General features: G+C 43.0%; 68 protein-coding genes, 1 other RNA gene, 2 pseudogenes and 1 other annotated feature (1 of these 72 only partly in view). Of the genes and pseudogenes, 35 read left to right on the top strand and 36 right to left on the bottom strand.

What is annotated here, in order from left to right:
- On the top strand, nucleotides 1-300 hold a 300-nt coding region (locus JFC10_RS11090; RefSeq protein ID WP_198332852.1), incomplete at its 5' end, for a transposase.
- A 530-nt stretch (nucleotides 301-830) separates the two neighbouring features.
- A pseudogene (locus JFC10_RS11085) lies at nucleotides 831-2,001 on the top strand (IS3 family transposase).
- Nucleotides 1,058-1,174, top strand: a sequence feature (AL1L pseudoknot). It overlaps the preceding pseudogene by 117 nt.
- A gap of 264 nt (nucleotides 2,002-2,265) precedes the next feature.
- Here JFC10_RS11085 and ssrA read toward each other — a convergent pair.
- Both ssrA and JFC10_RS11075 read right to left on the bottom strand, forming a co-directional pair.
- Nucleotides 2,266-2,624, bottom strand: a transfer-messenger RNA (tmRNA) gene (gene ssrA / locus JFC10_RS11080).
- An 85-nt stretch (nucleotides 2,625-2,709) separates the two neighbouring features.
- On the bottom strand, nucleotides 2,710-3,381 hold the full coding sequence (locus JFC10_RS11075; protein WP_198332851.1) for an alpha/beta hydrolase: 672 nt from the start codon (nucleotides 3,379-3,381) through the stop codon (nucleotides 2,710-2,712).
- Between the two features lie 413 nt (nucleotides 3,382-3,794).
- On the opposite strand from JFC10_RS11075, the gene JFC10_RS11070 reads away from it, so the two are divergent.
- The 4 genes from JFC10_RS11070 to JFC10_RS11055 all read left to right on the top strand — a co-directional run bounded on the left by JFC10_RS11070 (nucleotide 3,795) and on the right by JFC10_RS11055 (nucleotide 8,395).
- Nucleotides 3,795-5,138, top strand: a complete 1,344-nt coding sequence (locus tag JFC10_RS11070; RefSeq protein WP_198332850.1) for a glycerophosphodiester phosphodiesterase family protein — start codon at nucleotides 3,795-3,797, stop codon at nucleotides 5,136-5,138.
- Nucleotides 5,139-5,423: 285 nt separating this feature from the next.
- Nucleotides 5,424-6,206: a response regulator gene (locus JFC10_RS11065; RefSeq protein ID WP_198332849.1), complete on the top strand. Its 783-nt coding sequence runs from the start codon at nucleotides 5,424-5,426 to the stop codon at nucleotides 6,204-6,206.
- 69 nt (nucleotides 6,207-6,275) lie between these two features.
- Nucleotides 6,276-8,078 carry a two-component system sensor histidine kinase CreC gene (creC, locus tag JFC10_RS11060; protein WP_198332848.1) on the top strand — a complete coding sequence of 601 codons (1,803 nt, stop codon included), beginning with the start codon at nucleotides 6,276-6,278 and terminating at the stop codon, nucleotides 8,076-8,078.
- A gap of 116 nt (nucleotides 8,079-8,194) precedes the next feature.
- Nucleotides 8,195-8,395: a hypothetical protein gene (locus JFC10_RS11055; protein ID WP_198332847.1), complete on the top strand. Its 201-nt coding sequence runs from the start codon at nucleotides 8,195-8,197 to the stop codon at nucleotides 8,393-8,395.
- A gap of 146 nt (nucleotides 8,396-8,541) precedes the next feature.
- Here the strand turns inward: JFC10_RS11055 and aroC are convergent, their stop codons facing one another.
- Together aroC and prmB are read right to left on the bottom strand one after the other, a co-directional pair.
- The gene (aroC, locus tag JFC10_RS11050; RefSeq protein WP_198332846.1) at nucleotides 8,542-9,645 is read right to left on the bottom strand and encodes a chorismate synthase; all 1,104 of its coding nucleotides are present in this window, start codon (nucleotides 9,643-9,645) and stop codon (nucleotides 8,542-8,544) included.
- Between the two features lie 55 nt (nucleotides 9,646-9,700).
- Nucleotides 9,701-10,867, bottom strand: a complete 1,167-nt coding sequence (gene prmB, locus JFC10_RS11045; RefSeq protein ID WP_198332845.1) for a 50S ribosomal protein L3 N(5)-glutamine methyltransferase — start codon at nucleotides 10,865-10,867, stop codon at nucleotides 9,701-9,703.
- Between the two features lie 365 nt (nucleotides 10,868-11,232).
- Between prmB and JFC10_RS11040 the strand changes: the two genes are divergently transcribed.
- Nucleotides 11,233-12,597, top strand: a complete 1,365-nt coding sequence (locus tag JFC10_RS11040; RefSeq protein WP_227685825.1) for a L,D-transpeptidase family protein — start codon at nucleotides 11,233-11,235, stop codon at nucleotides 12,595-12,597.
- Nucleotides 12,598-12,697: 100 nt separating this feature from the next.
- On the opposite strand, the gene JFC10_RS11035 is transcribed toward JFC10_RS11040, so the two are convergent.
- Nucleotides 12,698-12,910 carry a hypothetical protein gene (locus JFC10_RS11035; protein WP_193012944.1) on the bottom strand — a complete coding sequence of 71 codons (213 nt, stop codon included), beginning with the start codon at nucleotides 12,908-12,910 and terminating at the stop codon, nucleotides 12,698-12,700.
- A gap of 289 nt (nucleotides 12,911-13,199) precedes the next feature.
- Between JFC10_RS11035 and JFC10_RS11030 the strand changes: the two genes are divergently transcribed.
- From JFC10_RS11030 to JFC10_RS11010, 5 genes and pseudogenes are all read left to right on the top strand, one after another.
- Nucleotides 13,200-15,005, top strand: coding sequence for a DUF389 domain-containing protein (locus JFC10_RS11030; protein ID WP_227685824.1), 1,806 nt, complete (start codon nucleotides 13,200-13,202; stop codon nucleotides 15,003-15,005).
- 171 nt (nucleotides 15,006-15,176) lie between these two features.
- Nucleotides 15,177-17,849: an alanine--tRNA ligase gene (gene alaS / locus JFC10_RS11025; protein WP_198332843.1), complete on the top strand. Its 2,673-nt coding sequence runs from the start codon at nucleotides 15,177-15,179 to the stop codon at nucleotides 17,847-17,849.
- 326 nt (nucleotides 17,850-18,175) lie between these two features.
- Nucleotides 18,176-19,462 carry an aspartate kinase gene (locus tag JFC10_RS11020; protein WP_198332842.1) on the top strand — a complete coding sequence of 429 codons (1,287 nt, stop codon included), beginning with the start codon at nucleotides 18,176-18,178 and terminating at the stop codon, nucleotides 19,460-19,462.
- A gap of 362 nt (nucleotides 19,463-19,824) precedes the next feature.
- Nucleotides 19,825-19,992 (top strand): annotated as a pseudogene (gene csrA, locus JFC10_RS11015) (carbon storage regulator CsrA); the annotation flags it as partial.
- 123 nt (nucleotides 19,993-20,115) lie between these two features.
- A complete protein-coding gene (locus tag JFC10_RS11010) occupies nucleotides 20,116-20,490 on the top strand; it encodes a HopJ type III effector protein (RefSeq protein WP_193012948.1) in 375 nt (124 codons plus the stop codon).
- A 62-nt stretch (nucleotides 20,491-20,552) separates the two neighbouring features.
- Here JFC10_RS11010 and JFC10_RS11005 read toward each other — a convergent pair whose 3' ends face one another.
- Nucleotides 20,553-20,864 carry a YeaC family protein gene (locus tag JFC10_RS11005; RefSeq protein WP_045451872.1) on the bottom strand — a complete coding sequence of 104 codons (312 nt, stop codon included), beginning with the start codon at nucleotides 20,862-20,864 and terminating at the stop codon, nucleotides 20,553-20,555.
- 68 nt (nucleotides 20,865-20,932) lie between these two features.
- A complete protein-coding gene (locus tag JFC10_RS11000) occupies nucleotides 20,933-21,952 on the bottom strand; it encodes an NAD(+) kinase (protein ID WP_193012949.1) in 1,020 nt (339 codons plus the stop codon).
- A 284-nt stretch (nucleotides 21,953-22,236) separates the two neighbouring features.
- On the opposite strand from JFC10_RS11000, the gene JFC10_RS10995 reads away from it, so the two are divergent.
- A complete protein-coding gene (locus JFC10_RS10995; protein WP_193012950.1) occupies nucleotides 22,237-22,959 on the top strand; it encodes a Bax inhibitor-1/YccA family protein in 723 nt (240 codons plus the stop codon).
- Between the two features lie 123 nt (nucleotides 22,960-23,082).
- On the opposite strand, the gene JFC10_RS10990 is transcribed toward JFC10_RS10995, so the two are convergent.
- On the bottom strand, nucleotides 23,083-25,893 hold the full coding sequence (locus JFC10_RS10990) for a heavy metal translocating P-type ATPase (protein ID WP_198332841.1): 2,811 nt from the start codon (nucleotides 25,891-25,893) through the stop codon (nucleotides 23,083-23,085).
- A gap of 450 nt (nucleotides 25,894-26,343) precedes the next feature.
- On the opposite strand from JFC10_RS10990, the gene mrcB reads away from it, so the two are divergent.
- The 6 genes from mrcB to purH all read left to right on the top strand — a co-directional run bounded on the left by mrcB (nucleotide 26,344) and on the right by purH (nucleotide 34,588).
- Nucleotides 26,344-28,851 carry a penicillin-binding protein 1B gene (gene mrcB / locus JFC10_RS10985; RefSeq protein WP_198332840.1) on the top strand — a complete coding sequence of 836 codons (2,508 nt, stop codon included), beginning with the start codon at nucleotides 26,344-26,346 and terminating at the stop codon, nucleotides 28,849-28,851.
- A gap of 35 nt (nucleotides 28,852-28,886) precedes the next feature.
- Entirely contained in the window at nucleotides 28,887-29,705 is an 819-nt protein-coding gene (locus JFC10_RS10980) for a tetratricopeptide repeat protein (RefSeq protein WP_227685823.1), read from the top strand.
- Nucleotides 29,706-29,828: 123 nt separating this feature from the next.
- The gene (gene prmA, locus JFC10_RS10975; protein ID WP_198332838.1) at nucleotides 29,829-30,755 is read left to right on the top strand and encodes a 50S ribosomal protein L11 methyltransferase; all 927 of its coding nucleotides are present in this window, start codon (nucleotides 29,829-29,831) and stop codon (nucleotides 30,753-30,755) included.
- A gap of 183 nt (nucleotides 30,756-30,938) precedes the next feature.
- A complete protein-coding gene (locus JFC10_RS10970; protein ID WP_198332837.1) occupies nucleotides 30,939-32,231 on the top strand; it encodes a DUF3426 domain-containing protein in 1,293 nt (430 codons plus the stop codon).
- 263 nt (nucleotides 32,232-32,494) lie between these two features.
- Nucleotides 32,495-32,854, top strand: coding sequence for a helix-turn-helix domain-containing protein (locus JFC10_RS15130; RefSeq protein WP_193012956.1), 360 nt, complete (start codon nucleotides 32,495-32,497; stop codon nucleotides 32,852-32,854).
- Between the two features lie 153 nt (nucleotides 32,855-33,007).
- Nucleotides 33,008-34,588, top strand: coding sequence for a bifunctional phosphoribosylaminoimidazolecarboxamide formyltransferase/IMP cyclohydrolase (gene purH, locus JFC10_RS10960; RefSeq protein ID WP_198332836.1), 1,581 nt, complete (start codon nucleotides 33,008-33,010; stop codon nucleotides 34,586-34,588).
- 203 nt (nucleotides 34,589-34,791) lie between these two features.
- On the opposite strand, the gene JFC10_RS10955 is transcribed toward purH, so the two are convergent.
- Nucleotides 34,792-36,666, bottom strand: a complete 1,875-nt coding sequence (locus tag JFC10_RS10955) for a SurA N-terminal domain-containing protein (protein WP_198332835.1) — start codon at nucleotides 36,664-36,666, stop codon at nucleotides 34,792-34,794.
- A gap of 385 nt (nucleotides 36,667-37,051) precedes the next feature.
- Nucleotides 37,052-37,324: an HU family DNA-binding protein gene (locus JFC10_RS10950; protein WP_045445077.1), complete on the bottom strand. Its 273-nt coding sequence runs from the start codon at nucleotides 37,322-37,324 to the stop codon at nucleotides 37,052-37,054.
- A gap of 519 nt (nucleotides 37,325-37,843) precedes the next feature.
- Here JFC10_RS10950 and JFC10_RS10945 point away from each other — a divergent pair.
- The 8 genes from JFC10_RS10945 to fdx all read left to right on the top strand — a co-directional run bounded on the left by JFC10_RS10945 (nucleotide 37,844) and on the right by fdx (nucleotide 45,051).
- Entirely contained in the window at nucleotides 37,844-38,488 is a 645-nt protein-coding gene (locus JFC10_RS10945; RefSeq protein ID WP_193012959.1) for a hypothetical protein, read from the top strand.
- 485 nt (nucleotides 38,489-38,973) lie between these two features.
- A complete protein-coding gene (locus JFC10_RS10940) occupies nucleotides 38,974-39,483 on the top strand; it encodes an Rrf2 family transcriptional regulator (RefSeq protein WP_198332834.1) in 510 nt (169 codons plus the stop codon).
- The gene (locus JFC10_RS10935) at nucleotides 39,480-40,706 is read left to right on the top strand and encodes an IscS subfamily cysteine desulfurase (protein WP_198332833.1); all 1,227 of its coding nucleotides are present in this window, start codon (nucleotides 39,480-39,482) and stop codon (nucleotides 40,704-40,706) included. The genes JFC10_RS10940 and JFC10_RS10935 overlap by 4 nt, the downstream gene beginning before the upstream one ends.
- A gap of 153 nt (nucleotides 40,707-40,859) precedes the next feature.
- Complete coding sequence (iscU, locus tag JFC10_RS10930) at nucleotides 40,860-41,270, top strand: Fe-S cluster assembly scaffold IscU (protein WP_198332832.1); 411 nt, start codon at nucleotides 40,860-40,862, stop codon at nucleotides 41,268-41,270.
- Nucleotides 41,271-41,517: 247 nt separating this feature from the next.
- The gene (gene iscA, locus JFC10_RS10925) at nucleotides 41,518-41,838 is read left to right on the top strand and encodes an iron-sulfur cluster assembly protein IscA (RefSeq protein ID WP_045445072.1); all 321 of its coding nucleotides are present in this window, start codon (nucleotides 41,518-41,520) and stop codon (nucleotides 41,836-41,838) included.
- Between the two features lie 118 nt (nucleotides 41,839-41,956).
- Nucleotides 41,957-42,538 carry a Fe-S protein assembly co-chaperone HscB gene (gene hscB, locus JFC10_RS10920; RefSeq protein WP_198332831.1) on the top strand — a complete coding sequence of 194 codons (582 nt, stop codon included), beginning with the start codon at nucleotides 41,957-41,959 and terminating at the stop codon, nucleotides 42,536-42,538.
- A gap of 201 nt (nucleotides 42,539-42,739) precedes the next feature.
- A complete protein-coding gene (gene hscA, locus JFC10_RS10915; RefSeq protein WP_198332830.1) occupies nucleotides 42,740-44,620 on the top strand; it encodes a Fe-S protein assembly chaperone HscA in 1,881 nt (626 codons plus the stop codon).
- A gap of 92 nt (nucleotides 44,621-44,712) precedes the next feature.
- Nucleotides 44,713-45,051 (top strand): ISC system 2Fe-2S type ferredoxin, encoded by a 339-nt coding sequence (gene fdx / locus JFC10_RS10910; protein WP_193012963.1) that lies wholly within the window; start codon nucleotides 44,713-44,715, stop codon nucleotides 45,049-45,051.
- A gap of 114 nt (nucleotides 45,052-45,165) precedes the next feature.
- On the opposite strand, the gene JFC10_RS10905 is transcribed toward fdx, so the two are convergent.
- From JFC10_RS10905 to JFC10_RS10885, 5 genes are all read right to left on the bottom strand, one after another.
- On the bottom strand, nucleotides 45,166-46,116 hold the full coding sequence (locus JFC10_RS10905) for an adenylate/guanylate cyclase domain-containing protein (RefSeq protein ID WP_227685821.1): 951 nt from the start codon (nucleotides 46,114-46,116) through the stop codon (nucleotides 45,166-45,168).
- A gap of 957 nt (nucleotides 46,117-47,073) precedes the next feature.
- Nucleotides 47,074-47,505: an HIT domain-containing protein gene (locus JFC10_RS10900; protein WP_045445060.1), complete on the bottom strand. Its 432-nt coding sequence runs from the start codon at nucleotides 47,503-47,505 to the stop codon at nucleotides 47,074-47,076.
- Nucleotides 47,506-47,754: 249 nt separating this feature from the next.
- On the bottom strand, nucleotides 47,755-51,492 hold the full coding sequence (gene mfd / locus JFC10_RS10895; protein WP_198332828.1) for a transcription-repair coupling factor: 3,738 nt from the start codon (nucleotides 51,490-51,492) through the stop codon (nucleotides 47,755-47,757).
- A gap of 258 nt (nucleotides 51,493-51,750) precedes the next feature.
- Complete coding sequence (gene rraA, locus JFC10_RS10890) at nucleotides 51,751-52,284, bottom strand: ribonuclease E activity regulator RraA (protein ID WP_198332857.1); 534 nt, start codon at nucleotides 52,282-52,284, stop codon at nucleotides 51,751-51,753.
- 103 nt (nucleotides 52,285-52,387) lie between these two features.
- A complete protein-coding gene (locus JFC10_RS10885; RefSeq protein WP_198332827.1) occupies nucleotides 52,388-53,089 on the bottom strand; it encodes an NAD-dependent epimerase/dehydratase family protein in 702 nt (233 codons plus the stop codon).
- Nucleotides 53,090-53,615: 526 nt separating this feature from the next.
- Between JFC10_RS10885 and rpsT the strand changes: the two genes are divergently transcribed.
- Nucleotides 53,616-53,882 carry a 30S ribosomal protein S20 gene (gene rpsT / locus JFC10_RS10880; RefSeq protein WP_010200097.1) on the top strand — a complete coding sequence of 89 codons (267 nt, stop codon included), beginning with the start codon at nucleotides 53,616-53,618 and terminating at the stop codon, nucleotides 53,880-53,882.
- 111 nt (nucleotides 53,883-53,993) lie between these two features.
- Here the strand turns inward: rpsT and JFC10_RS10875 are convergent, their stop codons facing one another.
- The 19 genes from JFC10_RS10875 to JFC10_RS10785 all read right to left on the bottom strand — a co-directional run bounded on the left by JFC10_RS10875 (nucleotide 53,994) and on the right by JFC10_RS10785 (nucleotide 77,174).
- Nucleotides 53,994-54,830: a histidine phosphatase family protein gene (locus JFC10_RS10875; RefSeq protein WP_193012969.1), complete on the bottom strand. Its 837-nt coding sequence runs from the start codon at nucleotides 54,828-54,830 to the stop codon at nucleotides 53,994-53,996.
- Between the two features lie 288 nt (nucleotides 54,831-55,118).
- Nucleotides 55,119-55,916 carry a metallophosphoesterase gene (locus JFC10_RS10870; protein ID WP_227685820.1) on the bottom strand — a complete coding sequence of 266 codons (798 nt, stop codon included), beginning with the start codon at nucleotides 55,914-55,916 and terminating at the stop codon, nucleotides 55,119-55,121.
- Between the two features lie 155 nt (nucleotides 55,917-56,071).
- Nucleotides 56,072-56,770: an orotidine-5'-phosphate decarboxylase gene (pyrF, locus tag JFC10_RS10865; protein WP_198332825.1), complete on the bottom strand. Its 699-nt coding sequence runs from the start codon at nucleotides 56,768-56,770 to the stop codon at nucleotides 56,072-56,074.
- A gap of 73 nt (nucleotides 56,771-56,843) precedes the next feature.
- The gene (locus JFC10_RS10860; protein ID WP_198332824.1) at nucleotides 56,844-57,257 is read right to left on the bottom strand and encodes a lipopolysaccharide assembly protein LapA domain-containing protein; all 414 of its coding nucleotides are present in this window, start codon (nucleotides 57,255-57,257) and stop codon (nucleotides 56,844-56,846) included.
- A 171-nt stretch (nucleotides 57,258-57,428) separates the two neighbouring features.
- Nucleotides 57,429-57,734, bottom strand: coding sequence for an integration host factor subunit beta (locus JFC10_RS10855; protein ID WP_193012973.1), 306 nt, complete (start codon nucleotides 57,732-57,734; stop codon nucleotides 57,429-57,431).
- A 318-nt stretch (nucleotides 57,735-58,052) separates the two neighbouring features.
- Nucleotides 58,053-59,744 (bottom strand): 30S ribosomal protein S1, encoded by a 1,692-nt coding sequence (gene rpsA, locus JFC10_RS10850; RefSeq protein WP_198332856.1) that lies wholly within the window; start codon nucleotides 59,742-59,744, stop codon nucleotides 58,053-58,055.
- A gap of 308 nt (nucleotides 59,745-60,052) precedes the next feature.
- A complete protein-coding gene (cmk, locus tag JFC10_RS10845) occupies nucleotides 60,053-60,835 on the bottom strand; it encodes a (d)CMP kinase (RefSeq protein ID WP_198332823.1) in 783 nt (260 codons plus the stop codon).
- Between the two features lie 171 nt (nucleotides 60,836-61,006).
- Nucleotides 61,007-61,546 carry a tRNA adenosine(34) deaminase TadA gene (gene tadA, locus JFC10_RS10840; RefSeq protein WP_265089969.1) on the bottom strand — a complete coding sequence of 180 codons (540 nt, stop codon included), beginning with the start codon at nucleotides 61,544-61,546 and terminating at the stop codon, nucleotides 61,007-61,009.
- Nucleotides 61,547-61,594: 48 nt separating this feature from the next.
- Nucleotides 61,595-62,332, bottom strand: a complete 738-nt coding sequence (locus tag JFC10_RS10835) for a uracil-DNA glycosylase (protein WP_198332821.1) — start codon at nucleotides 62,330-62,332, stop codon at nucleotides 61,595-61,597.
- A 176-nt stretch (nucleotides 62,333-62,508) separates the two neighbouring features.
- Complete coding sequence (gene clpA, locus JFC10_RS10830; protein WP_198332820.1) at nucleotides 62,509-65,082, bottom strand: ATP-dependent Clp protease ATP-binding subunit ClpA; 2,574 nt, start codon at nucleotides 65,080-65,082, stop codon at nucleotides 62,509-62,511.
- A gap of 747 nt (nucleotides 65,083-65,829) precedes the next feature.
- On the bottom strand, nucleotides 65,830-66,237 hold the full coding sequence (locus tag JFC10_RS10825) for an ATP-dependent Clp protease adaptor ClpS (RefSeq protein ID WP_193012978.1): 408 nt from the start codon (nucleotides 66,235-66,237) through the stop codon (nucleotides 65,830-65,832).
- Nucleotides 66,238-66,339: 102 nt separating this feature from the next.
- Nucleotides 66,340-67,212 (bottom strand): hypothetical protein, encoded by an 873-nt coding sequence (locus tag JFC10_RS10820; RefSeq protein ID WP_198332819.1) that lies wholly within the window; start codon nucleotides 67,210-67,212, stop codon nucleotides 66,340-66,342.
- 103 nt (nucleotides 67,213-67,315) lie between these two features.
- Nucleotides 67,316-68,383: an N-acetyl-gamma-glutamyl-phosphate reductase gene (argC, locus tag JFC10_RS10815; RefSeq protein ID WP_198332818.1), complete on the bottom strand. Its 1,068-nt coding sequence runs from the start codon at nucleotides 68,381-68,383 to the stop codon at nucleotides 67,316-67,318.
- A 110-nt stretch (nucleotides 68,384-68,493) separates the two neighbouring features.
- A complete protein-coding gene (gene hemE, locus JFC10_RS10810; protein ID WP_198332817.1) occupies nucleotides 68,494-69,630 on the bottom strand; it encodes a uroporphyrinogen decarboxylase in 1,137 nt (378 codons plus the stop codon).
- 281 nt (nucleotides 69,631-69,911) lie between these two features.
- A complete protein-coding gene (proB, locus tag JFC10_RS10805; protein ID WP_198332816.1) occupies nucleotides 69,912-71,084 on the bottom strand; it encodes a glutamate 5-kinase in 1,173 nt (390 codons plus the stop codon).
- A gap of 79 nt (nucleotides 71,085-71,163) precedes the next feature.
- On the bottom strand, nucleotides 71,164-72,381 hold the full coding sequence (gene cgtA, locus JFC10_RS10800) for an Obg family GTPase CgtA (RefSeq protein ID WP_193012983.1): 1,218 nt from the start codon (nucleotides 72,379-72,381) through the stop codon (nucleotides 71,164-71,166).
- Nucleotides 72,382-72,663: 282 nt separating this feature from the next.
- On the bottom strand, nucleotides 72,664-74,109 hold the full coding sequence (locus JFC10_RS10795; RefSeq protein ID WP_198332815.1) for a glyceraldehyde-3-phosphate dehydrogenase: 1,446 nt from the start codon (nucleotides 74,107-74,109) through the stop codon (nucleotides 72,664-72,666).
- A gap of 339 nt (nucleotides 74,110-74,448) precedes the next feature.
- Nucleotides 74,449-75,630: a lipocalin family protein gene (locus tag JFC10_RS10790; protein ID WP_198332814.1), complete on the bottom strand. Its 1,182-nt coding sequence runs from the start codon at nucleotides 75,628-75,630 to the stop codon at nucleotides 74,449-74,451.
- A 440-nt stretch (nucleotides 75,631-76,070) separates the two neighbouring features.
- The gene (locus JFC10_RS10785) at nucleotides 76,071-77,174 is read right to left on the bottom strand and encodes an NUDIX domain-containing protein (RefSeq protein ID WP_198332813.1); all 1,104 of its coding nucleotides are present in this window, start codon (nucleotides 77,172-77,174) and stop codon (nucleotides 76,071-76,073) included.
- A 296-nt stretch (nucleotides 77,175-77,470) separates the two neighbouring features.
- Between JFC10_RS10785 and hemP the strand changes: the two genes are divergently transcribed.
- Nucleotides 77,471-77,629, top strand: a complete 159-nt coding sequence (hemP, locus tag JFC10_RS10780) for a hemin uptake protein HemP (protein WP_227672156.1) — start codon at nucleotides 77,471-77,473, stop codon at nucleotides 77,627-77,629.
- Nucleotides 77,630-77,716: 87 nt separating this feature from the next.
- On the opposite strand, the gene JFC10_RS10775 is transcribed toward hemP, so the two are convergent.
- A complete protein-coding gene (locus JFC10_RS10775; RefSeq protein WP_198332812.1) occupies nucleotides 77,717-82,711 on the bottom strand; it encodes a translocation/assembly module TamB domain-containing protein in 4,995 nt (1,664 codons plus the stop codon).
- Between the two features lie 271 nt (nucleotides 82,712-82,982).
- Entirely contained in the window at nucleotides 82,983-86,534 is a 3,552-nt protein-coding gene (locus JFC10_RS10770; protein ID WP_198332811.1) for a BamA/TamA family outer membrane protein, read from the bottom strand.
- A 483-nt stretch (nucleotides 86,535-87,017) separates the two neighbouring features.
- Between JFC10_RS10770 and JFC10_RS10765 the strand changes: the two genes are divergently transcribed.
- The 6 genes from JFC10_RS10765 to cydB all read left to right on the top strand — a co-directional run.
- A complete protein-coding gene (locus JFC10_RS10765; RefSeq protein ID WP_198332810.1) occupies nucleotides 87,018-88,349 on the top strand; it encodes an MFS transporter in 1,332 nt (443 codons plus the stop codon).
- A gap of 222 nt (nucleotides 88,350-88,571) precedes the next feature.
- Nucleotides 88,572-89,210, top strand: a complete 639-nt coding sequence (coq7, locus tag JFC10_RS10760; RefSeq protein ID WP_198332855.1) for a 2-polyprenyl-3-methyl-6-methoxy-1,4-benzoquinone monooxygenase — start codon at nucleotides 88,572-88,574, stop codon at nucleotides 89,208-89,210.
- A 263-nt stretch (nucleotides 89,211-89,473) separates the two neighbouring features.
- The gene (locus tag JFC10_RS10755; protein WP_198332809.1) at nucleotides 89,474-90,619 is read left to right on the top strand and encodes a hypothetical protein; all 1,146 of its coding nucleotides are present in this window, start codon (nucleotides 89,474-89,476) and stop codon (nucleotides 90,617-90,619) included.
- 317 nt (nucleotides 90,620-90,936) lie between these two features.
- Complete coding sequence (locus JFC10_RS10750) at nucleotides 90,937-93,402, top strand: esterase/lipase family protein (protein ID WP_198332808.1); 2,466 nt, start codon at nucleotides 90,937-90,939, stop codon at nucleotides 93,400-93,402.
- Between the two features lie 517 nt (nucleotides 93,403-93,919).
- A complete protein-coding gene (locus tag JFC10_RS10745; protein ID WP_193013043.1) occupies nucleotides 93,920-95,401 on the top strand; it encodes a cytochrome ubiquinol oxidase subunit I in 1,482 nt (493 codons plus the stop codon).
- Nucleotides 95,401-95,666, top strand: partial view of a cytochrome d ubiquinol oxidase subunit II gene (gene cydB, locus JFC10_RS10740; RefSeq protein ID WP_193012993.1) — the start only. It continues 751 nt past the right edge of the window; only the first 266 of its 1,017 coding nucleotides appear in the window; the start codon lies at nucleotides 95,401-95,403; the stop codon falls past the right edge of the window. Before JFC10_RS10745 ends, cydB begins: the two co-directional genes overlap by 1 nt.

Genomic DNA, 95,666 nt, shown 5'->3' with positions numbered 1-95,666 from the left:
CCGCATGTCATCAAGTCTTGGCGCAATAACTGGGAGGGCTTAACGGTGTTCTTTGAGTACCCGAAAGACATCAGAAAAGTGATTTATACCACCAATGCGATAGAGTCGCTAAACAGTGTGATTCGAACGGCGGTGAATAAGCGTAAGGTGTTCCCGTCTGATCAGGCGGCATTCAAGGTGGTGTACTTAGCCACCCAGCAGGCATCCAAAAAGTGGTCAATGCCGATCCGTAACTGGACGTCTGCTCTTAATCGCTTTATGATTATGTTTGATGATCGTATTAGTAAGCATTTAATCTAAATGGCAGTTACACAGAATCTGGGATGGTCTCGTAGATAAGGACGATGCTTCAGGTTAACCTCACACTTGTTGTAAGTCTAGCAACGGCTTCTGCCTTTCCAGATTACGTTTATAGCTTCTGTTATACTAAAAACTAGTCAAGCGATAATATTTAGTTACTATTAAATTATAAAACTGAAAAACAAATCTAAAGTATACTCACAAGTGTACTAAAATATATATTTAAATATTTATCTATATACATCAAACACTTAACAACAATTAACCGTTCCGGCTCCGGGTACCATTACATTAAAAGGCTTCCAAGCAATTGGAAGCCTTTTTCTTATTGTGTCAATTTTTATTTTAATCAAATATTTTGATGACAAAACTGATTGTTCACCTTTTTACCGGACTATTTCTTTCTTCTAAGCAATCACTAACATCACATACTGAACCGCCCTGGGATTGTCGGAGACTAAATACTCTAAGAGAATACGACAATGAAAAGATAAACCTACACTCCCGAAATTAAAGAACGCGCCGTTCGCATGCTGATTGAAGCAGCATGCGATTATCCATCCAATTGGTCAGCTATTCAAGCCATTGCCCCTAAGATTGGCTGCACGCCTGAAACCCTGCGCTCATGGCATAAAAAGCACATAGACCAAACCATTCCTGCCTCAGTGCAAGCGCAAAGCCAAGAGCAGCGTATCAAAGAGCTTGAACGCGAATGCAGAGAGCTCAAGCAAGCCAACGAGATAATACGCAAGGCTGCTGCTTTTTTCGCCCAGGCGGAGACGGGCCGTCCACCCAAGTAATGGTCGACTTTATTGATGACCATAAAAACAATTACGGGATCGAGCCAATCTGTCAAGTACTACCGATTGCCCCATCGACTTACTATCGCGCTAAAGATTTAAGCGACAACCCAGAAAGGCGTTCACAGCGTCAGTGGCATGACGACTTCTACATCAGTGAAATCAGACGCATCTGGCAGAATAGCAAATGCCGCTATGGTGCCCGTAAAGTCTGGCAGCAGATGATAACGGATGGCATAAAAGTCGCTCGATGTACTGCTGAGCGATTAATGAGACATTATGGCTTACAAGGCGTTTGGCGTGGCAAGAGTAAGATTACTACCAACAGCGTAATGACCAGCAAAGGGCTGGTGACTTGGTTAATCGTAACTTTAGCGCTCAGCGTCCTAATCAGCTTTGGGTTGCAGATTTTACTTATATCAAGACATTGAGCGGCTGGGTATATACTGCTTTTATTATTGATGTATTTGCACGAGTTATTGTCGGCTGGAAAGTATCTAATCGTATGAATACCGATATGGTGATGGCAGCGTTAAATCAGGCGATAGCAGATAGAAACAACCCCAAAGATGTGATTCATCATAGTGATCGAGGGGTACAGTATTTATCCATTCGCTACACTTCTAGGATAACGGACTCTCGTATTATCGCCTCGGTGGGCACGACTGGCGATTCATACGACAATGCCTTAGCTGAAACGGTTAATGGACTGTACAAGTCTGAGGTGATTCATTATTTAAAGAAGAGCTGGAATGGTGTTAACGATGTTGAACTGGCAACCCTTGAATGGGTGGACTGGTTCAATACAACCCGTTTGCACAGCACGATTGGTTATGTGTCACCCTTTGAGTTTGAAAAGCGGTATTATGATAATCTTAATCTGTTAGGTGAAGCTGCCTGACTCAAGTAAATCACCCTCCGATAAAGTCGGGGCGGTTCATAGACTTTACTACCTCTATTGCTATGACAGCAGAACGATTTGACACTGTCAATGAAGCAAAAATTTGTGTTAATGATACCTATAACTATGAAATAACTTTTTTCGCTAATGAAGAACCTGTAGAGTGCCCTTTTTAATTTCTATCTTAACTGTCTATTAATTATCTATATTTAAAATTCAACCAAAAAAAATCCGACCACATTAAGTGATCGGATTTTTAATATTTGGTGGAGATGGCGGGAGTTGAACCCGCGTCCGCCAGCATTACGCTCATGAATCTACATGTTTAGTTTCTGTCTTTAGTTTTAATCCGCACCGATCCGACAGTCAGGATGGATTGGACGATTCTCTACTTTTGAACCCAAGCGATTGAGACAATCACTTGTGGCGAGCCTACATGCGGACGCTTCAACTTAGTTGACCAACTGTAGGTGATCAGCAACCAAGTAAGCAGGGTTTAAGCTGCTAGAGCGTAAGTTTCGTCGTTTGCGACTATAACAATATATGTTTGATTAACGAGAGGACATACACTCTCGACATGCATCATTGAGTTTCATTACCAGCGTCGAAGCCAGAACATCCCCAATAAGGTCGACTATTATATAGGACTTATACGTCAATTTTCAACCTATATAATATCTGTATTACATTACGTTACAGCTCAACCCTCTAAGCCAGTACTTTATTTAGCCACTTACCGATGTTTTGAATCTGCGGCATACAAACTTGATGCGCCATCGGATAAGTATGATAAGTGACATTATAACCCTTCGCTGACAATAACTGCTGCGCTTGCTCGCCCAAGATAACAGGTACGACTGGGTCATGGGTGCCATGCTCAATCAAAATTGGCATGTCTTTATTGGCAGCACTATACTCGATATTATCATTAGTTGCCAAGTACGTAGAGAGTGTCATCAAGCCAGCCAAACGTTTTGGATAGCCGAGTGCCACGTGATACGCGACTGCCCCGCCCTGTGAAAATCCTGCAATGACGATATGCTCTGGTGACACGCCGCGCTCAATCTCGCGACTAATCAAATCTTGTATCTGCTGAGAAGACTCTTCAATTTGAGCGACATCTACCTTCCGCTCTAAACTCATCTCTATGATATCGTACCATGCTGGCATCACCATGCCGCCATTTACTGTCACTGGGCGTTTAGGTGCATGTGGGAAGATAAAACGCACAGCCATATCCTCAGCCAAGCCTAGTTGAGGTACGACTGGCTCAAAGTCATGACCACTAGCGCCTAAGCCATGCAGCCAAATCACCGCGCGATCTATCTTCTTTTGAGATGGGTTGTGTTCAACGACGACTGCGTCTAAATAATTACTCATAGTTATCCTTAATACTGTAGTGAGATATGCCCTAAGCATTTCTATATTTTTGCCAAAATAACGTGGGTGTCATTATATGGTCAATATCATCTGTTAGATTGGGCGCGTGGTCAATAATGAAGTACTGAACGGACAATAGCAAAAATTTGAACAACATAAAAAGGCACATATGATCTTATGACCGATAAGCTCAATACTATCAAGCTTAGATACAGTCAGCTGTCTATTGCGTCGCACACGCGCCTACAATTATGTCCACATTAGTTCTAAGCTCTTACAAATACGTACGCGACCTCTAGCTACTTTTAGCAAGTACCAAGTACCAAGCAACAATCAAATATCAAGCAACCATTTTTTGATCCCTATTGATACCACCAATGGGATTTTTTTATAATTTTGCAGGAACATTTTACATGACAATTTTTAATAAATCAGCGCTTGAGCTGTATAAAGGCACACTAAGTACGATTAATGTTACCTTACCTTTGACTCTCATCAGCTCATTATTGATAGTAGGCTGCGCTACAGATAGCCGTTCAACGCTCACATCAAAAGCCACTGCATCGACAGCACAATCATCCTCACCTCTCGCATATAGCTATGGGGTACGCCCGTTTTATCTGATAAACGATATGGATGAGAGTCCACTAAAAGAAGAGCTACAGGCTTGCAAAGCGCAATTGCCAAGTAAAACAGATTTTTCTATTGCTCATCGAGGTGCGCCATTACAACTGCCTGAACATACTTATGACAGCTACGTGGCTTCAGCTCAAATGGGTGCTGGCATCTTGGAATGTGATGTCGCTTTCACCAATGATGGAGAGCTTGTCTGTCGTCATGCTCAAAATGATTTGCACACTACCACTAATATTTTGACTACACCACTGGCCAAGCAATGCACCGTACCGCCTGTATTGGATGCTCAGGGTAAACTTACCAATGCCGACAGTATCGAATGTCGCACATCAGATATCAGCGCCGCTCAATTCAAAACCTTGACGGGTAAAATGGATGCTGCCAATAAAAAAGCAACCAGCATTAGCGAGTATATGAATGCGACTGCGCCTTGGCGAACGGACTTGTACTCACAAAACGGTAAGGTACTGACTTTGAAAGAACATATCGCATTGGCACGCCAACTGGGTATGAAACACACGCCTGAACTAAAAGCGCCCGCAGTGAATATGCCATTCAATGGCTATCGTTTAGACGATTACCGCCAACAGCTGATAGACACTTATAAGGCAGCCAACGTATCTGCAAGCGATGTCTTTGCACAGTCATTCAATATAGAAGATCTTGATTACTGGATCAAAAACGAGCCAGCTTATGGGGCTAATGCCGTCTATCTGATCGATGACAGCAATGAGACTGCTAAGGATAAAACATTTGATAAAAACGACGCAACCACTTGGAAGCATTCATTGGCTGATATCAAAGCACGCGGCATCAACACCATTGCACCAGCACTTTGGTTATTAGTCACTACTGACGGTCATGGTAAAATGTTGCCTTCAGAGTACGCAAAACAAGCCAAAGCCAATGATCTAAAAATTATTACGTGGTCGATAGAGCGTTCAGGGCCATTAGCAGATGGCGGTGATTGGTACTATAGCGGTCTTGGCGATGCCATCAACAATGACGGTGATATGATGAATTATATTGACGTACTAGCGCAGGACGTCGGTGTCCAAGGCATTTTTTCAGATTGGCCCGCTACGGTGAGCTACTATGCCAACTGCAAAGGTATTAAATAATTTCTCACTTAGTCTATTAACATGTATTCACTACATTTTTTTTCATCGCTACTCTAGTTTTTGAGAATAATATTATATATCACACTCATTCTTTAACACTAAGGCCAGCTCTTTCATTGAGCTGGCCTTTTTTATTGAGCATATTAAGGTGATTACATCATAAACTGTCTACTTAGCACCCCACTTTTTCATCAACTTTTCACACCATTTGACTCATGTCAGCAAAAGCAATCTGCTATTTTGTGCTACGATAATTTTCTAAGCTTATAAGATGATATAGAGACTATGACCCATATTTTACTGGTAGAAGACGATCCTGCTATCGCGATGTCACTCAAGGTTACTTGCAAGCGCGAGGGCTGGCAAATCACTTGGCTCGATAATGCAAGCAGCGTATTACCAATGCTGCATAGTGCTGAAGCACAAGATCTATCAGCGATTATTTTGGATGTTGGGTTACCAGATGGTGATGGCCTCAGTCTCTGCCAACAAATACGCCACACTCCTGACATTGATGGCTTAAAAGACATTCCTATCATCTTCTTGACCGCACGTAGCGACGAGGTCGATAGAATTTTGGGTTTAGAGATGGGCGGCGATGACTATTGTGCCAAGCCTTTTAGCCCACGCGAGTTGGTTGCCCGTCTAAAAGCCATTTGGCGACGTGAGCAATTATTGTCTCAGTCGCCCACCTCCCATACAACAGAGGCAAACGATACAGCAAATACTGCCTCTTCGAATACCATGTCGGGGCAAGCCTTAACGTTTGAATGTCAGTCTGGCATCTGGCACTACCAACCGCTTAATTACTCGTTAATGTGGCAAGAGCAGAAGCTTGAGCTTAGTAACACCGAACGCAACATCTTATTGACCTTGTTAAAAGCCCCCAATCAAGTCTTTAGCCGTGAGCAACTGCTGAGCGCTGTAAGCGACTATCCCGATCATCGCTTGGCGAGAACCATAGACAGTCATATCAAGTCCATTCGTAAGCAACTAGCCACTGTTGATGCCAGCATCGATGTCATCCATACCCATCGCGGCTTGGGTTACGCCTTGTGCCCCGCCTAGCCACAATTTACTTAGCCATATTTTGCTTAAAATCGACCTTCTATAACGTCAAATAATATACCTAAAAACATGAATCATAAAACCAACGATAGCGCTGACAGTCATCCTAATACTGATATTAATAATAAGGCTGACAGCAGCACTCATGCCAGCCAAAGTAATTGGTATGCAAAACTGCATCCTATCGGCACCGCGCAGCAAACGACTAAAACAAAACGACTGCTGAATTTGAGTATTTTTTTTAGAATTTGGCTCGCGTTGGCGTTAGTACTGATTATCTGCGGTGTGGTCGCATTTACTCAGCTGTTTGGTTATGTCAAACCGACAGCGCAGCAAGTCATCGAAGATACGTTGTTAGATACCAGCAAATTACTGGCGGCAAGTTTACAGATACCACTGTCTTCAGGGCAGCTATACGATGATGCCTATCAAAAAAGGCTTGATACGGCATTCATCGGTATACCAACAATGGATGACACTCAAGAGCCAGAATATAAAAACAAAAACTATAGCAGCTTTCGGATATACGTCACCGATGATAAAGGCATAGTCATATACGACTCTATGCCCGAACCGGACAATGATGAAGGACAAGATTACAGCCGCTGGAACGATGTCTATTTAACCTTAAATGGTCAGTATGGCGCCAGAAGCACGACGCGAGATCATAATCAGCGCGATGGTACGGTCATGTATGTGGCGCAGCCGATAAAGGATGACGCTGGCAATCTGATTGGTATCGTTAGCATCGGCAAGCCTGTGGCTAGCGTGTTGCCTTATTTGGACAATACACGCAATCGCATGCTTATCACAGCGCTGCTCATGAGTATCGCTGCCCTTATATTAGCAGGACTGGTCGCATGGTGGCTTAAGCAAAGCATTACTTTGGTTATCCAATATACCAGTGCGCTGGCAGAAGACACCAAAAAACCTTATTTTTACTTAGGTCATGAGCTTAATAGCCTAACAGATACCATTGAATCTATGAAACATCGATTGGAAAATCGCGCCTATGTTACTGACTATGTTCATACCTTAACCCATGAGCTCAAAAGCCCTTTAACCGCCATTCGTGCCAGTAGTGAGCTACTAGAAGACAATGGACTTGATGAAGAGGATCAACAGATGCTCATACAGTCCATTGGTGAACAAAGTATCAAAATGCAGCAATTGATTGATCGGCTGCTATTACTTGCCAAAGTTGAGCAACCGACTTTTAAGCTGAATCGGCAGCTGACCCCCCTACTACCGTTGTTACAAACCCTTGCAAAAGACAATAGCGCTAAATTGCAACAGCAGCACCTAGCGCCTATCGACATCTATCTTGATGAAAAACCGGTTACTGAAAAAACCCTTTTATCGCCAGATATCTTAGCAAATACCAGCGTTTTCGCTGACCAGTTTTGGTTAGTACAGGTGCTGCAAAATGTATTAGATAACGCCATTCATTTTGCCGATAGCACAGTCGCCATTTATCTGCAAAGCATCGCGAAAAATAGTTCAGCGCAAACCGTCACTATCAATATATTTAATAATGGTAAATTATTACCTGATTATGCCGTTGATAAAGCGTTTGACCGTTATTTCAGCTTGTCGCATCAGAGTCAAGCTACTGACAATACATCAGAGCATTTCTCAAAATTCTCAGAAGACGAAAACTCAATGTCCGATACTAGGCAAACACAGCCTAACATGTCTAGTAATACCCTAAAAAAAGGTACTGGCCTTGGCTTAACCCTTGTTAAACAAGTGATTGAGCATCATGGAGGTCAGGTAACTATTAATAACGTCCATGCTGATAACGATAAAATTGGTACTGATAAGAATCAGCGTTCTGGTGTCATGGTTAGCTTAACCCTACCATTGGCTTAAAAATCAACATCTATGCCAGTTCATGAATTTTCCATCATTCCTACACAGGTTTTCTATCTACTTGTTTTACGATAGCGTTATTCAAATTCGTAACCAATATTAAGGATAGGAAATCTATGCCAAGCTTGCTTACTCAAAATCAAATTATAGAAAACTGCTTAGGCGGTAGTCGTCATTTTTGCCTACAAGCACTGTCACATGAAGGCATTGAGAGTATCGCTTTTGGGCATTGGCTAGCCATTCCCAGCCAACAACTACTATTGGTATTTCGTCATCAGCAATGTGTGGCTGTTGACCACTACCAAGTAGCTGCCTAAGACTATTATTAGTTTGCTGAATGTGCCTTATTTATTAAATCACTCATTTTTTAATCGTCCACAAAAAAGCCCTTTGTCGTTTCTAATAAGAATATTGGAAACAACCAAGGGCTGATAAATCTACGATATATTTTTTAAATATTCATCTACGTAATAGATGCTATCGGCTGCTTCACATCCGCATTTTGACCGCGATGGCGCAAATAATGATCGAGCAAGACAATAGCCAGCATGGCCTCTGCGATAGGCGTGGCACGTACACCAACGCAAGGGTCATGACGACCTTTGGTGAGCATATCAACCGACTCCCCTTGTGTGTTGATACTCTTGCCAGCCGTAGTAATACTAGAGGTTGGCTTAAGCGCAATACTGACACGGATATCTTGCCCTGACGAGATGCCACCCAAAATACCACCAGCATGATTGGCAGTAAAACCGTCTGGCATCAGCTCATCACGAGAGCTATGACCGAACTGTCCTGCCACTGCCATTCCGTCGCCGATCTCGACTCCTTTTACGGCATTGATACTCATCATCGCATGGGCAATATCAGCATCTAAACGATCAAATACCGGCTCACCCAGTCCAACGGGTACACCACTGGCAATAATCTCTAAACGTGCTCCGCAGCTAGTGCCTTCACGGCGTAAGCTATCTATCAAAGACTCAAAACGAATGACAGCATCGGCATCCGCGCAAAAAAATGGATTGCTATTCACAAATTCCCAATCAATTTGGCTAGGTTCTAGGACATTACTGTACTCATTGCCAATTTGCGTGACGTGACCACGGACTTGCACCCCTAAGCGCTCTTGTAGATATTTCTTAGCGATAGCACCTGCCGCCACTCGCATCGCCGTCTCACGCGCTGAGGAGCGCCCACCACCACGATAATCACGAAAGCCATACTTCATGCTATAAGTATAATCGGCGTGACCGGGGCGAAACGTGTCTTTAATTTCGCTATAATCTTTGGATTTTTGATTGGTATTGCGAATCAGCAGGCCAATAGACGTGCCAGTCGTCCTACCCTCAAACACACCAGAGATAATCTCAACTTCATCAGATTCGCGGCGCTGGGTCGAATACTTCGATGACCCAGGTTTACGACGGTCTAAATCTATCTGTAAGTCTTCTGCGGATAAGGCTAAGCCGGGCGGCACACCATCGACGATTGCCATAAGACCTGCACCATGTGACTCACCACACGTCGTGACCGTAAAAACCTGTCCAATGCTATTGCCTGCCATATTTATCCTTAAACAAATGAAGTCGATTTTTGATTATAGCGTAAATCTCGATACTCTATTGAATGCTATCTAATAGCTGTACATAGGCATTGAACAGCTCACGATGCGCCATGAGCTCATCATAGGTAATCGCAAAGACACCGTGACCACCGTGGGCAAATTTCAACCAGTCAAACTGGATTTCAGGATAGGCTTGCTTTAACGCCCATTCGCTATCGCCCACTTCGCAGATAAGCAAGCCTTCTGGGCTTAGATAATCTGGCGCTTCAAAAAGAATGCGATGTACCAAGTCCAGTCCATCTTGACCTGCGGCTAGCGCATGCTCTGGCTCGTATAAAAATTCAGGGGGCAGCTCTGCCATGATGGCAGCATCGACATACGGCGGATTGGTAACAATCAACTCATACTGGTGTTCAGCAGGAAGCTTAGCAAACAGATCGGACTCAATCACATTCACCTGATGACCAAGATCATGATGATCGACGTTAACCATGGCTACTTCGAGTGCGCCTTTATCAATATCGACGGCATCAACCAGCGCATCGACAAAACGCGTCGCAAGCGCAATAGCAATACAACCAGAGCCAGTACATAAATCTAAAATACGCTCAGGCTGCGACAGCTGCTTGACCTCTAAACCGTGATCGTAAAACGTAGCAGCCTGCTCGTTGACGCTCGTACCAAGTGGCTTGGCAAGCTCATTGACATCAAAATACGGATGGAACTGCTGACGAATCAATTCTGCGATAGGTGATCTTGGAATTAGCACACGCTCATCGACATAAAAAGGCAAATCACAGAAGTATGACAAGTTAATCAAATAACTTAATGGCTTACGCTCAGCGATACGCTCTTCTAACAAACTCAGTACTAACTGCTTCTCTGAGTTGGTTAAGCGACAATCGAGAATCTGCTCATTGGCTGACCAATCTAAAGCCAAAGAATGCAAGACAATGGCAGATGCTTCAGCAAACTCATCGGTGGTGCCTTGTGCAACGACCACATCATAATTACGGAGCTGGGTGACCGAAAAGCGAATAAAATCACGAATACTAACCAACTGCTCGCGGGCTTCTTCTAACTCTGCAGGTAAATTGGCAAATTGATCGTCTTCACCAAGAATTCCACTCTCTAAATCAAACGCCATCTCACCCTCTACACCATCGTCATTGAAGTATTGATGTTGAAATTCTTCTGCGCTCATTGTTTGGTCTTCTGACATATCGCACCTTGCTGATTACATGTTCACTGACTACATGCGGATGGGTTAAAACGCCTTTTGTTAAAAGCCGATCTATTAAATAAAAATTTATTCACCATTATAGACATAAACGCTAAGCTGCGCCAATATTTGCACTTTTATGTTTATAAAAATGCTTCTAAAAACAACGTGGATAGTAGGAATTTTAAGTAAGAATGGCGCATCATCTTATACACACCCTCGCTCAGTTATTGCCAAACTGTAGTGAATACGTCAACGGTTGACGTTTGGCAAGACTTTAATGAAAAAAGATGTGTCGAAAGTTTGCGAAGCATGCAAATTATGCGCATAATAGCCGCATTAGTAGCAACCACAAGTGACTCAATATGATGAAAATAAAGCCAATTATTACTGCAATATCTATCGCTGTCGCCAGTGCCAGTGTTAGCGCAACGGCTGCCCCTGCTGATGAGACTCGCACATTGCCAGTACGTACGGCTAATTCTATGCCCAGTATTGCCAAAAAGGTTAGCCTTGATATACAAGAGAACCGTAGCAGCTCAATCGATGATCGTGCTCCTGTAGTAGCCACGCCTGCCTTAAAGTCTAATTCACCTGACCGTATGACTCAGCTGATTGACGAAAAACAGGAAATCGACGTAGAAACAGCACAACAAGAAGTCAGTGCTGATAATATGACAGTAGAAGAATTGGCTCGTAAAGATGTGCAGTCTGATATTACTGACGATATTAGTGAAGGTCAAGCCGTCGCTGCCCCTACCGCCACTCTATCTGAGGCTCGTCCAGCTGATACTTCTATCAAAAGCATCGAAGATGTTGATGGTAAAAAACATACCACGCTGAATTTGTCGAATTACGCCAAACAAGTAAACGGTGCCACATGGACACCGAATATGAAAGTTAACTCGGCAATGACGATTAAAATGCAGGCATTGCTCGATTGGAACCATGCTTCACCTGGCGCTATCGATGGCGGTTGGGGTATGAACAGTAAAAAAGCACTGATCAACTTTCAAACCATGAAAGGCTTACCAGCAACGGGCAAAATGGACCAAAAAACATGGGATGCTTTAAATAAAAATATCCCAGCTAATAAACCTGTGCTTGTGACATACACCATCACTGAAGACGATATCAAGACCAATTTTGCCACCACACCTGCTGGTGCAGAAGCCAAGTCGAAGATGAAAGGCTTATACTATCAAGATATTAAAGAGATGTTTGGTGAGCGCTTCCATATGGATGTGCGTTATTTAGATAAGTTGAATAAAAACAAGCAGTATAAAGCGGGCGAAACCATCACCGTTTTAAATACCCGCGCACCGCTTAATCAGCGCATTAACCGTGTGGTTGCCAATAAAGCCGATAAGACTTTATATGCGTATAACGGCGATAAACTGGTTGCCACTTACCCAACCACCATTGGTAGTGACGCAACGCCATCACCACAAGGCACCTTTAAAATCATTAATAAAGTGAAAATGCCGTGGTACAAAGCGACAGTTGGTAAAGGCGCAGATAAACAAGTACATATGCTACCACCAGGCCCAAACAGCCCTGTCGGAGTCGTATGGATGGGCTTGTCTAAACCGTCATATGGCCTACATGGCTCACCAAAACCTGAAGGAATTAGCCGTCAAGCCTCTGCAGGTTGTGTGCGTTTGACCAACTGGGATGTGTTAGAGGTTTATGCCAATATCGAAAATGGCGCGACCGTTGAGCTTAAATAATAAGTCATGAATGATGAATAAAAAAAGACCTTGCTATCAAGGTCTTTTTTTATGACCGACTATCAGACTTATTGTTTGAAAGCGACAACCCTTCTAGCTTTTATGCTTTATAGCTTTCTTCATTACCAGTAATGCTACCGATTTTTTTGGTAAAAAACATACCTGCAGGGATAGACACCAAAAAGCCCAACATTACCGCTATTTGGATATGAGATATTTCATTAAAACCTGTAACTAAGGCGCCAATCATAAAGATACCAATAGTAACGGTTGCCGCCATTGCGTAGATGACAGAGAATAATGGCCAGTTCATAACTTATTCCTCATTTTTATTGTGGATATAGTACCTTTATACACTAAACCCACAAAGAAAGTAAGTATTTAATATAGACCTGCAAGCCAGTGATATTAAGTGACGAAGCAATAAAACCCTGACATAGTTATGGTTTTATTGTCGTTATCTAACTATCCTGAATTTCACCGTTTTAAGCATTGCTATTTACTCACTCTGCTCTCTATTTAGTCGCAAAAAAACCATACGTTGTCCTCTTTTTATCATTACAATAATGACTTTCTTTTATTCTTTAAGAAAGCTAGCTGCCATGACCTCATCCGAAAAAAATCCCTCTAAGGACTCTTTAGTTATAGAAGATGCCTCAGGCACAGCCAATTATCCAGACAAAAAAGCGGCTCTAACTGACAATACTGCGGCTGATGGCTCTGTGCTAGATAGCACTGTGGAAAATACGGAGTCTTTAAAAAACTCAGAGACTCACGATGAAAATGACTGTGTCGAGAATATGGATTGTGCGCAGCCTCCAGAAACGACAATAGCAATAAAGTCAATTGGTGCTGACGAGGTCGTTGCAACGTTAGAAACCGCTAAACCCGACAACAATGAGCCCGACATAAATGAGCTTGAGACACCACCATTTAATGAAGCGTTAAAATCGACAGCAGCGCCTCATCATAAAACTCTTGAAAATTTATCATCAGAACATTTTCAAGCAGAAGCAGATAATGTTACAGAACGAGCTTCTCAAGAGGATGCTGACGCTGAAGTAACGGTAGAGGCAGATGTTCTTAACCCCTCTGATACACAGCATAATTCTGCAAAACAAACTATTGAACCATCAGCGAATACTTGTTCTATCTCTGATAACCATCAGCAAGAGAGCAAAGAACATAACAATAAAGCAAGACAACTCTCAATTGATGAACAGCCCGACACGCCGCAAAATAAGGATAATTCTGTAAAAAATACTGTGAGAGATAAAGCAGATAATCAGGAAGATCCAGAAGACGACATTCAAGAACAAAAAGAAGCAAAATTGGAGTCTTACAAGCAATTTGTTGCCGAGCAGTTTAGCAATCAAAAGGTAGACTATCCAGAAGTACGAGTCAGAATCGAGGCCAACGCTCTGCCTAGTAAAATGTATTTCATTATGAATATACTTTCTGCCATCATCGCCAGTTATGGGCTAGTGACCAATTCTGCTGCCGTAGTGATTGGCGCCATGTTGGTTGCAATGATGCTAGGCCCTATCACTGGTATAGCATTAGCGATTATTGATCATCGTATGCCATTGCTGCGTAAATCACTGCTTACAGTTATCGTCGGTATATCATTGGTGATATTGGTTGGTTTCATCGTCGGCTGGTTACACAAAGATCAGCCATTAACGGCAGAGATATTGTCACGCACTCAGCCAACATCTATGGATCTGATGATTGCGCTCGCAGGGGGTACTGCTGGTGCTTATGCGATGGTTTCACCGCATCTATCGGTGGCAGTGGTCGGCGTGGCCGTGGCCACTGCATTAGTACCACCTCTTGCCGCTAGTGGTATTTTATTTGCCAATGGCGAGATGCAGCTTGGACTTGGAGCACTGCTACTTGCGCTAACCAATATTATTGCGATTCAGTTTACCAATGCTTTAGTACTTTGGTTATTAGGCTTTCGCCGCTTGGTCGATGACGATTATAAATCAAGCACCTATTTAACCTTTTTGCGGCGCAATGCGGTGACGTTATTATTGTTAGGTGGCTTAGGGACGTATTTGTCCATCAATCTACAAACCAACGCCAAACAACAAGTTTTTGAGAGTAGCGTAAAAGAAGCCATCAATAGTTACTTTATCGATAAGGGTAACGTGCTGACCAATACTCAGTTTGATACCTCAGAAGAAAATCAAGTCGTACGTGCAGTCGTTCGCGGAGAGACGACGCCTACCTCATACGATGTACAGCAAATCGAAACCGTCATTACCCAAGATATGGCAGAGAATTTTCCTGAGTATTTGCCCATTAAGCTACAGCTACGCTACTTGCCAGTACAAGTGATTGAGTCCAACCCATTGAGGCAAGATAAGCTGGATAAGACCGATGCGGCGATTTTGAGCAATTAGCTTTTTTGACCCACTGGCTTTGATACGCTACAAATTCATCGACCATCTACATGCGCAGAATAACCTAGCAGTTGTAACTCTTGTACCAAGAGCTTGGGCGTTTGTGCTAAAATCGCTTGCAAAATTATTTTACTTTATCTATTCAATTCTATCCGTCAGTAAGGAGCCGCTGTGAGCCAGCCATTTCGCTCAGCCGATATTCGCCAAGCTTTTATAGATTTTTTCATAAGCAAGCAGCATACCCCCGTCCCATCCTCTAGTTTGATTCCACACAATGACCCGACATTGCTGTTTACCAATGCAGGTATGAATCAATTTAAAGAAACTTTTTTGGGCATGGAGCCACGTGATTACACCCGTGCTGTGACCTCACAAAAATGCGTAAGAGCAGGCGGCAAGCATAACGATTTGGACAATGTTGGCTATACAGCGCGTCATCATACGTTCTTTGAGATGCTAGGCAACTTCTCATTTGGCGATTATTTTAAGCAAGCCGGTATTGGCTATATTTGGGAGTTTTTGACCTCAGATGAATGGCTAGCAATCGATAAAAATCGCTTGTATGTGACCATTTACGAGACCGATGACGAAGCCTTTGAGATTTGGCATAAAGACATCGGTATTCCTAGCGAGCGCATTATCCGTATTGGCGATAATAAAGGCGCTCCCTTTGCGTCTGATAACTTTTGGACCATGGGTGACACTGGCCCTTGCGGCCCTTGTACCGAAGTCTTTTATGACCATGGGGCCGATATCGAAGGCGGTTTGCCGGGCACACCTGAAGAAGATGGTGACCGCTATATCGAGATTTGGAACTGTGTCTTTATGCAGTTTAACCGTCAAAAAGACGGTACGCTATTGCCACTGCCTGCACCTAGTGTCGATACTGGTATGGGTCTTGAGCGTATCAGTGCCATCATGCAAGGCGTCCATAGCAACTACGAGATAGATTTGTTTGTACACTTGATGGATGCAGCGGCTGAGATTTTAGAGATTGAGAATCAGCAACAGTCGTCATTAAAAGTCATCGCCGATCATATTCGCGCAGTAGCCTTTTTGATTGCTGATGGCGTCACCCCAAGTAACGAAGGTCGTGGCTATGTACTGCGCCGTATCATTCGTCGTGCGGTACGTCATGGTAATAAGCTAGGCGCTGACAGTGAGTTTTTCTATAAAATGGTCGCACCCTTGGTTGCTGAAATGGGCAGTGCCTATCCAGAGCTGATAGAAAAGCAAAGCATCATTGAAAATGCCATTCAAAAAGAAGAAGCTCAGTTTGCCAAGACATTGGCACAAGGTTTACGTTTACTTGCCAGTGAACTGGAAGGTCTAAAAGATGGCGACACGCTATCTGGGGAGGCGGCTTTTAAACTGTACGATACTTATGGTTTCCCGATCGATTTGACTGCTGATATCACTCGTGAGCGTGGTATTGTCATTGATGAAGCTGAATTTGATGAGCATATGCAAGCGCAGCGTGAACGTGCGCGTGATGCTGGCAAATTTGATGTTGATTATAGCAGCGTCATTCAAGTAGAAAATCCAACCACCTTTGTCGGCTATGAGCAGCTTGCAGAAGAAGGCGTGACGATTGATGCGCTGTATCAAGATGGCAATCCAGCAGCCAGCTTAGCTGAGGGCATGGAAGGCGTCGTGGTACTTGACCGTACACCGTTTTATGCTGAAGGCGGTGGTCAAGTTGGTGAGCTTGGCGAAATCCGCACTGCAACGGGCGTTTTTGAAGTGCAAGACACCAAAAAATCTGGTCAAGCCATCATCCATTATGGTGTCGTGACCATGGGCGACATTAACACCAAACAAACCGCTGATGCGCAAGTCTTGTCAAGTATTCGCGCAGCCAGTGCCAAAAACCACTCTGCCACGCATCTCTTGCATGCCGCATTAAGAGAAGTATTAGGCGACGCGGTCACGCAAAAAGGCTCGCTAGTATCAAGCGAAGTATTACGTTTTGATTTCTCCTATGACAAGCCCGTCAGCACTGCTGAAATTACGCGTATCGAACGCTTAGTCAATGAGCAAATCCAAGCCAACACCCCTGCCCGTATCGAGAATATGTCTATCGACGAAGCGATGAAACAAGGGGCGATGGCACTGTTTGGCGAAAAGTATGGCAGTGACGTGCGGGTACTGACGATGGGTACAGACAGTATCGTAGATGGTCAGCGCAAGCCCTTCTCTATTGAGTTGTGCGGTGGTCTTCACGTGCAACGCACTGGTGATATTGGTGTCTTAAAAATTACTAGCGAATCAGGTATTGCTGCTGGCATCCGCCGTATTGAAGCCGTCACTGGCATAAATGCGATTAAAAACATTCAACAAAGCGAACAACAACTGAGTGAGCTTGCCAGTCAGCTAAAAGTAAAACGTCCTGAAGTGGCGCAGCGTGTGCGTACCATGGCGGATAAGCAACGTGAACTTGAGAAACAGCTAGAGCGCTTACAGCAAAAAATCGCCAGCGCCCAAGCAGCCAATTTACTCGATGAGGTACAGACCATCGCAGGCACGCCCGTGCTTATTAGCACCTTAAGCGGTATCGATGGCAAATCGATTCGTACGCTAATGGACGACATTAAATCAAAACTGCCTGATAGCGTAATTGTATTAATTGGTGATAAAGATGACCAGTTAGCCCTAGCCGCAAGCGTGGCGAAATCGGTCACGGCTAAGATAAAAGCTGGTGATATCATTCGTCATTTGGCAAGTGAGCTTGGTGGTAAAGGTGGTGGTAAGCCAGATTACGCACAAGGCGGCGCGCCAAAGTCTGGTAACAGTACCGCGGTTATCAACGCCCTACCTGCTTGGATTGAAACTCAGCTTAGCTAATCCTGAAAAAGACATGAATACAGAGCATCACTCTGGTCTACTACGCATAGGATACGCGATTGGTTATAACCACTATAACCAATCGCCATGTATCTAAGCGCTACGGGCACTTAACGTTGTGACGTAGATATGATATAAAGGTCAACGTTTGGATGCATCGTGCGTGTATTACCTACTCAGCACTACTGAATACATAAACAAAAAGCATAGGGCGCAATTCTTATAATACGGCTTTATCTATACAAGCATTGATTGAGCGTCACATCCGCATATTGGCGCTCATTGATGATAATAAAAGGCCATTAACGAATAATAGGTAGATTTTTATGGCGTTAATAGTACAGAAATACGGCGGCACCTCGATGGGCAGTATCGACCGCATCAAAAACGTCGCCAAACGAGTCAAACGCTGGCATGACAACGGTCATCAAGTAGTTGTTGTCGTCTCTGCAATGAGTGGCGAAACCAACCGTTTGATTGATCTGGCGCGCCAAATTAGCACTCAGCCTGATCCCCGTGAATACGATCAAATGGTCTCAACCGGTGAGCAAGTTTCTATCTCATTGCTTGCTATGGCGATTAAAGAGCTTGGTGTGGGTGCTCGTTCATTTACTGGTCGCCAAGTAGCGATTAAGACTGATAATGCCCACAATAAAGCCCGTATCGAAAGTATCGATGACAAAAATATCCGTGAACAGCTAGATGCAGGCAATGTCGTCATCGTAGCAGGCTTCCAAGGTATTGATGAAGAAGGCAATGCAACCACATTAGGGCGCGGCGGCTCTGATACCACAGGTGTCGCGATTGCTGCTGCCTTGGGTGCTGATGAATGTCAGATTTATACCGATGTTGATGGCGTTTATACCACTGACCCTCGTGTCACCTCAAAAGCCAAAAAACTTGAAAAAATTACCTTTGAAGAAATGCTGGAGATGGCAAGCCTTGGCTCTAAGATTCTACAGATTCGTTCGGTAGAATTCGCAGGTAAATATGGTGTGCCTTTACGGGTACTATCTAGCTTTGATGAAAATACCGATGGTAGTTTTGACCAAGAATTTCAAGATAATGTCGGCACCCTAATTACGATAGACGAAGGAGACAACATGGAACAGGCAATCATCTCAGGTATCGCCTTTAATCGAGACGAAGCAAAAATAGTCGTGCGCGGTGTACCTGACCATCCTGGTATTGCCTCTGCTATCTTAAGCCCGATTGGTCGTGCCAATATCGAAATTGATATGATTGTACAAAATCTTTCGGACAATGGCACGACAGACTTTACCTTCACCGTCAATCGTAGTGATTTAGACAAGACCTTAAAAGTACTACATGATGAAGTGAAAGACGAGATTGGTGCCAAAGAAATTTTGGGCAATAGCGAAGTCGTTAAAGTCTCATTAGTGGGTGTGGGCATGCGTTCACACGCAGGCGTTGCTAGCCTTATGTTCCAAACCCTTGCTGAAAACAACATTAATATCCAAATGATATCAACCAGTGAAATCAAAGTCTCTGTTCTGATTCAAGACCAACATTTAGAAAAAGCGGTCAAGTCATTACATACCGCATTTGGTTTGGATCGTGAAGACGGTGAAAGTAAAATCGCTGGGCTATAAAGCTCACAAATTGTTAAAATATAGCTTTAGCATTTATGGTTATCCGTTAACAGCTATTAATGACTTTAAATAATACTTAAATAAAATAGGGTCTTTTTAGATCCTATTTTTATTTTTTATTATTGCTAGGGTAAGTATTTACCCAATAGTTTTGTGAAAACCCGTGACAGTCTCCATTATGCCCCCTATAATGGGGCTTTCATTTGGGCTAAATGAATCTACCTATCATTACCGCTATTGGTACAACATTAAGCATTGTGGTTGTTTGATACATTGCCTTTATAGTACTGCGGTGATGTCCTGCAATTGAGAAGTAATCTGATGAGTAATAATTTGTTGATGCGACATAAGGAGTGTGACGCATGTTAATTTTGACACGCCGCGTGGGCGAAACGCTAATGATTGGTGATGAGGTCAGTGTGACTGTCCTAGGTGTCAAAGGCAATCAAGTACGTATCGGTGTGAATGCACCGAAAGATATTGCCGTACACCGCGAAGAGATTTATCAACGTATTCAGCATGAGCGTTCTGTACAGTCGCAAATGCAGCATCTTGAGCAAGGCAATTTTGCGCCTTCATTTGATGACGAAGACTATTTCAATCGCTAAGTTACATACTTTCACTTTTTTAATCTGCTCTGAGGTCATTTATTTATGAGTATCCGCCAATCAGATGTATCGGCTCTACTTAATGGTTTGGATAAAAAAGCCATTGGATTCAATGATGTCATCAGTTTTATTGATGATTTTTATCGCTATGCACCTGCCCCGTTTGTGAATGGAATGGTACATAATGCAGCTGGTGAAAATGAAGGTAGTGCGAAAATCTTTGGCTTTGCCAAGCATCATGGTCTGAATCAATTGGACACGCTAAAACTGTTCGGCGAGCATTATGCCAAAGTTCAAGCAACCCCTAATGGAACTGACCATGCCAATATCCGTAACTTTTTACATTGGGGCTGGCAAGGATTTTTGATGGAAAAAAATCCATTAACGGTTCGTCCTAGTGTTGATACGACGGCGCTTTAAAAAGTTATTCAATAAGAAAAGGCCACGCTGATTAGCGTGGCCTTTTTTATGCTGCATAATTACTATTTATCACGAAACTTAACGGGTTGTACTGCCCCTTTAGGGTTGGGCATATTAGGATAATGATGCTCATGCTCGACATCACATTCAGCCCCAACGATAGAACCATCGTCTTTGACTGGCTTATGGATATAGCCTGTGCGCTCAGCAGGTGGAAGATGCTCGTGCTCCCACACCATCACCGCTTGCATACAGGTTTCGCGCTGCTCAGCGGTCAGCTTGCGGCCATCAGGCCACTTACCCAACTCAATCGCCATGCGGAACTTATCAACCACTTCTGGTGTTAAACTTGCTAATATCGTTTGCTTATCCATCCTGTCTACTCTCCACCACTATTTTTTATAACATATTTTATATAACGTTTTTTATATAACAGAGACACTTATTCGTCGTCCATAATATCATCATCCACGTCAAGACTGAATTCCTCAGCATGGACGTTCCAGTGCAATTTGGTGCGACAAGCTTCATAAAAATCAAACCCTGGCGGGTGCAATAAAGTCAGCTTATCTGGATGCTTACGAATATAGAGCCGTTGCTCTTGCTCAAGTGGCACGCTTGGCTTACCGTCGGCACTGACCATCGGCTGAGTGCGATTGTCTTCGTGAATGCGAATGCACACTTCGCTATTACCGCTCACCACAATCGGTCTGCTAGACAGCGTATGGGGATGCATAGGCACCAAACAGATAGCATCCATACTCGGGTGAATGATGGGACCGCCGCCAGAGAGTGCATAGGCCGTTGAACCGGTAGGCGTTGCTGCAATCAAACCATCGCTATGCTGACGGTAGACGTCTTGACCATCGATTTTCATCTGAAAATCAATCATATGTACCGATTTTCCCGCATGCAATACGATATCATTGAGCGCCATGTCTTCATGAATGATAGTACGCCCTTCTCGTATCTCCATCGTTAATAGAAAACGATGGTCCAACTGATAATCGCCCATCAGTACTTGGCGCAATTTAAACGCCGCTTCATCAGGTTTTACATCAGCTAAGAAACCAAGCCGACCACGGTTGACGCCGAGCACAGGTACACGGTAGCGTGCCAACGCTTCAGCCGCGTGCAATATCGAGCCATCACCGCCAACAACGATGACCAAATCACAAATTTCTCCAATCAAGCTACGCTTAACGATTTTGACTTTTTCGATCTCAGTGAGATTTAAGGTTGGCAGATGAGCTGTCTGCACATCCATAATCAATGTGAGATTCATATCATTGATAGTCTGAGCTATTTGCACCAAGCTTTGAGTGACACTACGCTTACCAGCGCGGCCCATGAGCCCAATGCGCCTAAAAGCAGGGTTTTTGATAGCGTGGAACAGCTCTGATTCATGTAAGTGCGGCAATCTTGCGGACTGCGCTGAGTTTTCCATAAAACGACTCGGCATAACGGTAAAGTACTCGGCAATGATAGCGATAAACGAGCGTTTAGACTAGCATGTTTATGAATTATCGTTGTTAACTGTCGTAATCAACCCCATATAAAAGCCATCATACGTGATCTTCAAACGTGTTTGTTTAGCTAAGCAATACGCCAAAATGCATCAACTAATAATAGCTCTATAAGGTCGTGAGGCCTTGATGGCTGTCACGTAAACACAGTTGACAATAATGGCGGTTTTGCTAAAGTAGCTAACATCACTATTATTTATATTTTATTAAGGACAACTTTATGGCCAATCCTATTGTCAGTCGCGCAGAACTTGCGATCGGCGGTAAGCCAATGACGGTCAAAGGCGTGATTCAAAAGACCAGTCTATTACTTGGATTATCTGCTATCACTGGTGTGGGCTTTTTCTTTTATGCCCTTATGGCAGGTTTGTCGCAAGGCTTTATTACGATGGCTGCATTCGGTAGTATGTTTGCCGCCTTTGGTCTCGCGCTTTTTATCACTTTTAAACCACACAAAGCCAAAACATTTGCAGTCCCTTATGCGCTTTTAGAAGGCATATTTTTAGGCGGTATCTCACTGTTCTTTATGCGGATGTATCCGAGTGTACCAGTGACCGCTATGTGTGCGACATTCGTAACGGCAGCCGTTATGCTAGGGCTATATCGCTCAGGTCTGGTCAAGGTGACTGAAAAGTTCCGCTCAATTGTGACCTCAGCATTGATTGCGATTATGCTGGTTTATGTGGCGCAATGGGTACTTTCTTTAGCGTTTGGTTCAAGCTTACCTTTCTTATTTGAAGGCGGCGCTATCGCTATCGGCTTTAGCTTGTTTGTGATTGTTATCGCATCTTTCACGCTATTACTAGACTTCGATAATATCGATCGCGGTGTGGCAATGGGCGTCTCTGAAGACTACGAATGGTTATTTAGTATTGGTATTCTTGCTACTCTCGTGTGGATGTACATTGAATTTATGCGCCTGCTAAGTTACTTACAAGACTAATTTAAAAACCAGTTAATCGTCATTTAAATAAAAAACCGCCTTAGCTATTTATATATAGTTAAAGGCGGTTTTTTTGTGGGTAAGCTTTGTAGGCTTATTTAAATTAAGTACATTTTAGAGAAACTAAGCACGCTTTAAGCGTAGCGCATTTAATACCACAAACAATGAGCTTAGTGACATACCAATAGCAGCTAGCCAAGGTGGCACATAACCTAACGCTGCTGGTATTAGCACACAGCCATTATAAATGAGTGCCCAGCGAAAGTTTTGTTTGATAATACGTTCCGTTTTATCAGAGATACGTTTGGCATCAGTGATAGCGTCGATTTGACCATTTAAGATAATACTGTCACTCGATACTTGTGCCAAATCTGCCGCACCTGCAATAGAAGTCGAGACATCTGCTGCTGCTAGCACCGGCGCATCATTGATACCGTCTCCTACCATCAGCACTACGCCACCTTCCCCCTGTAGTTTTTGAATGTGAGTGACCTTGTCTGTTGGCGACAGACCGTTGTAAGCAGAATGCATCCCTAAATTTTCAGCCAACACCAGCGCTTGCGGGCTTGGGTCACCAGTCAACATAACTGTCTCAATACCTAACTCTTTAAGCGTATCGAGCATGGCTTTGGCGCTATCACGCACTTTGTCATTGAAATAGAAGCATGCCAGCGCTTGCCAAGTGACCAAGTCATTTTGTTGACAAGATAAAACCACCGCTGAGCTGGCGCGCTGTGATACTAAATCAATGACCATATCATTATTGGCATCATTCAACGCAAAATCCACATGACCAATTCGATATAATACGCCATCAATCATTGCCTCGACGCCCCCTGCTGGATAATGCTGTAAGGCCTGCGTTGATGGCAAATGCAACTGATAGGCAGCGGTAAGCAGCGCGTGTGCGATAGGATGGCGGCTGCCCACTTCTAAGGCGGCAGCGATTGCTAGTAGTGTATCTTTTTGCTCAGCTGGCACTAAACTGTCGAAATTATCTGAATGGTCTCCCTCATTTAGACTTATAGGTTTTACGAGCTCAATATTTAATAAATTCGGCTTACCATAAGTGAGAGTGCCCGTTTTATCAAAGGCCACATGGGTTATCTCAGCGAGCGTCTGTAGCGTATGTCCACGGGTGGTCAAAAAGCCATAGCTTGCCAGTCGATTGGTCGCTACCGTCAGTGCAATCGGTGTCGCTAAAGACAGCGCACAAGGGCAAGTAGCGACCAATACCGCGACCGTTGCCCAAATAGCTTGGCTTGGGTCAACGATATACCAGCCAATGAACACCAAGACGGACAATACTAAAATGCGGGCGACAAACCAACGAGCCAGCTTATCTGCTTGCTGTGCCAGTTTTGGCTTTTCACTCATGGCACGGTTCATCAGCCGATCAATCAAACCAATTTGGCTGTCTGCCGGCAATGCTGTTACCAGCATCTCAAACGGTTGGCTATCGTTTTGTGCACCACCAACGATATAGTCACCTTGGGTCTTGATAATCAAGTCGCCCTCACCCGTCAATAGGCTTTGTGAGACAGTAGCCGTTGAGCTGAGCAAAATACCATCACTGATAATTTCAGAGCCAGCCTCAACTAAAATGATGTCACCCACTTGTAAGCTATGAGCCGTGACCATTTGTTTTTCTTTTGCTTTATCCTCTGTTGTCGATAAGATTGACTTTTGAGTAAGCACGCTTTGCCAATCTTGTGCAATTTTTGATGTGAGCTGATGGATGTTAGCGTCCATGCTTTGCATAAAATTAGGCGTCGGATTGGCTGATGTGCTCGCCTCATTTGTATCCAAATTACTGACTTGATTGCTCATGTCTTCATTTTCAGCTATTTCTTTCAGCTCATTTTTCTCTAGCTGCTGTAATATAAGCTCAGCTGCTTGCTTATCTTCCGCAACTTTCTGTACCAGTACAGGCTCAACCACGACCAAATCATTGGCCATGGTGGCGGCTTTTAGGCGAGCATTATGTTCAATGTAACGCCCTGCCAGCAAAAAGAAAATAAACATGCTGACCGAATCGTAATAGGTTTCCCCTTGGCCAGTAATGGTGGCATATAGGCTGGCGAAAAAGGTCACAATCAGCGCAATACTGACGGGCACATCCATATTCACCTGCCGCGCACGAATTGCCGACCACGCTGAGGTGAAAAACGGGACACCCGCATAAAAGAAAACGGGCGTACTGACGAATAAAGACACCCAGCGCAAAAAATCGCGCTGAAATATTAGCATGTCGCTGTATTCACCAAAATAGATGGCAACGGCATACATCATCGCTTGCATTGAACCTAAAGCGGCGATGCCCAATCTTATGAGCATTTGATTGTTATGACGCGCCAGCATAGCCTCATGCGTATCTTGACGATAGGGCTTGGCTTCATAGCCTATTTCATTAATCACCGCTAGAATGCGGCTAATTGGCAGCTTATCCTCGTTCCATATGACTCGCATACGCTGATTGGTCAAATTCACCTGACATTTACTGATGCCCTCTAACTCATCGAGACGCGACTCAATTAGCCAAGTACACGCCGCACAGCGTAGGTTATTGACGGACAGCTCTGCAACCGACAGTCCGTCTTGTGCATAGACAAACTGTGATTTGATCTCGTCATGGTCATAGGCCTCAAGGCGAGTCAACTGCGTCGGTAGACTTGCCGTGCGATTGATCTCTGAGCGATCCAGATAATACTGTTCAAGTCCTGCCTCTACGATGCTTTGAGAGGCTAACTGACAGCCCATACAGCACATCTCCCGCGACTTACCCAATATCTCAGCATGGAACGGCGGCTGCGGTACAGGATCACCGCAGTGGAAACAGTGACCTGCGAGTGGTAGTACTAAACCTTCGATGATAGAGTTATCTTCATAGTGATGGCTGGTGGTCGAGGCCATGGCTGAGGGGACATTGGACATAATCGCGCTTACTTCCTTTAGACAGGTTTGCTCGAACCTTATTCGCTTTGAATAAACTTACTATCATTAACGAGACTCAATGCCTATGCAGAACACCTATCTAAAACAGCTATTTTAAATAACTCTCAGCACGGCTCGCAAAAAACAAAACAATAACGGCAGCGGTTAATTCATAAAAAACACATCGTTGGCGCATTGCTAAACTGCTATCGTGAATGACTATATGACATGAAACTGATATGACACTTATACTGCCAATCGAAAGCTTTTAATGCTTTAGTACCACTGGCTGTGTTTTAACAGAGATTATACTATAAGCAAGTGCTGTGAAGAGCATAACTACTCACCGCTTACAATCAATGAATGCCTGCGTTGACGATGATAGATTGAAAAATTTGTCAATTTGCGTCATTATGAGGCAGTTTTTTATCCCAAAATGGTGCGACATCAGTGCAAACATCCAATTCCAAGTTACCAAATACCAAGTTAACACAGCCCTCTAAATCTGTTAACCACACGCTACCTTCACAGCAGCGTGGGTTGGTATTTAGTAGTCTTATCTTAATTGTCATTATTGCTGGCATGGTGCTCTTGGCACTATATTTAATCAAACTTGATCGCACCATTACCCATAAGTTCGAGGGTAAGCGCTGGGACATTCCTGCCAAAGTGTATTCGCAGCCGCTTGAATTGTATCAAGGCGCGAGTGTCGATAAAGATACGATGAAGACATGGCTGGAGTTGCTTAACTATCAAAGCAACAAAGCTTATGATCGCACAGGAACCTATCATAGATCAGGTAATACCTACTTTATTCATACTCGCGGTTTTACTTATAGCGCCAACGATGTGGATAAAGAGCAAGTCATAAAAATGACCATTGCTGGTAATAAGATTGAGTCCGTACAAAGTACTTTACCTGCCAAAAGCGGCATCATTCGCTTAGAGCCGGTGAATATCGGTGGCATTTATCCTGACAGTAATGAAGATCGTTTGGTCGTCTCGTTAGATGAAGTGCCACAACCACTCATTGATGCGTTAATAGCCACAGAAGACCGCGCGTTTTATGAGCACAAAGGCGTCTCTATACGAGGCATTGCACGCGCCGTACTGAACAATTTCTCTGGCGGCTCTAGACAAGGTGGCTCAACCATCACTCAGCAGCTGATTAAAAACTTCTATCTCAACTCAGACCGTACGCTGAAGCGCAAAGCCAACGAAGCGTTAATGGCGGTATTGCTCGAGCTACATTATAGCAAAGATGAAATTCTACAAACGTACCTCAACGAGATTTATTTGGGTCAAAACGGCAACCGCTCTATTAATGGTTTTGGCTTGGCATCACAGTTTTACTTTGATAAGCCACTGAATGAGCTGCGCTTGGATCAGCAAGCCCTACTAGTCGGTATGGCAAAAGGCCCGAGTATCTATAACCCACGTCGCCATCCAAACGATTCAAAAGCGCGCCGTGACGTCGTGCTGGGCAACATGCTAGCCGTTGGCTCACTCAGTCAAGAAGACTATGAGAAAGCGCTAAAGCAGCCACTTGGTGTCGTGGACAAACCTGTCGAAGGCAAAAGTCAATTCCCTGACTTTTTGGATATCGTCAAGCGTGAACTTAATACCGTGTACTATTCTGATGACCTCAAAAATGAAGGTCTTATCATTATCAGTACTTTAGACCCTATTGCACAATTAGCCGCAGACAAAGCGGTTGATAGAAAATTGGGTGAGCTGCGTCGTAATAGTAGCAAAACTAAAGACTTGCAAGGTGCTCTAGTGAGTGCCAATCCTGAGACTGGTGAGCTGGTCTCTGTGGTGGGTAGTGGCAGTGAATTTACTGGCTTTAACCGCGCGGTCGATGCCAAGCGCCAAGTAGGTTCGTTATTGAAGCCTATCATTTATATGACAGCGCTTGAAAGTGGACGCTATAACCTCGCAAGCTCAGTCGATGACTCACCGATTACCGTGAATCTAAGCGATGGCACCAAATGGAACCCTAAAAACTATGACAAACGTGATCATGGTTATGTGCCATTTACCACCGCTTTGTCAAAATCTTATAACCAAGCAGCGGTACGCTTAGGTATGGAGTTTGGAGTCGATACCTTTGCCAAGCAGTTACAGCGCATGGGTATTAAAGAAAAAATACCACCCTATCCATCAGCATTGTTAGGCTCTGTCAATCTTAGCCCGATGGATATGCTTGGTGTCTATCAAGTCTTTGCAACTGGTGGCTTCCGTACTCCTATCCATAGTATTCGCACCGTCATTGATGATCGTGGCCGTATTTTACAACGTACTGGACTTAATACTCAGCGTAGCATTCCGCCTGAGACCAACTTCTTAATTAACTATGCTTTACAAGATGTGGTCAAAAACGGTACTGCCAAACGCGTGCAATCACTTGGTAGCAATCTAAATCTTGCTGGCAAAACAGGTACCACAAATGATTACCGCGATGCTTGGTTTGCAGGCTACAGTGGCAACTATGTCAGTGTGGTTTGGGTTGGACGTGATGATAACAAGCCAATTGGTTTGAGCGGCGGTACTGGTGCATTGCCAGTTTGGGTTGACTATATGAATCGCTTGAAGCTGACGCCTGTAGCACTACCAGAGCCTGAAGGTATCGAATGGTTGTGGCTCGAAAACAACTCAGGCAAGCTATCTAATGAGCGCTGTGCGGATGCACGCTATCTGCCTGTCTTGTCGGCGCATTTACCAGAAGAAGCCAGCAGTTGCGCCATCGGCTTATATCAACAAGATCGTGCTCGCGAACAGATACAATGGCAAAACCAGCAAGGCACTATCAATCAGCAGCGCCGCCGTGAAGGTTTAGAGATTCCAAATGGCGAAGCTGTTGATAGTGACAGCCAAGAAAACAGTGGTGGGTCAAATGGTAATGATGCAGAAAGTCGTGCCGATACTTGGTATGATCGCGCTGTTGAATGGTTCTAAAATTATTTGTGAAACTTAAAAAAGGTCTCAATATAATGTTATCTCTCAAGCAAACTGTACCAGCTAGGTCAGCCGTCATAACGCGGTCTATAAACGTCAAGCCAGCCAATACAGCTAACACGATGCTGGCAGTCAGTGCTCTAGCTGGCATGTTGAGTTTGAGCGCTTGTCAGACTGCGCCTACTGCATCTACCGCGATGAAAACCATACCGACTCAAACGCTCCCATCATCGCAAAAATCCAATGCCCCCATAGCGACTGTGACGCAAGCGCCTATTGTCAGAACAGAGGAAGAAGGCGACTATCCCATTGAACCTTATGATTCCTCTGAACCAACCGAATTAACAAATCCGTTGACTCGAGAGACGCCTGTATTCACACCATCTAACCCTGTGTTGACCCAACCTGATGCCGTTATTATCATTCCTTCGCCTGATGACTATATCATCTCTGAGCCATCAGCACCGTCACATAATGAATTGCTAGAACAGGCAAGAAAAAACTCGCAGCAACGGACACAGAAAGCTGCCACTAGCAATAGCGACCTGCCAGCGTTTCGCAATTTGATGCAAGCGGGTATCAGTCAACTAAAAGCTGGTAAACTGACCAATGCTGAAAACAGCTTTACCCGTGCACAGCGCCTAGCACCTAAATCTTCTGCGGTGTACTTTTATTTGGCGCAAGTAGCATTAAAAAAGAACCAGCCGCGCAAGGCAGAAGCCATGGCACGCCGTGGTCTGAGTGTTTCTCAAGATACCAGTCGTCGCCGCGCGCTGTGGCAGATTATTTTGCAATCAGGACAAACCCAAGGCAACGCTCGCGTCATCAGTGAAGCGAAGCAAGCCTTACGCTAATATCAAGACATATCAAAGTGAATAGATACCAAGTTCATAACTTTGTAGCCTATTCACTTTTTATATTTTACAGACACATCACTTATCCAAAATATACATTTATTCTTAATTAAGGTTATCGTTATGGCATGGCAACAACTGCATTTACAATGTGAAAAAGCAAACGTCGATTTGGCTGAGGCACTGCTCCTAGAAGCAGGTGCATTATCAATCGCCTTAGACGACGCAGGTGACCAGCCTTTATTTGAGCCATTACCTGGTGAATCACCGCTATGGGATGAGGTTATCTTAACAGGGCTATTTGATGCGACCACCGATGCTGGCAGTCGTCAGGCGGTCGAGCAGCTCAGTCATGAAATCGCAGCACAAGTGCAAGCCACCCGTATCTGGCTCACGGCTGTCGATGATAAAGATTGGGAGCGCGAATGGATGAGCAATTACCATCCTATCGAATGTGCCAATAATTTATGGATTGTACCTAACTGGCTGACGCCGCCCAATCCTGAGGCGACCAATATCATTATGGACCCTGGCCTAGCGTTTGGCACAGGCTATCATGCCACTACCCGTTTATGTCTTGACTGGTTAACAGAACAAGATCTAAAAGACAAAGTGGTGATTGATTATGGTTGCGGTTCAGGTATTTTGGGCATTGCCGCTTTGTTATTGGGTGCACGCCACGTTTATGCCGTCGATATCGATCCGCAAGCGGTGCTGGCAACCAATCAAAATGCAGCACGCAATCACGTTGGAGATCGTCTACAAGCCTTCTTACCAGAAGAATTTACTGACTACTGCTCACAAAACGATGTGTTACCTGTAGATGTAATCGTTGCAAACATTTTAGCCAAGCCGCTCATTGGTTTAGCGCCTTATTTCTCTACCTTAATCGCACCAAAAGGTCGCATTGTATTGGCGGGTCTAATAGAGTCGCAAACCGAACAAGTAACGGCGGCTTATCAACCTTATTTTGCACTTGATGCAAAGCATGCTTTTACAGCGCAAGAAGACCAACATTGGCAGCGTTTATCTGGTACATTTACAGGCTAGCAACATTTAATTACATCTGTTACGATAGAGGGCAGTCAAATGTTATGTGTTTGACGCCACTCTGTCCTTGCTCATGATTCATGGACATTTAAAGCTGCCATAAACGGCAGTATTAACACTATAGGCAACTATTAGCGAGTGGCTAAGCGGTATTGATAACCATACTTTTTTGGATTCGACCCTATGACCACGCCAATAAAAACTCAGTGCCCTCATTGCCAAGCTTGCTTTAAAGTACAACAAACACAGTTGAATAAAGTAAATGCCACCGTTAGCTGTGATCAATGCCAACAGAGTTTTTTGGTTAATAAGCATCTTATCGTGACTGCCGATGCTATCAATACTTCTGCTATTCAAGAAAATACAACGACTGATACCAATGCGACAGCCGATCCAAGTGGGCATTCTGCGCAGACCGCTGACAATCGTAATAAAAATCAAGGTGCAGCAGGCGCTTCTAAGTCATCCTTCACCCATCCACATTCAAAAAACGTTTCATCTGATACTTTAATTGATGATGATTTGATTCATGATGGACTAATCTATGATGATATGGATACCGATGAGCCAGAGGAAAGCATTTTAGAGTACGATTCTCTAGATAGTATGGATGCTTGGCTGACTCAAGCCAGCAATATAAATAACAGCAGTTATAATTCTACAGCAGACAATCAATCATCAAATAACCTCTCTAAGAAAATAGATAAAAATAATCCTTCATCAGCAATGAAGTCATCTGGTGCTACAATAGAAAACTCCGCATCAGCACAGATGGCACTCAGTTCAGCAGCAGCTAATGATATTCATGCCAATGTGGATGATACTGCGGACAATTCTTGGCTCGAAAAACTTCTCAAAGAACAAAATAAAAGCGAAGAACCACAACAAGATGAGACCGATTTGTCACAACTGTTGCTCGATATGGGTGTACCACTTAAAGATGAAGCGTCAACCTCTGAAGAACGTGTCAGAAAAGCACAAGCAAAGTTTACACCTACGCCGCAGAGACGTTCTATCGCATCCTTATTATGGACACTCGGATGCTTAGTATTAGCACTGCTACTTTTTGCTCAATACGTCATTTTTAACTTAGAAACTTTGGTAAAAAACCCAATTCATGCAGAGCGTCTACAAGCAGTATGTACGGTCGCTGCCTGTAGTTTACCTAGTGCCGATCTAACAGCATTCACGATTACCAACCTCAATCATAAACCCAGTAAGATTAAGATGGATGGGAAGTCTAGCGACGTGAGTGCCACATTAAGCAATCAAAGTGCCAAAGCGCAGCTGTATCCGAATGTTAAAGTCAGCGTATACGGCGCAAATGATTTGATTGGAGAATTCATTGCCACGCCAGCTGACTACCTATTAAGCAAACAAAGCCAATTAGCGGCTGACAGTAGTCGAAACATACTGTTTACAGTACCTGTTGCCAATAGACAAATTCGAGAAGTGACTATAAGTCCTCTGTATTGAATGGGCAATTATTAACGAAACCGCTATCTATAAATAACGTCATCTCCAAAACTTCAGTCGCAAGAAAAACGCGAGGACGTAAAAAATTCAGTAGATTTAGGCGTTTTTAGCCCATTTAGATATTCATCGACTGGATTGAAAACACGCCCTAGTCATACTGCCGCTAATATAGCGTTAATCTGTCAGCGCTAAACGATATTAATTTGATATAATACGCTGATATCTTATGGTTTGATTATCCCCAATCCCAAGGACATTATCTTATGGCTCCTCATGCACAGCATAATGCCAATCATTTTGCTACAAGCTCTGAGCATCCTGCCGATTATAGTACAGCCGACCATCAGCCGACTCACCATGTTGACTCCTCATTAGACAGCTATGCGAGCCACCGGCATGAACCACTTCACGTACATGTGGAGCGTGTGGTCCGACAGTATTTTGCGATGCTAGGCGATGAGATGCCGACCGACTTATATGAGCTTATTTTAAAACAAGTCGAAGAGCCGCTATTATCGGTTGTCCTTGAAAAAACTCGAGGCAATCAAACCAAGTGTGCGCAAATCTTGGGTCTGAATCGCGGCACTTTACGCAAAAAACTCAAAACTTATGACTTAATGTAGCATCTGCTATATGCAATTCTCTGTCTTTATTACCAATCATTACGTATGGCAATTTAATGTTATTGACGCTATCCACCATGATATTGTCTGCAACAATTGTCATTGTCACCTTGCCAGACGTTTACGTCAGGCTTTTTTTATGGAAATTTTCTTATGAGTACAACCCCACTTGCTCTATTGTCAGTCTCTGATAAATCTAATATCGTTGAGTTTGCCCAAGGCCTTATTAAATCAGGCTTTGGCTTACTGTCTACTGGCGGTACTTATCGTTTACTCACAGAAAACAATGTCGCTGTGACCGAAGTATCAGATTATACGGGTTTCCCTGAGATGATGGATGGCCGTGTCAAAACGCTACATCCTAAAATACATGGTGGCATCTTAGGACGCCGTGGTACTGATGATGCCGTAATGAGTGAGCATGCAATTGACCGTATTGATTTGGTTGTCGTGAATTTATATCCGTTCGCTGAAACTATTGCTCGTGCGGATGTCACCATGCACGATGCTATCGAAAACATCGACATCGGTGGTCCTACGATGGTGCGTTCTGCAGCGAAAAACCATGCCCATGTGGGTATCGTGACCGATCCAACAGATTATGAGCGCATACTTGCCGCTTTAGGTGATGGCACCGAGCTGACACCCGCTTTGCGCTATGACTTAGCAGTTAAGGCTTTTGAGCATACGGCACAGTACGACGGGATGATTGCCAACTTCTTAGGTAGCCGTGTAAATGAAAGCCAGCAGCCTGAGAATTTCTCACGTACCTTTAATGTGCAACTCGAAAAAGCACAGGATCTACGCTACGGCGAAAACCCACATCAAAACGCCGCTTTTTATACCGAAAACCATCCGCTAAAAAGCCAACAGGCCTCTATATCAACTGCTAAGCAACTACAAGGTAAAGCACTGTCTTATAACAATATCGCCGATACTGATGCTGCCCTTGAGTGCGTGAAAGCCTTCAGTGCACCTGCTTGCGTTATCGTTAAGCATGCCAACCCTTGCGGTGTCGCTGTCGATAACGATCAAGTAACCGCTTATAACACCGCCTTTAGTACTGACCCTGAATCTTCTTTTGGCGGCATCATTGCCTTTAACCGCCCATTGACCTTAGCGGCAGCTAAAGCCATTATCGACAATCAGTTTGTAGAAGTTATTATTGCACCAAGCATCGAAGATGGTGTACTTGAAGCGACAGCTGCTAAGAAAAATGTACGTGTATTGGTGTGCGGCGAACTGCCAGCGCCAGATCAACGCGATAGCCAGCTTGACTACAAGCGCGTCAACGGTGGCCTTTTAGTACAAGAGCAAGATCTTGGTTTGATTACGGCCAATGACTTAAAGATTGTCACTGATGTACAACCAACAGAAGCACAAATCGCGGATCTATTGTTCAGCTGGAATGTAGCAAAATACGTCAAATCTAATGCAATTGTTTATGCCAAAGGTCAGCGTACTATTGGTGTTGGTGCTGGTCAAATGAGCCGTGTCAACTCAGCTCGTATCGCCGCTATCAAGGCTGAGCATGCTGGATTGGCTACTGAAGGTGCTGTTATGGCATCAGACGCCTTCTTCCCGTTCCGTGATGGCATCGATAACGCTGCCCAAGTTGGTATTGCTGCTATTATCCAGCCAGGTGGTTCTATGCGTGATGATGAAACCATCGCTGCGGCAAATGAGCATGGTATCGCGATGGTATTCACTGGTATGCGTCATTTCCGCCATTAAATTGTCCCGTATTACTTAAAATATTGGCATTAATAGCAGCAATAAATATCGTATCGCTATTAATGCTAAATTTTGATGATAAAAATAATACTCATTAAAAAAAGCCACTGTAAACAGTGGCTTTTTTATGCTTAAGATTTGATAGGATTATTTAGAAAGAATGACTAAACAAGTGCCTCATACTTCCTTTGACACCTTTATGTCTAACGCCCTTGCGCGTTCGCGATATTGGCGTCATTAATTTCAACTTTATACACTAAGCGTAGATAATCCAAGTAATCTTGTAGCTGATCTTGCCCCAAGTTATCACGAATGATGGCAGCCGTTTGTACTCTTTGCATATCAGACAATGGTGACTGTTGTTCTGTTTTAATACGATCACCGACCAACAAGGTCGCACCCATCTCAGTCTCACTCGCAATAGCAACGACACCATTATTAGCCGCTTGCTGACTAAAGGCCAATCCACGTTCTTTCTCTGTCAGTAGCGTGGTTTGGCGATTTACTTCACCTAATGATTGGAAACGTACTGGCTGTTTATTGATATCAGCGGGCGTCTTAATACCAGCGGCTAATTTCTTAGCCTCTTTTAGCGCCAATTCCGTGGCTTTTTCTTGGCGTAATATCTGAGTGATTCTTGGCGTAGCAGCAGATAAGCTAAGCGTTTTAGTAGGGCGATAGTTACTTGGCTGCACCCATACCGTCCCGTTACCAACTTCAATACCTGCGGTCACTGCCTGATCTTGAATCGTAAACTCATCAAAAGCCTGCTTAATCACTGCTGGTTGTGATAGCTCCGACTTGTTGTTTTCTTTACGGTAATCTTTGATACGTTTTAACGTTACGTTCTCTTGCTGAGCAATATCTTCAATGCTAAAGCCATCTGCTGCCAAGTCATTAATCGCCGTCACTTTATCTGCATAGATTTCTTGACGCTTATATTCCTTGGCTTTTGCCGTCAACTCTGCACGCATACTTTCTAGACTTGGTACTTTGCTACCATTGTCTTCGGTTACGGTAAATATCTGATAGCCAAAGCTGGTCTTGATAGGTGCTGTTACATCACCAACACTCAAGCCTTCTAAAGCCTTCTCAACCGCTGCGGCATCATTACCAAACACAGAGGGGTTAAAGGTACCAATATCGCCGCCTGTTGCTCCTGATGGATCATCTGACTCGGCTTTAGCCAATGCCGCAAAAGACTCACCTTTATCCAAGCGAGCTTTGATTTTAGCCGCTCTTGCCTTTGCGTCTTTACCCGTCAAGAGAATTTGACTGATTTTACGCTCATCGACGACAGCTAGCCCTTGCTTGTAGGCTTCATATTGCTGCTGCAAATCCTCGTCCGTAACCTCATTCACCTGAATGGTTTTAGGACTTAATTGCAAATATGCCAAATCTACCATCGCCGCACTTTTTAGTGTGTCTTTATTGGCATCATAATAGGCTTGTATATCGCTTTTGCTTAACTTGACCTGATCTGCATAGTCTTGCCAATTAAATCGATGCAGCCAGATATTGCGCGACTCAAGTTGTAAGTCAATCAATTGACTGACCGCTTGCATTGGATATACTGCCGTGCCAACGATACTGGCATTGAGCTGATCAAGGCTTAACTGATTACGGAACTCAGAAAATAGCTGATCTTTCGTCATACCACGCTGGCGCAAAAAGTTTGAGAATTGCTCGTTAGAGAAATTACCTTCTGCGTCCTTAAAAATTTCTTCTTGACGCAATAAACGATTAATCGTGTCGTCAGAAACTGTCATACCAAGCTTGCCTGCTTGCTGCTCCAATAGCGTACGATCAATGAGACCTTTGAGCACTTGCTCGTGCAACACATCTTCATTCAATAGACTGGCATCATCAACTTGTTCTAGTATTTCAGTACGACGGTTATTTACGGCAGTCTGATACTCGGACAACCCTACGCTTGCTTCACCCACCTGAGCGATTTGGTTGGGATCGACCCCGCCTCCAAAATAGCTTTCGACACCCAATAGAGCGAGCGGCGATAGGCATAAAATCAATAAAATGCGACCTGGCCAGCTTTTTAAGAAATCGCGCAATTTATCCATAGTTATCTCTGCTTTATAAACCTATATTGATGAAAAACCATTGTAATATTACTATTAATATCAACGCTATCTAAGCAGGCAATGGTAAGAATAAGAACGTGTGAATTTGATATAGAACAACAAGACTGAGTAAAACAGCCTTATTTGAACAACGCATCTATCGCGCGCCCTATGATACGTGATTTTTGATGCAGACTCAAAATATTCACGTGGTATGATACAAACTATAGCGATAAAAAAAGCACCTAATATCTAGGTGCTTTTTTATGATTCATACCATGACTTATTAGCCATGCTATAAACCATATTATGCTTTACTATTAGTAAATGCCGTATTCATTCGTATATTACGTCGTTATACAGCGTCTACTTTTAAAAGAACGGCTTAGTTTAAGCGCTCTTTTAAGTTTTTACCTGCTTTAAAGCTTGGTACTTTGCTTGCTGGAATGCTAAGCTCTTCACCCGTCTTAGGGTTACGGCCAGTACGTGCTTTACGGTCTTTTACGCTGAAAGTACCAAAACCAACCAATGAGATGCTATCGCCAGCTTCTAGCGCTTCACCAACACTTTCCATAACAGCATTCAATGCATCGCCAGCTTGGGTTTTGTTTAGGCCACTTTTGTCTGCGATGCTATCAATTAATTCTGACTTATTCATAAAATTTCCTTCAAGTTTAAGGGGGATAATAAACGCTCACGCCAAGCATTGTAACGCTCTCATAGCATTTAAGCAATAAAAACTGCCTGACTGGCGTATTAACAGGTTTCGCTTTGTTATCGTCTTTATATCAAGGCAGCATAAGGAGCGCAAGCGATTTTACATATTTTTGCCTACTGTACTACGTATTTGACACTCAATGTTACGCAAAGCCTCTGCAACGGTTATAACGGCTAGCAACCTTGCATTTTTCTAACGTTGACTTAGCTAGTCAACCTCTATACTGCCTGATCGTTCAAAGACATGTCATCTCTTACTGATGCATTACCAGTCATAAATATTAGTGTCCTTGTTGACTATCAAATTGTAAAGTAATAATTTTCCAACTGACAGAAACTAGCGTTACTTTTTACTATAAAGGCGTTACTATAAGCAAAATATCATTGTACCTTTTGGGTCAAGTTTGACTCTTGTTTGTCTTTTGCCTCTAATTTGCCAAATATAAAACGGATTATTTACATGAAGCGTTCTACGTTGTCCCACTCTTTTCTTAATATCATTCTGGTGTTCATCGAGTCGGCGCTGACACTATTGCTACGTTTAGATCCCGAACTACGTAAAGCCGCTTATCCACTTGCCAAGCAAGGTACTGTCGTGGCGCTACGCTTATATTTACCACATGTTGAGGTATTTGCCACTTTTAGTACCAAAGGCGTATTATTAGACGCACAATTACCTATTGACCGCAGTGAACCTGACGTCATCATCAATGCTTATAGCATCCAAGTTATCAATGCGATCACTACTCATGACAGCGAAACCACCGAAAAACTACAAATGCGCGGCGAGTCTGTCCAAGTACAGTTGGTCAAGCAGTTTATTATGCAACTCGGTCTTGGTAGCTTAATTCAAGGTCTGATTAAAAAAATAAAAGGTGGCAAAGGTAAAACTAAGCCGTCTGATGCTGAAATGGCCGAAAAAAAGGATCACTATAAGCTGCGTATTAAAGAGCAACAAACCCAGATAAATACATTAACCATTAAAAACCGTGAGCTTGAAACCACTGTTAAAGAGTTACAAAGCAAACAGAAGACCTTGATGATTGTGACTGTTGTAGCGCTTGTCATTATGATCGCAGCCATTATCGCGCTATTGATGAATTAATTTCACCAATGAAAGGTTGCTTACCTTACCGAATGCGTTTGATGCCGATTACGCGATATTAAACGCTTATATGATTAGGGCGTGTTGAATATTCAACACGCCCTAATATAATTCATAGACGTTAAAGAAAAAACTTAGAACTCAAACCTCAAGACTGTATTTTAGTATTTTAAAAATACTAGGAATCAATGTTTTCAATCTTATCTCCCCTCCTTTTAATACCATTGTTTTTATCAATCATAGTAATAAGCTCGATTAACCATTCAACCACACTTTAATCTTGACTAAATTACTCAGGATTAAGTATAATTGGCTTAATCGTTGCACACATCGGGTTAATTATCTGCTGTTTAATAACGATAAGACACAACTTAGCTATTATATGATTCCATCAGTAGCTTCCATATTACTTACAAGCTGCCACCACTATCATTTTGCTGAGGTCGTTGTTAAATAAAAATGACTTAAAAGTTTGGAGATAACACATGCGTTTGACTACTCGAGGCAGATATGCCGTTACTGCGTTACTAGATTTGGCATTACAGACCAGCCAACAAGACACTGCAGTCTCCTTATCTGATATCGCCAAGCGGCAATCGATTTCTATCTCTTACCTTGAACAACTGTTTTCCAAACTTCGTAAACGTGGTCTTGTCACTAGCATCCGAGGTGCAGCAGGCGGCTATCATCTAGCCAAACCATTGCATGAGATAGACGTGATGAGCATCATATCTGCCGTCGATGAATCGGTTAATGCGATGCAGTGCGAAGGACGTGGCGACTGTCAAGGTGGTACAATGTGCTTAACCCATGATTTATGGTGTGCACTGTCCAATCATATCGAACAGTACTTGAAAAATATAACATTAGCGCAATTATTAGACATGGAAAATGTGCAGTCAGTGTCAGAGCGTCAGCACAACTCTACCAAAGAGATTTCCATAAAAGATATCAACACTATTACCCTATCGAACAGCGAGGCAAACCCAGCATGAGCCAACATAACAACCTTATATACTTAGATTATGCCGCCACCACACCAGTTGCAAAATCAGTAGCTGCTAAGATGAGCGAGTATCTGACAGTAGATGGCATCTTTGGTAACCCAGCCTCGCGCTCGCATGGCTATGGTTGGCAAGCAGAAGAAGCTGTAGAAACAGCGCGTCAACAAGTGGCTGAAGTCATTAACGCTGATCCACGCGAAATCGTCTTTACTTCTGGTGCAACAGAATCAGATAACTTAGCCATTAAAGGTGCAGCGCATTTTTATCAATCTCGTGGTAAGCACATTATTACCAGTAAGATCGAACATAAAGCGGTATTAGATACGTGCCGTGAGCTTGAGCAAGAAGGTTTTGAGATTACTTATCTTGAGCCACAACCAAGCACGGGTCTTATTTTGCCACAGCAAGTGAAAGAAGCCCTACGTGACGATACTATCTTAGTATCACTCATGATGGTAAATAATGAGCTTGGCACGATTACTGATGTCGCTGCAGTTGGTGAAATCACTCGTGAAGCGGGTGTGGTGTTCCACGTCGATGGCGCACAATCTGTTGGTAAAGTATTGATTGACCTTGAAACCACGAAGATCGACTTGATGAGCTTTTCAGGTCACAAAGCCTACGGTCCTAAAGGTATTGGTGCATTATTTGTTCGCCGTAAGCCACGTATCCGTTTGAAAGCAGAGCAGCATGGCGGTGGTCATGAGCGCGGTATGCGTTCAGGTACATTACCGACACATCAAATCGTTGGTCTTGGGGCAGCATTTGCTTTAGCCAATGAGCGTTATGAAGAAGACCATGCACATGCAGCAAAACTACGCCAAAAACTGTGGGATGGTCTACAAGATATCGAAGAGATTTACCTAAACGGTGATCTTGAAAACAGTGTACCTAACATTGTAAACATCAGCTTTAACTTTGTTGAAGGTGAATCGCTAATGATGTCACTTAAAGACTTGGCTGTATCATCAGGCTCAGCCTGTACGTCAGCGACGCTTGAGCCATCATATGTATTGCGTGCTATCGGTCGCCCAGACGAATTGGCGCACAGCTCAATCCGCTTCAGCTTCGGCCGTTATACCACTGAAGAAGACATCGATACCGTTATCAAGCAAATGCATGAAGCTGTTGATAAATTACGTGCTCTATCACCACTTTGGGATATGTACCAAGAAGGTGTTGATTTGAATTCAGTCGAATGGGCTGAGCACTAAAATAAAGTATAGATAGTAATATCGTATTCAATGTATTTAATAAACGATTGATCAGACAATTAAAATTAAGTGTTTGACCCCAATTATCGATGAGTTGGTAGTGTTTCAAAGATTAATAACCTACCACTCATCATCTAACCAGGAGAAAACCCCATGGCCTATAGTGACCAAGTTATTGATCATTACGAAAACCCACGCAACGTTGGCAATCTTGATAAGAATGCTAAAAATGTTGGTACCGGTATGGTTGGTGCCCCAGCATGTGGCGATGTGATGCGTCTACAAATTCAAGTTGATGATAACGGCATCATTGAAGATGCACGCTTTAAAACTTATGGCTGTGGTTCAGCAATCGCTTCAAGCTCGCTCGTTACTGAGTGGCTAAAAGGCAAAAGCTTGGATCAAGCGGGCGAAATCAAAAACAACGATATCGCGAAAGAACTGGCCTTACCACCAGTAAAAGTGCATTGCTCTGTACTTGCTGAAGACGCCATTAAAGCTGCTATTAGCGACTATAAAGGTAAGCATAGCGCAGCAGTAGAGACAGAAGAAACGGCTAGCTAAACCTGTTAGCGGAAGTATTGTAGTTCTAAGTACACGGTCTTAATGGCAGTACTTTAGTAGTCGATGTATTGAACAGCTACTAACGCTAAAGAGGTGACAATAACGCTAATGTAATTGTCACCTTTTATTTTCTAGCGATTATTAACTGGTCGTTATTAAGATTATTTTGGCAAGTGCGCTATTTTCATTGCCAGTTTATACAGATTTTTTGATTGATATTTATTATTGATAGTCAATGGGAGTTGGCATGATTGAAATGACAGAACGCGCCGCTCAGCATGTTCGAGACTTTTTGGACAATCGCGGCAAAGGTGAAGGTATTCGAGTGGGTATCCGTACCGCGGGTTGCTCAGGCTTAGCTTACGTTTTAGAGTTTGTAGATACCCCTGATGAAAATGACACGCGTTACGAAAGCCGCGGCGTTAACATCTTTATTGATCCTAAAAGTTTGGTGTATTTAGATGGTTTGTTGATGGACTACGAAAAAGAAGGTCTTAACGAAGGCTTTAAGTTCACCAATCCTAATCAAAAAGGCGAATGTGGTTGCGGTGAATCTTTTACCGTCTAATGAACGAAAGGTTGAAAACCCTTTAGTTTAGAGTTTACCGACTCTATATTTAAGTCATCGTAAATATGTTCTCAACTAAAGAAAACTTTCAAAACAAATAAAAAGCAAGGCGTATGATATGAGAGACATTACTGCAGAAGCCCAGTTTGATAACTTCTTTGCCCTATTTGAGCAACCTGTACAGTTTGAAGTCAATCAAGAGAGTCTCGATCAGCATCTACGCCTGCTACAAAAACGTTATCACCCTGATAATGTCGACAAGAATCTGGCAAACACCTCACAAGCGCAACAGCAATCTGTGCAAGCTTCAGCATTAATCAACCAAGCCTACCAAGCGTTAAGTGCGCCTGATAGTCGTGCTAGCTATCTACTAGATATGGCCGATCAAGCACAGAATCTAGAACACTCAATCGCAGACTTAGACTTCTTAGAGGATGCGATGCAGATGCGAATGGATTTAGATGACGCTATCGAGGGTAAAGATCGTGCGACATTGCAACAACTACACCCTCAAATCACCGAGCGACTGGCAAAACAGTCTAAGCGTTTTAACGATGCTTACCAAAACCAAGATTGGCAAACGGCGATTGATGCGACACAAAAACTGAAATTCTTAGTCAAATTAAATGCTGACGTAACTACTGGTATCGATGAGTTAGCAACTGCTGAGCATTCAGATGATGATGATCTGTACGTTTAAATAGCTGTAGGTTATGAGTTTTATGCAAAAACCAGATTCTAAATATTTGGTTAAAATAGTACCAACTATACCGTATAATCTATCATCTCCAAAATTGTTAGCTGCTACGCTTTAATATTCTTATAATAGGAGCGCATTCGTCAGATTGTCGTAATGCCTGTACTATATTTCACTTATTTATTTTATCTCTGAGTTATCCTTATGTCTTTAATGCAAATTGCCGAACCCAATCAAAGCGCCCAACCTCACCAGCATCGTTTTGGTTTGGGCATCGACCTTGGTACCACGCGCTCACTGGTCGCTGTGGTACGTTCGGGCAAGGCGCAAGTCTTAGAAGCAGGCGCAGCGTCAGATACGTTGTTGCCTTCTGTCGTTTATTATCCAGCTACTGGCAATCCATTGGTCGGCTATGATGCACTAGCGCATTTGGCGGATGATCCAAAAAATACGATCGTCTCGGCTAAGCGTTTTATGGGTCGTAGTCAAGCTGATATTAAATTCTCTCACCCTTATGAGTTAAGCGGCAGTACAGATGACATGCCAGCATTCGTGACTGCTCAAGGTGAGGTGTCACCTGTCGAAGTATCAGCCCGCATATTAGCCGCACTCGAGCAACGTGCAGCGAGCGCATTACCTGCAAACAGCATCGAAGGGGCAGTTATTACCGTGCCAGCTTATTTTGATGAGGCACAGCGTCAAGCAACTAAAGATGCTGCCCAAGCCGCTGGTATCAATGTGCTACGCTTACTAAATGAGCCTACAGCTGCTGCAGTCGCTTACGGTCTTGATCAAAATAGTGAAAATAGCAATAAAGAAAGCTATTATTTAATCTATGATTTGGGTGGCGGCACTTTTGACGTGTCTATATTAAAACTCACTGATGGCGTCTTTGAAGTATTGGCAACTGGTGGTAACAGTGCGCTAGGTGGGGATGATATTGATCGTCTCATTACCAATTGGATTATCAAACAACTGAGTATTGATCCAAAAGATGTGAGTTTGCATGACAAATCAATACTGGCACAAGAGGCTAAAGCTTACAAACAAGCATTGACTGATGCTGAACAGGTCGATATCAACGTCACTGTCAACGGACAAGCCTATCAAGGTGTATTACGCCGTGAAGATGTACTGGCTATCGTAGAACCTGTTAGTCGTCGCACGTTGAGCGTATGTGAACAAGTGCTGCGCGATGCTAAGCTGACTGCCACAGATCTAGATGAAGTTATCTTAGTCGGTGGCTCAACGCGTATGCCTGCCATACAACAAGTCGTGACTGAATTTTTTGCCAAGCAGCCACTTTGCCGTCTGAATCCAGATGAGGTCGTTGCTTTAGGCGCTGCCCAAACTGCCCATCAATTGGTCAATGGCGATAGTGACAACAATCTATTATTGTTAGATGTGACACCATTATCGCTAGGTCTTGAGACCATGGGTGGTCTGGTTGAAGTGCTTATCCCACGTAATACGCCTATCCCTGTCAAAAAACGCCAAGTGTTTACCACCTATCAAGATGGTCAAACAGGCATGGTGATTCATGTGGTACAGGGCGAGCGCGAGACAGTAGATAACTGCCGTTCATTGGGTCGTTTTGAGCTATATGGTATCCCGCCAATGAAAGCTGGGTTTGCTCGTATTGAAGTGACCTTTAGTATTGATGCTAATGGTCAGCTAACCGTCAGCGCCCAAGAAACCACAACCAAGACAGAAAGTAAAATCGAGATTGTGCCTTCTTATGGACTATCCGATGAGCAAAAAGAGCAGTTGCTCGTCGCAGGGTTCAAGCATGCAGAAGAAGATAAAAAGGCGCGCTCTTTAATCGAGACTAAGGTAGAAGCGGAGCGTGAAGTATTAGCGCTACAATCTGCCCTTAAAGAATTTGCAGCCTTATTGTCTTCTGAGGAGCAGCACTCATTGGCTGAGCAAATACAAGCACTACAAACAACGCTCCGTACTGATGATTTGGCACTTATCGAGGCACAGCAAGCAAAGCTCAAGCCTCATAGTGATGCCTTTGCTGCCCGTATTATGAATCAAAGCGTCAAAGCCAGCATGGCAGGCACGAATGCCCAAGATTGGTAGCAGATACATTTAAGAATGTGGCTTAGCAACCATACTAAGCTCATCTCTTATATTTTTATTCTTTTAATTGATTAGCACTGGAAAGACGATTTATGCCAAAAATTACCGTACTACCGCATCATGAAATTTGCCCTGAAGGCACCGAAGTCGAGCTAGAAGCTGGCAGCAACTTATGTAAAGCGCTATTGGAAAAAGGCATTAAAATTGAACATGCATGTGAGATGTCAAAAGCCTGTACCACATGCCATGTGGTGGTTCGTAAAGGGTTTAATAGTTTAGATGAAATGGATGATATTGAAGCCGATTTATTAGATCGTGCTTGGGGTTTGGAGCCTGATTCACGTCTATCTTGTCAAGTCATGCTCGATGATGAAGACTTAACCATTGAGATTCCTAAATATACGCTTAACCATGCAAAAGAAAATCATTAAACACTAACCGTAAAATTCACCTGACTGTTATTTTGCAAAAGCCAGCTATCATAGCTGGCTTTTTTGCGCTTAATTTTATAGACATTACTTTTAGATGATTATTTATGACGATTGTCAGTGATGGTCATTACGTTTGCTAGCTGCCGCTATGTCGGCTGCTACTTTTTCTTGCTCCTGCTCGACACGCTCAAGCGCAAAATTTAAGCGCGCTCTGATATCTTGATAATCATTATCCTTCATATCTTTAAAATTCAGATGCAAATTGAAACCCGGTAATGTGTAATCAACCCACTTTGACAAGAAGCCTTTATGCGCATCAGGATCCAGCACTTGCCACGCATTCACCTTACTATCAAAGCCCTTAAGCTTAAATGCACCAGCATGATGACATTCGTAATTATGACAGATATAGTCGTAGGTACTCTCACTGACCAATATCTCATCTTTACCAGCGCTCGACTCAAGTCTTGCCGCTAGATTGGCCTCTTTACCAATCAAAGTATAGCTTAGACGATTGTTGCTGCCAAAGTTGCCAACATGGCAATAACCTGTGGTAATGCCAATACGTATGTACAATCCCTCAAAGCCCATCAATCGCCATTTTTGCCTTAAAGTTCGCATCTCGCGACGCATATCTATTGCCATTGCGATACAGTCTAAAGCATCTTGGCGCGCACCGCGACTATTTGGCTCACCAAAAAAACATACCATGCCATCACCAATGAATTTGTCAAGCACAGCGCCATGCTTATTTGCTATCAATGTCATACAGTGCATATAAGTATTTAAGATGTCAGCCAAATTATCGGCGCTCAAACTATCTGACAATTCAGTAAAGCCAACGATGTCTGAGAACATAATCGTCAGCTTAGCACGCTTATTAGAAACGGTAACTGGGCTGTCAGATTTTACGATAGGCTCCCAAACTTGCGTTGGTATGAAGCGCGTTAACTTATTAATGACAGAAACCATCGTACTTAATCGCCCAACAGCCTGATGAGCACGAGTTTCGTAACTAATATATTCTTGGTACACATGCCAAAACTGATATAGTATGACGATCATACTGGCTAATAATATTATTGGTGTTATCCAGCCTTCATGGCAATCTATATCAGCGCTATTCAAAGTGACGCTAACATAATAGAAAACTATCATCGTTATTACGGAAACAGCGATCAGCTTTAAATGATTTTCAGGACTACTAATAATAATTCTAAGCACTATGAGCGCGGCTAAGCTAAGCGAAATGAACGTGCAAAATTGTATCGACCCAATAACCGCCGATAATAAAATAATGACAATATTAGACGTCCAAAAACTTTTTGGGTGGCGATAGTTATAAATCAAAATCATTAAACTTGGCAGACAAACAATAACGAGCAGTGCCATTGAGGTAGGTCTAAAATCAAAATATAAAGCGAGGAGTATGACCGTAAGTATTAAAACGAAGACTTCTGGATAGTCAAATCGATAAATTCCTTCATTTGTTGAAGAGTGATTTGGTCTCAGCGTGTCTAAAAAAGGCATATGAAGTATTCGCTTACGTAAAACAGGCTATCTAAAAAACTAAAAGGCTTGAGGATGGCTCACGCGTACTACCTACCTTTATGCCAGGTTGTGTATAAGATTAATCAATGATTATATTATACTTTTTAAATGCAATAAAACCCATGTCACTGATAGCCAAAAGCATACCACTTATCACTCATCTTGTCTTAATGCGCTACTAAATCAGGATTATGAGACGTATCGCTTGAGCCAAAAACAGAAAAGCCAGATAAATATTATCTGGCTTTCAAACATTTAAAACCTACCAACATATACACATCACGTCATACAATAACCGAGAATAGCGTTGATACAAAACGGTAAAACGCATAAAAACACCAAAATAAGGCTTAACTTTAGATGTCCAACCATTTTTCCAGCTACTTTGATGGGTCAATCACTACGTGCCCACTAGGGCATTATTACTGATTCGCCAATCAACTCACCGATATACCGCTATTTAGGTGTTTATTACATCTGCCAATCAAAAGGCATTTGATGATGACCACGTAGCGCCATCATTAACGTCTGCTGCATCTGTGCCAACACTTCTTTGGTATAAGGAATAGCAGGTACCCCCCATACTGGATTTGGCCATTGCATGTCGTTTTGATAGCGAACGATATGATGAAAATGTAGCTGTGGTACTTGATTACCCAATGCTGCTACATTCATTTTATCGGCTTGAAAGGTCTTGGCCAGTTGGCTTGATAACCAACTTGACTCACGCAAAAACTGTGTTTGATCGGCTTCAGATAACTCATATAACTCTTTGATACCTGATACGCGCGGCACTAATATTAACCAAGGAAACTGACAATCATTGATTAAACGACAAGTCGATAATGGGAAATCCCCCACTAAGAAACTATCGGCAGCGAGTTTATGATGAAGTTGGAACATAATGACGGTTCTCTTGTTATGACACTCAGATAAAAGGAATGTGAATCTAGAAAAGCAGAATTTAATTTACTAAAAAATAATAGGCTAAATATAGGATATCGCTATTTTATCAGTTATCCGACCGATAAAATAGCGCTATGACTCATTGTCTTGACGTCCTACTTGAGCACTGGCTAGCTAACTTATTTAGCTGATTTAATCTACCGAAAATCATTGCTGAGCTCTCAAAATGCCGAAATGCCAAAACAACTATGCTGACGCTGCCACCATATGCTCGCTAAAATAGTGTAATAACTCTTGAATCGCGGTGACGCGCTGTTGCGGTGTTGCCAGTTTATCAGCATCTTGATAACGAATACCAGAGGCACCGTTCATACGATAGCGCTGTCCATTTGATTGAATCAACTTAATAATTGCTAAGGCATCGACTGGCGTATCAGGTGCAAACTCTAATGTCATGCTACTACTATTGGCATCGATTTTATTAATCTTCAGCGGTTCGGCTTGTATACGTAGTCCATGAATGGCAAATAACTGCTTGGTTTGATCTGGCAGCGTTCCAAAACGGTCAATCATTTCAGTACGGATATCGGTGAGCGCCTCTTTATCATCGGCATTACTAATACGCTTATAAAATAACAAACGCTGATGCACATCATGCAAATACTCTTCTGGTATCAATGCCGAGCTATGCAGATTGATCTCACTAGTCAGCGACAATGGCGTACTTAAATCCGGCTCTTTACCTGCTTTAATCGCCTTTGTTGCCCGCTCCAGCATGTCCATATATAAACTAAAACCAATCGCCTGCATGTTACCACTTTGCTGCTTACCGAGTATCTCACCGGCACCGCGAATCTCTAAATCTTCACTTGCCAGCATGAAGCCTGCGCCTAGCGTATTGGCGCGTTCAATCGCATGTAATCGGCGCTTAGCATCGCCTTTGAGACCTTTAATAGACGGTACAAGTAGATAACAATACGCTTGGTGATGACTGCGACCAACACGACCACGTAACTGATGTAATTGTGCCAAACCAAACTTATCGGCGCGCTCAATGATAATGGTATTGGCATTGGGTACATCAATACCAGTCTCGATAATGGTTGAGCATATCAGTACATTGAATTTTTTATGATAAAACTGCTGCATCACTTGTTCAAGTTGGCGCTCTTGCATTTGCCCATGAGCGACCCCTACTCGCGCCTCAGGAACCAATTCACGTATGGTCTCTGCCATACGCTCGATACTAGCCACATCATTATGCAATAAATAAACCTGCCCCCCGCGCAATAGTTCACGCAAGATGGCCTCTTTCATTAAGGCATCAGTTTTTTGCATGACAAAGGTTTTAATCGCTAAACGTCGTGCTGGAGGTGTGGCAATAATTGACATATCACGCATACCAGAGAGTGCCATATTAAGCGTTCTAGGGATTGGGGTCGCTGTCATCGACATACTGTCCACATCGGTCTGAATCGCCTTGATACGCTCTTTATGGCGCACACCAAAGCGGTGTTCTTCATCGACGATCATTAAACCTAAATTAGAAAACTTCACATCAGGTTGCAGTAGCTTATGCGTACCGATAACAATATCAACTTTGCCAGCCGCCAAATCCGCCAATACCGTATCTTGATGCTTTTTGCCACCAAAGCGCGATAAGGTTTCGATACGTACTGGCCAATCAGCGAAGCGATCACGGAAATTGTCTTCATGCTGACCTGCCAGCAAGGTTGTCGGCACCAATACAGCCACCTGATAACCTGCGCTGACTGCAATAAACGCTGCGCGCATGGCGACCTCTGTTTTACCAAAACCCACATCACCGCAGATAAGACGATCCATTGGCTGGTTTTGCCTCATGTCTTCCATAACTGCATGGATGGCGTTGGCTTGATCGGGCGTCTCTTCAAAGGCAAACTGGCTGGCAAATAGCTCATACTGTGATGGGTCTATTTTAAAATGAATACCGACTTTGGCTTCACGACGCGCCTGCATATTGAGTAGCTCAGCTGCTACGTCATGGATTTGCTCAAGCGCTTTTTGCTTGGCCTTATCCCATTTGCCGCTGCCGATTTTGTGCAATGGCGCAAGTGCAGGATCACCGCCACTATAGCGATTAATCATTTGCAAATTAGCGACTGGCACATAAATACTGGCATCATCAGCGTATTTCAGATGAATAAACTCTTGCTCGCCATCACCCACATCTAAGGTAATCAGTCCATTGTAACGCCCAATACCATGCTCAATATGCACCACTGGGCTACCTTCGGTTATTTCGGTAACGCTTTTAACCAAAAACTCTTCTGACACACCGCTTTGACGACGACGGCGCGTTTGCAGCACTTGTCGACCAAATAATTGCGTTTCACTAATCAGCACCAAACGCTCAGGAACATACACCCCACGTTCAATAGGTGCAACCGTTAACCCAACCTGCGGCAGCTTTTTAGCATTAAGACCAGTAGTTTTATCGGCGGCTAAAAACGCCTCAAAGCTATCATAAGCTTTGATATCGATCTTGCCTTTAAACAGCTCAATGAGAATCTCGCGGCGACCCGCTGTTTCAGCCACGATCAATACTGGCGTCGCTGTTTGCGCTTGTAACGCTAAAAATTCTAATAGCTCGGTAAGAGGCTCGGCCTTTTGATGATTTACTGATAATTGTGGTGGCTCTTGCGCACTGAGCGTCACCAAGCCTTGCTGTTTATTTGCCATCAGTGGCAGTTTTGGCTGTAAATCTGATTGGTGTGCAACTTCTAACAATGAGTCGTCGCTGTCAATCGCAGCGACATCCGTCATGGTAGCCAGCTCATTACGTGCACTAAGAATCACGCGTGGATAACGATTAAGATGCTCGTTTAAGGTATTTGATAGCAAATATAACAGTTCAGGCGCGACAATAGGTTTATCAATATCATGACGACGCTCTTCATAACGGCGCTGAATTTGTGACCAGTAATCTACCTGTTTTTCATTAATTAGTTCATCAGTGATAAACAGCGCATCGCTTGGTAAGTAAGCAAATAAGCTACTCTCTGCTTGCCACTCTTTTAAATCAAAAAATAGCGGCTGGTAATATTCAAGTCCGCTACTAGCGATACCTGCCATCACGTCTTTATGTAGCTCAAACTTACGGCTGCTCGCATTAGGGAACATCGTAGCGAAGTTGGTACGAAACGTCTCACGCCCTTCATCAAGCGGAAACTCTTTTGCCGGTAGTATTTGAAATTGTTCAATAGGTTTTGAGATATCTGGTAATTTATGCAGTAGCGACAGCGATTCTTTGCCCATACTGCTATCGTTGCCACTCATCATTGTTTTGAGATCATCAACGGTCAACGTCCGCTGGGTTTGCGGATTAAAAAAACGAATGGTCTCGATCTCATCGTCAAATAAATCTAAACGTAGCGGAAACGGCTGACCCATCGCAAAGATATCAATGATACTGCCACGTACCGCGAATTCACCCGGCTCAAAGACGTTTTCAACCGCTCGGTAACCTGCTTTTGCTAGTAGTCCACGCTGGGTATTGATATCAAATCGATCTCCCACGCTCAAATCAAAATGCTGCCCTATCAGCCAGCTCGGCGGTGCCACACGGTGCATTAGCGCCTGTACCGAGATAAGCAGCACCCCTGAACTTGGCATATCCGTCAAGAGATTGATACGCTCACTAACGATGTCTTGATGCGGTGACAGCTCATCATAGGTCAACGTCTCCCAATCGGGAAACACATAAGCATCGACGCCGCAAAATGCCAGTTCCGTCTCTATCTGATTAAGCTGGTTTTGGTCACGTGTTACCACAACTTTTAATCGGTCGGCAACATTCCATAGCGGTGTTTGCACCAGACTCGCTAGCCACAAACTGCTGACTGCCCCATGCACAGGTGCCAGCCAACGCCGCTCGGCATTCTGGATAGGAAACAACTGCTGGTTAATTGGTTCAAAAGCGTCAGTCAAAGCAGTGATAGGCATAAAGGGTAGGATCAATGTTAAGAGTCAGAGAGCTATTATACGAATATTTCAGCAATTACCAAAATTTATGCCGTAACGGTTTGTCACTTAGGATTTTACTTCTCATCAAACACTGCTGAAAAACCTTGAAGAACACTTATTGCAGCCTGAAAACTATTTTTAAAGCCTCAAAGTTATCACTCAATAAAAAGACCTCAACGATGACGCTGAGGTCTTTAATTGATACTTATTAAACTATTGTTAAATGATAAGCCATTTTTAAATTAAGGGCTTGTCGCTAGCGATAATGCCATTATTATCTGCATAGATAAACATACCCGAATTTAACGTTAAATCGCCAAAGCTAATTTCAATATCCGTTTGACCTTCATCGCGGCGATTCGATTTACGCGGGATGCAACCGAGTGCTATGACACCGATATCCATTGCTGCCATATCATCAACATCGCGAACACAGCCATACACAATAACCCCCGCCCAGTGGTTGTCAATCGCTGACTGCGCAATCATGTCGCCTAGCAGCGCACAACGCATTGAACCACCACCGTCAACCACCAATACTTTACCGTTACCATCTTTATCTTTACCATTGCTATTCAATAATGATTTCACGCGGCTATTGTCTTCAAAGCATTTCACCGTCACAATTTCACCGCAGAATTTGTTTTTGCCACCAAAGCTATGAAAAGACTTACCTTCGATATTGGGCAAACATACCTGCGACTCAGGATTGGCATCCAATAAATCACAGGTCACAAAGTTCTCTTTATTCATTGTTGTTGATTCTGGCATATCTGACATAATGACGCTCCTTGTTATGTATGATTAGTTATTCACGACTGATTATTTATGACTAGGGCTTAATTTCAATTGTTTCCTTAATTTAATACTTGAGCTATTTTTTAACTTTAGTCATCGCTAGCATTTGCTTGTTTTCGATGATATTAGTGGTTTTGACTACAGGTTCAGTACGGTATTTATTACGCTCATAAATATCATGCGCGCTCATCGCCATGGCACTGGCAACGCGTTTCGCGGAAATGGGATGTAGTGACAAGGACTCTGAGACCAATGGCGATATAAGCTGAAAGGCTTTTTGGCCAATACTTTCAAGCGGACGACCTTTATGCTTACCAAGTAACAAGGATGGACGGAAAATGAATAACTGTGTAAAACCTAGCGCCATAATAGACTGCTCAGTTTCAGCTTTTACTCGATTGTATAGAAACCGACTATAAATATCAGCATTCATGGACGATAACAAAAAGAAATTTTCAACGCCTTTGTCTTGGCACAGTTTGGCAAAATTGACATTATAATCATGATCAACCTTTCGAAAGGCTTCATCGCTACCAGCCTGCTTCTTTGTAGTACCAAGACAGCTAAAAGCATCCGTCTTTCGATCAACGCCAACGCTGGCAAATATTTCAGCTAAATTATCAAAATCATTCACCTGATAAAAGCGCATGCTGGCATTGATATAGCGTGGCGGACGCCTTGCAATCACAATTAACGTGTCATAAAGCTCACTAAGCTGTTTGACAAGATGCTGTCCAACCAATCCTGTCGCACCAATTACAATTGCTTTTCGCTGCATAGCCTATCCATTTATATAGTGTTGGAAAATAGATGATAATGAGAAATCTGATTTTAAAGCCTATCACCAAGGCTTTTCACCTTAGGGCGTGTCCTAGTATCATACCTAAATTAACGCATAACTGAGGGTATTCTATAGAATTTATTGTAAGAGATTTTATCGAATGAACGATTTATTGAGTCATAAGCGTTTTTTAGCTCAACAATATTGACAAACATTTCAAAAAACAGTTGAGCAAAGACATAAAAAAACTGTTGTCTATACGATCACACAACTTCTTTCAGCATTAATCATCAAATATATTGTCCTAAGCGCGATAATTTGCTAAGATAACCGGCTTTACACGTCAACGCTGTTTAATTATTCCAAACAGTTCTGGCGCTTGCGATGATCTATTAATATTAGATACTTTAATATTAGACATCGACATCATGTTTGACGAGACGGCTGCTCGTCACCGATGATTGTTAAACCCATTATTGCAATCAACATTCATATTTTATCTGTCTTTATCAAGGAGATACGCGTGGCTAATACTGCACAAGCTCGTAAACGCGCCCGTCAAAACACCAAACGTCGTCAGAACTCTGCGTCACAACGCTCTATGGTTCGTACTTACTTAAAACGTGTTGATGCGGCTATCGCAGCTAAAGATTATGACGCGGCTACCGAAGCTTACAAAAAAGCGGTACCAGTTCTTGATCGTATGGCTGACAAAGGTATTATTCATAAGAATAAAGCTGCTCGTCGTAAGAGCCGCCTGAACAAAACCATCAAAGGCCTACAAGCTTAAGATTGGTAACGTTTAGACCGCATCTCGCCTTTATTGCGTGATGACTAAAACCTTGTCACTGGTTCTAATACTGAGGCAAGGTTTTTTTATGTCTGATCAAAAATCAATGAATCACTTCCATGTTACTTCTGGCGGTAAGAGCAATGTATTAGGATGAAAGCCGGCAGCACGGTAGCCATCTAATAAAGTATGAATCGGGCGCACATACACTTCACCGCGCCAAACGAAGTGTGCACTGGCTTGTTCAAACGGCTTATCATCAAACCACAAAAACACCCCTTCCATCATTTTTGGCCAATCATTCCAATCAATCTCGACCACATCAAACATCACCGCTAAAAAAGCAGACAACAAAGTATCATGACTGACGGCAAGCATTAAATGCCCATGCTGTGGTTGATGTTGATAAAACAGCGACAAAATATCAAGACCACCCTGATAAGCATTTTTAGTGCCTTCAAGATTGCCTTGCAAGAATCTATTGATAAAGTTTAGGACACCAATTTCTTTGAATACTGGATTTGCTATCTCAGGCTCAGTCACTAGGCTGCCAGGTTCGACCAATAATGACTGATGCGTAATATCACGTTGTAGTCCCGCCCCTGCTTGCATCAACTGCGCCGTGTCAATACAGCGCCCAATCGGACTTGAGATACTATCGACATCGAGCGAGTACGGTAAATGCCCTGCCAACCAGCGCCCCCAAGACTTCGCTAGCACGCGACCTTTAGGTGTTAGGGGTAACTGATAACTGGCAAAGCCATTGCCATCAGAGCGTTCACGTAAAGAGTGTCTGGTAAATAAAATCAGCCGTTTATCTTCAGGCAATAAGCTGACTGAGGAGATCATACTATCAGGTAGGTGAGAAGGCGCCGGTGCACTTGGCGTGTGACTCGCAAGCGTTTCAGCAGACAGTTTTGAGGGATTGTTATTTGGGTATTTACTCATGGTAGCAAGCGTAGCAGATTTTTTGACATGAATGAACAAAATATCAGTTCGATTGTAATATTGCTTACAAGTCTAGGCGGTTAAACCTTAAAATAGCCGTTATTTCATATCCGCTGTTTTAAAAAAGACGAATCAAGATGAATAAAAACACACAAATATTTATTTTCAAGAGACTATAGTTGAATTTAAATAATTCCGATACAAGCAAACCGAGTGCAAGCTATACATTAGTATGGTTAGCGAGGATAATAATATAACGAATTTATATGGATTTTACTATAAAACCGCTTAGCCGATATCAATGACTTTGTCCCACGCAAATGCTAATTCAGTGCTGCTCACCTCATTTGGATACGCACGCGGATTAACAATCACTCGCGTATTGCCAATACGATAGTCAAATGCTTCGTGCGTATGTCCATGTACCCATAGCATTGGCGCCCAATCTTCATACATCCAACCAGATAAATCACTGACAAAAGCTGCATTACTTGGTAGATTGGCATACTTTTCAGATACCGATAATGGACTGATACTATGATGACTCATCACAACCGTTTTTTTGCCAAGCGTTTTGGCGGTGATCAATGCTTGCTTCAACCATTGACGCTGTTCCGCATGAATTTTCATCGATACTTCAGGTGAAAAAAGCTCGCTACCTGCGTAAATCTGCTTATAGTCACGCATAAAACGCATAGCAGCGGCCATAGTGTCTTCATTGGCTTGATATTGATAATCCGTCCATAATGTACAGCCTAAGATGCGTATGTCACCAATATCAACATGTTGACACTGTAGAAAACGGACGCCTTGCTGTGACTGGGCACTATAATTATCCCATCTGGCAAGCTTTTTATCAAAATGTAGTACATCTTCGTTAAAGTATTCATGATTACCAGCGATCGTAATCACAGGCACTTGCAAACGTGCTGCCTGCTCTTGTAGCCATGGCATACCACTATCGCTGTTAGCCGTATCGCCCGCGACTAGTACCACGTCTGCGTCAGTTTTAGGAATATGCCCTAGCGGATGTGACTGACGCGCATAACTGTCAATATGTAAGTCACTTAAAATCTGTAATTTCATAAGTTCTAATATCATTAAATAAACGTAAATAGTTTAGCATTTTTTGACATACCCGCAAAAATTAAAAAAAGACAGCGGATTAGGCTGTCTTTTTTATTATTCTGGCGCTATAAAAATCTAAACACTTTGTAAATATCTAAATATTTTATAAGTATCTAAATACCTTGGAGTATCTTTTGTAATTTAGCCGCAGGATCTGCTGCCTGAGTAATTGAACGACCAATCACTAAATAATCAGAACCATCATCTAACGCCTGTTTCGGCGTGCAAATGCGTTTTTGATCATCTGCATTGTCGTCTAGCAAGCGAATACCAGGGGTAATCAATTTAAAATCTTGACCACACAACGTTTTAAGCGTTTTAGCTTCTTGTGCTGAGCAAACCACACCATCGAGACCTGCTTGCTTGGTCAATTGTGCCAATCGACTCACTTGCGCATCTAGACCATCGGTAATACCCGTTTGCATCAATGCTTGATTATCCATAGAGGTCAAAACGGTGACGGCTATCAGCAAGGTATCATAGTTACCGTCTAACAAGCGCTGTTTGGCCAATGACATAGCCTCCATGCCCGCGCTTGCATGCACATTCACCATCCATACGCCAAGCTCAGCTGCCGCTAGTACCGCTTGTGCCGTGGTATTAGGAATATCATGGAATTTCAAGTCTAAAAATACGTCAAAATTACGCTGATGTAGCACCTTAACTATTTCAGGACCACAGCGAGTAAACAGCTCTTTACCCACTTTTAGTCGGCATGATGCTGGATCTAACTGCTCAGCTAATGCTATCGATGCCTCCATCGTCATATTATCTAAGGCAACGATGACTGGGGAGTTCATTGTATTATTCATGGTTTTACCATATTTATATCAGAATTATTAAAGCACTATATATGGACTGGTCATAGATCAGTCCATATATAGTTTAGTCTCGTTTTTTCTTGGTAAGTGTAGCGCCTTCATCTACATTAAATACTTCTGCCTCTTGCACTTGCACATTGGTTGCTGTCGAACCATAAATAGCTTCTTCCACCGTTGGCGCGCTTGCTTGGCGATCAATGACAGCATTTGCCTGTGTCAGCTGCTCTTGAAGATTAGCATTCGCCTTTTGCAAACGCGAGATTTCCCATTTATTTTGTAAGACACGGAAGATAAGCAGCGCCAACAATATGCCAATAACAATACCAAGCATAAGGCATAAAATCAGCAGCAGTCCTAAATTCATCGTCGGTGCTTGCGAGAATAATAAATTTACGCCGACTTCAGTATTATTTGCCAACACCAAACCAAGTGAATAAGCAAAGCTCAAAAACAGCAATACAAATAGTAAAAAGCGCATGAGACGTCTACCTCGATTTGGAATGTCGTTAATGTTTTAAAAATAGCACTCTAGAACCTTCATCAACTCACATATTTAGATGCTTATGAACTAATTAGTGATAAATTCTAGTAGAAGTGGCTAGCAATCATCTTGTTGGAAATTCTACCCAATAGATGGTCTATCACACTCTTAGCTATTTGCTACTTTATCATTGACTGCTTCACGTAGTGCTTTACCTGGTTTAAAGTGCGGTATCGCTTTGGCAGGTACAGGTACGCTTTCTCCTGTCTTAGGGTTTCGACCCATACGGGCACGACGATGGTGCAGACAAAAACTGCCAAAACCACGAACCTCTACGCGCCCATCATTGGCTAACGTATGGGTCATCAAGTTTAATATTTCACGTACTGCATCATCGACTACAGTATCAGTCATATTGTCACAGTTCGCACTTAAATTACTAATAAATTCGGACTTGTTAATCGCTTGCTGCATTATTACGCTTGCCTTGTTAATTAATGGATAAGATGACTGTGAATCAGACCATCATTTTCAATAGTAGTTACTTTTAAGACGACCTATACATTAAAATTATAAAAATGAATATCCATTCATTAAAATAATCTTAGCGTCTTAAATAAGCAATAATTCACATCTCGTTACTCAATGTTGCAAATGATAGCGGATATTACGGTAAATGGAAATAAGAGTTTACCTGTTTGGGTAAAAACCTCATTGATTGATAGTAAACTTAAAATTTAAGCAAAAAAAAAGCGACCGGAGTCGCTTCTTTTATAAATTCATATCAATAGCTTACTGCATTTGCTCTTTGATCAAATCACCAATTGTTTTTGGCTGTGCATCAGAACCTGGAGTAGCAGTCGTGCTTGTGCTACCAAGATCTTTAATCGCTTGACGCTCTTCAGCTTCGTCTTTCGCTTTGATAGACAAGTTGATGTTGCGTGTTTTACGATCAACACTGATGATTTTCGCTTCAACGTCATCACCAACAGTTAGATGCTTAGTTGCATCTTCAACGCGGTCACGTTGGATCTCAGAAGCACGTAAATAAGCTTCAACTTCGTCAGCAAGCTCAATAGTAGCGCCTTTAGCGTCTACTTCTTTTACTTTACCATTAACGATAGCACCACGGTCATTGTTGACTAGGTATTCGTTGAATGGATCAGAGCTTAACTGTTTCACACCTAGGCTGATACGGTTTGCTTCTGCATCTACTGACAATACCATAGCTTCTACGGTGTCGCCTTTATTGTAGTTACGGATTGCGTCTTCGCCAGTTTCGTTCCAAGAGATATCAGATAGATGAACAAGACCATCAATACCACCGTCTAGACCGATAAAGATACCGAAGTCAGTGATTGATTTGATCGTACCAGTGATTTTATCACCGCGCTCATGTTTCTTATCAAACTCATCCCATGGATTGGCTAGAGTTTGTTTGATACCTAGGCTGATACGACGACGTTCTTCGTCGATATCAAGAATCATTACTTCAACTTCATCGCCCACTTGAACAACTTTTGATGGGTGGATGTTTTTGTTGGTATGATCCATTTCTGATACGTGTACTAGACCTTCAATACCTTCAGAAATCTCAGCAAAACAACCATAATCAGTTAAGTTGGTTACGCGTGCTTTAACCACACTACCGACTGGGTAAGTGCCGCCAACGTTATCCCAAGGATCAGTACCAAGTTGTTTTAGACCTAGGCTAACGCGATTGCGCTCACGGTCAAACTTCAATACTTTAACTTTTAGGTCTTGACCAACTTCAACCACCTCAGATGGGTGCTTGATGCGGCGCCATGCCATGTCAGTGATGTGCAATAGACCATCAATACCGCCAAGGTCTACGAATGCGCCGTAATCAGTAAGGTTCTTAACGATACCTTCGATCTCGATGCCTTCTTCAAGCTTGTTCAATAGCTCTTCGCGCTCAGCTGAATTTTCAGCTTCCATAACTGCACGACGGCTAACAACCACGTTGTTACGTTTCTGGTCAAGCTTGATAACTTTGAATTCTAGCTCTTTGCCTTCAAGATGCGTGGTATCACGGATAGGACGAACATCTACCAAAGAACCTGGTAAGAACGCACGTACTGAACCGATATCTACAGTGAAACCGCCTTTCACTTTGCTTGAGATAATACCTTTTACGATTTCATCATTATCAGCGATTTTTTCAAGGAAGTTCCAAGTTTCAACACGCTTGGCTTTTTCACGTGACAGCAAGGTTTGACCCATGCCGTTATCAACCGCTTCAACTACGACATCAACGCTATCGCCAACTTCAACTTCAAGTTCGCCTTCTTCGCTTAAAAACTCTTCACGAGCGACGATACCTTCAGATTTAAGACCAGTATCTACGGTGATCCAATCACTATCGATGGCCACAACAGTACCTGTGATAACCGAGCCACGCTCGATATCCAGACCCTGCTCTTCAATGCTCGCTTCAAATAGTTCAGCAAATGATTCCATTATGTCTACCTTTGTATAGCCGTATCCTGTCCAGCACAGTACGGATCAAATTTATGACTGCATAAAACGAGAATACTGGTTTTATATCTCATACAATCATATAAAAAAACGTTTGTTGATAATAAGCAAATGAAATAGCCAACTCATTAGCAACAACTGTCTCATATAGAAGTTTTTGTATTTATTCTATCAAATCACATTTCTTACAACTACTTTTAAGACCTGCTAAGTCCTATAAACTCCACTCCTACAATTTTATACTAAAACCGAACCTCATAGCAAAGCTTTTAATACTTAATATGTTGTTTTTATTAACTATTAAAAAAAATACCTTTGTCTTGGCAATGTTTCTTAACTTGTGCGTAAACAGTATCAGCGTCTAATGTTGAGCTATCTAGTAACAATGCATCTGCCGCAGGTTTTGATGGTGCTGTTGTGCGGTTTTCATCACGGTCATCACGGGCTTTAATTGTAGCTAAAATTGCGTCAAAATCTGCCGTCTGACCAGCATTTATTAACTGTGTTACGCGGCGCTCGGCACGCGCTTCCGCACTCGCAGTCAAAAATACTTTCACATCAGCATCTGGGAATACCACCGTACCCATATCACGACCATCAGCAACCAATCCAGAACGAGTGGCCATATCTTGTTGCAATTTTAGCAATGCTTGACGAACTTTTGGAAATACTGCTATCTGTGATGCATAGCCACCGACGGTTTCATTACGGACCTGCTCACCAACCACCTCATCATTCACTAAAATATCAACACGTCCTGACTCATTGTTAGGTACAAAAGCAATCTCTAGGCGCTGCGTTAACGCTAATACAGCCATTTCGTCAATGGCTTGGCTTCCATCCGCCGCAACTAATCCAGCTTCAAATGCTTTGAGTCCAACGATACGATACAAAGCACCTGAGTCAAGCAGTTGATAATTCAATGCTTGGGCTAAACGCCACGTAACCGTACCTTTACCTGCCCCACTTGGTCCATCAATACAGATAACTGGATAGCGCAATAATGGCGCTTGGTTATCATTACTGCCAGAACTAAAGTTATCAAGTATAGCGTTATCAGCTGTAGAAACGGTCATAATACTCACTTAATAGTAGACGATACTGATACGGCTTTGTGCGTGCTAGTTGCAGAACAATATTTACTTATTTATCAAACGCTTGACAATCAATTCATCATTTCGTTATCAAATAGGGCCATATTATAGCAAAGAAACCTACCTATCACTAGCAGCAAGACTGATATCTTGTTACTTGCTTGTTTTGTATTTCTTTTTTGCTGCTTTACGTCGTTCACGGAAAAATGTCTTAAGCATCTGGCTGCTATGCTCACGGCATAAGCCATTATATACTTGGATAGCATGATTATAAAAAGGCTGCATTGGTAAATTTATTTGACTACCAACCATACCCGCTCGTGGCTCGCTTGCCGCATAAACCAATCTATCCACCCGTGCATGAATGAGCGCTCCGATACACATCGTACAAGGCTCTAAGGTAACGTATAACGTTGTATGTAATGGTAATCGATAGTTTTTCAAGCGCGCACAAGCCTCTCTTAACGCAACAATCTCGGCATGAGCGGTCGCATCGTGACGCCCAATGGGCTCATTGAATCCTTGACCAATAATCTGCTGATTATGTACCAGTAGCGCCCCTACTGGCACTTCTCCACGCTCAGCCCCTTGTTTGGCAAGTTTTAGGGCTGCTTGCATCCAACTAATATCTTGAAGTGACCAAAATTTTCTGGCTTGAACATCCTCAATAACTAACTGACTATTCGCGGCCACATATGGCTTTACGCTTATATTTTTTATATATTTCATTTACTGTGACAACTATTGCGGTAATTGCCAGTCGATAGGCGTTTGCCCATACTGTACTAGATAGTCATTGGTCTTAGAAAACGGCTTGGAGCCAAAGAATCCGCCACGATTGGCAGCAAGTGGTGATGGATGTACAGCGGTCAGAATAAGATGCTTATCAGTATTGATATATTTGCCTTTTTTCTGTGCTTTACTGCCCCACAATATAAATACGGTATGCTCTGTTTGTTCATTTATCACATCAATCACCGCATCGGTAAACTGCTCCCAGCCTTTATTTTGATGACTGTTTGGCTCACTTTCTCGCACGGTCAGGGAGCTATTTAATAGCAGAACCCCTTGCTGCGCCCAGTAAGTCAGGTCACCATGTTTTGAGGGCGCGATACCAATATCACTCGCCATCTCTTTTAGCAAATTATTGAGTGACGGTGGCTTTGGAATAGCTTTAGGCACTGAAAAAGATAAACCCATTGCTTGCCCTGGTCCATGATAAGGATCTTGACCTAGTATCACGACTTTAACCTGTGATAAAGGGGTTAGGTTTAATGCGTTAAATATTAAGGGTGCAGGCGGATAGATACTGTCTTCTGACTGGTAGGCTTCTTTTAAGAACGCTCGCAGATCGTCCATATTGTTAGAGGTTAACTCATCTGCTAACGCCGTTTTCCAATCTTCTGGCAAGCGCACATTGTCTAAAATCGCCTGCTTTTGTGCTGGTGTTTTTGGCGTTTGTTCATCGAACAATTCCATAGTATGTCCTGTTATATTTGTTATCAATTAGATAAATATCGGGTAATGATACATGAACCAACCTCACACATGAAAGCTAGTGATTTCATACTTTAGTTTTGTTATGAATTATAGCAATAAAAAAACGGCTACCACAGTAACATGGTAACCGTTATGATTATATTAGTAGCAAAAACTTAGCTGGCAAGTGACTCAGAGTCGGGATGCGGCGCATGAGTCTCAACGACTGTCAAGATAATACGACTATCCGCTGATCCTTTATCTGTAGACTTATAATCCGTCTTGCCACTGTACTTATCAAGCTTGACAGAATCATCATCTTGCTCATCATCAGCTTTAGGCTCTAAAGTAAGATGTACTACCCCGCCATTGACCAAATCACCAAACAAAATCATACTTGCCAATGGCTTTTTGATCTCATCTTGAATCAGACGCTGCATTGGACGTGCACCCATTAGGCGATCATAGCCTTTGTTGGCCAAGTAATCGCGTACTTCGTCATCAATCTCTAAGGTGACTTGTTTATCATCAAGCTGGACTTGTAGCTCAACCAAGAACTTATCAACTACAGACACCACCACTGAGGTATCTAGTGGGTTAAATTGGATGATGGCATCTAGACGGTTACGGAACTCTGGCGTAAAGACACGTTTTAGCGATTCCGTATTATCACGACTATGGTCTTGCTGAGTAAAGCCCATCGAAGAGCGGCTAATACTATCAGCACCGACGTTGGTCGTCATAATAACAATGACTTGCTTAAAGATAGCCACACGACCATTGTTATCAGTCAACGTACCATGATCCATGACTTGCAGTAACAAGTTGAAGACATCAGGATGCGCTTTTTCAATTTCATCAAGTAATAAGACACAATGTGGATGTTGGTTGATTTTTTCAGTCAGCAAACCACCTTGATCATAACCGACATAGCCAGGAGGCGCACCAATTAGACGCGATGCGGTATGGGCTTCCATATATTCTGACATATCAAAACGAACCAGTTCTACGCCTAACAAATTTGCCAATTGACGTGAAACTTCGGTTTTACCCACCCCAGTAGGGCCAGCAAACATGAAGGAACCAATTGGCTTATCTGGTGCTTTGAGACCGGCACGCGATAGCTTAATTGCATCGGCTAATGTTTCAATTGCCTCATCTTGACCAAACACTAAGTGCTTAAGATCACGATCTAAGTGCTGAAGAATACTCTTATCATCACTCGATACTGACTTAGGGGGAATACGTGCAAGCTTAGCAACAATCGCTTCAATATCTGCCACATCGATTTTCATCGGTGGTTTTTTCTTAGCTTTGGCACTTTTTGCATCACTGAAAGATTGGGCACGGTCATTGGCTTTTGCAGTTTCTGCTTCATCCTGCATTTCGCTATCACTATACGTGTCACCATCGAGACCCTCGGTATCAGCATCGATCTGTGCATCAAAATCTTGCTCTATATCTGCAATGAAGCTTTCTTCTGCATCGATATCGTCAGCATCAGGAATCACACCTAAACGCTTATAGGCACCTGCTTCGTCAATCACATCAATCGCTTTATCTGGTAAAAAACGCTCGTGAATATGCTTAGCAGATAATTGAACGGCGGTGACCAATGCTTCATCGGTATATTCGACGTTATGAAATTCTTCATAACGTGGTTTAAGACCGCGTAAAATATCAATCGTATCGTCAACACTTGGCTCTTTAACGTCAATTTTCTGGAAACGACGTGACAATGCATGATCTTTTTCAAACACTTGACGGTATTCGGTAAAGGTGGTTGAGCCGATACAGCGCAGTTCACCATTAGCAAGTGCTGGCTTAATCAAATTTGATACGTCCATATTGCTGCTCATTGACGACCCTGCGCCAATAATCATATGAATCTCATCAATAAACAAGATCGCATTGGGCTTTTTCTTTAGCGCATCGAGCAGCGACTTCATGCGTTTTTCGAAATCACCGCGATATTTAGTACCGGCGATTAATGAGCCAATATCAAGGCTATAAATCACACAGCCATTTAACGGCTTTGGTGCTTTATCATTGATAATCAACCACGCCAAGCCTTCAGCAATCGAGGTTTTACCGACGCCTGGCTCACCAACCAATAACGGGTTATTTTTACGGCGACGGCATAACACTTGAGCGGCGCGCTCAATTTCGGGGCCACGTCCAATTAATGGGTCAGTCTTACCTTCAGCAGCACGCTGGTTTAGGTTAGTCGCAAACTCAACCAAAGGATCTTTACTGGTTTTTTCTGAAGCACTGCGGCGCTCGCCAGTCATAGAAGCACGTGGCTCTGATGGCTCGTCTTTATCTTGACCATGCGATAAGTACTGGGTCAGCTCAAGACGGCTAATACCTTGCTTTTTGAGCAAATAAACCGCATAAGTATCATGCTCTGAGAACATCGACACTAAGATATCTGAGCCTTCGACCAAACGACCACCGCCAATAGACTGCACATGGAAAATAGCGCGCTGCAGAATACGATCGAAGCTTTGGGTTGGCTGCGGTGACTGCTCCGTGTCTGCGTCTACCGTTGGCGTATGCTTATTGATGTAAGCTTCCAACTCAGTACGCAGCGTTGAAACATTGGCATTACAGGCAGTTAACGTATTGGCAGCGTGAGTATTCTCTAATAACGCCAATAATAGATGTTCAACAGTGAGGTACTCATGCGATTTTTGGCGCGCAAGTGTCATTGCTAAACGCAAAGAAACTTCAAGATGACGACTTAACATAACGACTTCCTACGGTTATACCTATCTTTATAATTGATAGCTTTATGAATGAGTTAGTAAGTAAATCAGGGCGACAGATGGATTGTTCAAGGGCTAAATCTGTATTATCAAAAGACAGCGCTAAATGATATTGACCATGTATTACTCAAGTAGCAGTGCTATCTACTTATCACCAATTAAGAGTTTTTATCACTCATACTTGCTTTTCTTTATCTCAACACGATACTTAAGAAGAGTCAATCTATTAACACAGACTAAAATGTATCAAGGCGATACTATGCATCGCTATTTATACTAATGAAATAGTATGCAAGCTTGGAAAGCTGAGCAAATAAAAGAGAAATTGGAATTAGAATAATAAGTGAGAGAATGAAAGAGACACATGACTTTATTTTAAGCCGTTAACTGGCTAAATCATAGACAATTCAAACATATAGGACGACTAGAAAATGATACAAATGCAGCAGCAATCTCTATAAATTTTAGACTGCTATTTGATGCGCCTATCTAATATATAAGGATATATTAAATAGAAATCAAGGTTGTTGTAGGAATAACAATGAATGATAGGGCATTTTTATAGCAAGGAATGTAAGGATGACTGTTTGGATACAGAGTGCCTATCAAGCTCACGATGCGTGATTTTTAGAGCTTATCAGCACTTCTAAACGATAAGACTATTGGAAATAATAAGATAGAAACACGGAAAGAAAATAAAAACTCTAAATTAACGTTTAAATTATCTCCTTATTCGCCTTGATGTGGCTCAATCTGGGTCAATAATGGATACCCTTCACGGTGTGCCAGACTGTTTACCTTTTTGGCTTTAGTCTCAGCGATATCTTTAGGATAAATACCAGCAATGCCTTTGCTGCTGTTATGAATCGTTAGCATAACTTCGACTGCCGAATCCATACTATGACGGAATTCCGACTGCAAAATGTAAACGACGAACTCCATCGGCGTATAATTATCATTATACATAACGACTGCATACATAGGCGGCTTTGCCACTTCTGGCTCTGCTACCAGTACATCTGCTTGTGGTGAGGTTTCGCCGTCCGTATCGCCATCTTGCGCACGGTGAGCAGGTATAGTTGGAAAGTGCCAATCAGCAACAGTTGGCAACGCTTGCAATATGGTTTGTTTTATCATAATTAGAATACAAATTAATGGTTATATTTATAACAGAATAAAGAGTGCTAACAAAGGTTAGTAAACGCAATGCTTATTATAGCGCTCTTAAATATGAATAGACTAAGGCTCAATCGGGCTTTCGTCGACTTCGGGTAAATCTAAAAGTGATAGCGGCATATTATCAACTCGGTCGCCAAGCTTCCAATCATAGAGCTGCTCCACTTGTTGTCCGTCAGCTTGTAAGCTGAGTTTAACTTGTAACGGTCTAAACCCTGATGGCATCATGAAACGACCACGAATACGAACGATACCTTCAATAGTATAAACTGGAGGATCTAGAGGCACCTCTACAAAATCATCGTCATTGAGCAACGTCAACGTTGGCTTTAAGCGTTTGGCTTTGCCATCACTAGCAAGCATACCTATATCGAAACCATATTCAAAAGCATTTTCAGGTAATGGCTCAATCTTTGCTGCTATTACTTGTAGAGGCATGCCGCCTTTGTCACGAATGACATCAGCATATAACTCATTTAGCTGAGAGACTTGTCTATTCTCAACCGTTAATTCTTGCTGGTTTTCACGCAACTCTTTAATGTTAGCCAAGCTAATCGCCAGCTCCTGCTTAGCAGTAGCAGCTTGATTGGTCGCTATTTTATGACTAAGACGTAAATCCTCAAGGGCTTCAGTCGCCTCAGTGCTATTGATCATCGCTTGCTTGCTTTCAGTTTGCATAGAATGAAAGCCACGCTGATATCCTAATTTATGACCAAATATCAACCCAACAATGGCGGTCACCAATATGACAACGACAAATAAAGCCAACACCAGTGTAGATGCCCCTCGTTGGGTACTACCTACCGCTACCGTAGTTACTGAGCTAGCATTGGTTTTAAGAGAATGCGGTCTACACTCTAAATGATAGAAATCAGAGTCTTTGCACGATGAAAGTGCGGGCTGTGAGAAAAAGCGTCGTACAAGCTTGACACGCATTTAGACAATATCTCTTAACAGTAAGGGCAAGTTATTATAGCGGAATTTATAATCAATACCTAGCACCATAAATGTGAATGATTTAACCATAGCTAAACATCTGCTACGGGACAATAGGTGCAAAGTTTAGACCCATTGTTTCATCGAATCCGAACATGACATTCATGTTTTGTACAGCTTGTCCTGCGGCGCCTTTTACCAAATTGTCTTGTACAACAATCACTGTCAACTCCGCACGCTCATTGTCTTGATGCACAGCAATGCGTAAACGGTTGCTGGCGCGGACACTACGGGTATCTGGATAAATGCCTTTTGGCATGACATCAATAAACGCTTCTGATTCATAACATGTTTCAAATATCTGCTGCCAATCTATGGCAGCGCCAGCATCCGTCAGCTCAAGATGAATAGAGCTCAGCATGCCACGTATCATCGGCACAAGATGCGGTAAAAAACGAATGCGATGGGTAAACTGACTGTCTAATAACTGCGCCACGCCCTGCTCTATCTCAGGTAGATGTCGATGACCTTCAACGCTATAAGCTTTAAAGTTATCAGTAGTTTCAGCATAATTAAGCGCAAGTTTGGCTTGACGCCCAGCGCCAGAAACACCAGACTTTGCATCAATAACGATACGTGATTCTACCAGTCTCTCTACTTGCTCATTTTGCATGTCGATTATTGGTTTCAAACCCAAAATAGCCGTGGTCGGGTAACAGCCAGGATTACCGACGACTAAAGCATTGGCAAGCTTATCGCGATTGACTTCAGGTAAGCCATAAACAGCTGTCTTTAGCAGCTCAGGACAAGCATGCGACTGCTGATACCAGTGCTCAAAATCGGACAGTGACTGCAAACGAAAATCTGCGGCCAAATCAATGACTTTCACACCAGCTTGCGTCAGCGCTTCTGCTTGCTTCATCGCTACGCCATGTGGGGTCGCAAAAAAGACCACATCACACTTTTGCAGCGTTGCAAGCGTATCATCACCCAAGTCGCTAAAGACAATATCGGATATACCGCGTAAGCTTGGAAATATCTCATCAGCTCGTGTACCAGCTTCGCTACGCGAGGTTAGCAAATCAATAGATACTTCAGGATGCGCAGATAACAAGCGAATCAGCTCAATACCCGTATAACCTGTACCACCAACAATCGCTGCTGAAATCATAAGATATCCCTTTTTCTTTTACTTGGTAAATATCAGTATTTGTTAAACAAATCCTAGATAGAAAGCACGCCTATAGGCTTAAACCTTGTCATTTTTAGACTCTAATGCTTTTAGATTTTATAATCGTGCACCGCATCGATGAATACTTTGGCATTGTCAGGATTGACCCACTGCGTAATACCATGACCTAAGTTTGCTATATAACCTGTTTTTTCGCCGCTCGCGTAAGCACTGTCAAGCATTGCATTTACTTCAGCACGAATCGTCGCAGGTGAACCATACAATGTTGCTGGATCCAAGTTGCCTTGAATGGCTTTACTACTCTGTAGTTTTTTATGCTGCTTGGTCAATTGACGCTGACTTTCAGCCAATACTTGTCGCGCACGATCAATGGGCATCGTCCAATCTAACCCTAAAACATCGGCTTGACTATCTGCTTGCACGTCCAACCATAACCCACCGCCTTTAGTAAATAATACCACTGGTATTTGCGGATGGCGTATTTTTAATTCAGCGACGATACGCTTATTATAAGCATGAGAAAAATCGATAAACTGACGATGGCCAAGCGCCCCACCCCAACTATCAAAGATCTGTAAAATTTGAGCGCCAGCGACTACCTGTGCATCTAGATAATCAATGACAGAAGTGGCTAATTTATCTAATAATTGATGCAAAAACTCAGGATTGCTATACAAAAACCCTTTAGTATAACGATAGTCTTTTGAGCTGCCGCCTTCGATCATGTAGGTAGCCAATGTCCATGGACTACCAGAGAAACCAAATAAAGGCACTTGACCATTCAATGCTTTGCGTATGCTCGTCACTGCACGCATGACATAATCAAGAGAGTCATTGGGTTCCAGTACTGGCAATCTATCTAAATCTGCTTGCGTGCGAATAGGATGTTTAAATTTAGGACCTTCACCCGCCTCAAAGTATAAGCCTAGACCCATAGCATCAGGTATGGTCAAAATATCACTAAATAAGATAGCGGCATCTAAATCATAACGGCGTAGTGGCTGTAAAGTAACTTCAGTGGCGCGGTCCGTATCTTTGCACAGGCTCATAAAGTCGCCCGCTTCCGCACGAGTGGCTTTATATTCTGGTAAATAACGACCTGCTTGACGCATCATCCAGACTGGTGTGGTGTCTATTGATTCAAAGCGTAATGCCCGTAATAATCTATCGTTCTTTAAAGGCGCAAATGCTTGCTGGATCGAGTTACTATTGTCTGAAGCACTCATGTACAAATCTCCAAAACAACACCGCATTCATAATCATCAATGAATACGGTGCTGGATAAAATAAGTTGAATAAAAGAATATTAAAACGTTCAGATAGCGACACTCTATTACAAAAAGCCACACATGTTTAATGACGATTTATTGGTTAATATCGATCGTGTTAACAATCAGCAGGTTAATAACCATTAAAAGCATTTAGAGTTTTAGAGCGTCATTTGCCGTTAATCTTTAATTGATAGTATCGTGCTTATAACTAAAATCGGATAAATACCATGAGTGGTCTACATGGTCAGCGCTAAATTATCACGGTGTACCATGACCACACGCTCTTCATTGTTACCAAGGATTCTATCAAACTGCTCAGTACGCTCACGAGCCACTCGGCAAGCATCACGAGATGAGAAGTTCACTTGTCCAACGGCTAAACGCTCGCCCGTATCTTGATGCACCACCTCAACCACATCACCTTCATCGAAGTCACCGCGTACTTCTACAACGCCGACCGGTAGCAAGCTCTTGTGATGTTCGACTACTGCTTTTGCTGCGCCTGCATCGACTATTAGAGAGCCTGACATACGTAAATGCGCTGCCAGCCATTGTTTACGTGCAATGATTTTGTCTTCATCATTGGTGGTCAACAAAGTACCCACCGCTTCGCCTGATACCACACGAGTGATAACATCATCGATAGCACCGCTCACGATAACCGTTGGACAACCACCCATCGCAGCAAGACGACCAGCACGAATTTTGGTCAGCATACCGCCGCGCCCAAGCTTGCCGCCATCCCCTGCAATATCAAATAAGTAATCCGCCATTGCACGCTCTTGGCGAATCATTTTGGCATTAGGGTTGTCACGTGGGTTGTCCGTAAACACCCCATCTTGATCGGTTAAAATAATATATAAATCGGCATTAACCATTGCTGCTGCCATGGCGCCTAAGGTATCGTTATCACCAAATTTAATTTCATCAATGGTAATGGTATCATTTTCATTAATGACTGGTAGCACACGCCAATCTAGTAGTTGCGTTAGCGCGCCCGTCGTATTCAAATAACGGCTACGATTGGACAAATCATCATGGGTTAGTAATAGTTGAGAACTTTGGATACCATGTTGAATTAATGCTGACCACCAAGTTTCAATCAAACCCATTTGACCAATAGAAGCACAGGCCTGTAGTGCGGCTAGTTTCTTGGGGCGCTCCTCAAGGTTCATTCGTACCACACCTTCAGCAACGGCACCGGACGATACTAGCAGTACTTCGACACCTTGTTTGTGCAATTTAGCGATCTGCTTTGCCCACTCGTATATGGCAGTTCGATCCAGCCCTCGACCGTTATTGGTTAACAACGATGAGCCAATCTTGACAATAACGCGCTGAATATTAAAGTTGCGAGTTTGCTTAACAAACCTTGCTTCTTCGGTCGTGTTTTCTATGTCACCTGCCATATAAACTCCTGTCTCTTATGTGAATTAGTTACGGGGATTGATCTAAAAAATTCAAGTATATCAGCTCAAGCGTGTTAGCTTAAGGGACATAAACGACCTCAACACCATCTTCGTCGTCATCGTCAAAATCGGTATCGTCGTCGCTTAAGTCTAAACCTTCTCGTGCCGCTTTGCGAGCCGCACGATATGCTTCACGCTGCGCCTCAGTGTTTAGACGTACTTCTACTTCTAAGCGCTCAAAACGTGTTCTTTGTGCTTCAGCGAAGATAGGATCTTCTAGTTCACGCTCACGCTCTAGTTCAATCTCATTCATTAAATGATATTTAACTGCATCAGTCCCTTCACCCATTAAGGTTGACGTGCGAAATACATCGCCTGTCCAATCAAGCTCGGCGACAATATGAGTACAAAGCTCATCTAGCTCTTCGTCAGGCACCTGATCAATTTTGTTTAATATCAAAATCTGGGGCAAGTTGGATAACTCAGGCGAAAAACGCTCAAGTTCATTCAAGATAACACGAGCGTTGGCTACCGGATCGCTGCCATCAATTGGCTTTACATCAACCACATGTAACAGACGACGAGTACGAGCCACATGTTTTAAGAAACGAATGCCAAGTCCAGCACCTTCTGAAGCACCTTCGATCAAACCTGGAATATCTGCCATCACAAATGAGCGATGACGACCGATATCAACCACACCTAGATTCGGAACGAGGGTGGTAAACGGATAGTCAGCAACTTTTGGTCTAGCAGCAGAGACTTGACGAATAAAGGTAGATTTACCAGCATTAGGCAAACCAATCAAGCCAACATCAGCCACAACTTTTAGCTCAAATTTAAGAACTTTTAACTCACCTTCAAAACCAGACGTCGATTTACGCGGTGCTTGGTTGGTAGAGCTCTTAAAATGGGTATTACCCAAACCACCATCACCACCTTTGGCAATCAGTAACGTCTGACCAAGTTCAATCAAGTCACCCAACACTTCGTCAGTTTCAGTATCGACCACAGTCGTACCAATAGGCACTGGTAAAAAAAGATCATCAGAGCCTTTACCTGAACAGTTTCTACTATGACCATTCTCAGCGCGCATGGCGTCGTGACGACGTGTATAACGATAGTCCACTAGGGTGTTGGTGTTATCCTCTGCAATGACATAAATATCTCCGCCCTTGCCACCATCTCCACCATCAGGTCCACCACGTGGGACATACTTTTCTCGGCGAAAACTGGCGATTCCGTTACCACCGTCACCTGCTTTTACCGTTACGACGGCTTCATCAATAAATCGCATCTTACGTTCCTTAATTTACAATCCAGTTTATAAACTGGTTACAACCAACGGCTGTATTTTAGGTTTTTACTATGTTTTGCCAACACAAGGGTTGCAGAAAGCGTACTTGTCGCTGCAATCCTTGTGACGATAACACCCGATAACCAATCAGACTATCGGGTGTTTGAATACGGCATTTAATCTTATGACCAACGATCGAGCAGTTACTTCAAATAAACTCTGCCTTGATATACTCTTGACAAAATTATTTTGTGGGCATGTCACTGCAATAGCGTTGGCGTTTTATGCTGGAATTTTAGTGTAACTAATGCCTGCCATTTGCGTCGCCAAACGTAATACTTGGGTACTGTAGCCTACTTCATTGTCATACCAAATATAAACGATAGCATGGTTATCAGTCAAAATAGTAGCTTGTGCATCGACGATACCGACATGCGTATCACCAACAAAGTCAGTCGATACTGCTTCAGTCGAATCCGTATAAGCAATCTGTGTTTGCCACTGACTGCTATTAGATACTTTACGCATAAAATCGTTCAAGGCATCAGCATTTTCTGGTGCTGTTTTAAGATTCAAGTTTAAAATCGCTAAGCTGACGTTTGGCGTTGGTACACGGATGGCATTACCCGTTAGTTTACCACTAAGCTCTGGTAGCGCTTTACCGACGGCTTTAGCAGCACCCGTACTGGTAATAACCATATTTAATACGGCACTACGACCACGGCGATCCGCTTTATGATAGTTATCAATGAGATTCTGATCGTTAGTGAATGAGTGAATCGTTTCAACGTGACCATTTTCGATACCGTATTCATCGTTCAACACTTTTAACGTCGGCGTAATTGCGTTAGTGGTACAGCTCGCCGCACTAACGATTGTATCTTCACCGACTGTATCGTTATTCACACCATAAACAACGTTTTTAATCTCACCACCAGCTGGGGCTGTTAATAGTACTTTTTTCACGCCAGTCGATTGCAAATGCTTGCCAAGGCCCGCTTCGTCTTTCCAGATACCCGTATTGTCAATCACTAATGCATCATTAATACCGTAGGCAGTATAGTCAATCTCGCTTGGATCTTTGGCATAGATAACCTGAACAAAGCGCCCATTAATAATCAAGCCATTGTTTTCATCATCAACCACGACGCCACCAGCAAAGCTACCATGAATCGAATCACGCTCTAGCAATGATGCGCGTTTGGCCAAATCGCCCGCTGCCGCAGGACGTACGACGATGGCTTTTAGCTGCAAGCCTTTCGCACTTGATGCTTGTGACAGTAGTAGGCGCGTTAAAATACGACCAATACGACCAAAACCGTATAGCACAACATCAGTCGCTGGATTAACCGTACTGTCATCAATATTAGCCGCTTGAAGTGCTGCTTCTAAATCACTGTCATTGGCGATTAATTGGCCAACATCAACCTGTGCTGACTGAAGCTTATCGTTAGCCGCTAGCGCTTTAACCATGGCTAAAGTGTCAGCGATATCAATAGATTTGGCGTCTTGGTTACGCAGTGCTACTTTTTGATGCAATGCCAATATTTGACCAACTGACGTCGTATTTAACGTGTCACCGAACAAGGTCACTTGTACGTCTTGCTCATTATAGAGCTTATTCAATAACCCCATCAACTCAATCGCTTGTTGCTCTTGATTATTATAGTTGCTTAAGTGGTCTTGATGTAATTGGCGTAAGGTATCAGCGTTGCTCACGAGAAACATCCTTATGGTCAGTAATATGTGATCAGTAAATTATAGAGAATACAGATTAGATAGGTTATGTGTGGTCTAAGCAATCACTCTAGTATGGCAACCGCACGATATCGGTGTCAGTTATTGAGGTAGAGTATTGAGATCGCCTAGATTTTAGCCTAAAACGGCCTATTTTGCCAGTGATAACCGATCTGCTAACGCTTATAAAGCGTTTTATTGAGTTATACAGGTTATTATGAAAATAAAGGCAGCCAATTATGCTGCCTTGTTGTTCATTGTTGCAAATATCAAATAGTGGACGATAAAGCGACACTACCATTTAGCCCAATATCTAGTAAATGACACTAGTTATGGGATGAGGCTAACCGTTTGATTGGTCTGCGGGGTTAACTTGAACTCTGTTAAGTCATAGCCTTGCTGTTGAGCGATTTGACGATATTTGGCATAGGTTTCTTGAGTAACGTTTGGAGAACGCGCTAATAACCATAAATATTTTTTATCAGGCGTCCCTACTAAAGCAGTCTTGTAATCAGCATCACGTGCTAGTACCCAATAGTCGGCACGACCAACTGGCAACCAACGAATCCATGATGGTAAAAACGTGACCTTTAGCTTACTACCTGACTCATCAACAGGCTTAGCGATACCTTCAGAAGTAATACCAGAACCGTCTTTCTGTACGCATTTATTAGTGACTACGATACCTGAGCCGTCGGTTTTTTCAGTATAATTGGCGGTGACATCACTGGCACAATTGCGCTGAAAATACATGGGCAAACGGCCTATCTCATACCATGTTCCTGCATACTTTTTTAGATCAACGCTATCCACTGTGGTCGGTGTACTTGCAGACTTATGAATGATGGCATTTGGCTTAATTGACAACGTCTCTGTGGTGGTTCTATCCGTAGTTGCATTAGCAGTTATATCAGCTTTAGCATTGACCGGTGGCGTCGCAGCATACGCTGAAAATGCAGCTAGTGGTATAATAATGGCTAAGGCTATACCCGTATGCTTGATAAGTCCATTCATAAATATACGCTCCGGTATTTCTTTATATGATGAGTAAGTGGATGTTGATGAATCAGTATTTTGCTTTGAACCATTCACCTTGTCCCCTAAAAAATCTGACATTAGCGGTTCTTTTTCGCTCAACTCTTGTGACCATTTATAATCATTGGTACGATAATTACTAACGATATTACTGCTTTCAGTATCGCTATTTTTTGAATCGCCGTCTTCTTTATTATTGCTGTTAATCATAGCAGACTCTTTTGCCTGTACAAGGCTCTTATCGGCGCTTTTATATCCAAAATAGCGGTCTTGCGAAGACGTTTTTTTTGCCAAATGGTTCGAATATTGGTCATTTAAATCGTCATGGTTGTAGCTAGCATCGTTGCTGGCGTTACCCGTCTGCCGCGTACTGTCATCATTTAGATAATAATGACTCGGCTGAGTAGTCTGCTTAGATTGAGAACCAGCTTCCTTTGCATCAGACCATGCTGACTGAGGTAACTTATTGGTTTTCATAGAGGTACCATTATTAATAGTGACTGTTAACAATTCTTTTTATATACCATCAATATGCTCTCATCTTCTGTGCGTCTTCAACTTTTACAAGTCTATTGAATGTCAAAGCTGGCGCTGCAAAAATCAACTATTATGAGAGGAATTAAGAGGTATGGTGATAAGCTATCCGCTTATAAGAATACAGAGTAAATACTCTTTGTTTAGGTGATATATATTAATGACAGCTCGACTATAAAAACAGTGTCGCAATGTAGGAAAAAGCAACGGTTTGTAAGTAACTATGCATTTATGCAGTAGAATAAATACCGAATAAACACATAGTTACTTACTGGATAAATATATTAAAAATCAGTTATTTGCCAAGATAGATCCTAATAAACGGCAATTGTGGTTCAGGACAAGTTAGCATTCGTGCCAGCAATCCCCTTTTTAGTTTTTTACTATTGAAAGAATTGTCGAATACCAGCAACACTGATACCACCATACTCTAATGCTTGGTGAATCATCGTAGGTGATAAACCACCCAAACCGATAATCGGCATATCAGCCAATTGTGCCAATGCTGACCATGACTCCCAACCAAGTGGCACAGTATCAGGATGTGTTTGGGTCATCAGTACAGGAGACAAAAAAGCGCCCATGACGGGCGGTAATTGCTGCTGTAACCTAGCATGAGCCAGTTTATTGGCAGCCTCAATACTGGCGACATCATGACAGCTGACTATTAATGGATAATTTTTAGATAGCACTCTACCTTGTGTATCATCCGACCATTGCAGCAATGCCGTATGAGACAGATGATTGGCAACGATTGGATTCGCTATGATTGTATCTTTAATTTCTAGTGGCGCTTCAGTTAGTAGAGACTGTGTGCGGATATCATAAGAGACAATCACCTTAATATCTGGACGTACGTGCATCAACTGCGCTGCTAGACTTTCTAAACCAGTTTCCTTTATTCGAATATATACCCAAGCATTGGCTGTTAAGTTGTTTTGATGAAAAGTTAACCATTCGGCCACTGGATCAGAAGAGGCATCAAAATGCGTCAATGGATAGGTAATTGCTATCGCTGTTGGCACACTCAACCATTCAAGAATCGTCTTATTAGCAGCGGGTAAATGATACTTTCCTGCTAATAAATCTGCCTTATTTACCCACGTTAGCGCCTGACCTTCTAGCCCATATTGGCAATGCTTATGCTGCTCATACTGCTGCTCAGTCAGCTCAACCTTGTAAATCTGTAAACTGACATGCTTATCACCATAATCATGATGCAGACGTCCAAGCTTGACCATCGTATTACTACAAATCGTAATGCCTGTCTCTTCAGCGACTTCCCGAATTAGTGCCTGCTCTGCATTTTCATTGGACTCTATTTTGCCACCTACAAACTCGTAACGGTTGCCTTGATGCTGGGCAGCATTTCTAAATCCAAGTAAATATTGCGCTTGGTGATGAATGACTGCCACTGCCACGTTTACGGTAGGTACTTTTTCACTATGAAATGAGCTATCAACTTGATTGTCCGATTCACTTGGCATCGCCGTCTCCTTTGTTGCTGTTTTTTTAAAGTGTTATTTGATTGTTTTATACCGTTAAAAAATCCATCTAAATCAAACCTAATATATTGATTTATAAAATAATTATCTGAAATGTCATTTTTTTAGGCCTCATTCACGACGATTACTTTAGATAAGTTTACACAATGACTGCATTTTATTTTATCAATTACCTTGCAAAATCACTCAATGTAAATGATAATTATTATCGTTAAAGACAATTACTAGATTGCTACTCCTATTCAGCCATTTTTTATCAAAAGGAATTTACTATGAGCATGGTTATCTCTCGTTATTTGAATTGCCGTGAAAACCGTTTGCCTACTCTACAATCACAGCACTTATTTGCGCTCACTAAAGAAGTGCGTATCGAGCATGAGGGTGAAGAGTATCGACTACGTTTGACACGCAATAATCGCTTAATCCTGACTAAATAGATTAAGATCATTAATCATCAACATTAGCCTACCTATAAAAAAACGCCTTCATTAAAAGGCGTTTTTTATTGGATAAAACGATACGATTTAGAACTGCCAACTGTAAACCACATCCACTGCGCTTTCTGCCGCTGAGGTTGCCTCCACATAAATACGTCGAGTTAACTGATAACGAATAGACAAGCTATTTTGAGCATTAAACACCCCTACTCCGTAGCGTATATATAAGTCAGGTGTTACATAACCAGTCACATTGACGTTAGTGTCTTCACTACTGCCTGAAGCATCGACCGTTAAACTCTGAAAACCAAAAATCTGACCAATTTGATTGGTTAAGTTACGCGTGCCACTCAGTCCAAAATTTAATCCAGCAGCGGCTAGGTTGTTGGTGACCTGCGATTTAAATCCTTGCTCACTAATTTGGGTCGCGCCCTTATTGTCAATTCGACCTGTCACCAAAGCATTCATCGCTTGCTGTTGGGTCAAGCCTGCATTATTGAAGACAATGATGTTGGGGCTTTCTGTATCACCTTTGACGCGCACGCCTACAGTTTTGCCATTGATCGTTTTAACAGCCTCAATACTGAGGTTAGGTTTCATCACATCACCATTGAAGCGCACTTGTCCGTAGTTAAGCTCTAAGTTCTGTCCAAAAGCGTTGATGTTGGTACGACGTGATACTTGTACTACACCTTTCGCACGCATGATACCCGTGCCAGTTTGACTGATATTAATCGCACCTGCTAAAGGAATCACTGCACCAAAACCCCGGAAGTTGATATCGTCACCCAAGTCGACACCGATATCCGCATTGATTGACCAAGGTTTCGATATTGCCAATACTTCATCGATATTGCCAATGAGACGACGATCAAGAACCACCGCATCCTCGGTTTGGGTAATAATATCTTCGCTGGCTTCTGGTGGACGAATGGTCGCTGACGGTACGCTGACCGCCCCCTTAATATCGACATAACGGTCGCCTGGACGCACGATGATATCAATATCAGGATTAATTTCTGCCACTAACAATGGTGGCTGAGTAATCACCAAACGCTCACCGATGACGCTAAGCTTGGCTTGGAGTTTTTGCTGCCAATTAACCGTACCAGTCACAGTCCCTTTGCCAGTACCACTGCTAAATGTTCCGTCAATAGTCGCTTGAGTGCCGCGAATTTTGGCCTCAGTGTTTACCTTGGTTAAATTAACGGGCAAATCAAGCATCGCAATACGACCATTAACAAGTTTTACGTCGCCATAGAATTGCGGTTTATCTAACGTACCGCCCAAGCCTCCTGCCATCGTGACATTACCTTCTAGCACTCGCATGCCTGGGAAGAAAGGCTTAAATATCGCAAGATTGAGCTCATTCAATACCAAAGCGCCCGAAATTGGCTTAGGCGTCTTATAAGGATCAACGACCACTTCAGCATAGCCACGAGCACCGCCACCAGTATTGATATCGGTACGTAGTTTGATACCCTCAGGGACAGACAAAGCAATCAGTGAGACCCGTTTATAAGGCAGAGTGACAGGTAAACTATCACCATCTTGAATCAAACCGATTTTGCCGTTGTCCGAATACAGTGTTGTATTAATCGTCGGTGGACGACCACGTTGCCAGCCAACAATAGCCTTACCATTAATTTTGCCGTGCCAGTCGATATCTTTGGGTAAAAAGACGGAGAATAATGACGTATCTAGGTTTTGCAAGGCGATATTCACCTCACCCTTATCAGGTGACGCGATTAAGTTTTCGCGTAAGCACAGCTTGCCAGTTTGATCCGTGGCTTGCCAGCAGTGCGCTGCCAACTGTACTTTTAAATCATTATTATTGCCATTTTGATTGTTAGGTAAATTAACAATCAACTGCGCGGGCTGTAACTGATTTAAAGTCGCATACTTGGATTGAACACGACCCTTACCGATGACGCCAGACCAGCTCAGTTTATCCCGATTGAAGCCACCTTTAAGCCTTGCGCCAATCGTCAGCTGCTCATTGGCAACGTCAAGGTTGACCACATGCGCCTGCTCAGTACCATTAAAGGTTGCTTTAACGCTTTTAAAACTCTGTCCAGCTGCATCTAAGCCTTCAGCGGTGATAATAAGTTGACTTGGGCTGTTTGCCAAATTGACTAGCTTACCGCGCACGCGACCTTGGCGTAAAATAAAGCCTGGCAGCGCAATGCGTTCACCAACCAAATCGATATAAATAGTTGGCAGCGCTTGTCCTGCTGGCTGCGATAAGGTCGCACCGCCAGTGACTTTGCCAGCCAATTTATCTGACAGCTGATCCAAACTAGTGATATTAATTTTGGTTTGTAATTGCTTAGCATTGCCATCAGCAGTGACGTAATTATCACCCCAACGTAGCACTAAATTGTCCGCATTTAAGCTGTCTATCAAGGCGTTTACTTGCTTATATTGCGCCTGTGCATCTTGCGTTTGAAGGCGCTTAAAATAGCTTGTCAAATCCTTTGGTAGACGCATCTTCGCCGCTAAGCTGCCTTTGGCACTAAGCAGTTGACCTTTTAGCATTCCTCTTAAGTTAACTTTTTTGATATTAATGATTTGCTGCGAGTCACTCCAGCGTCCATCCGTATCGATAATGCCGGTGATGAGGCTTGGGGTATCTTTGAGAAAATAACCCATATTAAAACGATCCATCACTGCATCAATATCCCAAGCAATGCCCTGACGCACATCAACCGTCCCTTTGGCATCAATACTGCCTGCCGCGCCCACATGACGGAAACGCTTGATACGAATCAGCTGGTCATCGCCACTGGCATCAATGGTTAGCTTGCCCGCTGGCAGTTGCTCAGCATCTAGCACCCCATCGAAATTCACCGCAAAACGTTGCAGTTTGCCTGCGGTATTGGCATTGTTTTTGGGCGCCGCTTGCCACTCACCGCTGGTTTTCAAATCACCAGTAATAATCGCTGGATTATTGGGTAAAAAATAACCCAAATTAAACTTGTCGAAGCGACCATCTATGGTCCAACCGATATTTTTACGCAAATCGATGACACCCTTGGCATTCACTGCGCCAGCCTCACCGTTGTAATTGAGCTTACGAATACTGATAAGCTTTGGCGTACCAGCCGCATCGATAGACAAGCTCCCCTTTGGTACATCCGCAGTATCGACTTGCCCATTGAAGCGCGCATCGAACATAGATAGCTCGCCACCAACGATATCGACTTTGGCATCACCAGCGCCTGTTATGCCAATATTACGGCCATCTTGAGTGGCATCAAGTTGTGCCTGCAAATCAGTATTGTTTAAATTAATAATATGACGCTGACCACTAACGCCACCTTTGGTAATAGTCAATAAACGACCGCGAGCACTGACACTACCGGTTAAACGCTCAAGCGGCAAATCACTGCGATACTGTTTGGGTAATAATCCATTGGTACGCGCATCTATCTGCCATGTCAACGGACGCTTTTTATTTGCCAATTGAATCTGCCCAGTACCTGATAAGTCGCCCACTACTCCTTTATAGTTCAAGCGATTGATGTCGATGACATCCCCAGCTTTGCGCACGCGCACGTCATAGTTGCCTTTAGGAGCGGCATTCAATTCATTAATAACCGCATTGGCATCCACTGATAACCGTGAACCACGAATGATGACATCCGCCTGTCCGCGCGGGCTATCAATATTACCGATATTAGGCACATCGCGGCGGATTAAGTTTTGCCATCTAGCATCGATATACCAAGGCGCTACCTGTGTCGACTTCACTGACGTTTTGCCCTGAGCAATATTGGCGTTCACATGCTCGCCATCACGTTGACGCAAGTCCGCATCAATCTCTATATTACCAGCGCTATTTTTCTGCTGATAATGTAGCGACAATCGCCCATTCAACTTTTGCGGTGCGTATGCTTTAAAATCAGCATAGTCATCAGGAATAGCACGGCGAATATCAAAATTGCTACCTGTCGCTCGCACTTTTGCATCAAAACTGTCTTTCCAATCTAAAATACCTTGCAGAATCAAGTTTCCAGCTGGCACCTGAGCATCTAAGCGATCAATGCGCAACTGGCTGTTCGCAATGACTGCGCGACCTTGATAGTGACCAGATGGAATGTCTTTAGCCGTCAGCTCAGTATTGATACGCAGACGTATCTCAGAGATAACTCCTGTGGCGGTAGCAGTACCACTTTTTAAACGAATATTTTGGCTTTCAGCATAAGGAATCAAAATATCATCCCACTGCAATTTTGCCTGAAAAGGCGAATCCTGATCCAATCCTTGCACAATGAAATCACCGCTTACATCGCTGTCATTGTAGCGACTACGAACTGTACCGACCGTACGTTTTAGCGTACCTGTTGCTGTGATATTCAATGGGTCAACGTAGGCTTTTTCTAGCGCACTGACTTCTGCAATCGCGCTTAAATCTAGCGGATAGTCGCCTTGTAGGTCAATTTCACCTTGTAAGGCACTAATTTTGACGATATCAGCATACTGTAAATCGCCGCGACCGACCGTCACCATGCTACCAACCCATGTCAAATCACGGGCAACAATATCATGAACAACGATGGGCTCTTTGGTCACTTGTTTATAAGTAATCTTTTTTATTTTGGCATGGTCAAAGCGTAAGTTCACTGGTAGCTGTAACGTTTTATAATCGAACGGCTCACCCGTTGGTGGCTTGTTATTGATAATCTCAATGGTTTGTATGTCTGCATCACGCAGATGCACTTCTTTGGCAAATATGGCACGCCAGCCTATCTTGACGTAGGCTTTATCAACCAATACTTCAAGGTCTTCAGTCGCCTTGATATCGATATCAGTGACCCAGATACCATCACGTAAATTACCGCGACCATATTTAAAATCAATGCCCGTCTCAGCACTGACTTTCTCTAATATAAACTTCGTACCCGACTCTGTGCCCATTGCGTAAAAAAACACAGCAAACATGATGGCCAGCACAATTAAAATAAGCACCAGTAATTTGAGTAAAAATGACAGCGGATACCAACGTCTGACGGCACGAGCGTCGCGCTGTGCTGGATCTTCATCTGGTGCGTTATTAGGCGGGGTATTTTTTGTCAGCATGACACTCAACTACGTTAAAGAATGGTCACCGGCAATCGGCACGATAAATAATGATACCAAACCCAAAACAGACAATGAATTTTATCAAACTTGCTAAGTTTATTAGAGATCGCACTTACACAAGTTTTGCATGTTCATCTGCTGGTTGGAAATGGTATAAATACGACGGATGATGCTAATAGAGCATGTCAAGCATTCATTTATTTTACTAACTGAAACTATTTATGAATGGTCAATACGCCCTAAATGATATCACTACTGGATGACACGGCTATAAAGGCGAGCCAATAAAGAAATGCAGTCTAACTGGTATACTTTCTTCTGTCACACCAGCCGCTACATCAACTCGTACCACACCGACTGGCGATGCCCAGCGGATACCAACACCGACACCGACCTTTGTCTCAGTCTCGAAGTTTTTGTCGTAAGCATTACCCACGTCAGTGAAGAATGCCCCGCGGAATCCTGGTTTAAATTCATAGTTATACTCTGCACTACCAACCGCGAGCACTTGCCCACCAGTCAAATAGCCCTTGTCGAGCGGTGACAAGCTCTCATAGTCATAACCACGAATACTTTGATCACCACCCGCAAAGAAACGCAATTTATAAGGCACATCATAAAAATCATCTGCCCAGATGTAGCCCGTATTCAAACTGCCCAGTACTTGATGCTTTTGGTCATCACCAAAGCTATAAATACCGCTGACACCCGCGCGAATGATTGCCAAATTAGTGTCACTAAGGGCTTTATCAGCCCCTGCTTCAAGCGAGTAATATTGACGCATACCGCGAGTCGGATTGGTCGCACTGTCTACGTCAGTTTTGTTCATACCATAACCAAATAACAGCGCTTGCTGCTTAGGCTTAGAAGAAGTAAAGCGGATAGGCAGATCGTCCAACTCTGTCTCATCGACCCCAGTCTCCAGTTCATCCAAACGGTAGTTCACAGAATAGCTGCGATTCCAGCCGCTGTCACGGCGGATATTACGCGCCAATGCCGCTTTTAATGTGGTAGTAGATAGGTCGAAGTTACCTTCACCTTGGTCGATGACCTCTTCTTCATAGGTAAGGCGCGCATCTAACTTATCGTTAAGTGGGTGTTTCCAAGGTCTACTGGCATAAACAGCGACGTTCTTACTAATTCTGGAAACTTCGGTCTCCGCACCCGCTTGATAACCTTTACGATTCAGCAAGTTATAGTCTATTTTTGCTGTCGCTCGCACGCCCGTATCTGTACCATAACCAAGACCTACTTGGGCATCGCGTGGCTTATTTGAAGAGACAAAAACATATAATGGCACTCTTTTACTCTCTGCCACTTGTTGCGGTGTCTTACGACCAGCCAGCGTTGGCGGTACAAAGTTTTCATCAGCGATTAAGCTTTTTTCATCAGGGAATATTTTTTGAGCAATATTACTGATGCCATCGCTTATTTTACCCAAAATATTGTCCGCTTCTTGGTCTTTTTCATCCAATACACGATCATTTGGTAAGAGGGTCAAACGCTCTGCTTTTTGTTTGATGGCTTGTAGTTTATCAAGTGTTGCTTCATCAGCTTCAAACTCAATCGCGGCAATGTCGGCGGGATTGACTGTTTCACCACTGTTAGCAGTCGTATTGTTCTCACTCTTTGCGTTATTTTCATCACTGTCATCAACGCTATCATCTTTATTAACACGGCTGCTATTAGAAGCGACTGAACTTTCAGCGCCATTATTACCCATCAAGTCTGAAGCGCCATCACTATTAATATCACCGTCTAGCGTGCCACTACTATTGGTAGGTGTGTTATCAAAAGCCAAAGTACTGGCTTCACTGCGTTCATCTGGCGGCAATATTGACTCAACGTTGACCGTGTTAAAGTAACGAGTCGCTGATAAATCGTTGCTAAACTTGGTCACCGCTGGACGATAAAAAGGGTCACCGGGCTTAAAATCGAATAGCTGTTGTAATAGTGACAACTCAACAGGTAGTTTGTCAGGATCTTGGGTTAAGGTATTGGTTTCTTCATCGTATGTAAAAAATACAACATCATCAAACTTATAACGATCACCAGTGTTATAGACCAGCGACACATCTGCTGTATTATCTGGCAAGATAATATCAACGGATTTGTTTAACCAATACTGATCAAAATAGCCATAAGTATTACTCAGCGACTCAAGGGCCGCCTTGCTATCTTTATAAACACGGTGATTGAAGATATCACCTACTTGTGGTGGTAAGTCTTTTTCAAGTGCTATGAATTCTGGCTGCTCACCGCCCTCGCCGCGAACCTCAACAATACGGCTGTCTACACGTACCGGCTCGCCCAGCTCTTCGATAATAACGTCGACCTTATCAGCATTGGGCTGGCGTAGGCGCAACGTAATATCATAGTAACCCACTGCTTGGGCGGCCTCTAATGCCGTTTGGCGTAGGCGCGGCAAGGCAGCTGTAAAATCGGCGACTGACTGAATCGTCGTATCATCAAGGGCGGCCTTGATGTTTTTCATGGGCTGAACATCATTATCCGCCTTGATGAGCTTAGGCTTACCACTGACGGCACCATCAGCGGCTGCTTGCCGCACATAAATCGTGGTATCTATACGCGGTAATGCGATCACGCCTGTATTGAATAAGCGATTATAAAGGCGTTTCACGATACTGCCTTTATTACGAGCCATTGGCTTTGGCTTACTAGCTTCCTCAATACTCTGATTTACGCCCTGAGAGTCCACTTGATAATCTGGCAAGTAGTCATCAGGGTTGAGAATATCTGATGTCGTACCGTCTTCATTGGTATCATCACTGGCATTGGCGACAATCTCATTATTGGAGGTGCTGGTTCCATCCATGCGTCCACTACTGACAGAGTCGCTAACATTGATCGGACGCGACATAACTTCAGCCGTTTCTGCGCGTTCAGCAGCGCTCTCATTCCTACCTAATGTCTCAAGGTTGTTAGGCGTTGGTAGATTGGTCGCATCCAAATCCACATCTAAACCAATAGGCGTGGTTGTATCATCTAATGTAGCAATTGGCGCGTCAAAATCGCTATCGTTATTGCTGATATCATTAACGTTACTGCTATTAACGTCAGTACTATTATTGATGTCATCAATATCTTGGGCATTCTGCATGTCCATCGCAGCCAGCTCGCGATCAATCTCCTCGGGCGTCATCATCTGATAACCCTGCTGCTGTATCGCTGCGGCTTGTTGCAACAAGTCATCGTTGGCACTATTGGAAAGATCGAGCTGAGCATTATTTGCGTCAGCCATATCATCCATGGCATTTGCCTGAGAATTAGCCAAGCCTTGAGACTGAGCAGCTGATTTTTTAGCGCTTTTACCTTGAGCATCAGGCTTCTTAATACCTAGGCTTTGTTCACTGTAGTCATCCAATACTGACTGATCGATAACACCCTGATCTACTGCCTTTTTTAGGCGCAATGCATCCAAAGCGATATCGAGCTGAGTATCATCATCTGACAGTGTGGTCGATTGCGTGTTCGTTGATTGAGTGTTTGATTGATCAACAGCTACTTGATTGCTAGTAGGTTGGTTAGGAGAATTGACACTATTTGTGCTATCAGCCAACGCAGCAGGTGCCATGCCAAAACCCACTAAGCTGGTCGCCAACGCAGTGAAAAGTGCTGAGCGCGTAAAATGAATACGCGGCGCATTGCCGTTAGTTGTTGCACGAAATATTTTTTGACTAAGGTGACTTTGCATGTGGGAACTCTGAAGATCACGAGTTTTAATATCTTTTCGAACATTGACCATATTATGCTGCATCATTGATACATTCCGCGTGCGCGTTGAAGGCTGCTGTTTCATGTGTATTTCCTATCACCTCACGCGGCACAATATTATGAACGATAACAATCGTCTAGTCTTACCGGTGAATAAAATTATAGCAGTTGGCTGAATTATGATTTACTGTCTTGCTTTGAATAATGACCGTTTATAACGCAAACGTTGGTGTCAGGTTAGCACCACATTTTTATCAAAATATGGACAGACTTTAATAGTAGCAAGCCCTTGCCCTCATTCACACTTTACAACATAACCATGCAAAATTTACAAATCATAACTTAGATAATTATGAAATCATAGCGTCGACCGCATGTATTTTTATCAAAGCCTTGCTATTATACGGCTTAATATTGATAAAACCTATGCTATATTTCGATAAGTTTTTGATACTGTTAGTAATTAAATCGACAATTAATAATTATATCGACAATCACTTTCACTTTAAAAGCGGTATTCAGCGCTTTTCTTTGATCTAGCAACCGCGACCCATCTGTAGGAATTTTCATGGCCAATCAGTTTCAATTATTTAAGCACCGCCGTTTTAGCGCCATGTTTCTTACCCAGTTTTTGGGTGCGTTTAATGACAATATTTTTAAGCAAGCGCTCATACTGGTTTTGACTTACACCGCTGCGAGTCAATTGGGCATGGAAGTCAGTATTTTGAACAACTTGGCCGCGATGCTGTTTATTTTGCCTTATTTTTTGTTTTCAGCACTGGCGGGGCAAATCGCGGATAAATTCGAAAAATCAAAACTCACGCGATTGATTAAGTTGCTTGAATTCGTGATTATGGTGATTGCGGCAGTAGGATTTGTATTTGAGTGGTATGCGTTATTATTTGTCGCGTTGTTTCTCATGGGCACCCAATCTACTTTTTTCGGGCCTATTAAATATGCTTACTTACCACAAGCGATGAAAGAAGATGAGTTGGTTGGTGCTAATGGTCTGTTTCAAATGGGGACGTCGTTAGCTATCTTACTCGGTATGATTATCGCGGGTGTCTTAACCCAGATAGCGCAGCCGCTATATTGGATAAGTGTGACAGTATTAGTCATAGCTGTATTGGGTTATTTTGTCGCACGATTTATACCCCACATGCCAGCGATGCAGCCAAACCTAAAAATCAACTGGAACATTGTGACCACTAGTGTGGCGACGGTGCGCTACTTATATTCATTGCCTTTTTTATTCTTTGTCATCCTTGGTAATAGCTGGTTTTGGTTTTATGGCGCGACGTTCTTGACTCAAACGCCAGAATTCAGCAAGGTCATCTTACATGGTGATGAATCAGTGGTTATTTTCCTATTAACCTTGTTTTCTGTTGGTGTGTCGATTGGCTCGTTGTTATGCAAATCACTAACCAAGAACCAAGTCAGCTTACGTCTTTTGCCCTTTGGTATTGCTGGCTTAAGTATTTTTGCGATTGATTTGTATTTTTCACTGTCAGGTCTCAATATCAACATCAATAATGCGACGCTGTTCGGCATCAGTGAATTATTTGCGGTGAGTGGCAGCTGGCGAGTGTTTGCTGATTTATTCTTTTTGGGCTTCAGCGGCGGTTTATATATCGTACCCTTGTATGCCTCTATGCAAGCCTATGCGCCCAAGAGCCACCGTGCACGCATCGTTGGTGCCAACAATATCTTTAATGCGATATTCATGGTCACCTCAGCGATTTTCTCTATCGTTATCTTGAACGCTTTGGGATTCACTTTACCGCAGCTATTTTTGGTGACAGGACTGATAAATATTGTTTTTGGTGCCTTTTTATACAGTAAACTCAATAAACATATCAAAAATGCGGTCATCCAAACGCATGATGAAGTGGTTCCATAAGTAAGATTGGATAGAATATAGAGCTATTCTTAAAGCTGCTTTTAAAGCTATTATTAGTGCTGTCATAGCAATCAGTGTGTTATCAAACTAATAATATTGGTGCTGATAATTTGGATTGTTTGCTATAGTAATGTCTATGAATTAATCACTACCATTATTTTAGAAGAACAGATAATTTTAATTTTTTGATTGTATTTAAGCCATCAGGAGTGAATTATGGCCCTGCGTCCCTTATCCAAAGTCGACCAATTGTTACTTGGGGTTGATAAGGCATTACGAGCTGTCGTACCACATTCAAACCCTAGCACTCGTCCACTACCAGTCAGCAGTGACGAGATTCCTGAACTTACTATCACTGAGGCGCGACATGTCGCAGGGTTGATGCGTATCAATCATACTGGTGAGGTATGCGCGCAAGGTCTGTATCATGGTCAAGCATTTGCGGCCAAAGACAATGGCGTCAAGCAAGCCATGCAGCAATCAGCCGAAGAAGAGGTCGATCATCTCGTCTGGTGTGAGACGCGATTAGACGAGCTTGGCAGTCATGCCAGTGTCTTTACGCCATTATGGTATGGCATGTCATTTGGTCTTGGTGCAGTCGCGGGTGCCATCTCTAATGAATTTAGCTTGGGGTTCGTCGCAGAGACGGAAGCCCAAGTCAGCGAGCATTTGCAAGATCATATCAAGCAGTTGCCAGAGCACGATAATCGCTCAAAAGAAATACTGGCGCAAATGGATATTGAAGAGTTGCATCATCGTGAGCTGGCATTAGCAAGTGGCGGCGCAGCGTTATCATCGCCTGTACGTCATACTATGCGCTGGATGGCCAATCGCATGAAAGCCACAGCCTATCACTTGTAATTGGCATTTTTAATGACAGGTTTTGTAATGGTGGGTGGTGAAGGTAATTACAGTGCGCTTTATTATTGATATTGCTCTTATTTACACCGCTATCGCGGGCATGGCACATACGTTATCGCGTTACTATTAACAATCCTACTACTGATAGCGTTCAGTTTAATTTGCTAGGGTATTAAAAATTTGTATGATTTTGCCGCAAAGACATGAGCTAATAACCATTCAATTGCTAAATAACAACTAAATAAATTAAGGTAACGATTTTTATGAAAGCCACCAACCAATCGACTCTCTCTACCAGTTCGTCTACCAAGTCGCCTAAGCTGGCAACTCTGACAGCACTGGCCACAGCATGCGCCATGCTATTATCAGCCCCTGTCAATGCCGCAGAAACCAATGCGACAGAAAGTAATGCTGCGACTGCCACATCAGTGCCTAGCGCTATGGATTCTAGCAAACGTGTCATTCGCCTTGCTCAACCGAATGCGGCTAGTACGGCACAAGCAGGTACTCCATCAACTTCACCGACTGCGGCGCTAACAGCCAATCCTCAACAAAGTAGCGCTCAATCAAGTGCGCCTCTACAAAATAACGCTCAACAGAATCGTGCGCCGATGAGTACGTTGCAACCACAAGATGTTATACCAGCACCAAAAATACCCGAATTCACTGGCACCACTCGAGTCTATGAGCCTGGTCCATTGACCACTACTGGCATCGACCTGCGTAGCGGCCAGCTTACCAATATCCCAACGCCACAAGTGCAATTGTCTGATGTGAGCTTTGTACCAACCGTGTTGATTCCTCAGCAAAACGGTAATAACAACGATCAGCTAGACGTGAGCTTGCTTGATGACTTCATCGAAGATGTCTCACCTAATGCCCGTCATTACCCACCAAACTTCCCTAACCGCTCACAGCGTCATTACACACGTGAAAAGATCAAAGTATTGACTGAATGGATACAGCCTTATGCTGAGTCACCAAATGCTTCTTATGACGTATTAATTCGTGCTGCTAAACTTAATGGCATGGGACGTAACTTAGATTTGGGTTCAGACTACACTATCCGTGGTGGAAAATATGTTGACCGTGCCATTAAGCTTAAACCTGATAGCGGCGAAGCCAACTTCTTATATGGCATGATGTTATCAGAGGGTGGCGGCTTCAAAGAAGGTCAAAAATACCTAGACCGCGCAGTATCTCTCGGCTACACCGAAGCAGAGCAAAGCTTGGCACAGTCAGACTTGTTAAGTGATCGCCGCGATAATGCGCTAGAGCGCTTACGTCGTCTTGAAGGAAAAAATCCGAACAATGACATCATTCGCCAGCAAATTAAACTTATCGAAGAGGGTAAATTCTACATTTGGGATATACCTGCACCTGACATCAATGTTAAACCTGGTGCTTAGACCTCATTAAGTGAATTCATCAAATACCATGATTCCTCTATAATTTACATGTATTCGACTAAGCCTCTTTGTTTTATATCGAAATTATTTCAATATAAAACAAAGAGGCTTTTTTGTGTCTACCGAAAGTCTATTTAACTATGCTTATTAAACATACTTACTTTTTGCTTTGCTTAAATGAGCACCATATACGATTATCGGAATTTAAATAACATGCTTGAAATCTAAATAGCATAGTGTAATACAAAAAGTTACGCTACACTTCTTCTTGTCAATTACTGACTAAACCATGCTTTTATGACTAACTGGAATGACCTATGACTTTCGCTAGCCCTATCAAAAATATGGTGACGCATGCTAAGAAAACCCCACTGTCGATTACTTCAGTTGTCTTGATAGCCACAGTAGCATTATTACCTGCGTGTAGTACGGTATCCGTGAATAAGCAAGCGTCAGCGAAGACCATTACTGCGCAGCGCGGTAATATCGTCACCAGCAAAAAATTAAGCAGTGATACGGCATCAGCGCTCCTATCGGCAGGGCTCAATGAGCAAGCCTGTATGCAGCAGTTTGATTTATGCCTAACCCAGCTTACTGACAGCATTTTGAATGAGCACTATCGTCCTGCGCTGGCTATTTTTGCAGAGCTACATTACGCAAAAGCGCGCCTGCTTTCTGACTCTCAAGACTGCCGCAATGCGCTGTCTCGCCCACCACTTGATCCTTATTATGCCAATGCGCCTTTAGAAGATGCAGAAGCTAAAGCCCAGCAGGAAAACATCAATCGTTGTCTAACGGGTTATCAAGAGCGGTTGTTCGATGCTATCAAAACCAGTTATACCTATTTATTTTATGACAGTTTGGTACATGACTTTGACGGTGCTGATCAAGAGAAAAACCGCTCTCCTACACAGAGCCGTATCCCAAATGATACCGACATTCAGACCCAAGACATCTATAACGCTGCCAGTAATGATGTCATTACTCAGCTTTATAGATCTACCAACGATTCAGATAAATTGATGGGTGGCACCAAAGTCGATTATCTACCCACATCCGTTAGCAATCTTACTAATAGTAGCCAAGCAGCGATTGCCAATTATTCACCACTAAAAGGCAAACCGACTGACCAAGTCAAAGTCATGAAAATACAAGTCGATGATTATGATCTTGGTATTTATTTGCCCAATGAAAACAATTATCTACAAAATGCACATAAGCAAACCTCTGCACTAGCAGACTTAGTGTCCACTTACGAATTACGCCTCTCTGGGCTTAACTCAATCAGTAAACGTCCAGGCTTAGGCATTAGCTTGGTGGCTTCACTGGATGACCGTTATACCACCACGATTCGCCAATTGTTGGTGTCCTCATTATCAGGTCGATTGGCCAACGAACAAGACGAAGATAGCAGCAAGCCAAGTTCGCGTATCTATCCTACTGGCCACCTGCTATTAACGGGACTGATTCAACCAAGTGGCGATAGCGTGCTGGATGTACTAAGCAGTCGTAAGCTCGATATTCATTTATACAACCCATACCAAAATGAAAGCGTTAACATTCTTAATAATGACTATCCACTGGCAGCTAACTTTTCTGCTGGTTATGGCTTATGGCTGTCAGAGAATCAGCTAGATGGCGTTGGTTATCTAAATTTAATCACTCGCCAGCCAGAGGCAAGACTACCCAAATTATTCATGCTTGAGCCTTATGATCCCAATAAGCGCGTCCTGATTATGCTGCATGGTTTGGCCTCAAGCCCTGCCACTTGGGTCAATCTGACCAACGATATTCTCAATGATGACAAGCTACGTGATAACTATCAAGTTTGGCAAATATTTTATCCAACCAATTTGCCCATTTTAGAAAACCGTTATCAAATACAACAGTTAATCAATAGCACCTACGAGCAGACTGACCCTAAAGGACAAAATCGTGCCAGCAAAAACAGCGTGATTATCAGCCATAGCATGGGTGCCATTATCGCCCGCATGATGCTATCTGATGAAAACTTGGTCGATGATTTAGATAGACTAGATGAGCAAAATGTGCTGTCTGGGAGTGAAAAACGTAAAATTCGTGACGCGCTTAAAGCATCCTTTGGTGAAGATCAGCTAAAAGAACGTTTTGAGCTAAAATCCTTGCCACAAGTAGATACGGCTGTCTTTTTATCAGCACCTTTTCGTGGAACTGACTATGCAGATCGTTGGTTCACTCGGGCACTGCGCCGTATTGTCTATTTGCCAGTCGGTTTGGTAAAGACTGTCACGGACAACTTAGCAACCATTGCCACGCAAGGTGATTTGGCACAAAACCCTTTGGGTGCTTTATATTTACAAAATGGCGCAAGTCAGCTAAGCGACAAATCCTCTTTTATACAGTTGACTAAAGACATCGCTATCAATGATCGCATTACCTATCACTCTATCATTGCCAATAATGATGCCGATATCACTAAAGGACTGGCGCAAATGCAGCCAGCTGGTGCAAAGATTGACTTGTCGCAAGCAGTAGAAGATACCGAAGATGAAATAGTCAGTACAAGTAGTTCTTCTGATAATTCGACGTTACCTGCCCAACCGCTGGTTGCTGCCGTCACTGTCGATGAAGATATCAGCCAAGCGCTGACTGAGCGCCTATCAGATGGCATCGTGCCTTATACCAGTGCTCATCTTGATGGCGCTGCCTCTGAGACGATTATCAACGGTGGTCATAGCATTCAAACCAACCCGCAAACTATTTTGACCTTACGACGAATCTTACATAAGCAATTGCAGGAATGATGACCACTTTTGTCATATAGCACTGCGCTCGCCTTTGCGCTGCAAAGTTAAAATTCAAATAGGTAACTTTATAACTTTGTACTGTGTTGGATATTTGTACCTATCTCAGCATCTAAATAAGACCCTACTGTTATTAAGGAAAACTGGATAACACCTTGTTTTTTCGGGCGATTGATTCGATCTTTCAAGGTTTATCTAAGCGGATTTTAATGACTATTAGGTATGCGCCAGACTTGTTGCTCAGCTTGCGTGTATATCGAGGGAAGCGCATAATATATTGACAGCACATAACAGTAATGTATTAATTTATAGGGATATAAATTACTTAATTCAGCTAAACAGTCGTTAGCTTAGCCGCACTTTATCCCTAAGGTTGCTCGCTAATCGACACTGAGCCATTGCCCGTAATACTTTTACCTTGATCTATAGACAGTTATGGGCAGTCACTTAAGCGTTTTATGGAAGCCAGCGCTATTCAGCTAACAAATAAGGGTGACCGTTTATGTTCGCTACGTTTATGATCGACCAGCTCGATGCGCTGACACTCGCGCGCATCCAATTCGCTTTTGTTGTCTCGTTCCATATCGTGTTTCCTGCCTTTTCTATTGGGCTGGCCAGCTGGCTGACGGTACTTGAGTTCCGTTGGCTCAAAACTGGCGAGCCTATCTATGCGGAAGTTTATAAGCACTGGGTTAAAATATTTGCCGTGGTGTTTGGTATGGGTGTGGTGTCCGGTGTGGTAATGTCCTACCAATTCGGTACCAATTGGGCAGTTTTTTCTGACAAAGCCGGTAACGTCTTGGGACCACTACTCGCCTACGAAGTATTGACCGCGTTTTTCTTAGAAGCGTCCTTTTTAGGTATCATGCTATTTGGTTGGGGCCGCGTGAGCAAACGTATGCACTTTGCCTCAACCGCCATTGTCGCCATTGGCACGCTGATTTCAGGATTTTGGATTTTGTCAGCTAACAGTTTTATGCATACCCCGCAAGGCTTTATGATGGGCGCTGATGGACTGTTATATCCTACCAATTGGCTTGAGATTATTTTTAATCCTTCATTCCCTTACCGCTATGCTCATATGATCACAGCGGCATTCCTGACGACTGCCTTTGTCATCGGTGGGGTTGGTGCTTATTATATTCAGTCTAAAAAACACATCGAGCACCGTCAACATGGCCGCGTCATGCTAGGTATGGCCATGATTATGGCGATATTTATAGCACCAGCTCAGGTGTTGATTGGCGATGAGCATGGCCTAAATACATTGGAGCATCAGCCAGCGAAAGTCGCAGCGATGGAAGGTATTTGGGAGGACGAGCGCGGCGCAGCATTACGCTTATTCGCTATTCCTGACCAAAAAAACCAGACCAATAAATATGAAGTTAGCATCCCTTATGTATCTGGGTTGATCCTAACCCATTCGCTAGATGGAGAAGTGAAAGGTCTGAAAAACTGGGCTCCTGAAGACCAACCGCCTGTCATTATCGTATTTTGGGCATTTCGTATTATGGTTGGTATTGGCATGTTAATGGTACTAGTCGGCTTATTTAGTCTCTATAAATACTTTAAAAAACAACAGTACAATCCTGAGAGCGTCTGGTTTCACCGTGCTTGGATGATGATGACGCCGCTTGGCTTTATCGCATTACTATCGGGCTGGTTTGTGACCGAGACAGGACGTCAACCATGGACCGTATATGGTGTGATACGCACCGCTGAAAGCATGTCACCGCTCGCAGCACAGCAAGTGGCAACCACGTTGATTGGTTTTATTGTCCTCTATATATTTGTCTTCGGTGCAGGCAGTTTTTATATTCTACGCTTGATTGCTCAAGGGCCAAAACCGTACGAAGATCCTGCTGAAGATAACTTCTATGAGCACTCAGTGACCGAAAGCCAAGGTCGTGCGCTCAGTGGCGATAGCAATCCTGCTGAGAGTACTGAAGAAGATATAGATGCTCCTGCAAACGATGCCGATGATGGAGGGTTACGCTAATGTTTAACTACGGTGATGTATTAGATTTACCTTTAATTTGGGGCGGACTTATCGCTCTATCCGTCTTTATCTATGTACTGCTTGATGGCTTTGATTTGGGCTGCGGGATTTTGTTTCCCTTTGCTGGCTCAGATAAAAACCGTAGCCGCATTATGAACTCTATTGCCCCGTTTTGGGATGGTAACGAGACTTGGCTAGTACTGGGCGGCGGTGGATTGTTCGCTGCTTTTCCAGTGGCTTATGGCATTATCATGACGGGTCTTTA

The organism is Psychrobacter aquimaris, assembly GCF_016107525.1.
GTDB classification, from domain to species: Bacteria; Pseudomonadota; Gammaproteobacteria; order Pseudomonadales; family Moraxellaceae; genus Psychrobacter; species Psychrobacter aquimaris.
Note: the sequence above shows the minus strand (reverse complement) of the source record. Positions and strands in the feature narration are given on the sequence as shown.

Coding starts and splice junctions, on each gene's coding strand:
- JFC10_RS11065 (WP_198332849.1), top strand. CDS start 5,424: ATGACCCATATTTTACTGGTAGAAGACGATCCTGCTATCGCGATGTCA.
- proB (WP_198332816.1), bottom strand. CDS start 71,084: ATGGCAGGTGACATAGAAAACACGACCGAAGAAGCAAGGTTTGTTAAG.
- JFC10_RS10770 (WP_198332811.1), bottom strand. CDS start 86,534: ATGAAACAGCAGCCTTCAACGCGCACGCGGAATGTATCAATGATGCAG.
- JFC10_RS11075 (WP_198332851.1), bottom strand. CDS start 3,381: ATGAGTAATTATTTAGACGCAGTCGTCGTTGAACACAACCCATCTCAA.
- JFC10_RS10885 (WP_198332827.1), bottom strand. CDS start 53,089: ATGCAGCGAAAAGCAATTGTAATTGGTGCGACAGGATTGGTTGGACAG.
- JFC10_RS10950 (WP_045445077.1), bottom strand. CDS start 37,324: ATGAATAAGTCAGAATTAATTGATAGCATCGCAGACAAAAGTGGCCTA.
- JFC10_RS11030 (WP_227685824.1), top strand. CDS start 13,200: ATGACCTCATCCGAAAAAAATCCCTCTAAGGACTCTTTAGTTATAGAA.
- aroC (WP_198332846.1), bottom strand. CDS start 9,645: ATGGCAGGCAATAGCATTGGACAGGTTTTTACGGTCACGACGTGTGGT.
- JFC10_RS11040 (WP_227685825.1), top strand. CDS start 11,233: ATGATGAAAATAAAGCCAATTATTACTGCAATATCTATCGCTGTCGCC.
- clpA (WP_198332820.1), bottom strand. CDS start 65,082: ATGTTAAGTCGTCATCTTGAAGTTTCTTTGCGTTTAGCAATGACACTT.
- JFC10_RS10745 (WP_193013043.1), top strand. CDS start 93,920: ATGATCGACCAGCTCGATGCGCTGACACTCGCGCGCATCCAATTCGCT.
- JFC10_RS10790 (WP_198332814.1), bottom strand. CDS start 75,630: ATGAAAACCAATAAGTTACCTCAGTCAGCATGGTCTGATGCAAAGGAA.
- JFC10_RS10825 (WP_193012978.1), bottom strand. CDS start 66,237: ATGATAAAACAAACCATATTGCAAGCGTTGCCAACTGTTGCTGATTGG.
- JFC10_RS10935 (WP_198332833.1), top strand. CDS start 39,480: ATGAGCCAACATAACAACCTTATATACTTAGATTATGCCGCCACCACA.
- hemP (WP_227672156.1), top strand. CDS start 77,471: ATGGTTATCTCTCGTTATTTGAATTGCCGTGAAAACCGTTTGCCTACT.
- hscB (WP_198332831.1), top strand. CDS start 41,957: ATGAGAGACATTACTGCAGAAGCCCAGTTTGATAACTTCTTTGCCCTA.
- JFC10_RS10900 (WP_045445060.1), bottom strand. CDS start 47,505: ATGTTCCAACTTCATCATAAACTCGCTGCCGATAGTTTCTTAGTGGGG.
- JFC10_RS11005 (WP_045451872.1), bottom strand. CDS start 20,864: ATGGATAAGCAAACGATATTAGCAAGTTTAACACCAGAAGTGGTTGAT.
- JFC10_RS10945 (WP_193012959.1), top strand. CDS start 37,844: ATGAAGCGTTCTACGTTGTCCCACTCTTTTCTTAATATCATTCTGGTG.
- purH (WP_198332836.1), top strand. CDS start 33,008: ATGAGTACAACCCCACTTGCTCTATTGTCAGTCTCTGATAAATCTAAT.
- iscA (WP_045445072.1), top strand. CDS start 41,518: ATGATTGAAATGACAGAACGCGCCGCTCAGCATGTTCGAGACTTTTTG.
- argC (WP_198332818.1), bottom strand. CDS start 68,383: ATGATTTCAGCAGCGATTGTTGGTGGTACAGGTTATACGGGTATTGAG.
- JFC10_RS11070 (WP_198332850.1), top strand. CDS start 3,795: ATGACAATTTTTAATAAATCAGCGCTTGAGCTGTATAAAGGCACACTA.
- JFC10_RS10775 (WP_198332812.1), bottom strand. CDS start 82,711: ATGCTGACAAAAAATACCCCGCCTAATAACGCACCAGATGAAGATCCA.
- cmk (WP_198332823.1), bottom strand. CDS start 60,835: ATGACCGTTTCTACAGCTGATAACGCTATACTTGATAACTTTAGTTCT.
- pyrF (WP_198332825.1), bottom strand. CDS start 56,770: ATGAATAATACAATGAACTCCCCAGTCATCGTTGCCTTAGATAATATG.
- fdx (WP_193012963.1), top strand. CDS start 44,713: ATGCCAAAAATTACCGTACTACCGCATCATGAAATTTGCCCTGAAGGC.
- JFC10_RS10870 (WP_227685820.1), bottom strand. CDS start 55,916: ATGAAATTACAGATTTTAAGTGACTTACATATTGACAGTTATGCGCGT.
- hscA (WP_198332830.1), top strand. CDS start 42,740: ATGTCTTTAATGCAAATTGCCGAACCCAATCAAAGCGCCCAACCTCAC.
- cgtA (WP_193012983.1), bottom strand. CDS start 72,381: ATGCGATTTATTGATGAAGCCGTCGTAACGGTAAAAGCAGGTGACGGT.
- JFC10_RS15130 (WP_193012956.1), top strand. CDS start 32,495: ATGGCTCCTCATGCACAGCATAATGCCAATCATTTTGCTACAAGCTCT.
- JFC10_RS10820 (WP_198332819.1), bottom strand. CDS start 67,212: ATGCGTGTCAAGCTTGTACGACGCTTTTTCTCACAGCCCGCACTTTCA.
- JFC10_RS10905 (WP_227685821.1), bottom strand. CDS start 46,116: ATGATCGTCATACTATATCAGTTTTGGCATGTGTACCAAGAATATATT.
- prmB (WP_198332845.1), bottom strand. CDS start 10,867: ATGTCAGAAGACCAAACAATGAGCGCAGAAGAATTTCAACATCAATAC.
- JFC10_RS10995 (WP_193012950.1), top strand. CDS start 22,237: ATGGCCAATCCTATTGTCAGTCGCGCAGAACTTGCGATCGGCGGTAAG.
- iscU (WP_198332832.1), top strand. CDS start 40,860: ATGGCCTATAGTGACCAAGTTATTGATCATTACGAAAACCCACGCAAC.
- mfd (WP_198332828.1), bottom strand. CDS start 51,492: ATGCCTATCACTGCTTTGACTGACGCTTTTGAACCAATTAACCAGCAG.
- JFC10_RS10990 (WP_198332841.1), bottom strand. CDS start 25,893: ATGTCCAATGTCCCCTCAGCCATGGCCTCGACCACCAGCCATCACTAT.
- prmA (WP_198332838.1), top strand. CDS start 29,829: ATGGCATGGCAACAACTGCATTTACAATGTGAAAAAGCAAACGTCGAT.
- JFC10_RS10875 (WP_193012969.1), bottom strand. CDS start 54,830: ATGAGTAAATACCCAAATAACAATCCCTCAAAACTGTCTGCTGAAACG.
- creC (WP_198332848.1), top strand. CDS start 6,276: ATGAATCATAAAACCAACGATAGCGCTGACAGTCATCCTAATACTGAT.
- JFC10_RS11010 (WP_193012948.1), top strand. CDS start 20,116: ATGAGTATCCGCCAATCAGATGTATCGGCTCTACTTAATGGTTTGGAT.
- JFC10_RS10765 (WP_198332810.1), top strand. CDS start 87,018: ATGGCCAATCAGTTTCAATTATTTAAGCACCGCCGTTTTAGCGCCATG.
- JFC10_RS10980 (WP_227685823.1), top strand. CDS start 28,887: ATGTTATCTCTCAAGCAAACTGTACCAGCTAGGTCAGCCGTCATAACG.
- hemE (WP_198332817.1), bottom strand. CDS start 69,630: ATGAGTGCTTCAGACAATAGTAACTCGATCCAGCAAGCATTTGCGCCT.
- JFC10_RS10755 (WP_198332809.1), top strand. CDS start 89,474: ATGAAAGCCACCAACCAATCGACTCTCTCTACCAGTTCGTCTACCAAG.
- JFC10_RS11000 (WP_193012949.1), bottom strand. CDS start 21,952: ATGCCGAGTCGTTTTATGGAAAACTCAGCGCAGTCCGCAAGATTGCCG.
- JFC10_RS10835 (WP_198332821.1), bottom strand. CDS start 62,332: ATGGAATTGTTCGATGAACAAACGCCAAAAACACCAGCACAAAAGCAG.
- rraA (WP_198332857.1), bottom strand. CDS start 52,284: ATGCCAGAATCAACAACAATGAATAAAGAGAACTTTGTGACCTGTGAT.
- JFC10_RS10860 (WP_198332824.1), bottom strand. CDS start 57,257: ATGCGCTTTTTACTATTTGTATTGCTGTTTTTGAGCTTTGCTTATTCA.
- JFC10_RS10970 (WP_198332837.1), top strand. CDS start 30,939: ATGACCACGCCAATAAAAACTCAGTGCCCTCATTGCCAAGCTTGCTTT.
- JFC10_RS11055 (WP_198332847.1), top strand. CDS start 8,195: ATGCCAAGCTTGCTTACTCAAAATCAAATTATAGAAAACTGCTTAGGC.
- JFC10_RS11035 (WP_193012944.1), bottom strand. CDS start 12,910: ATGAACTGGCCATTATTCTCTGTCATCTACGCAATGGCGGCAACCGTT.
- JFC10_RS10785 (WP_198332813.1), bottom strand. CDS start 77,174: ATGCCAAGTGAATCGGACAATCAAGTTGATAGCTCATTTCATAGTGAA.
- JFC10_RS11020 (WP_198332842.1), top strand. CDS start 18,176: ATGGCGTTAATAGTACAGAAATACGGCGGCACCTCGATGGGCAGTATC.
- JFC10_RS10955 (WP_198332835.1), bottom strand. CDS start 36,666: ATGGATAAATTGCGCGATTTCTTAAAAAGCTGGCCAGGTCGCATTTTA.
- JFC10_RS10750 (WP_198332808.1), top strand. CDS start 90,937: ATGACTTTCGCTAGCCCTATCAAAAATATGGTGACGCATGCTAAGAAA.
- JFC10_RS10795 (WP_198332815.1), bottom strand. CDS start 74,109: ATGTTTCTCGTGAGCAACGCTGATACCTTACGCCAATTACATCAAGAC.
- JFC10_RS10855 (WP_193012973.1), bottom strand. CDS start 57,734: ATGCAGCAAGCGATTAACAAGTCCGAATTTATTAGTAATTTAAGTGCG.
- JFC10_RS10940 (WP_198332834.1), top strand. CDS start 38,974: ATGCGTTTGACTACTCGAGGCAGATATGCCGTTACTGCGTTACTAGAT.